Raw genomic sequence first — 115,343 nt, forward strand, 5'->3', positions numbered from 1 at the left:
GTGCGCTCGCCGAGCCCGGTGACGAGGTCGCGGGCGCACTCGTGGCGCAGCTCGGCGCGGCCGACGCGTGGCGGTGGGTCGTCGCGAGCGCAGGCGGGCGTGCGCCGCTGCCCGCGGCCGCGTCCCCGCGGTCCGCCGCGCGGCTGACGCGGGCCGTGACGCGCTGGGGTCCGCGCGCGCGCCGGCTGGGGGAGGACGGCTGGTCGCCCGGGCGGCCGCCGCCGGTGCGCGGCGAGGGCGTACGGGTCGTGGTGCCCGGTGACCCGGACTGGCCCGTCGGGCTCGACGGGCTCGGTGCCGCAGCGCCGAGCTGCGTGTGGGTGCGCGGCGAGCTGGGCGGGGCGCGTGCGGTCGCGCTCGTCGGCGCCCGCGCGGCGACCGCGTACGGCGAGGGCGTCGCCGTCGACCTCGCGGTCGGGCTGGCGCAGGCCGGGCGGGTGGTCGTGTCCGGCGGCGCGTACGGCATCGACGCGGCCGCTCACCGCGGTGCGCTCGCGGGCGGCGGCCGCACGCTCGTCGTGGTCGCGGGCGGCGTCGACCGCGCCTACCCGGCGGGCAACGCGCGCCTGGTCGAGGAGGCGGTCGCCTGCGGTGGTGCCGTCGTCGGCGAGGTGCCGCCGGGCAGCCTGCCCACGCGCAGCCGCTTCCTGCAGCGCAACCGGCTGATCGCGGCGCTGGGTGCGGCCACGGTCGTCGTCGAGGCGGCGTGGCGCTCGGGCGCGCTGTCGACCGCGCACCACGCCCTGCGGATCGGCCGGCCCGTGGGCGCGGTCCCCGGGCCCGTCACGTCGATGGCCTCGGCGGGGTGCCATCGGCTGCTGCGCGACGGCGCAGCGGTCTGCGTCACCGACGCCGCGGAGGTCCTCGAGCTCGCGGGCGCGATCGGTGCGGACGCGGCGCCCGAGCACGCCGAGCCCTCGCGCGCGCTGGACGCGGTCGACCCGCTCGCACGGCGCGTGCACGACGCGCTCAGCACGCGGGCGCCACGACCCGTCGAGACGGTTGCCCGGGCGGCGGGTGTCTCGGCCACCGAGGCGATCGGCGCGCTGGGCCTGCTCGAGCTCGCGGGCCTCGCGCGACGCGGGGGCGGAGGCTGGACGGCGAGTCCGGTGTGATCTCGGTAACGCAGCGGGTGAAACGCGTCAGTGGTCTGCGCAGAATGTCCGGTGTAATTCGGACAATCGGGAAAGAATTGCCCACGGTTACGCCGCACGGGTGAATTCGAGGCTTGTTCCCGCGTCAGAAAGCCGTCACCGTATTCGCATGAACGTGGCTGAGATCACCGCCCAGGCGCCGGGTCGCGCGCGCCTGCTCGCGGAGTTCTCGACCTACCTGAGCAGTGTGCGCGGGTTGTCCCCCCACACCGTGCGCGCCTACGTCGGCGACGTCGACGCGCTGCTGGCGTACGCCGCACGGCACGGTGCCCGCGCCCTGACCGACGTCGACCTCGCTACGCTGCGCGCCTGGCTCGCCTCGATGGCCGCCGACCAGCGCAGCCGCGCCACGCTCGCCCGCCGCGGCGCCAGCGCCCGGACCTTCTTCGGCTGGGCCACGCGCACCGGTCACGTCGCGGCCGACCCGGCGCTGCGGCTCGCGTCCCCGCGCACGGCGGCCACGCTGCCCGCGGTGCTGTCCCAGGACTCCGCCCGGCACGCCCTCGACGCCCTCGCCGAGCTCGCGCACGACGAGGAGCCCCTGAGCGTGCGCGACTGGGCGATGCTCGAGCTGCTGTACGCCACGGGCGTGCGGGTCGGCGAGCTGTGCGGCGCGGACGTCGGCGACGTGGACCTCGCGCAGCGCACCGTGCGCGTCACGGGCAAGGGCGACAAGCAGCGGGTCGTGCCGTTCGGCGTCCCGGCGGCCCGTGCGCTCGAGGCGTGGCTGCGCGTGCGCGGCCAGGTCGCCGACGCCGGCCACGCGCTGTTCGTCGGTGCACGCGGCGGCCGCGTCGACCAGCGTCAGGTCCGCACGGTCGTGCACCGCGCGACGAGCGCGACCGGCGTCGACCTCGCCCCCCACGGCATGCGGCACTCCGCCGCGACCCACCTGCTGGAGGGAGGGTCGGACCTGCGCAGCGTGCAGGAGATCCTCGGCCACTCCAGCCTCTCGACCACCCAGCGCTACACCCACGTATCCGCCGAGCGCCTGCGCTCGGCCTACGCGCAGGCACACCCCCGGGCCTGAGGACGGACTCCCATCATGACGATCCACCTGGACGCCCCCGCAGCGGTGCGTGCCGTCGCACGTGACGACGCCGCGCCCGTCGGGACGATCCCGCAGCAGCGTGGCGTGTTCGCGGTCGAGCTCGACGAGGCGGTCGACACCGACGTCGCCGCGCCCGCCGACCACGACCTCGAGGTCGTCGACCCCGCGCTCGACCCCGCGCTCGACCCGGAGCTCGCCGACGCCGAGCTCGCGGAGCTCGCTGAGGTCATCGCACTCCCCGAGGTCCCGACCCAGCGCGGCGTGCCGACGCCGGACGTCGCCGAGGCGTGGGCCGCGTACAAGAGCACGGGCGAGCGCGCCCACCGCGACGCGCTGATCCTGCACTACGCGTCGCTCGTGACCGCGGTCGCCGGCCGAGTCGGCATGCGCCTGCCCGCGACCGTCGAGCAGGCGGATCTCGTCTCGTACGGCATGTTCGGCCTGATCGACGCGATCGAGAAGTACCAGCTCGACCGGTCGGTGAAGTTCGAGTCGTACGCGTCCTCCCGCATCCGGGGCGCGATCATCGACGAGCTGCGCGCGATGGACTGGGTCCCGCGCTCGGTACGCACCAAGGCCCGCTCGGTGGACCGGGCGCAGGCCGAGCTCGAGGCGACGCTGCACCGCGCGCCCACGGAGGCGGAGCTCGCGGCCCACCTCGGCGTGCCCGTGACCGAGCTGCGCCAGGTGTGCTCGCAGCTTGCGACGTCGAACCTCGCGGCGCTCGACGAGCTGCTCGGCGGCGAGGACCGCGCGGGCGGCGTCTCGCTCGGCGACACGCTGTGCGACGACCGGATCGACGACCCGGCCGGCACGCTCGCCGACGCGGAGACCGCGCACCTGCTCGCGCGCTCGATCGAGCAGCTCGGCGAGCGGGAGCGCATCGTCGTCGTCCTGTACTACTACGAGGGCATGACGCTCGCGGAGATCGGCCGGGTGCTCGGCGTGACCGAGTCGCGCATCTCGCAGATGCACACCGCGGCCATGACGCGCCTGCGCACGCGCCTGACGGACGCCGAGCGCGGCTGACGGACGCCGAGCGCGGCTGACGGACACCCAGCGCGGCCGACGCAGGCGCCCGACCGGCGGCGGCCGGACCGTTGCCCGTCCCGCAGTCGTCCCCGTGGCGGTCATCCGGGCAGCAGCACCACCGGCCCGAGACCGCTCACGAGCGTGAGCGGGTCGACGTAGCGCTCGGGTGCGACGCGCACGCCCCAGTGGACGCACGTCGCCGGCGCGCAGTGCCCGAGCGCGTCGTCGACGGCGCCGACGGGGGAGCCGCGCGTGACGCGCGTGCCCACGGCCGCGCTCGTCGTGACCGGCTCGAGGCTCGTGAGGTGCCCGTCGTCGTGCCGGACGGTGACCACCGGTCTGCCGGCGACGCGTCCGGCGAACGCGACGACGCCGGACTGCGGTGCGACGACGACGCCCCCGACGTCCGCCGCGAGGTCCACGCCGCGGTGACCGGCTGCCCACGGCTGGGGCGGCGCCTCGAACCCGCGCACCACGCGTGCTCCGACGACGGGCAGCTCGTAGCCCGACCCGGCCGCCTCCCGCGCGGGCACGGGGGCGACGACGGACGCTGCCGCCGGGGCCACGAGGACGGCCGCGACGAGCGCGGACACCACGAGGCCCACCCGCACGGCTCGCGCCGGCCGTCGTCCTCCTTCGGGTCCGCGGTCCGGGCGCCTCTCGCTCATGGCGCCACCGTGCCGTGCCGTCGCGGTGGGCGCCCGGGCCGGGTGGGTCGCTGTGGACGCGGCGCGGCTCGCGCGGGGCTGGGGTCGGGTCGCGCGTGGGGCGTGCCCGGGCGGCGCGATCGCTGGTGCGTGCGGGGCGGCCGTCGGAGTCACGGTCAGGGGCGCGGTCGGGGGCGCGGTCGGGGGCGCGGTCGGGGGCACGGTCGGGGGCACGGTCGGGGGCACGGGCGGTGGTGGGCTAGACTTGCCGCGCGACCGGTGAGAGCCGGTCGACTTCGCGCGCCATCATCCTGGTCGCGACCGGTCCGGCGGCTACCCGCTGCCGAGCCCGGTCACGTACCGCGGGGCGTGCCCGCACAGGTCCGTGGACGCCGGCTCGCCGGTGGTCGCGGTGCGGGCCGTCATGGCGCCAGGGGCACCGGCGACCGCCGGGGCCGACAACCGCAACGCGGGGCTCATCAGATGCGCCCCGCCCGACGTGCGTGCCGCCGCTGCGGCACGCCACGGAAGGAAGTGCCATGGCCGTCGTGACCATGCGCCAGCTGCTCGAGAGCGGTGTCCACTTCGGGCACCAGACCCGCCGCTGGAACCCCAAGATGAAGCGCTTCATCTTCACCGAGCGCAACGGCATCTACATCGTCGACCTGCAGCAGTCGCTGACCTACATCGACCGCGCCTACGACTTCGTGTCGCAGACCGTCGCGCACGGTGGGTCGATCCTGTTCGTCGGCACCAAGAAGCAGGCGCAGGAGCCGGTCGCCGAGCAGGCCGCCCGCGTCGGCATGCCCTACGTCAACCAGCGCTGGCTGGGCGGCATGCTCACCAACTTCTCGACGATGCACAAGCGCCTGCAGCGCCTCAAGGAGCTCGAGCAGATCGACTTCGACGACGTCGCGGCCTCGGGCCTGACGAAGAAGGAGCTCCTGGTCCTGCGCCGCGAGAAGGACAAGCTCGCGAAGACGCTCGGCGGCATCCGTGACATGGCCAAGGTCCCCTCGGCCGTGTGGATCGTCGACACGAACAAGGAGCACCTCGCGGTCGACGAGGCGCGCAAGCTGGGCATCCCGGTCGTCGCGATCCTCGACACCAACTGCGACCCCGACGTGGTCGACTACCCGATCCCGGGCAACGACGACGCGATCCGCGCCGTGCAGCTGCTCACCCGCGTGATCGCGGACGCGGTCGCGGACGGTCTGCTCAAGCGTCACTCGGGCAAGGCGTCGGCCGAGGGCGGCGCCGAGGCCGAGGCCGAGCCGCTGGCCGAGTGGGAGCGCGAGCTGCTCGCGGGCGCCGAGGCCGACCTCGCCGCCGCGCCGGCTGCCGAGGCCGCCCCCGAGGCGCCGGCTGCCGCCGAGGCTCCCGCCGAGGCCCCCGCTGCCGAGGCTCCCGCCGCCGACGAGCCGGCCGCGCCGGCCGACGAGGCCTGAGCACCCGCTCGTCCGCACCCCGCTCCATCGACAAGAACGGACACCACTGATGGCGAACTACTCGCTCCAGGACATCAAGGACCTGCGCGAGAAGACCGGCGCCGGCATGCTCGACGTCAAGAAGGCGCTCGAGGAGGCGGACGGCGACTCGGCGAAGGCGCTCGAGATCATCCGCGTCAAGGGCCTCAAGGGCGTCGGCAAGCGTGAGGGCCGCGCGGCCTCCGACGGTCTCGTGGCGGCGCACGTCGGCCCGACGGCCGACGGCGAGGGCCAGACCGGCGTGCTGGTCGAGGTCAACTCGGAGACCGACTTCGTCGCGAAGAGCGAGGCGTTCATCTCGCTCGCCGACCGCGTCCTGGCCGCTGCCGTGGCCACGGGTGCGCGCGACGCGGACGCGCTGACGGGCGCCGAGCACGAGGGCACCACGGTGCAGAACATCGTCGACGAGACGGCCGCCACCCTGGGTGAGCGCGTCGTCGTGCGTCGCCTGGCCCGCGTGGCCGGCGAGCACGTCGAGGTGTACCTGCACAAGGTCAACAAGGACCTGCCCCCGCAGGTCGGCGTCCTCGTGGCGACGGACGCGGCGGGCGCCTCGGTGGCGCGCGACATCGCGACGCACATCGCGGCGTACTCGCCGACGTTCCTCTCGCGTGACGAGGTCCCGGCGGAGACCGTCGAGAACGAGCGCAAGATCGCCGAGGAGACCGCGCGCAACGAGGGCAAGCCCGAGGGCGCGCTCCCGAAGATCGTCGAGGGTCGCCTGGGCGGGTACTTCAAGGAGACCGTGCTGCTCGACCAGCCGTTCGCCAAGGACCCGAAGAAGTCGGTCGCCCAGGTGCTGGCCGAGGTCGGCGGCTCGGTGACGGCGTTCGTGCGGTTCCGCGTGGGCGCCTGACGCACACACCTGATCGGTGGCCCCGGCCCACGGCCGGGGCCACCGTCATAGGACCACCCCGACAGCCTGCAGGAGGCGCTGTGACCCCGGACCCCACCACCGACGAGACGAGCGCCGCCCCGCGGCGGGTGCTCCTCAAGCTCTCGGGCGAGACGTTCGGGGGTGGCGCGGTCGGCCTCGCGGTCGACGTCATCCGGCGCATCGCCGAGGAGATCGCGGTGGCGGTCCGGGCGGGCGTGCAGGTCGCGATCGTCGTCGGCGGTGGCAACTTCTTCCGCGGCGCCGAGCTCGCGCAGAACGGCATGGACCGGGCGCGCGCCGACTACATGGGCATGCTCGGCACCGTGATGAACTGCCTCGCGCTGCAGGACCTGCTCGAGCAGGCGGGCGTGAGCACGCGCGTGCAGACCGCGATCACGATGGGCCAGGTCGCGGAGCCGTACATCCCGCTGCGCGCGATCCGGCACCTCGAGAAGGGCCGCGTCGTGATCTTCGGTGCGGGCGCCGGCATGCCGTACTTCTCGACCGACACCGTCTGCGTGCAGCGCGCCCTCGAGACGCACTGCCAGGAGGTGCTCATGGGGAAGAACGGCGTCGACGCGGTGTACACCGCGGACCCTCGCAAGGACCCCGACGCGAAGCGTCTCGAGCACCTGAGCTACACCGACGCGATCGTGGGCGACCTGGGCGTCATGGACCAGACCGCGCTGTCGATGGCGCGTGACAACGACATGCACATGCAGGTCTTCGGCCTCGAGGGCGCGGGCAACGTCACCCGCGTCCTGCGAGGTGAGAAGATCGGCACGACCGTGACCGTCGGCTGAGCCGACGGCCCGTACCGCAGTCCCACCCCGCCACCCGGCACGACCGACACCTAGGAGCACCGGTGATCGACGAGACTCTCTTCGAGGCCGAGGAGAAGATGGACAAGGCCGTCGAGGTCGCCAAGGACGACTTCGCGACCATCCGGACCGGTCGTGCGAACGCGGCGATGTTCTCGAAGATCTTCGTCGACTACTACGGTGCGCCCACGCCGCTGCAGCAGCTCGCGTCGTTCAACGTGACCGAGGCGCGCACCATCCTCGTCTCGCCGTTCGACAAGTCGTCGATGGCGGCGGTCGAGAAGGCGCTGCGCGACTCCGACCTGGGTGTGAACCCGACGAACGACGGCAACGTGATCCGCGTGGTGCTGCCCGCGCTCACGGAGGAGCGTCGGCGCGACTTCGTGAAGCTCGCGAAGCACAAGGCCGAGGACGCGCGCATCTCGGTGCGCTCGGTGCGCCGCAAGGCCAAGGAGGAGCTGGACCGCATCGTCAAGGACGGTGAGGCCGGCGAGGACGAGGTCACGCGCGCGGAGAAGGAGCTCGAGGCGCTCACCAAGAAGCACGTCGAGCTCATCGACCACCTGCTCGCGGCCAAGGAGAGCGAGCTCCTCGAGGTCTGATGACGCAGCTCGCAGCCCCCCGCTCGACGAAGCCGGGTCGCGACCTCCCGGTCGCGATCACGGTCGGCGTCGGCCTCCTCGTCGTGGTGGTCGTGTCCTTGTTCATCCGCAAGGAGGCGTTCGTCGCGCTCGCCGTGCTCGTGGTGTGCGCGGGTCTGTGGGAGCTCGCGCAGGCGTTCGCGCGCCGCGCGATCCACCTGCCGCTCCTGCCGCTGCTCGTCGGCGCGGTCGGCATCCTCGTCTCGGCGTACACCGCGGGCGCCGAGGCGCTGTTCGTCTCGTTCATGCTGACCGTCGGCGGCGTCATGGTGTGGCGCGTGCTCGACGGCAGCGGGTCGCGCGCGCTGCGCGACATCATCGGCGGCGCGTTCGCGGCGGCGTACCTGCCGTTCCTCGCCGGCTTCGTGATGCTCATGCTCGCGGAGAGCGACGGGCCCTCGCGCGTCCTGGTGTTCATCCTGCTCGTCGTCGCGAGCGACACGGGCGGGTTCGCGGTCGGCGTGCTGCTCGGCCGGCACCCGCTCGCACCGTCGGTGAGCCCGAAGAAGTCCTGGGAGGGGCTCGCGGGCTCGGTCGTCCTCGCGTGCGTCGTGGGCGTCGTGAGCATCCAGGTGGCGTTCGAGGGCGAGCCGCTGGTCGGCGTGTTCCTCGGGCTGTCGACCGTGGTGTCGGCGACGCTCGGCGACCTGGCGGAGTCGATGCTCAAGCGCGACCTCGAGCTCAAGGACATGGGCCGCCTCGTCCCGGGTCACGGCGGGGTCCTCGACCGCCTCGACTCGCTCCTGCTGACGGCGCCCGCCGTCTACCTCATCCTGACGATGCTCCAGCCGCCGCCCGTGCTGTTCTGAGCACCGCCCTCTCGTCCCGGAGTACCCCCGTGCCTGCCACCCCCGTCCGCCTTGACCTCTCGTCGCCCGTGCGCGGGCCGCGCGGCAAGCCGCCGCGCCACTTCGTCGACCTCACGCCCGACGAGCGTGTCGCGGCCGTCACGGCCCTCGGCGAGAAGCCGTTCCGTGCCAAGCAGCTCGCGACGCACTACTTCACGCACCTGACGGCGGACGCGGACGCGATGACGGACCTGCCCGCCGCGAGCCGCGAGAAGCTGGTCGAGGACCTGTTCCCGACGCTGCTCACGAAGGCGCGCACGCAGACGGCCGACGGCGGCACGACGGTCAAGACGCTGTGGCACCTGTTCGACCACGCGAAGGTCGAGTCGGTCCTCATGCGGTACTCGAACCGCACGACCCTGTGCATCTCGAGCCAGGCGGGCTGCGGTCTCGCGTGCGCGTTCTGCGCGACGGGCCAGATGGGCCTGACACGCAACCTGTCGACGGCGGAGATCGTCGAGCAGGTGCGCGAGGCGGCGCGCTCGCTGCAGGCGGGCGAGGTCCCGGGCGGCCCGACGCGCCTGTCGAACGTCGTGTTCATGGGCATGGGGGAGCCGCTCGCCAACTACAAGGCGATCATGGCGACGGTCCGCACGCTCGTCGCGCCCGCGCCCGAGGGTCTGGGGCTGTCGGCGCGCAACGTCACGGTGTCGACGGTCGGCATGGTCCCGGCGATGCGCAAGCTCGCCGACGAGGGCATCCCGGTGACGCTCGCGCTGTCGCTGCACGCGCCGGACGACGAGCTGCGCAGCGAGCTCGTGCCGGTCAACACGCGCTGGGACGTCGACGAGGCGCTGGACGCCGCGTACCACTACTTCGAGGTCACCGGCCGCCGGGTGTCGATCGAGTACGCCCTGATCAGGGACATCAACGACCACGCGTGGCGCGCGGACCTGCTGGGCGAGAAGCTCAACGCGCGCGGCAGGGGCTGGGTGCACTGCAACCCGATCCCGCTCAACCCGGTGCCGAACTCGAAGTGGACGGCGAGCGATCCCCGGGTCGAGCAGGAGTTCGTGGCACGCTTGCGTGCGCACGGGATCCCGACGACCATCCGGGACACCCGTGGCAGCGACATCGACGGTGCGTGCGGCCAGCTCGCCGCGGAGGAGGACGAGTGAGCGACGGGATGTTCCGGACCGTGTCGCGTCTACGTTCCGGGTACGACCCTGACGAGGTCGACGAGTTCTTCGACCACGCCCGACAGCTCTACGAGCAGGGTCCGGGCACGGCGCTGTCCGCGAAGGACGTGCGGCGGGTCGGCTTCGAGATGGTGCGCGGCGGGTACGCGACGGCCGCGGTCGACGCGGCGCTCGACCGCCTGGAGTCGGCGTTCGTCGCGCGGGCGCGTGCCGAGTACGTCGCGCAGCACGGCCAGCAGGCGTGGATGGGCCAGCTCGGCGAGCAGGCGCGCACGCTGTACGGCCGCCTGGGCCGGCCCGACGGGGACCGGTTCGCGCCGCCCGAGGGCCGCGAGCAGGGCTACGAGCCGGCCGACGTCGACGAGCTGTGCCACCGGCTGGTGGCGTACTTCGACCGCGGCGTCCCGCTGACCTCGGGCGAGGTGCGCTCGGCGACGTTCCGGCGTCGCAAGGGCCGTGACGCGTACGGCGAGCCGGCGGTCGACGCGTTCATGGCGCGCGCGGTCGAGGTCCTGCTCGGCGTCGAGTGACGGTCGGGCGACCATGACGAGGACCGTGTGCCTGCTGGGCTCGACGGGCTCGATCGGGACGCAGGCGCTCGACGTCGTGGCCCGGCACCCCGACCGGTTCACGGTCGCGGGTCTGGCGGCGGGCGGCGGCGACCCCGCCGCGCTCGCGGCGCAGGCGGCGCGGTTCGGCGTCCCGGTCGTCGCGGTCGCCGACGCGTCGGCGGTGCCGGCGGTGCGCGAGGCGCTCGTGGCCGCGGGGGCGCCCGGTGTCGAGGTCCTCGCGGGCCCCGATGCGGCCGAGCAGCTCGCGGGCGGTGGCGCGGACGTCGTCCTCAACGGGATCACGGGCTCGGTGGGTCTGCGCCCGACGCTCGCGGCGCTGCGCGCGGGCAGCACGCTCGCGCTCGCCAACAAGGAGTCCCTCGTGGTGGGCGGCGCTCTCGTGCACGCCGCGGCGGTGCGGCCCGACCAGGTCGTGCCCGTGGACTCGGAGCACTCGGCGATCGCGCAGGCGCTGCGCTCCGGTGCGCGTCCCGAGGTCGCGCGGCTGGTCCTCACCGCGTCGGGCGGGCCGTTCCGCGGATGGAGCGCCGACGACGTCAAGGTGGTGACGCCGCAGCAGGCGCTCGCGCACCCGACGTGGGCGATGGGCCCCGTGGTGACGATCAACTCCGCGACCCTGATGAACAAGGGCCTCGAGCTGATCGAGGCGCACCTGCTGTTCGACGTGCCGGTGGACCGGATCGACGTCGTCGTGCACCCGCAGTCGGTCGTGCACTCGATGGTGCAGTTCGTCGACGGCTCGACGATCGCGCAGGCCTCTCCGCCCGACATGCGCCTGCCGATCGCTCTGGGGCTGTCGTGGCCGGACCGGCTCGACGACGTCGCGGCGGCGTGCGACTGGTCGAGCCCGACGGCGTGGACGTTCGAGCCGCTCGACGAGGAGCTGTTCGGCGCCGTGCGGCTCGCGCGGCACGCGGTGGCCGCGTCCGCGACGCACCCGGCGGTCTACAACGCCGCGAACGAGCAGTGCGTCGCGGCGTTCCTCGCGGGTCGGATCGGCTTCCTCGACATCGTCTCCACGGTGGAGCGGGTCGTCGACGAGCACGACGGGACGCGTGCTGCGGACCTGACGCTCGACGTCGTGCTGGACGCGGAGCGCTGGGCGCGGGCGCGCGCCGACGAGATCCTCGCGCGCGTCTGACGCGCGGCCCGCACCGCCCGGGCGACCGGGCCACCGGACGAACGGGCGACCGGGCGAACGAGGGTCAGCCGCGCCGCACCCACGGTGCGCGGGTGAGCGCCGACTGCGTGCCGGTGACGAGCTCGGCGAGCGTCCGCCCCGCGACGTTGGCCGCGGCCGGGCCCGTCCCGCCGCTGCGTGCCCACGCGTGGTCGTCGACCAGCCCCACGGACGGGAGCGCGCCGGGCTCCGCGAGCGGGCGCTGCCACGCGTGCGTCACGGGTGCGTCCGCGAGCACGGGCACCAGCGTGACGAGGTCGGCGTGCAGCGCGTCCGACGAGCGCGCCGCGGCCCGCACGGGCCGGGTGCGTCCGGCGGCGGGGGCACGGCCCGCGACGAGCCGCCCGGAGGCCTCCCGCACGACGCGCAGCCCGTCGGTGTGCGCGAGGACCTCGCCGCGTGCGAGCCCGACCTGCTCCCAGACGGCCTCGGGCAGGGGAGCGGTGGCGAGCGCCGCGGCGGTCCGCCTGGTCCCGTGCGGGCGCGTGTCGACGACCGTCGCCGCGCGCACGGTGCCGTGGGTCGTCACCGCCGCGCCCGCGCTGAGCCGGGCGACGTCGGTGCGGTCGACGACGCGCGCACCGCGGGACAGGACGGCGTCGCGCAGCCCGCGCGCGAGGGCGCCGGGGTCGAGCCGTGCGGCCTCGGGCGACCAGGTGCCGCCGACGGCACCCTCCAGGCGCACGTGCTCGGCGAGCGCCGCTCCGCCCAGCACGTGCGTCTCGTCGCCCCACCGCGTCGCGGCGGCGGCCTGGCGCGCGAGCCGGGCGAACGCGTGGTCGTCGCCGGCGACGACGAGCTCGCCCCCGAACCGGAAGCCGCACTCGACCTCCTCGACGGCGGCGACGCCGCCCACCTCGACGACCGCGTCCCGCAGCGCGGCCCGCGCGTCGCGCGCGGCGGCCTCGCCGTAGCGCTCCGCGATGCCGTCCGCGTCGAGCCCCACGCGCGCGGAGCACGCGCCGATCCCGCGCTCGTCCTGGCCGCTCGCGCCGGACTCGACGAGCAGCACGTCGAGCGCGGGGTCGGCCTCGAGCAGGTAGTACGCGGCCCACAGGCCGGTGAGCCCGGCGCCCACGACGAGCACGTCGCACGTCGTGTCGCCGTCGAGCGCGGGCCGGGGTGCGGCCGACTCGTCGGCCCACGGCGCGGGGTCGTCGGGCGAGTCGATCGGGCGGCGCAGCGCACGCAGGTCCATCCGCCGATGCTGGCCCCGCGGCCCCGCGCGGACAACTCGCCACGCAGGACGTGGCGGCGGCACGTCGGCACAGGTTCTCGGGGGATGATGGGCCGGCCGGGACCCGTGGGGGTGCTCGGGGCTGAAGGAGGCTGGTGTGGCGTACCTGCTCGGCGTGCTCATCGCGCTGGTCGTGCTGCTCGGGTCGATCGCGCTGCACGAGGTGGGGCACATGGTGCCCGCGAAGCGCTTCGGTGTGCGCGTGAGCCACTATTTCGTCGGGTTCGGGCCGACGCTGTGGTCGCGCACGCGCGGCGAGACGGAGTACGGCGTCAAGGCGATCCCGCTGGGCGGCTTCGTGCGGCTCGTCGGCATGTACGCGCCTGCCGAGGCCGTGGGCAACCCGCCCGCGCGCACGTGGGTGGGGCGGCTGGCCGCGGACGCGCGGGACGCGAGCGCCGCGGAGATCCACCCCGGTGAGGACCACCGCGCGTTCTACCGGCTGTCGACGCCGAAGAAGCTCGTAGTGATGCTCGGCGGCCCCGTGATGAACCTGCTGATCGCGTTCGTCCTGCTCGCGATCGTGCTCATGGGCTTCGGCGTCCCGGTGACCTCGACGACCCTCGACTCCGTCTCGCAGTGCGTGATCCCTGCGGGCGCCGAGGCGGACCGCGCGTGCACCGACGCCGACCCGGCCGCGCCGGGGGCGGCCGCGGGCCTGCAGCCGGGGGACACCGTGCTGAGCTGGGCCGGCACACCGGTCTCGTCGTGGGACGAGCTCTCGACGCTCATCCGTGCGACGGGTGCCGAGCCCACGGACGTCGTCGTCGAGCGCGACGGCGCCCGGCTCGACCTGAGCGTCACGCCCGTCGTCGCGCAGCGACCGGCGTACGACGAGGACGGCGCGCCCGTGCACGACGAGGACGGCGAGCTCGTCACGGTGCCCGTCGGCTTCGTCGGCGTGTCGCCGACCGTCGAGTACCGGTCGGCGACGCTCGCGCAGGTGCCCGAGGAGGTCGCGAACCGCACCTGGCAGACGGTGTCGGTCGTCGCGACGTTGCCGGCGCGCGTCGTCGACCTCGTCGCCACGACGTTCGGCGACGGCGAGCGCGGCGCGGACTCGATCGTCGGGATCGTCGGCGTCGGACGGCTCGCGGGCGAGGTCGCGTCCGTCCAGGGTGAGGGCATCGACTGGGGGGTGCGCCTGGCGATGCTCCTCGAGATGCTCGCGACGCTGAACATCGCGCTGTTCGTGTTCAACCTGATCCCGCTGCCGCCGCTCGACGGCGGGCACGTCGCAGCCGCGCTGTGGGAGGGCGGCAGGCGGCAGGTCGCGCGCCTGCGACGGCTGCCGCGACCCGGCCCGTTCGACTCGGCGAAGCTGGTCCCGCTCGCGTACTCGGTGTTCGTGGTGCTCGGCGCGATGGGCGTGCTGCTGATCTACGCGGACATCGTCGACCCGGTCACGATCACCTGAGCCCCGCCCGCCCGGCGGCCTGCGGCGCGCGTGCGGTGCGGCTCGTCGTGCGCTCGTCGTGCGCTCGTCGTGCGGCTGTCGTGCGGTCGTCGTGTGCACGATCGGCCACCGTGCGGCTCGTCACGCCGGATGGTGCGGCGGTAGGTGGGATGATGGCCCGGTGAGCGTTCCGATCTCCCTGGGTATGCCCGAGGCACCCGCACCGGTCCTGGCGCCGCGGCGCCCCTCCCGCAAGATCCGAGTCGGGAAGGTCGAGGTCGGCGGCGACGCCCCGGTGAGCGTGCAGTCGATGACGACGACGCTGACCGCGGACGTGAACTCCACGCTGCAGCAGATCGCCGAGCTCACGGCGTCCGGGTGCGACATCGTGCGCGTCGCGGTGCCGAGCCAGGACGACGCGGACGCGCTGCCCGCGATCGCGCGCAAGTCGCAGATCCCGGTGATCGCCGACATCCACTTCCAGCCGAAGTACGTGTTCGCGGCGATCGACGCGGGCTGCGCCGCGGTGCGCGTGAACCCCGGCAACATCCGCAAGTTCGACGACCAGGTCGGCGCGATCGCGAGGGCCGCGGCGGACGCGGGCGTGAGCCTGCGCATCGGCGTCAACGCCGGCTCGCTCGACCCGCGGCTGCTCGCGAAGTACGGCAAGGCGACGCCCGAGGCGCTCGTGGAGTCGGCCGTGTGGGAGGCGTCGCTGTTCGAGGAGCACGACTTCCACGACTTCAAGATCTCGGTCAAGCACAACGACCCGGTGGTCATGGTGCGCGCCTACGAGCTGCTCGCCGAGCGCGGCGACTGGCCGCTGCACCTCGGGGTGACCGAGGCCGGGCCCGCGTTCCAGGGGACGATCAAGTCCGCGACCGCGTTCGGCGCGCTGCTGAGCAAGGGCATCGGCGACACGATCCGCGTCTCGCTGTCCGCGCCGCCCGTCGAGGAGGTCAAGGTCGGGATCCAGATCCTGCAGTCGCTGAACCTGCGGCCTCGCAAGCTCGAGATCGTGTCCTGCCCGTCGTGCGGTCGCGCGCAGGTGGACGTCTACTCGCTCGCGGAGCGGGTCACGGCGGGCCTCGAGGGCCTCGAGGTGCCGCTGCGCGTCGCCGTGATGGGCTGCGTCGTCAACGGCCCCGGTGAGGCGCGCGAGGCGGACCTGGGCGTCGCGTCCGGCAACGGCAAGGGGCAGATCTTCGTCAAGGGCGAGGTCGTCAAGACCGTCCCGGAGTCGAAGATCGTGGAGACCCTCATCGAGGAGGCGATGCGCATCGCCGAGACGATGGAGCCGAGCGAAGGCGGGACCAGCCCGGTCGTCACCGTCGGCTGAGGGTGGCGAGCCGTCGACCCGACGCCGCCGAGACCCGTGCCGGCGCGAGCGCCGGCACGGTCGGTGACACGAGTGCAGACCGGCCGCGAGTCCCGGACGCAGCACCCGTGAGCGTGAGGCACAATCGCCTCATGGGGCCGCGGCGCGCGATGGTGCTCGACCGCCGGCCCGGGGCACGTGTCCTGGACGACGTCGACCTCGGGGCGGCTCTCGAGGTGTGCGCGCTCGACCCGGTCGGCTCGGTGCTCGCGACCGCCCGGATCGAGGCGGCGCGGGCCACCCGGCTCGGCAGCGCGGGCGGCGCGCTGTGGGGCTACCAGCACGGCGGCTCGCTCGTCGCGGTGTGCTGGGCGGGCGCGAACATGGTGCCCGTGGTCCCGGTCGAGGACCCGGCCGTCGTCTCCGACGCGCTCGACGCGTTCGCGACGAGCGCCGCGCGCCAGGGCCGGCGCTGCTCGTCGATCGTCGGTCCCGCCCCCGCGGTCCTGGGTCTGTGGAACCGGCTGCGCACGGTGTGGCCGGGCGTGCGCGAGGTGCGCCACGACCAGCCGTCGATGGTGATCGACTCCGCGCCGTCGGTCGCGGTGGACCCACAGGTGCGCCTGTCGCGTCCCGACGAGTTCGACCTGGTGCTGCCCGCGTGCATCGCGATGTTCACCGAGGAGGTCGGCTACTCGCCGGCGAGCGGACCGCGCGGACCGTACGAGACCCGCGTGCGCACGCTCATCGACCAGGGGCGTTCGTTCGTGCGCATGGAGTCCGGACCGGGCGGTGCACCGCGCGTGACGTTCAAGGCCGAGCTCGGCGCCGTCGCCGGGGGCGTCGCCCAGGTGCAGGGCGTCTGGGTCGAGCCCGAGCGGCGCGGGATGCGGCTCTCGGAGCACGGCATGGCGGCCGTGGTCGAGGCGACGCGCGACCACGTCGCGCCCGTCGTGTCCCTGTACGTCAACGACTACAACGAGCGCGCCATCGCGGCGTACCGGGCGGTGGGCTTCCGCCAGGTCGGCTCGTACGCGACGGTGCTCTTCTAGCGCAGCAGCCGCGACATGCGGCGGTCGGCGAGCGGTCTGCCGCCGGTCTGGCACGTCGGGCAGTACTGCAGCGACGAGTCCGCGAACGACACCTCGTGCACGGTGTCCCCGCACGGCACCCCGTCCCAGCCCGGACACGCCTCGCCCGTGCGCCCGTGCACGCGCATGCCGCGGCGCTTGGCGTCCTTGAGCTCCGCGGCGGGCTTGCCGGACGCCTCGGCGACGGCCTGCGCGAGCACCTCGCGCACCGCCGCGTAGATGACGTCCGCCTGCTCGTCGGACAGCTTGGCGGTGAGCGCGAACGGTGACGTGCGGGCCGCGTGCAGGATCTCGTCGGAGTACGCGTTGCCGATGCCCGCGATGGTGCCCTGGTCGCGCAGCAGTCCCTTGACCTGCTGGTTGCGCGCGGTCAGCAGAGCGCCGAACCGTTCGCGCGTGAACTCCGGGGAGAGCGGCTCGACGCCGAGCGAGGCGATCTGCGGCACGTCCGCGGTGTCCTCGACGACGTGCACGGCGAGCCGCTTGCGCGTGCCCTGCTCGGTGAGGTCGAACCCCGAGGCGTCGTCGAGCCGCACGCGCAGCGCGAGCGGCGAGCGGCCGGGGCGAACGGGCGTCGTCGCGAGCTTCTCCGACCAGCGCACCCACCCCGCGCGGGACAGGTGCCACACGAGGTGCAGGGGCTCGCCCGTCGGCGTCGCGACGAGCAGGTCGAGCCACTTGCCGTGCCGGCTCGCGTCGACCACCGTGCCGCCGACGAGCGCGTCCGGCGGCGGTCGGAACGTCTTGAGGGCGGCGATGTCGCCCACGCCGATCTGCGTCACGGTGCGGCCGACGGCGCGCTCGCGCAGGAACGCGGCGAGCGCCTCGACCTCGGGGAGCTCGGGCACGGGACCATCGTGGCCCACGTCACCCCCGCACCGCGCCCGAACCGGGGCCGGTGTGCGCCAGACGCCCGACGATCGCGTCGGCCGGACCGCGGCGGGCAACTAGGCTTCGCCTCATGCTCCTGCGTATGTCCACGCTGTTCGTCCGCACGCTGCGCGAGGACCCGGCCGACGCCGAGGTCGCGAGCCACAAGCTCCTGGTGCGCGCCGGGTACATCCGCCGCGCCGCGCCCGGCATCTACACCTGGCTCCCGCTCGGCCTGCGCGTGCTCGCCAAGGTCGAGGCCGTCGTCCGTGAGGAGATGGCCGCCGCCGGCGCGCAGGAGGTGCACTTCCCGGCGCTGCTGCCGCGCGAGCCGTACGAGGCGACGGGCCGCTGGACGGAGTACGGGCCGAACATCTTCCGGCTCAAGGACCGCAAGGGCAACGACTACCTGCTCGCGCCCACGCACGAGGAGATGTTCACGCTCCTGGTCAAGGACCTGTACTCGTCGTACAAGGACCTGCCGCTGTCGATCTACCAGATCCAGACGAAGTACCGCGACGAGGCCCGCCCGCGCGCCGGCCTCATCCGCGGGCGTGAGTTCGTCATGAAGGACGCGTACTCGTTCGACGTCGACGACGCGGGCCTCGAGGCGTCCTACGAGGCGCAGCGCCTGGCGTACCAGCGGATCTTCGACCGGCTCGGGCTCGAGTACGTCGTCGTCGCGGCGACGTCCGGAGCGATGGGCGGCTCGCGCTCCGAGGAGTTCCTGACGCCGACGGCGATCGGCGAGGACACGTTCGTGCGGTCGCCGGGCGGGTACGCCGCGAACGTCGAGGCCGTCACGACGATCGCGCCCGAGCCGCTGCCGTTCGACGACGCGCCCGCGGCGCACGTCGAGGACACGCCGGACACGCCGACGATCGACACGCTCGTCGCGCTCGCGAACGAGCGGTTCGCGCGCCCCGACCGCGCGTGGACGGCCGCGGACACCCTGAAGAACGTGGTGCTCGCGCTCGTGCACCCGAGCGGCGAGCGCGAGCTCGTCGTCGTCGGCCTGCCCGGCGACCGCGAGGTCGACCTCAAGCGCCTCGAGGCGGCCGTCGCGCCCGCCGAGGTCGAGGCCGCGGGCGACGCGGACTTCGCGGCGCACCCGGAGCTCGTGCGCGGGTACATCGGCCCGGCGGTGCTGGGCCCGAACGCGGACGGCCGCGCGGCCGACGACGAGGAGCGGACCGCGGTCCGCTACCTGCTCGACCCGCGCGTCGTCGCCGGCACGCGCTGGATCACGGGTGCGAACGAGCCCGGCCGGCACGTGTTCGACCTCGTCGCGGGCCGCGACTTCACGGCCGACGGCACGGTCGAGGCCGCCGAGGTGCGCGCGGGTGACCCCGCGCCGGACGGCTCGGGCCCGCTCGAGCTCGCGCGCGGCATCGAGATCGGCCACATCTTCCAGCTCGGCCGCAAGTACGCCCAGGCGCTCGGCCTGACCGTGCTCGACCAGAACGGCAAGGCGCAGGTCGTCACGATGGGCTCGTACGGCATCGGCGTGACGCGCGTGCTCGCGGCGCTGGCCGAGGCGAACCACGACGACAAGGGCCTCGCGTGGCCGGCGCACGTCGCCCCGGCGCACGTGCACCTGGTCGCGACCGGCAAGGACCAGGCCGTGTTCGACGCCGCCGACGAGCTCGCGCGCGGGCTCGAGGCGCGCGGCGTCGAGGTGCTCTACGACGACCGCCCGAAGGTCTCGCCCGGCGTGAAGTTCGCCGACGCCGAGCTGCTGGGCGTGCCGCTCGTCGTGGTCGTGGGCCGCGGCCTGGCCGACGGCGTCGTCGAGGTGCGCTCGCGCGCCGGTGGCGACAGCGAGAACGTGCCGGTCGCCGACGCGGTCGAGGTCGTCGCCGGGAAGGTCTCCGCGCTGCTCTGACCGCACGGCGTCGACCCGGCGCCGTGGTCCGAGTCGCTGACGCGACGTCCTGGGTCGCCTGCCCTCGCGGGCGGCGGCTCAGGGCGTCGGGGTCGGCGCCGGTTCCGCCTGCTCCGGTTCCGTCTGCTCCGGATCCGTCTGCTCCGGCAGGCCGGGGAACGCCTGCACGGGAGCACCCGCCACCCGGGCGCGCTCGACGGCGACGCGCAGCTCGTCGAGGTACGGCTCGCGCGCGCCCGCGGGCACCTGTGCGAGCGCTGCCGCGGCAGCGTGCCCGACACCCGCGTGCACGTCCCGCACGAGCGCGGTGAGCGCGCCGTCGGCGTCGAGGTCGGCCGGCAGCGCGTACTGACCCAGGCGCGTCTCCTCGCCCGTGCCCGAGACCCCCGCGGCCGTGGCCCACTGCTCGGCCCGCGCGCGCTGCCCGCGCGCCTGCGCGAGCACGGTCGCGCGGACGTCCTTCGCCCCGCGTGCCGCGACGACCTCGAGCGCGAAGCCCGCCTCGTCGTGCGCGCGTGCGAGCGGCCCGCCGACCGCCGGGTCCACCTCGGCGGGCACGACGAGCTCGTCGGGCACGCCCGGCGCGGGGGAGTCCTCGCCGAGCGCGAGCGCGAGCCGCAGCGCCAGGTCCGCCCGCGCGACCGCGACCGACCCGACGACGCGCGCGAGCGGGCCGTCGTCGGTCGTGCTCGCGTCGGTCCGGGCCGTGCTGCTCGTCGTGCCCAGCAACGCCAGGACGTCCTGCGCGGTCGTCGCCTCCGTGGTCGGGCTCGCCGTGGGGGTCGGCTCGGCGTCGGGGTCGACGATGCCGGAGTCGTACGCGCCGCCGAGCGCGGCGGCGTGCTGCGCGCTGACGTCGGCGACCTGCTCGAGCAGCGGCGCGACGGCCTCGTCGGCCGTCACGGTGAGCGCGCCGTCCGCCGCGGCCTCGAGCGCGAGCGCGTCGGCGACCGTGCGGCCGCGGACCTGCTCGAGCGCGTCGGGCGAAGGCTCGACGGGCGGCGGGGTCTCGAGCCGCAGCCCGCATCCGCCCAGCGCGAGGGCCAGCAGCGCGCCGACGACGGCGGCGTGCGTGCCGCGGCGCGCCCGGGCGCGCGTGATCCTCGCCACGCGGGAGGTGGACGGGTCGGGCGAGATCGCGGTGCTCATCGCGGCGATCCTGCCACGCGCACCCCGGCGCGCCCGGTACCGGCCGTCGCGTGCCCGCGACAGTCGTTACCCTGGAGCGACAACTCGAGGGCCACGGCCCCGTGCACACGAAGGAGGCGGTCATGGTCGCAGCCGCATCCGCGCAGCGGGTCAGGCAGGTGCTGGACCCCGTGGTCGCCGCCTCCGGTCTCGTCCTCGAGGACGTGCGCGTGCGCCGCTCGGGCGGCCGGCAGGTCGTCGAGGTCCTCGTGGGCCCGGACGAGCACGACGAGCACGAGGTCGACCTCGACCGCGTCGCCGAGGTCACGCGCGCCGTGTCCGACGCGCTCGACGAGTCCGACCCGGTCGCGGGGGAGTACACGCTCGAGGTGGGCACGCGCGGAGCGGACAGCCCGCTGGTCGCGCGCCGGCACTTCGTGCGCGCCGTCGGCCGCGCGGTCCGCGTGCGCCGCCACGGCGGCGAGGTCGTGACCGGCCGGCTGACCGCCGTGCAGGACGACGACGCGCTCGTCGTCGTGCCCGTGACGCCCGGTGTGAAGGGGCGGCCGCCGAAGGTCGGTGCCCCGTTGACGATCGCGCTCGACGACGTCGCGGACGCGCGCGTCGAGGTGGACCTGTCGGGGCTCGGCCCCGACGACGACGGCGGCGACGACGCCGGACGGGAGATCTGATGGACATCGACATGCAGGCGCTGCGCAGCCTGGAGCGAGAGCGGGAGATCAGCCTCGAGGTGCTGGTCGCCGCCATCGAGCAGGCGCTGCTGTCCGCCTACCACCGCACGCCCGGTGCCCACCAGCGTGCTCGCGTCGAGGTCGACCGCCGTACGGGCCACGTCACGGTGTGGGCGCGCGAGCCCGCGCAGGTCGACGAGGACGGGCACGTCCTGGCGGACGCGCCGGAGTTCGACGACACGCCCTCGGGCTTCGGGCGCATCGCGACCGCGACCGCGCGCCAGGTCATCGTGCAGCGACTGCGGGACGCCGAGGACGACCAGGTGCTCGGCACGTTCCGCGGCAAGGAGGGCGAGGTCCTCGGCGGCGTCATCCAGCAGGGCCCGGACCCGCGTGTCGTGCTCGTCGACGTCGGCGGCACCGAGGCGGTGCTCCCGCCGCACGAGCAGGTCGCGTCCGAGACCTACGTCCACGGCGAGCGCATCCGCGGCTACGTGCTCGAGGTCGCGCGCGGCGCGCGCGGCCCGCAGGTCACGCTGTCGCGCACGCACCCGAACCTCGTGCGCAAGCTGTTCGAGCTCGAGGTCCCCGAGGTCGCCGACGGCACGGTCGAGATCACGGCGCTCGCGCGCGAGGCCGGCCACCGCACCAAGATGGCGGTCCGGGCGACCGTCGCCGGGGTGAACGCCAAGGGGGCGTGCATCGGCCCGATGGGCGGCCGCGTGCGTGCGGTGATGGCCGAGCTGCGCGGCGAGAAGATCGACATCGTCGACCACAGCGACGACCCGGCGGAGATGGTGGCGCACGCGCTGTCGCCCGCGCGCGTGATCTCGGTCACGGTCGCCGACCCCGACGCACGCGCGGCGCGTGTCGTCGTGCCCGACTACCAGCTGTCGCTCGCGATCGGCAAGGAGGGCCAGAACGCGCGTCTGGCCGCCAAGCTCACCGGCTGGCGCATCGACATCCGCTCGGACGCCGAGGGCGAGGACGCGGGCGCGGCACCGGCCGTCGGGCACGCCGCCGAGCGCAACCCGGACGACGCGGGGTGACCCGCGGGGGTAGACTCACCGTGGCTGGGCCGGACGCCCGGCAGTCCCCGCACGCCGACGCGACCGTCGGCACGCAGTCCGTGACCTCCTCAGGACGTCGAGACGTCCGTCTCACGAGGAAGACCGCGGGTGCGCCGGTCCGCACGTGCGTGGGGTGTCGAGCCACCGGTCCCAGGTCCGCCCTGCTGAGGGTGGTCGCCGTCGTGGACGGCGCGGGTCAGCCCGCGCTCGTCGTGGACGTCGCCCGCCGGATGCCGGGCCGGGGTGCCTGGCTGCACCTCGATCCTGGATGCCTCGATCTCGCGACGCGCCGACGCGCGTTCGGCAGGGCCCTGCGACTGCAGGCCGCGCCGGACGTGGCTGCGGTGCGGGAGCACCTCGAGCACCAGCTCACGGCGTCGGGAGAACCGACGCCGACCGTCGATGAAGGAAGCGGGTTGGAAGCCGATGGCGACCCGATGAGCACGCACCGATGAGTGCCTCGCGATGAGCACCCAGCAGATGCGCATGCGCACCCAGCACTAACGACGGTCCGACCCTGTCTCGGGCGGACCGAGACAGGAGAGAAGTGGCCAAGCTTCGCGTCTACGAGCTCGCGAAGGAGCTCGGGGTCGACAGCAAGACCATCATGACGAAGCTCACCGAGATGGGTGAGTTCGTGCGCTCGGCGTCCTCGACGATCGAGCCGCCCGTCGTGCGCAAGCTGCGCGACACGTACCCCGCTGCCGGCGGTGGCGCCGCGCAGCCCGCAGCGCGCCCCGCACCGTCGCGACCCGCGGCACCGGCACGTCCGGCCGCGGCAGCCCCCGCGCCCGCCGCGCCAGCGGCACCCACGCCCGCACCTGCCCGCCCGGCCGCCCCGGCCCCGGCGCAGCCTGCGGCCGCGGCACCCGCCCCGGCACGTCCGGCCGCCCCCGCGCCCGCGGCCAAGGCCCCCGCGCCCGGTGCGACCCCCGCCCCGCGTCCCGCGGGCCAGCGTCCCGGTGGTGCCGGTGGCGCCCGTCCGGGTGCGCCGCGTCCCGCGGCCCGTCCCGGCAACAACCCGTTCGCGCCGTCGCAGGGCATGCCCCGCGCCGGCGGTGGCGAGCGCTCCGGCGGCCCGCGCCCCGGTGGGCCGCGTCCGGGGAACAACCCGTTCGCGCCGTCGCAGGGCATGCCGCGTCCCGGCGACCGGCGTCCCGAGGGCGCTCCGGCGGCCGGTGCGGGCGACCGTCCCGGCGGCCCGCGTCCCGCGCCGCGTCCGGGCGGTCCGCGTCCCAACCCGGGCATGATGCCCGGCCGCACCTCGAGCGGCGTCGGTCGTCCCGGTGAGCGCCCCGCGCGCCCCGGCGGCGGTGGCGGCGGCGCTCGCGGCGGCTTCGGCGGTCGTCCCGGTGGCGGCGGCGGTGCTCCCGGCGGTGGCGGCGGCTTCGCCGGTCGCCCCGGTGGCGGCGGTGGTCGTCCCGGCGGTGCCGGTCGCGGCTCCACGCAGGGTGCGTTCGGCCGCGCCGGTGGTCGTCCCGTCCGCGGGCGCAAGTCCAAGCGGGCGAAGCGCCAGGAGTTCGAGGCGATGCAGGCCCCGTCGCTCGGCGGCGTGCAGGTCCCGCGTGGCAACGGCAAGACCGTCGTGCGCCTGCGCCACGGCTCGTCGCTGAACGACTTCGCCGACAAGATCGACGCGAACCCCGCGGCCCTCGTCACCGTGCTGTTCCACCTCGGTGAGATGGCCACGGCGACGCAGTCGCTCGACGAGGACACGTTCGGCACGCTCGCGGCCGAGCTCGGCTACGTCATCGAGATGGTGTCGGCCGAGGAGGAGGACCGCGAGCTGCTCGGTGCCTTCGACATCGACCTCGAGGCCGAGGAGGCCGGCGAGTCCGACGAGGACCTCGCGCCGCGTCCGCCGGTCGTCACCGTCATGGGTCACGTCGACCACGGAAAGACCAAGCTCCTCGACGCGATCCGCTCCACGGACGTCGTCGCGGGCGAGGCCGGCGGCATCACCCAGCACATCGGTGCCTACCAGGTCGTCAAGGAGCACGAGGGCGTCGAGCGCCCCATCACGTTCATCGACACCCCGGGTCACGAGGCGTTCACCGCCATGCGTGCCCGCGGTGCCCAGGTCACGGACATCGCGATCCTCGTGGTCGCGGCCGACGACGGCGTGATGCCCCAGACGATCGAGGCGCTCAACCACGCCCAGGCGGCCAACGTGCCGATCGTCGTCGCGGTCAACAAGGTGGACAAGGAGGGGGCCAACCCCGCCAAGATCCGCCAGCAGCTCACCGAGTACAACCTCGTGGCCGAGGAGTACGGCGGCGACACGATGTTCGTCGACGTCTCCGCGAAGCAGGGGCTGAACATCGACCAGCTGCTCGAGGCCGTGCTGCTCACGGCCGACGCCGCGCTCGACCTGCGCGCCAACCCGGACAAGGACGCGCGAGGCGTCGCCATCGAGGCGAACCTCGACAAGGGCCGCGGCTCCGTCGCGACCGTCCTCGTCCAGTCCGGCACGCTGCGCGTCGGCGACGCGATCGTCGCAGGCACGGCCTACGGCCGCGTGCGGGCGATGTTCGACGAGCACGGCGAGACCGTCGACGAGGCGGGCCCGTCCCGCCCGGTCCAGGTGCTCGGGCTCGCGTCCGTCCCGTCCGCGGGCGACACGCTGCTCGTCGCGCCCGAGGAGCGCACCGCCCGCCAGATCGCCGAGAAGCGTGAGGCCGCCGAGCGTGCCGCCCTCCTGGCCAAGCGCCGCAAGCGCATCAGCCTCGAGGACTTCACGCAGGCGCTCGCCCAGGGCAAGGTCGAGACCCTCAACCTGGTCATCAAGGGTGACGTGTCCGGTGCCGTCGAGGCGCTCGAGGACGCGCTGCTCAAGATCGACGTGGGCGAAGAGGTCGACCTGCGCGTCATCCACCGCGGTGTCGGTGCGATCACGCAGAACGACGTCAACCTCGCGACCGTCGACTCGGCGATCATCATCGGCTTCAACGTGAAGTTCGCCGAGCGCGTCGAGGAGCTGGCCGACCGCGAGGGCGTCGACGTGCGCTTCTACTCGGTCATCTACCAGGCGATCGACGACGTCGAGGCCGCGCTCAAGGGCATGCTCAAGCCGGAGTACGAGGAGGCACAGCTCGGCACCGCCGAGGTGCGCGAGATCTTCCGCTCCTCCAAGTTCGGCAACATCGCCGGCTCGATCGTCCGTTCGGGCGAGATCCGACGGAACTCGAAGGCGCGTGTCCTGCGCGGCGGCAAGGTGATCGCGGACAACCTCACGATCGAGTCGCTCAAGCGGTTCAAGGACGACGCCACCGAGGTCCGCGAGGGCTACGAGTGCGGTATCGGGCTCGGGTCGTACAACGACCTGCAGCTCGAGGACGTCATCGAGACGTTCGAGATGCGCGAGAAGCCGCGCGCCTGATGTTCGTGGCCCGGTGACGGGTCTCCTCACGGCCTACCAGGTGGCCGCCCCGACGGGGCGGCCACCCGCCAGGCCCAACCACGGCCGTGAGGAGACCCGTCACCGGTCTTCTCGTCCCCGCGCGAGCAGTGCGGGCGGGCGAGGCTGGTGACTTCGAGAAGGAGGGTCCCTGATGGTGGACACAGGGCGGGCCAGGAAGCTGGCCGAGAGGATCCAGCAGGTCGTCGCGCAGATGCTCGACACGCGGATCAAGGACCCGAGGCTCGGGTTCGTGACCGTGACCGACGTGCGTGTCACGGGCGACCTGCAGCACGCCGACATCTACTACACGGTGTACGGGGACGACGAGGCGCGCACCGGCAGCGCCGCGGCGCTGGAGTCGGCGAAGGGCGTCATCCGCTCCGAGGTCGGCAAGCAGACCGGGGTGCGGCTCACGCCGACGCTCGCGTTCCACCTGGACGCGGTGCCCGAGACGGCCGCGCACCTCGAGCAGGCGCTCGCCGACGCGGCGCGCCGGGACGCCGAGCTGCAGGCGATCGCGCGCTCGGCGTCGTACGCCGGTGAGCCTGACCCGTACCGTCGGCCTGCCGACGAGGACGAGGACGACGAGGGCGACACGCGCGCCTGATCCGCCGTCCATGCACACGCCGAGGGCGCCCCGATCCGTTCGGGGCGCCCTCGGCGTGTGTCCGGGCTCAGCGGGTGGCGAGGGCCGGTTCGGCCGCTGCGTCCGCCCGTGCGTCCGCCTCGGTGCCGTTGGTGGACAGCGGCGGGGTGTCGGGGGTGATGCGGCCCGTCGAGCGCGGCATGAACGCCGCGACGACCGCGCCGAGGCCGACGACCGCGGCGCCCACGAAGGCCGCGGGCCGCAGCCCCTGGGCGAAGCCGTCCGGGGTGAGGGTGCCGTCGGCAGCCTGGAACACGGCCACGATCACCGCGACGCCGACCGCACCGCCCACCTCGCGGATGGTCGAGTTCACCGAGCTCGCGGTGCCGTGGTCGGGCGAGGCCATGTCCGCGAGGACCGCGGTCGCGGACGGGGCGAACGTGAGGCCCATGCCGATCCCGGCCAGCGCCAGGCCCGGGACGAGGTCCGCGTACACGGTCGCGTCGCCGACCACAGCCGCCTGCCACGCCAGACCCACGGCCTGCAGGGCGAGGCCGGACGCGAGGAGCGGGCGGACGCCCAGCCGCGGCGCCAGGAGACCGGCGACGGGTGCGACGAGCATGGGCGCGGCGGTCCACGGCAGCGTCCGCACGCCCGCCTCCAGCGGGCTGTAGCCCATGCCGATCTGCAGGTACTGCGAGAGCACGAACACGGTGCCGAACACGCCGACCGAGAACAGGAACGCGCTGCCGTTCGCGACCGAGAACGAGCGCACGCGGAACAGGGACAGTGGGACCAGCGGGTGGTCGGTGCGGGCCTCGCGGCGCAGGAAGGCGGCGAGCAGGCCGACGCCCACGACGGTCGTGCCGACGACCGGGGCCGAGCCCCAGCCCTCGTCGTTGCCGTTCACGACGGCCCACACGAGCAGCAGGACGCCGAGTCCGGCGAGCATCAGGCCGAGCACGTCGATGCGCTGGGCGCGCCCGTACGACTCGGGCAGCACGCGCATCACGAGGGGGATCGCGACGACCGCGACGGGCACGTTGATCCAGAAGATGGCCTGCCAGGAGATGCCGTCGACGACCGCGCCGCCGATCACGGGCCCCAGCGCGACGCCGAGCCCGGACACCGCACCCCAGACACCGATCGCCATCGCGCGCCGCGCGGGTGGGACGGCCGCTGCGAGGAGCGTGAGGGACAGGGGCATGACGGCCGCGGCGCCCGCGCCCTGCACGGTGCGCGCCGCGATGAGCATCTCGGGCGTGGTGGACATCGCGGACGCGATCGACGCGAGCGCGAACAGCACGATGCCGCCGACGAACACGCGCCGCCGGCCGAGGCGGTCGCCGAGGCTCGCGGCCGCGATCATGAGGGAGGCGAACGCGAGCGTGTACGCGTTGACCATCCACTGCAGCTCCGCCAGCGACGCCGACAGCTCGGTGCGCAGCACGGGCAGGGCCGTGGTCATGACGAGGTTGTCGAGGGTGGCCATGAACATCGGCAGCGACGCCGCGACGAGCGCGATGCCGGTGCCGGCGCCGGCGCGGCGAGCGTCTCTGCCCGGGGCCGCGGGTGCCGCGCCCGGTGGGGTCCCGTCGGTCTGGTGCGTGGTCATCGGAAGCTCCCCTGCTGGGTCCCGCCCGGACGACTGCTGCCCGGGGCTGCTTGTTGGCATTGAGTGATTACTAACAAGAGCGACCGTAGGCATCGGCTGATAACCTGTCAACATGATCAGCGAGGCGCACCAGCGCGCGACGGAGCCCGGGCGCTCCGTCCGGATGTCGGGCGACGCCCGTCGCGAGCAGATCCTGGCGGCCGCGCGCCGGGTGTTCGCCGAGGGCGGCTTCTCCGCGACCACGGACGAGGTGGCCCGCGCGGCCGACGTCTCGCAGCCGTACGTCGTGCGCCTGTTCGGCTCCAAGCGGGACCTGTTCCTCGAGGCGTACCAGCAGGCCGCCGACCGGGTCGTCAGCACGCTCACGCTCGCCGCGCGCGAGGACGACCCCAAGGACGCGATGGGACGTGCGTACCTCGAGCTCATCGAGGACCGCGACCTGCTGCGCCTGCTCATGCACGGCTTCATCGCGAGCGCCGACGAGCAGGTCGGGCGCGCCGCGAGGCACTGCCTGGGGGAGGCGTACCGGCTCTACGTCGAGGCCACGGGCGCGACCCCCGACGAGGCGCGTCAGTTCGTCGCGTTCGGCATGCTGCTCAACGTGCTCGTCGCGACCGACGCCGAGTCCCACCCGGGCGAGGACCCCGGCATGGACGGGCTGCTCGAGTGCGTCGCTCTGACCGCCCACCGCGCGGCCGCGGGTGGCGCGTGACCGCCCCCGGGACCGGCGCCCAGGCCGACGCGCGGGACCTTGCCCAGGCCGACGCGCGGGACCGCGCCCGGGCCGACGCGACGACGCGGGCCCGTGCGCGCCGGGCGGCGCAGGGCGAGCGGCCACGACGCAGGCCGACCGCCGCGGACGGGTTCGTCGTCGTCGACAAGCCCGCCGGGTGGACGAGCCACGACGTGGTCGCGCGCATGCGGGGCATCGCCGGCACGCGCAAGGTCGGGCACGCGGGCACGCTCGACCCGATGGCGACCGGCGTCCTCGTCGTCGGCGTGGGGCGGGCGACGCGCCTGCTGACCTACGTCGTCGGCGCGGACAAGGCGTACACCGCGACCGTCCGGCTGGGCGTCGCGACGACGACCGAGGACGCCGAGGGCGAGGTCACGCACGCCGACGACGCCGCGCACGTGTCGCGCGCGCAGGTCGAGGCCGTGGCGCGCACGCTCACCGGCGAGATCCTGCAGGTCCCCAGCGCCGTCTCGGCGATCAAGGTCGACGGCGAGCGGGCGTACGCGCGGGTCCGGGCGGGCGAGCACGTCGAGCTCGCGGCGCGGCCCGTGACCGTCCACGAGCTCGTCGTCGACGACGTGCGCGAGGCCGAGGCGAACGGCGTGCGGGTGCTCGACGTCGACATCCGGACCGTCGTCTCGTCGGGGACGTACGTGCGTGCGCTCGCGCGCGACCTCGGTGCCGCGCTCGGCGTCGGTGCCCACCTCACCGCGCTGCGGCGCACGCGCGTGGGCGGCTACACGCTCGACGACGCCCGCACGCTCGAGGAGCTCGCGGCGTCCCCCGACGACGTGCCCGTCGAGGTCATGGCGCTCGCGGACGCGGCGCGCGCCACGTTCCCCGTGCGCCTGGTCGACGAGGCCGAGGAGCGGTCGCTCGGGTGCGGGCAGGCCCTGCGCGCCGACGGCTCGGCGCCCGCCCACGACCCGGAGGCGACCGTCGCGGCGATCGGCCCGACCGGCCGCCTGGTCGCGTTGCTGCGGCTGCGGGAGGGCAAGGCGCGTCCGGTGCTGGTGCTCCCGGCCGACTGACCCGCCGACAGCCGTCCGCCGACCGCGTGACCGGCCCGGCCCGCGGCACTCGTGCGGAGGTCACCGGTCCGGGTGACATGCGCGCTGACGTGCACCTTGAACCGGTTCGGCTGCTCGGAACCGGTTCCGCGCGTCCGGTTTGCGCGGTACGGTCCCACGAGGCGACGATCGAGGGTGGTGTCCGGCTCTCGTGGCAGCGCCGTCCCGGCCACCTGGCCCGGCCTCGAGGAGACGATGTGGTTTCCTGGTCCCGCCGCCGTGCACGCACGGCTGTCCTGTCTGCCGGCGTCACCGCCGCAGCCCTGATCACCGCGACGGTCGTCGCGCCCGCCGCCCTCGCCGACCCCGTGGAGTCGTCGCACGACTTCGAGTCCGGGACGCAGGGCTGGTACAGCTACGGGGGCGACTCGTCGTCCTCGGTCGTCGACGGCGAGCTCTGCGTGGTCGTGCCCGCCGGCACGACGAACCCGTGGGACGTCGCGGCGCAGCACGACGACGTGACGTTCGAGGCGGGCGGCACCTACACGGTGTCGTTCACCGCGCACGCGACCGAGGAGGTCTCGGTCAACCTGCGGGCGGGCATCGGGTGGCCGGACGACGTGTCGTCGACCGTCGCCCTGGCACCCGAGGAGCAGGAGTACTCGTTCTCCTGGACCCCCGAGTTCAGCGGGTCCGGCAACCTGTCGTTCCAGCTCGGGGCGCAGGACGTCGACTACACGTTCTGCCTCGACGACTTCCAGCTGGTCGGCGACCGGGAGCTGATCCCGGACACCAGCTTCGACGGTGTGCTGCCCGAGGGCTGGAGCGCGGCCGGCTGGACCGTGACGTCCGAGCCGGGTGAGGGCGAGCCGCTGTGCTTCGAGGTCCCGGCCGACTCGAACCAGTACGCGGGTCTCGTGCTCAACGGCCTGCCGATCGAGGAGGGCTCCAACTACCGCCTCACGTTCACGGCCAGCTCGAGCAACGCCGCGACGATCCGCACGATCGTCGGCGAGAACGCCGAGCCGTGGCGCGCGGCCTTCGCCGACAACACGCCGCTGTCGACCGAGCTGACCGAGCACGTGCTCGCGTTCACCTCGCCCGTGTCTTTCCCGGCCGAGTCCGACGACCCGGCGGTCGGCGTCGGGCAGGTCGCGCTGCAGATGGGTGACCGCGGCGCGTTCACGTTCTGCATCACGAGCCTGTCGCTCAAGAAGGTCGCCACGCCGCCGCCGCCGTACGAGCCCGACGTGCGCGGTCCCGTGCGCGTCAACCAGCTCGGCTACCTGCCGGACGGGCCGAAGAACGCGACGGTCGTGAGCGACGCGGCCGAGCCGCTCGCGTGGCGGCTCGAGGACTCGTCGGGCACCACGGTCGCTTCCGGTGAGGCGACGCCCGCCGGGCTCGACGCCTCGTCGCAGCTCGAGGTGCAGACGATCGACTTCTCGTCGTACAAGAAGTCCGGCACCGGCTACACGCTCGTCGTGGGGGAGGACCGCAGCGACCCGTTCGCGATCGCGTCGGACCTGTACGCCCAGCTGCGCTACGACGCGCTGAACTACTTCTACCCGGTGCGCTCGGGCATCGCGGTCGACGTGCCGGACGACCGGTACGACCGGCCCGCGGGCCACGTGTCCGGGCCGGACGGCGAGGTCAACAAGGGCGATCTCGACGTGAAGTGCCTCACCGCGGCCGAGGACGGCGCGAGCTGGTCCTACGGCACGTGGACCTGCCCGACGGGCTACTCGCTCGACGTCGTCGGCGGCTGGTACGACGCCGGTGACCACGGCAAGTACGTCGTCAACGGCGGCATCGCGGTCGCGCAGCTCCTGAGCACGTACGAGCGGACCCTGCACACGAAGAACGCGGCGAAGGGCGCCCTGGCGGACGGCACGCTCGACGTGCCGGCCGACGAGAGCGGCAACGGCGTGCCGGACGTCCTCGACGAGGCGCGCTGGGAGCTCGAGTTCTTCCTCGCGATGCAGGTGCCCGCGAAGTCCGGCATGACGGTCTCCGCGACCGACCAGCGCTCGCTCGACGGGCTCGTGCACCACAAGATCCACGACGTCGGCTGGACCGGCCTGGGGCTCCTGCCCTCGGAGGACCCGCAGCAGCGACGCCTGCACCGGCCCTCGACGGCTGCGACGCTCAACGTGGCCGCCACGGCCGCGCAGGGTGCGCGCCTGTTCGAGAAGTACGACAAGGCGTTCGCCCAGCAGCTCCTGAGCGTCGCGCGGTCCACGTACGCGGCCGCCAAGCGGGTGCCCGACCTGTACGCGCCGCAGTCCGCGGGCCAGAACGGCGGCGGACCGTACGACGACACGAACGTGACCGACGAGTTCTACTGGGCGGCCGCCGAGCTCTACCTCACGACGGGCGAGAAGGCCTTCGAGAAGGACCTGCAGAACAGCCCCGTCGCGACGAGCGACATCTGGGAGCGTTCCGGGTTCTCGTGGGGGAGCGTGGCGGCGCTCGGTCGCCTCGACCTCGCGACGGTGCCGAGCAAGCTGGCGACCCGCAAGGCCGTGCAGGCGTCCGTCGTGGCCGGGGCCGACAAGCTCCTCGCGTGGCAGCGGGCCGAGGCGTTCGGCACCGCGTACCCGGGCAACGACGACGGCTCGTACGTCTGGGGCTCGAGCTCGTCCGTGCTCAACAACCAGGTCGTCCTCGCCACGGCGTACGACCTGACGGGCGACGCGAAGTACGCGAACGCGGTGCTGGAGTCGATGGACTACCTGCTGGGTCGCAACGCGCTGAACAACTCGTACATCACGGGGTACGGCACGAAGTTCTCATCGCACCAGCACAGCCGGTGGCTCGTCCCGCCGCCGCCGGGGACGATCTCGGGTGGCCCGAACTCGCAGAGCAGCACGTGGGACCCGGTCATGAACCGGATCTACCCGCCCGGTCACGACTGCGCCCCGCAGCTCTGCTACATCGACGACATCGAGGCGTGGTCCGTCAACGAGCTGACCATCAACTGGAACGCCCCGATGTCCTGGGTCGCCTCCTTCGTGGCCGACCTCGGCGTGAGCGGGGTCCCGGCCGCGCCGGTCGTGACCAAGCACCCGTCGTCGGTGTCGGCGAAGAAGGGCACCTCGGTCGCGCTGAGCGCTGCTGCGGCCGGCAAGCCTGCGCCGACCGTGCAGTGGCAGGTGCGCAACGCGAAGGGCGCATGGGTCGACGTGCCCGGCGGGAAGACGACGACGCTGCGGGTCATCGTGTCGGCGGCGACCGACGGCGCCCGGTACCGCGCGGTGTTCCGCAACGCGTCCGGCACGGTCGTCACGGACGTCGCGACGGTCACGGTGCTGCCCGGCCCCAAGGGCCCCGCGCCGAAGGGCCCGGGTCCGATCGTCCCCGCACCCAAGCCGGGTCCCGGCCGCGGGTGACGTCACCGCACCACACGGCGACCCCGCCACCGGCCCCCTCGGGGCGTCGGTGGCGGGGTCGCCGTGTGCGAGCGGCGGTGGGACGGTGCGGTGGCGGGCCGTGACGCGGTGGCATGATCGGCGGGTGCATCGCTGGTCCGACCTCGCCGACGTCCCCGCGGACTTCGGCCCCACCGTCGTCACGCTCGGCAACTTCGACGGCGTCCACCGCGGCCACGCGAGCGTCCTGCGGCGCATGGCGGCCGACGCGCGGGCGCAGGGCTCGTCGGCGGTCGCGGTGACGTTCACGCCGCACCCGCTGCAGGTGCACCGACCCCACGACGCGCCGCCGCTGATCACGGGCGACGAGGACCGGCTGGACCTGCTCGAGGCGACGGGTCTCGACGCGGTGCTGCTGCTTCCGTACTCGCTGGAGTTCGCGCGGCAGAGCCCCGAGGAGTTCGTCCGCACCTACCTCGTGGACGGCCTGCGGGCACGCACGGTGGTCGTCGGGCGCGACGTGCGGTTCGGCTGGCAGAACTCGGGCGACCTGGCGACCATGGTCCAGCTCGGGCGCCGGCACGGCTTCGACGTCGAGGTGATCGACGACATCACGCCGGACGACGAGGCCGGTGCGGCGCGGCGCTGGTCCTCGACGTGGGTGCGCGAGGCGCTCGCGGCGGGAGACGTCGAGCAGGCGGCGCGGGTCCTGGGCCGTCCGCACCGCCTGCGCGGGCTCGTCGTGCACGGCGACGCGCGCGGCCGCGAGCTCGGGTTCCCCACGGCCAACCTCGCGCAGGACGCGGACGGCATGGTCCCCGCGGACGGCGTCTACGCGGGCTGGCTGCGGCGCACGCGCCGCGCGGACGGCACGGTGGCCGACGACCCGCGGCTGCCCGCCGCGGTGTCGATCGGCACGAACCCGACGTTCGACGGCGTGCAGCGCCGCGTCGAGGCCTACGTGCTGGACCGGACCGACCTCGACCTGTACGACGACGAGGTCGTCGTCGACCTCGTGGCGCGCCTGCGCCCCACGCTGCGGTTCTCGTCGGTCGACGAGCTGCTCGAGCAGATGCACGCGGACGTCGAGCGCGTCCGCGAGGTCCTCGCCGCGGACGGCTGACGCCCGCGAGGTGAGCCGCGTCACACGCACGAGGTCCGGAGGAATGCGACAGTCCCGACCAACGGGACGGCGACGCCGCAGGTCACGCGGATCTTCGGACGAAAGCCTCAGGTCGGCCGCATCACGTGCCGATGGCCGAGTCGGGACCCCGCACCGGGGTCCGCGTCCTGCCGACCGTCTGCCGCCGTCCTGGAGGTGCCGCGTGAGCCCAGCCCGCACGCGCGTCCTTGCCCTCGCCCTCGCCTCGTCCACGCTGCTCGCGGCCGGTGCACTTCCGGCCTCCGCCGCGCCCGCCGCCACCGCGGCGCCCGCGCCGCGCGCCGCGCTCGTGACCGCCGCGGCCACCGACGTCGCGGCGTCCAGCACCTCCGACCGCATGCCGACGAAGGCCTGGGTCACGAACCTCTACCGCACGCGCATCGTGCCGGCGCTCGACACCAAGGTCTCGTGGTCGGGCAGCGTCTCGAAGTGCTCGATGGGGCGGGAGTCCGACGCGTCGCGCGCGGCCACGCTGCGCATGGTCAACTCGATGCGCCTGCTCGTCCAGCTCTCGACGGTGAAGCTGGACACGACGGCGAGCGGCAAGGCGCAGAAGGCGGCCCTGCTCATGGACGCCAACCGCAAGCTGTCCCACTCGCCGAGCAAGAGCGACTTCCCGAAGTGCTGGACGCCCGCCGCGAAGGAGGCCGCCGGCTCGTCGAACCTCGCGCTCGGCGCGACCGGCTCACGCGCGATCGCGGCGTACATGGACGAGCCTGGCGACGGGAACACGGCCGCGGGCCACCGCCGCTGGATCCTCAACCCGACGACGACGCACATCGCGACCGGCTCGACGACCAACGCCAACGCCCTGACGGTGTTCGGCCTCGGGACGTCGGCGAACGCCGCCAAGCCGAAGTGGATCGAGTGGCCCGCGCGCGGCTGGTTCCCGCAGCAGATCGAGCCCGACGGCCGGTGGTCGCTGTCGTCGTCGAACGGCGCGGTGAGCTTCGACAAGGCGTCGGTCAAGGTGCAGCGTGTGACGACGGACGGCAAGGTCGTCAAGACGCACTCGGTGAAGAAGCACCCGGTCGCCACCGGCTACGGGCCGAACACGGTGGTCTTCGACGTGTCCGGCGTCGCGCACCCGACGGGCAAGGCGGTCGCGTACTACCGCGTGACCGTGACGGGCATCCGCGGCGGGGGCCAGTCGTCGTGCTCCTACCTCGTGCGCCTCTACGACCCGACTGCCTGACCCCTGCCGACGGTGCGCCGACCGGCCCGGCCGGTGGTGCGACCGGGCCTGGTAGTCTGTGGGAGCCGTCAGAACGGCCGCGGATCCAGAGAGCCCGGGTGGATGTGCCCCGGCGCACCGCGCAACGATTCACACAAGGAGAGCCGTGTCCCTCGACGCTGCCACCAAGCAGGCCATCATGACCGAGTACGCCACGCACGAGGGCGACACCGGTTCCCCCGAGGTCCAGATCGCTGTCCTGACGCAGCGCATCAAGGACCTGACGGAGCACCTCAAGGAGCACAAGCACGACCACCACAGCCGCCGCGGCCTGCTGCTGCTCGTCGGTCGTCGTCGTCGCCTTCTCGGCTACCTGCAGAAGGTCGACATCAACCGGTACCGCTCGATCATCGAGCGCCTCGGCCTGCGCCGCTGAGCCTCGTGACCAGCCCGGATCCCGTGCGGGGTCCGGGCTGGTCCGCATGTCGGGTCCGCGCGTCGCGCGACATCCCGGCCGCACCCCCGGCATGATCGTCGGCGGTGCCGCGCGAGCCCGGTGGGCGTGACGTCCACCCGGCCGCCACCACAGCGCACCACCCGCACCACCGCACCAACCACCGCGTCGGTCCACCTGTCCGGTCCTCGGTAGTGGCCCCCGGAGCACGAGCTCCGTAGGCCTCGATCGAAGACCGCCGGGACCGGCCGGCGCCTTCGACAGACGAGGAGGGCACCCGTGGAGGGTCCCGAGATCCAGTTCGCCGAGGCCGTGATCGACAACGGTCGCTTCGGAACCCGCACCGTCCGGTTCGAGACCGGCCGGCTCGCCAAGCAGGCCGCCGGCTCCGCCGCCGCGTACCTGGACGGCGAGACGATGCTCCTGTCGGCCACGACGGCCGGCAAGCACCCCAAGGAGCAGTTCGACTTCTTCCCGCTGACGATCGACGTCGAGGAGCGGCAGTACGCCGCCGGCAAGATCCCCGGCTCGTTCTTCCGCCGTGAGGGTCGTCCCTCGACCGAGGCGATCCTGGCCTGCCGCCTGGTCGACCGCCCGCTGCGCCCGCTGTTCGTCAAGGGCCTGCGCAACGAGGTCCAGGTCGTCATCACGGTCCTGGCGATCCACCCGGACGACGCGTACGACGTGCTCGCGATCAACGCGGCGTCGATCTCGACGCAGCTGTCGGGCCTGCCGTTCTCCGGCCCCGTCGGCGGCGTGCGCATCGCGCTCGTCGACGGCCAGTGGGTCGCGTTCCCGCGCTACTCCGAGCGTGAGCGCGCGACGTTCGACATGGTCGTCGCGGGTCGTGTGGTCGGCGACGACGTCGCGATCGCGATGATCGAGGCCGAGGCGCCCGAGAAGTCGTGGAACATCATCAAGGACGAGGGCGGCCAGGCGCCGACCGAGGAGATCGTCGCGCAGGGCCTCGAGGCCGCGAAGCCGTTCATCAAGGTCCTCGTCGAGGCGCAGTCCGAGCTCGCCGCGAAGGCCGCCAAGGAGACCCAGGTCTTCCCGACGTTCCCGGACTACCAGGACGACGTCTACGCCGCGGTCGAGACCGCCGCGACGGCGCGCCTGGGCGAGGCGCTGAGCATCGCCGACAAGCAGACCCGCGAGGGCCGCCTCGACGAGATCAAGGCCGAGGTCCAGGCCGAGCTCGCCGAGTCGTTCGAGGGGCGCGAGAAGGAGATCTCGGCCGCGTACCGCTCGGTGCAGAAGAAGCTCATCCGCCAGCGCATCCTGACCGACGGCTTCCGCATCGACGGCCGCGGCCTGCGCGACATCCGCACGCTCTCGGCCGAGGTCGAGGTGCTGCCGCGCGTGCACGGCTCCGCGCTGTTCGAGCGCGGCGAGACGCAGATCCTCGGCGTCACGACGCTCAACATGCTCCGCATGGAGCAGCAGCTCGACACGCTCTCCCCGGAGACGCGCAAGCGCTACATGCACAACTACAACTTCCCGCCCTACTCGACGGGTGAGACGGGCCGCGTCGGCTCGCCGAAGCGCCGCGAGATCGGCCACGGCGCGCTCGCCGAGCGGGCGCTCATGCCGGTGCTGCCGAGCCGCGAGGAGTTCCCCTACGCGATCCGTCAGGTCTCCGAGGCGCTGGGCTCGAACGGCTCGACGTCGATGGGCTCCGTCTGCGCCTCGACGCTCTCGCTGCTGAACGCCGGTGTGCCGCTGCGCGCGCCGGTCGCCGGCATCGCGATGGGCCTGGTGTCCGACACGGTCGACGGGGAGACCCGCTACGCCGCGCTGACGGACATCCTGGGCGCCGAGGACGCGTTCGGTGACATGGACTTCAAGGTCGCCGGCACGCGCGACTTCGTCACCGCGATCCAGCTCGACACCAAGCTCGACGGCATCCCCGCGAGCGTCCTGGCCGGCGCGCTGACGCAGGCCAAGGAGGCGCGCCTCGCGATCCTCGACGTCATCGCCGAGGCGATCGACGTCCCCGACGAGATGAGCCCGTTCGCGCCGCGCGTCATCACGGTGAAGGTCCCGGTCGACAAGATCGGCGAGGTCATCGGCCCGAAGGGCAAGATGATCAACCAGATCCAGGAGGAGACCGGCGCCGACATCTCCATCGAGGACGACGGCACGGTCTACATCGGCGCGACCGACGGCCCGTCGGCCGAGGCGGCGCGGGCCGCGATCAACGCGATCGCGAACCCGCACATGCCCGAGGTCGGCGAGCGCTTCGTCGGCACCGTCGTGAAGACGACGACGTTCGGTGCGTTCATCTCGCTGTCGCCGGGCAAGGACGGTCTGCTGCACATCAGCCAGATCCGCAAGCTCGTCGGCGGCAAGCGCGTCGAGAACGTCGAGGACGTGCTGTCCATCGGGCAGAAGGTCCAGGTCGAGATCGGCGAGATCGACCCGCGCGGCAAGCTGTCGCTGCACGCGGTGGTCGACGAGGACAAGGCCGAGGCCCCGGCCGACGCCCCGGCCGACGCCTGACGTGCCGCTCGACCTCCCGCTCGTGCGCCCGGGCCTCCCGGGCGCGGAGCAGTCCGCCGGGCAGGACGGCGACGCCCACGTGCGTCGTTCCGTCCTGCCCGGCGGGGTCCGGGTCCTCACCGAGCACATGCCCGGGCTCCGCTCGGCGACGGTGGGGGCGTGGGTCGGCGTCGGCTCGCGCGACGAGACGTCCGGCCACTTCGGCTCGACCCACTTCCTCGAGCACCTGCTGTTCAAGGGGACCGCTCGCCGCTCGGCGATGGACATCGCCGAGGCGTTCGACGCGGTGGGCGGCGAGGCCAACGCGGCGACGGGCAAGGAGCACACGTGCTACTACGCGCGCGTGCTCGACACGGACCTGCCGATGGCGGTCGACGTCATCGCGGACATGGTCACGTCCGCGCGCCTGGACACCGACGAGCTCGAGACCGAGCGCGGCGTGATCCTCGAAGAGCTCGCGATGAACGACGACGACCCGAGCGACGTCGTGCACGAGCAGTTCGCGACCGCGGTGCTCGGTGAGCACCCGCTGGGACGTCCCATCGGCGGGACGCCCGAGACCATCCGCGAGGTCCCGCGCGACGCCGTGTGGGAGCACTACCGCTGGCACTACCGGCCCCAGACGCTCGTCGTGAGCGCGGCGGGCGGGGTCGACCACGACACGCTGTGCGAGCAGGTCGCCGACGCGCTCGCCGCGGGTGGCTGGGACCTCGCCGACGACGCGAGCCCCACGGGCCGCCGCGAGGTGCCGCGCGAGCTGGGCGCGGGGGAGCAGGGCCTGCCGATCGTCGGGCTCGAGCGCTCCGTGCGCCGGCACACCGAGCAGGCCAACGTCATCGTCGGCTGCACGTCGCTGACCGCGACCGACGACCGGCGCTTCACGCTGTCGGTCCTCAACGCGGTCCTGGGCGGCGGCATGTCCTCGCGCCTGTTCCAGGAGGTCCGCGAGAAGCGCGGGCTGGCGTACTCGACGTACTCGTTCGCGTCGGGCCACGCCGACACGGGCGTGTTCGGCCTGTACGCGGGCTGCACGCCCGCGAAGGTCGACGAGGTCGTCGCGCTCATGGTCGCGGAGTGGGAGCGGCTCGCGCAGGCGCCCATCACCCCCGCGGAGCTCGAGCGCTCGATCGGGCAGCTGTCGGGCGGCCTCGTGCTCGGCATGGAGGACACCGGGTCGCGCATGAGCCGGCTCGGCAAGGCCGAGCTCGTGCACGGCGCGCTGCTGTCGATCGACGAGTCGCTCGAGCGGGTGCGGGCCGTGACCGCCCAGGACGTGCAGGAGCTCGCCGCCGAGCTCGCGTCGCGGCCCCGGTCCGTGGTGCGGGTCGGACCGTTCGGGGACTGACCCGCGCGAGCGGTGCGTCCAGGCCTGTTCCTCGCACCGTCCCGGCACGTCGGGCGCTCCGGAGCGCCATGATGGGCCTGTGACCGGGTACCGCTGGATCGAGGCGTCCGCCCCGCTGCTCGTCGAGCACGCGTGGGTGCTGCGCGACGACGGGGGCGAGCGCGAGGTGCTGCTGCCCGACGGTCGCGGGCTCGTCCAGCTCGTCGTCGGCACGCCCGGCGCGCGCACGGACGTCCTCACGGGCGATCGGGCGGACGACGACAGCGGCGTACGTGGATTCTCGTCGCGCGCGGTGGTGCGCGAGCAGGCGGGACCGGCCACGCGCCTCGGCCTGCAGCTGCACCCGCTCGCCCTCGCCCTGCTGCGCCCGCACGACCTGCTCGTCGACCACGCGGCCCCGCTCGCGTCGGTCGTCGACGAAGCCGACGTGGTGCTCGCGCGCGACGCGCTCGCGCACGGCGACGACGAGGACGCGGCGCGCGTGCTCGTCGCGGCGCTCGTGGCGCGCTCGCGCACGCGGGACCGGCCCACCGGCGTCACCGCGATGGCGGAGGTCGTCGCGGAGGTGGACCGCACGCGCGGGCTCGTCTCCGCGGCGGACCTGGCGCGCGCGCAGGGCGTGACCGTGAGCGACCTGCACCGCTGGTGCGTGCGGCTCGTGGGCGTCGAGCCGTCGGCGTACCTGGCGGCGGTGCGGTTCGCGGGCTTCGTGCGGCAGGCGACGGGTCCCGGGCCGGTCGCGCCGCGGGACGTGGTGTCCGCTCTGCGGTGGTACGAGGAGAGCGGGCCCGTGCCGCGGGAGGTCGAGCGGACGACGGGGCTCGGGCCTGCGGAGCTGCGGCGCGTGGTCGACCGGCTCACGGAGACCATCGCCTCGCACTGACGCGCACCGGCCGGTCCGCCGACGCGCGACGGGCCGCGCGCGCTCGCCCGGCGTCCGGGGCCGCCGTGCGCGACGGATAGGGTGGCTGACCGTGAGCGAACGGATCAGGGTCGCCGTGCTCGGGGCGGCGGGACGCATGGGGTCGACGACGGTGCGCGCGGTCGAGGCCGCGCCCGACCTGGAGCTCGTCGCGGCGCTCGACGCGAGCGACGACCTCGCCAAGGTCACGGACGCGGGCGCGCAGGTCGCGGTGGACTTCACGGTGCCGTCCGTGACCGAGGGCAACGTCCACGCGCTCGTCGACGCGGGCGTGCACGCCGTCGTGGGCACGACGGGCTGGGACGACGCGTCCCGTGCGCGCGTGGCCGACCACCTCGCGGACCGCCCGGGCGTCGGCGTGCTGATCGCCCCGAACTTCGCGCTGGGCGCGGTGCTCACGATGGCGTTCGCGGCCCGCGCCGCCCGCTGGTTCGAGTCGGTCGAGGTCGTCGAGCTGCACCACCCGGACAAGGTCGACGCGCCCTCGGGCACCGCGCTGCACACCGTGCACGCGATCGCCGCCGCGCGCCGGGCCGCGGGGGTCGCGGCCGGTCCCGACGCGACCGAGCAGTCGCTCGACGGCGCGCGCGGGGCGGTGGTCGACGGCGTGCACGTCCACGCGGTGCGCCTGCGCGGCCTGACCGCGCACGAGGAGGTGCTGCTCGGCAATCCCGGCGAGCAGCTCACGATCCGGCACGACTCGTTCGACCGCGTGAGCTTCATGCCGGGCGTCCTGCTGGGCGTGCGTCAGGTGGGCTCGCGCCCGGGTCTGACGGTCGGGCTCGAGCACCTGCTCGACCTGGGCTGAGCGGTGGCCGCCCCTCGCCGCCGGTCGGCGGTCGTCGCGATCGCGGGTGCGGTCGCGCTCACCGCGCTGCTCGCGCTGTACGTCCTGCTCGTCGCGTCGCGCGCGACCTCGCTGGTCCGCACGGGCGAGCCGATCGCGATCGGGCTCGGGGTCGCGATGTGGGTGCTGCCGGTGCTGGCCGTGTGGCTCGTCGCGCGCGAGTGGAGCCTCGCGATCGACGTGCAGCGCATGGCCGACCGGCTCGCGGACGCCGACGAGCTCCCGGTCGACGACCTGCCACGCTCGCCCGGCGGCCGCGTGGACCGTGCGGCGGCCCGGGAGGCGTTCGACGACGTCCGCGAACGGTGCGAGGCCGCACCGGACGACTGGCGCTCGTGGTACCACCTGGCGTTCGCGTACGACGCCGCGGGTGACCGGCGCCGGGCGCGTGAGTCGCTCGCGCACGCCCGCCGGCTGTTCCGGGGTCGCACCGCGTCCTGACGAGACCCCGGCGCGCGGGTCGACGGGTGACGGTCGACGGGTGACGGGCGACGGGTGACGGGCGACGGGTGACGTCAGATCGTCGCCCACCACCGGTGCTCGCGGACCGTGCGCGTCGTCCCGTCCGGGAGCGTGTCGGAGGCGAGCTCGCGCACGGTGTCGTCGGGCCCGAGGCCCGCACCCGAGAGGAACTGCGCCCGCGCCGAGTCGCCGTCGAGGACCCACGTCTGGACCTGGTCGGCGCCGTCCTCGCGCAGCAGGTCGACGGCGGCCGCGAGCAGCCGCGAGCCGTGCCCCGCACGCTGGTGCGCGGGGTCCACCTCGAGCGCGAGGAGCAGACCGCCGGGCGCGTCACCGGCGCGCGTGGCCGGCACGGGCGCCACGGACGCGAAGCCGACGACCGTGGCACCCGCGCACGCGACGAGCACGCGGTGCCCGGCGGGCGGCGTGGTCACGGCTGCGGCCCACTGCGCCCGCATGGCGTCGAGGTCGAGCACGTCGAGCGCGCCGGCGAGCAGGTCGCCGTGCGCACCGCGCCACGCCCCGACCTGGATGTCGACGATCGCGGACTCGTCGCCCGCGACGGCGGGCCGGACCGAGACGTCGGCGGTCTCGCGGAACAGGGTCACGACGCGTCCGCGTCCGCGTGCGCGACGACGGGCGCCGACGGCACCGGCTTCGGCGGGTGCTTGGTCGAGATGCGGTCGATCCACGCGAGCGCCATCGCGGACACGATGAACGCGAGGTGGATGAGCGTCTGCCACAGCAGCGGCTGGTAGCCCGTCGCCTCGATGGTCGCCTCGGCCTCGATGAAGCTCGCGAGCAGGTGGATCGAGGAGATGCCGATGATCGACATCGCGAGCTTCGTCTTCAGGACGTTCGCGTTGACGTGCGAGAGCCATTCGGGCTGGTCGGGGTGGTCGTCGAGCCGGATGCGCGACACGAACGTCTCGTACCCGCCGATGATCACCATGATGAGCAGGTTCGCGATCATCACGACGTCGACGAGGCCCAGGACGGCGATGATCATGTCGCCGCTCGTGAACGCCTCGACGTGCACCTCGCCGTGCCCGTCGACGTGCTCGACCTCGCCGGTGAACAGCCCGACCCCGAGGTGCCACAGCTCCTGCATGAACTGCCACACGTAGAACGCCTGCGCGACGATCAGGCCCAGGTACAGCGGCAGCTGCAGCCAGCGCGAGGCGAAGATCAGCGTGCCGACCGCGGAGCGCTGCACGGTCTCGACGCCGGACGGGTTCGTCGGCGTGGTGGTGGCCTGGGCCATCGGTCCTCCGGTGGGCGGGGGCCGCGTGCGCGGCCTCGTCGTCGGGCGAGGGTACAACGCGCCGGGCGTCGCGCAGGTGCCGCGGCGAGCGGCGTGGCCGGGTCGGGTCAGGACATGCCGAGCGCACGCAGGCCGGCGGCCGTCGCGGCGGCGAGCACCACCACGACGACGAACGGCGCGCGCAGCGCGAGCGCGACCGCCGCGACGGCGAGCGCGGGCAGGCGGGCGTCCGCGACGAGCGCCTGCCCCTGGGCGACGGCCTGGACCGCGACGAGCGCGGACAGCAGCGCGACGGTCACGAGCGACGCGGTGCGGGCGACGCGCGGCTCGGCGAGCCAGTGCTCGGGTACCAGGTGCCCGACGAGCTTGATCGCGAACACGACGGCGGCGCCGACGAGCACCGCGACCCAGGTGACGGTGGGGCTCACCGGCGACCTCCTTCGTCGGCGGGATCGGCCGAGCGTGCCTCGTCGCGGTGAGGCTCGGGCGCCGCGGGCGCCAGCATGCCGACGACGATCGCGATCGCGGCGGCCAGCAGCACGGGGACGCCCGCGGGCAGCACAGGTGTGGTCGCCAGCGCGGCGACGACCGCGGCGCCGCCGACGAGCCGCGCGAGGCGCGCGTGCGGCCCGGAGAGGCGCGGCCAGACGAGCGCGAGGAACGCCGCGGCCGCGGCGGCGTCCAGGCCGTAGCGGCGCGGGTCGCCGAGCGCGTCGCCGAGCAGCGCGCCGCCGAGCGTGAACAGGTTCCACAGCACGAACACGCCGACGCCCGTCCACCAGAACCCGGCGCGCGCCGCCCGCCCCGGCGGGTGCGCGGTGCCGACCGCGGTCGACTCGTCGATCGTGAGCTGCGCGGCGAGCGGCCGGCGCCACCCGTGCGCGCCGAGCAGGGGAGCCACCTGCGGGCCGTACAGGCCGTTGCGCACGCCGAGCAGCCCCGCGGTCGCGACGGCCGCGGTCGCCGTGCCGCCCGAGGCGACCACGCCGATGAACGCGAACTGCGACCCGCCGGAGAACATGAGCAGCGACAGCGCCATCGTCTGCGCGAGGTCGAGCCCCGCGGCGACCGACAGCGCCCCGAACGAGACGCCGTACAGGCCGGTCGCGAACGACACCGAGACCGCCTGCCGGACGGCCGCGCGCACCTCGTCCCGCTCCGCGTCCGTCACGCGCACAGGGTCGCACACGCGCCGCGCGCCACGGCCGGACGGTTCGCCCGCGTGGCGCGGCGCGAACGTACGATGACGCGCATGACGCAGCCGTCCGCGATCCCCACCCCCTACGAGGACCTGCTGCGGCTGGTCCTCGAGACCGGTACGCCGAAGGCGGACCGCACCGGGACGGGCACGCGGTCGGTGTTCGGGCACCAGATGCGGTTCGACCTGTCCGCCGGGTTCCCGCTGGTCACGACGAAGCGCGTGCACCTGAAGTCGGTCGTGCTCGAGCTGCTGTGGTTCCTGCGCGGCGACTCGAACGTGCGCTGGCTGCAGGAGCGCGGCGTCAGGATCTGGGACGAGTGGGCCGACGAGGACGGCGAGCTCGGGCCCGTGTACGGCGTGCAGTGGCGGTCCTGGCCGACGCCCGACGGCGGTCACGTGGACCAGGTCGCGCAGGTCGTCGAGAACCTGCGGGCGAACCCGGACTCGCGGCGGCACGTCGTCTCGGCGTGGAACGTCGCCGACCTGCCGCAGATGGCGCTCATGCCGTGCCACGCGCTGTTCCAGTTCTACGTCGCGGACGGTCGGCTGTCCTGCCAGCTCTACCAGCGGTCGGCGGACCTGTTCCTCGGGGTGCCGTTCAACATCGCCTCCTACGCGCTGCTCACCCACATGGTCGCCCAGCAGGTCGGCCTCGAGGTCGGCGACTTCGTGTGGACGGGCGGCGACTGCCACGTCTACGACAACCACGTCGAGCAGGTGCGCGAGCAGCTGACCCGCGAGCCGTACCCCGCGCCGACGCTGCGGCTGCGCAAGGCCGCGTCGATCTTCGACTACTCCTACGAGGACGTCGAGGTCGTCGGCTACCAGCACCACCCGACGATCAAGGCGCCGATCGCCGTATGAGCGAGGTCGCGCTCGTGTGGGCGCAGTCCGTCGCGGGGGTCATCGGCGCCGACGGCGCGCTCCCGTGGCACGTGCCCGAGGACCTCGCCCGGTTCAAGGCGCTCACCGCCGGGCACCCCGTGGTGATGGGCCGCGCGACGTGGGACTCGCTCCCGCCGCGCTGGCGACCGCTGCCGGGCCGGACGAACGTGGTGCTGACGCGGCAGGCGGGCCTCGAGCTCGAGGGCGCGATCGTCGTGCACGACCTGGCGGCCGCGCTCGCGGCGGCGGCCGACGCGCCCGGCGGCGAGCAGGTCTGGGTCGTGGGCGGGGGAGCGGTGTACGCGCTCGCCCTGCCGCACGCTCACCGGGTCGAGGCCACCGTGCTGGACGTGGTGGTCGCGGGCGACACGCACGCGCCCCGGCTCGCGCCGCAGCAGTGGCGGCGGGAGCACGCGGAGCCGGCGGTCGGCTGGTCGACGTCGTCGTCGGGCGTCCGCTACCGGTTCGAGACGTACCTCCGCGCGCCGGCCTGAGCCCGCCGCGGCGGTCCGCGGGACCGGGGTCCCGCTCGGAGCGTGAATAGCGCGCGGTCGGGTCGGGTCGTGCGCGGTACGGTGGGCGCCATGCCGCAGGTGACGTCGAGCTCCCGCCCGTTCGGGTCGTTGCTCTCCGCGATGGTGACACCCTTCACCCCGGACGGCGAGGTCGACCTCGACGCCGCGGTCCGGCTCGCGCGCCGCCTCGTCGACGCCGGCCACGACGGCCTCGTGCTCAACGGCACGACGGGCGAGGCGCCGACGACGCACGCGCCCGAGAAGGCCGAGCTCATCGCCGCGGTCGTCGAGGCGGTCGGCGACCGCGCGTACGTCGTCGCCGGCGCGGGCTCCAACGACACGCTGCACGCGGTGCGGATGGCCGAGCAGGCCGCCGAGGCCGGTGCGCACGCGCTGCTCGTCGTGAGCCCGTACTACTCCCGGCCGTCGCAGCCGGGCATCGTCGCGCACGTGCGCGCCGTGCTCGACGCGAGCGACCTGCCCACGATGCTGTACGACGTCCCCGGTCGTGCCGGCGTGCGCCTCGCGGACGCCACGATCGACACGCTCGCGGCCGACGAGCGCGTGGTCGCGTTCAAGGACGCGACCGGTGACACCGTGAACGCCGCCCGCCGGATCGCCCGCACCGGGCTCGCCTGGTACTCGGGGGACGACGGCCTCGTCGCGCAGTTCCTCGCGGTCGGCGCGGTCGGCGTCGTCGGCGTCGTCACCCAGGCGGCGAGCGCGATGTTCCGCGAGCTGCTCGACGCCTGGGACCGCGGCGACGTCGCAGGCACGCAGCGCGCGTACGCCGCGACGCTGCCCGTGACCGACGCGGTCAACGGCGCGGGCTTCCAGGCCGTGCACGTCAAGGCCGCGCTCGAGATCCTCGGCATGATCCCGCGTCGCACCGTGCGCCTGCCGTACGTGCCCGCGACCGACGACGAGGTCGACGCCATCCGCGACGCGCTGCGCGCCGCCGGGCTGCTCGACGCCGCCCTCACCTGACCACCGGGCCCGCACCGTCGGGCCACCCCCGCGGGAGCGCGCACCGGTCGCCCCGCCCGTCGCAGGAGAAGTCTTGAGCCACCCCCACCCCGAGCTGACCCCGCCGCCCCCGCTCCCCGAGGGGGGCCTGCGCGTCGTCGCGCTCGGCGGGCTCGGCGAGGTCGGCCGGAACATGGCCGTGCTGGAGTTCGGCGGGCGCCTGCTCGTCGTCGACTGCGGCGTGCTGTTCCCCGAGGACCACCAGCCCGGCGTCGACCTGATCCTGCCGGACTTCGACTACATCCGGGACCGGCTCGACGACATCGAGGCGATCGTGCTCACGCACGGTCACGAGGACCACATCGGTGCCGTGCCCTACCTGCTGCGCCTGCGCTCGGACATCCCGCTCGTCGGCTCGCAGCTCACGCTCGCGTTCGTCGAGGCCAAGCTCAAGGAGCACCGCATCACGCCGCTGACGCTCGCGGTGCGCGAGGGTCAGGTCGAGCAGCTCGGTGTGTTCGACTGCGAGTTCGTCGCGGTCAACCACTCCATCCCGGACGCGCTCGCCGTCGCGGTCACCACCCCCGCCGGGACCGTCCTGCACACGGGCGACTTCAAGATGGACCAGCTCCCGCTCGACGGGCGGATCACCGACCTGCGCGCGTTCGCGCGGCTCGGCGAGAAGGGAGTCGACCTGTTCATGGTCGACTCGACCAACGCCGAGGTGCCGGGCTTCGTCGCGCCGGAGCGCGGCATCGGCCCCGTGCTCGACGGCGTGTTCGCCGAGTCGAGCAAGCGCATCATCGTCGCGTCCTTCGCCTCGCACGTGCACCGCGTGCAGCAGGTCCTCGACGCCGCCGCCGCGCACGGGCGGCGCGTGGCCCTCGTCGGCCGCTCGATGGTCCGCAACATGGCGATCGCCGCCGACCTCGGCTACCTCAAGGTGCCCGACGGTGTGCTCGTCGACCTCAAGGGCGTCGACGACCTGCCCGACGACGAGGTCGTCCTCATGTGCACGGGGTCGCAGGGCGAGCCCATGGCCGCGCTGTCGCGCATGGCGAACAACGACCACAAGATCTCGGTCGGCGCGGGGGACACCGTGATCCTCGCGTCGTCGCTGATCCCCGGCAACGAGAACGCGGTGTTCCGCGTCATCAACGGGCTCACGCGCCTCGGTGCGCGCGTCGTGCACTCCGGCAACGCGAAGGTGCACGTGTCCGGGCACGCGTCCGCGGGCGAGCTCCTGTACTGCTACAACATCCTGCGGCCGCGCAACGTCATGCCCGTGCACGGCGAGGTGCGCCACCTCGTCGCGAACGGCGCGCTCGCCGTGCAGACCGGCGTGCCCGCCGACCGCGTGGTGCTCGCCGAGGACGGGGTGGTCGTCGACCTGGTCGACGGGCGCGCGTCGGTGGTCGGCGCCGTGCCGTGCGGGTACGTGTACGTCGATGGGTCGAGCGTCGGCGGCATCACCGAGGCCGAGCTCAAGGACCGCCGGATCCTCGGCGACGAGGGGTTCATCTCGATCTTCGCCGTGGTGTCGTCCGCGGACGGCAAGGTGCTCGCGGGTCCGCAGATCCACGCGCGCGGGTTCGCCGAGCAGGACGACGTCTTCGAGGACATCCTCCCGGAGCTCACGCGGACGCTCGAGGAGGCGATCGCGCAGGGTGCGACCGACACGCACCAGCTGCAGCAGATCATGCGCCGCGTGGTCGGCCGCTGGGTCTCGAGCCGCCTGCGCCGGCGTCCGATGATCATCCCCGTGGTGGTGGAGGCCTGACGCGGAGCGCAGCGGAGGTCGACGACCGCGTCAGCGGTCGGCGGCCGTAGCGGAGCGCAGCGGCAGGCCGACCGACGGTACGAGGCCTGACGCTCGGCGGCAGGCCGACCGCAGGTGCAGCGGCGGCTCGCGTCAGGGCACGGTCGTCGGCTCCGTGCGGCGGAACGCCTCGCGGTGCCGGCGCGGCGTGGTGCGCAGGTGCTCGGTGAAGTGCAGGCGCAGCGTCGCCGCGGAGCCGAACCCGGCGCGCCGCGCGACCTCGTCGACGGTGAGCTCCGTGGTCTCGAGCAGCGCCCGGGCGCGCGCGAGGCGCTGCTGCACGAGCCAGAGGCCGGGGCTGACACCCGTGCGGTCGCGGAACCGGCGCGTGAACGTCCGGCGCGCGACGTGGACCTGTCGCGACCACGTGTCGAGGTCGATCGGCTCGTCGAGCCGGTCGAGCGCCCAGTCGATCGCGCGGTCGACGGGGTCCTCGCCCGGGTGGCGTGAGACGGGCGCGGGGATGAACTGCGTCTGCGTGCCGTCGCGGTGGGGTGCGAGCACGAGGGCCCGCGCGACGGCGTCGGCGAGCGCGACGCCGTGGTCGGTCCGCACGACGTGCAGGCACGTGTCCAGCGCGGCGGCCACGCCCGCCGACGTCACGACGTCGCCCAGGTCGCTCCACAGGATGTCGGAGCGGACGGTCACGGCGGGGAAGCGGCGGGCGAGGTCCGGTGCGGCGTGCCAATGGGTCGCCACGGTGCGGCCGTCGGCGATCCCGCTCGCGGCCACGAGGTAGGCGCCGAGGCACAGCCCGACGACCCGCGCGCCGCGGACGTGCGCGCAGCGGACCGCCGCGACGAGGGCGGGGCTCGGGTCGCGCGCCGGGTCCCAGCTCGGCAGGACGACGGTGTCCGCGTCCGTGAGCTGCTCGAGCCCGTGGTCGACGACGACGTCGTAGCCGGCGCTCGTCGCGATGCGCCCGGGCTGCTCGGCGCACACGACGACCTCGTACCCCGTCTCGGGGGCGGTGCCGCCGCCCGACGCGAACACCGCGCTCGGCACGGCGAGGTGGAACGGGCTCATCCCGCCGAAGGCGAGCACGGCCACGCGGTGCGGTGCGGTGACGGTCATGGCCCGATCCTAGTGATGTGTGGCATCCAGGCCACTCGTCGGGCGGCTGGCAGCGCGCGAGGGTGGAGCCATGACCACACCCACGGACGCACGGACCGTCTTCCCCGCTCCGACCACCCGACCCGCTCCGACCACCCGACCCGCTCCGACACCCGCGGCCGCCCCGACCGCGTCGACCCACCGTCGGGTCGAGGTCACGTGGGTCGGTGGCCCGACCCTCCTGCTGCGCTACGCGGGCGCGACCCTGCTCACCGACCCCACGTTCGACCCGGCTCCCGCGCAGTACCCGGGCCGCGTCGTCCTGCACAAGCTCGTCGGCCCGGCGCTCACCCCGGCCGAGCTCGGGCCGGTCGACGTCGTGCTCCTGTCGCACGACGAGCACGCCGACAACCTGGACGTCGCCGGTCGCGCGCTGCTGGCCGACGTCCCGACCGTCCTGTCCACGACCGGGGCGGGCGGGCGGGTGCCCGGCGTGCGCGGGCTCGAGCCGTGGGAGCACGTCGACCTGGACCTCGGTGACGACGGCGGCGTGCGGGTCACGGCGGTGCCCGCGCGGCACGGTCCGGAGGGCAGCGAGCCGCTGAGCGGACCGGTCGTGGGCTTCGTCCTGGAGGCCGCCGGCCGGCCGACGGTCTACGTGTCCGGCGACAACGCGTCGCTCGACGTCGTCGACCAGGTGGCGCGCCGGTTCCCGACGATCGGTCTCGCGGTCCTGTTCGTCGGCGGCGCGAACGTCGGCCGGTTCGGCGACGAGCCGCTCACGCTCGACGCGCGTCGCGCGAGCGCCGCGGCGGACCTGCTCGCCGGTGCGCGCGTCGTCCCCGTCCACCACAGCGACTGGGCGCACTTCGTCGAGCCGCTCGACGCTCTCGTGGCCCGGTTCGAGGCGGGTGGTCGCCGCGACCGCCTGGTCCTGCTCGACCGCGGCGTCCCCACGCCGGTGTGACGTGCGCGACCGGTGGGAGCCGGCCCGCGTGCCTCACTCCGCGAAACGGCGTCCGCGCGCCGGTCCGAGCCGCTACCGTCGCGTGCCATGAACCTCCCCGCGTGCCCGCTGTGCCAGAACGCCGAGTACGAGCAGCAGCAGGAGCGCACCGACGGGCGGTGGGGCTTCACCACGCACGTCAAGACGCTGCTGATCTGCACGCGCTGCCGTTACGTGCTGACGTTCTACGACCGGAACTCGATCTGGGACTTCGACTGATCAGGCTCCTGGTCCCCGGGCTCGGGGTCGACCTCTGAGCCGACCTCCGAGTCGACCTCTGACAGGGCGTCCGCCGCGTGCGCCAGACCCGTCGGTGCGGGCGCGGCGCCCGTGCGGCGCGACGCGGCGGCCGAGCCGACGAGGATGAGCGCGGTCGCGGCGACGACGGCGAGCGTGAGCGGCTCGTCGAGCACCAGTGCCCCGAGCGCGACCGCGACCACGGGGTTGAGGTAGGCGACGAGCGTCGAGCGGGCCGCGCCCACCTCGGCGATGAGCCGGAAGAACAGCACGAACGCGAGCGCGGTGCACACCGCCCCGAGGAGCGCGAGCGCGAGCAGCGCGTCGATCTCGGGGCGCGGGTGCGGGGCCTCGAGCACGACGACCGGCAGGTAGACGAGGGCCGTGAGGCCGAGGCATGCGGTCGTCAGAGGGATCGGTGGCACGTCGCGCAGCCGCCGGTCGGCGACGATCGGGGCGACCGCGTAGCCGAGCGCGGCGAGCAGCACCTGGGCGACGGCCCACGGGTCGCCCCCGGCGGCACCCGGCCCGAGCAGCAGGGCGACGCCGCCGAGCGCGACGGCGAGCCCGGCCCACCGCACGAGCGCGACGGCCTGCCCGTCCACGAACCGGCCGATCACGACCGCGAGGATCGGGACGGTCGCGACGAGCAGCCCGGTGGTCGAGCTCGTGAGCGTCCGCTCGGCGTTGGACAGCAGGATCCACGGCCCGACGATCTCGAGGGCCGCGAACATGACCAGCGGCCACCAGTGGCCCCCCAGCGTCCGGAACCCGCCGGCGCGCGGCACGAACGCGAGCAGGAGCAGAGCGCCCAGCCCCGTGCGGGCGAGCACGACGGTGGCCGGCGTGACCTCCTCGACGGCGACCTTGATGAGCAGGTACGGCACGCCCCAGATCACGCCCATCGCGACCAGCAGCGCCCAGCCTCGTCTGGTCACGGGTGCCTCCTGCCGGCCTCGCGCGGCGAGCGCGGTTCGCTCGGGGCCACCGTAGGGCGAGGGTCCGACACAGCCGTCCGCGCCCCGGCTCGTCCGCCCCTCGACGCCACCCGCGCGGGCGACACGGCACCGCGCCATCCCCGTCGGCGGGCGTGGGTCCGGCTACCGTGAGGACCATGGCGACCCGTACGACCCCACGGTCGCGCTCCGGCGCGCCCGCAGCACGGTCCGCCGGCACGCGATCGGGCTCGGGCGCACGCCCCAAGCAGACGGGCACGCGGCCGGCGGGCCGCTCCGCCGCGCCCGCGAAGCCCTCGCGCCCGGCGCTGCCCGTGCGGATCGTCAAGGGCGTCTGGATGGGCTCGGCGCACCTTCTCGGCGGGGCCGCGCGCCGCGTCGGGCGCGACGCGCGCGACCTCGACCCGGCGCATCGTCGCGACGGGCTCGCGTTCACGATGCTCGGGCTCGCGGTCGTCGTCGCGGCGCGCGAGTGGTGGTCGATGTCGGGCACCGCGGGCGGCGTCGTGCACAACGTCGTCGCGGGCACGTTCGGCGTCGTCGGGGTGGTCGTGCCGATCCTGCTGCTCGCGACGTCGATCCGGCTCATGCGCCACCCCGACCGCGTGCAGGCGAACGGGCGCATCGGCATCGGCCTCGCCGCGATCCTGCTCGCGGTGTGCGGCCTGGTGCACGTGTTCCAGGACCGTCCGGGCACGGACGACATGGAGGCGGTGCGCGACGCGGGCGGCATGCTCGGCCTGATCGTCGGGACGCCCCTGGTGACGCTCGTGACCGTGCCGGTCACCGTCGTCCTGCTGTTCCTGCTCACGTTCTTCGGCCTGCTCGTCGTCACCGCGACCCCCGTGCACCAGGTCGTGCCGCGCCTGCGCGCCGTGTACCGGCGCCTGACCGGCCAGCACGACGAGGCCGCGGGGGAGGACGACGACGCGCCGCTCGTCATCAACGCGGGGCACACGGCGGTCGAGGAGCCCGAGGAGCCGCCGCGCCGGCGCCGCGGCCTGCGCCGCCGCAGGGCCGAGCGCGCCGCCGCGGTCGGCGAGGCCGCGCTCGACGAGTACGAGGCGGACGAGGCGTTCGTCCGCGCCGCCGTCGTCGACCCCGTGGCCCCCGACGACGAGGAGCGCGCGACCGCGCCCGACGCGCCGACCGAGCCCACCGCGGTCGTCGGCGCGACCGGCGCGGCCCCCGCGCCCGCGAAGCCCGCCGCGCTGACGGCGCCGCCGACGACGGGCGTCCCGCGCGGCGAGCAGCCGATGCTCGGCGGCGACGTGGTGTACCTGCTGCCGTCGGAGGACTCCCTCGCGAAGGGTCCGCCGCACAAGGTCCGCTCGGCCGCGAACGACCGGGTCGTCGAGTCGCTCACGAGCGTGCTCGAGCAGTTCGAGATCGACGCGAAGGTCACGGGCTTCACGCGCGGCCCGACCGTCACGCGCTACGAGGTCGAGCTCGGCCCGGCCGTGAAGGTGGAGCGCGTCACCGCGCTGTCGAAGAACATCGCGTACGCGGTCGCGTCCGCCGACGTGCGGATCCTGTCGCCGATCCCGGGCAAGTCCGCGATCGGCATCGAGATCCCCAACACGGACCGCGAGACCGTCGCGCTCGGCGACGTGCTGCGCTCGTCGGCCGCGAAGCGCTCCGACCACCCGATGATCATCGGCGTCGGCAAGGACGTCGAGGGCGGCTACGTCGTCGCGAACCTCGCGAAGATGCCGCACCTGCTGGTCGCGGGTGCGACCGGTGCCGGCAAGTCGTCGTTCGTGAACTCGATGATCGTCTCGATCCTCATGCGCTCGACGCCCGACCAGGTGCGCATGGTGCTGGTCGACCCCAAGCGCGTCGAGCTGACGATCTACGAGGGCATCCCGCACCTCATCACCCCGATCATCACGAACCCCAAGAAGGCCGCCGAGGCGCTCGAGTGGGTCGTGCGGGAGATGGAGGCCCGCTACGACGACCTCGCGATGTTCGGGTTCAAGCACGTCGACGACTTCAACGCCGCGGTCCGGGCGGGCAAGGTCAAGCCGCTGCCGGGCTCCGAGCGCAAGATCGCGACCTACCCGTACCTGCTGGTGATCGTCGACGAGCTCGCGGACCTCATGATGGTCGCGCCGCGCGACGTCGAGGCGTCGATCCAGCGCATCACGCAGCTCGCGCGTGCGGCCGGCATCCACCTCGTGCTCGCGACGCAGCGTCCGTCCGTCGACGTCGTGACTGGTCTCATCAAGGCGAACGTGCCCTCGCGCCTCGCGTTCGCGACGAGCTCGCTCACCGACTCGCGCGTCGTGCTCGACCAGCCCGGTGCGGAGAAGCTCATCGGCCAGGGCGACGCGCTGTTCCTGCCCATGGGCGCCGCGAAGCCCATGCGCACGCAGGGCGCGTGGGTCGCGGAGTCCGAGATCCACGCGGTCGTCGAGCACGTCAAGACCCAGCTCAAGCCCGTGTACCGCGAGGACGTCGCGCAGGCGGCGCCCAAGAAGCAGGTCGACGAGGACATCGGCGACGACCTCGACCTGCTGCTGCAGGCCGCGGAGCTCGTCGTGACGTCGCAGTTCGGGTCGACCTCGATGCTGCAGCGCAAGCTGCGCGTCGGCTTCGCCAAGGCGGGACGTCTCATGGACCTGCTCGAGTCGCGCGAGATCGTCGGGCCGTCCGAGGGGTCGAAGGCGCGCGAGGTGCTCGTGCAGCCCGACGACCTGCCGGGGACGCTCGCGATGCTGCGCGGCGAGCCCGCCGACGACGGCCCGCTGCCCGGCGACGAGGGCATCCCCGTCGCGACCGACTACCACGACGACCTCGAGGACGAGGGCCAGGACTGGTCCGGCGGCAGACGGTGACCCTCGCGCGAGCACTGACCGGTTCGTCGCCCGCGGCGCTGCTCGCCGAGACCGACGACGCCGTGGGGCTCGTCTCGCTCGTCATCGCCGCGATCGCGGTGGTCGCGCTCGTCTGGGTGCTCGTGCTGCTCGCCCGCCAGCGCCGTGAGGTGCACCGCGCGAACGACCTGCTCGACCTGTCGCGCGAGCTGCGGCACCGGTACGACGCGCTGCAGGCGGTCACCAAGGAGGGCGTGCTCGTCGTCTCGCTGTCCGGCACGGTGCTCGACATCTCCGAGCGCGCCGCGACGATCCTCGGCGTGGAGCCGGAGGCCGCGGTCGGGCGCCACCTCACGGACCTCGCGGTCGTGCTGGTCAACGAGCAGGGGTTGGCGATGAACCCCGCTGCGGTGCTCGGGTACCGCACGGGACGCGCGGGGTACACGGTCGACTCGCAGCTCGTCGGCGTCGCGGTCGCGAGCCCCACGGGGACGCAGGCGCGCATGGTGCAGGTCGCGAGCCAGCTCGTCGCCGCGGCTGACGGCGACGCGCCGGCGGTGCTCACGACGCTCGTCGACGTCACGGGCTCGCGGCAGGTCGAGGCGGCGCTGTCGCGCTCGGAGACGCAGTTCCGGGTCGCGATGGAGAACGCACCGATCGGCATGGCGCTCGTCGACCTCGACTGGCACGTCGTCGAGGCCAACGCGGCGCTCGCGGAGCTGCTGGGCACGACGGTCGACGCGCTGCGCGGCTACCCCATGGAGGCGCTCGGGACGCCGGAGTCGCGCGCGAGCGAGCGCCTCGAGGTGGACCGGCTGCTCGGCGGCGGGCAGCACCGGTTCTCGGTCGAGAAGCGCTACCAGCGCGCGGACGGCCACCTCGTGTGGGTCGTGCTCGACGCGGCGCTCGTGCGCTCGCCCACGGGCGAGCCGGACCACTTCGTCGTGCAGGTCCGCGACTCGACCGAGTCCAAGCTCCAGGCGGAGATGCTCACGCACCGCGCGATGCACGACCCGCTCACGGGCCTCGCGAACCGCACGCTGCTGCAGGAGGTCCTGCAGTCGGTGCTCGAGCAGCCGGGCGTGGTCGACCGCGTCGCGGTGCTCGCCTGCGACCTCGACGGGTTCAAGGAGATCAACGACCGGTACGGGCACGCGGCGGGCGACGAGGTCCTTGTGCACGTCGCCGGCGTGCTGCGGGCGGCCACGGCGCGGCGTGGGACGGTCGCGCGCCTGGGCGGCGACGAGTTCGTCGTCGTGGTGCAGGACATCGACGGGCCGCGGGCCGTGTTCGAGGTGGCCGCCGCGATCCACGCCGGCCTCGCGGAGCCCGTGCGCGTCGCGCGCCGCCGCATGCAGGTGGCCGCGAGCATCGGTATCGCCCTCGCGGACCCGGACACCGTGCAGGGCGGCGCGCCCGGGCTCCTCGCGGCCGCGGACTCCGCGCTGTACCGCGCCAAGGCCGCGGGTCGCGGGCGCACCGAGGTCTACGACCACTCGATGGACCGGTCCTCGAGCGTCGACCTGCTGCGCGAGCTGACCGAGGCGCTCGAGGACGACGAGCTCGTCGTGCACTACCAGCCGATCGTCGACCTCGCGGACGGGCGCGTCGTCGGGTACGAGGCCCTGGTGCGCTGGCAGCACCCGTACCGGGGGCTGCTGCTGCCGTCCGCGTTCCTGTCGCTCGCGCAGGAGGCGGGGCTTGCGGTGCCGCTCGGGCAGCTCGTCGCGACGAAGGTCTGCGAGTTCGTCGCGTCCGCGCCGGACCGCACCACGTGGGTGTCCGTCAACGTGTCCGCGGACCAGCTCGGTGACGGGGAGTTCGCCACGACGCTGCTCGCGGAGATCTCGCGGCACCGGCTCATGGCGGGGCGCATCGTCGTCGAGCTCACGGAGTCCTCGCTGGTGGCGTCCGGGACGCGCATCCGCCACGAGCTCACGCAGCTGTCCGCCGCGGGCGTGCCCATCCTGCTCGACGACTTCGGGACCGGCGTCTCGCCGCTGTCCTACCTGCGCGACCTGCCGGTCGCGGGCGTGAAGCTCGACATGTCGTTCACGTCGGGCATCCCCGACGACCCCACCGCAGGCAAGGTGGTCCGCGCGCTCGGGGCGCTCGCGCGCGAGCTCGCGATGGTCACGATCGCCGAGGGCATCGAGCACGCCGAGCAGGCCGAGTACCTGCACCGCAACGGTTGGCGGTACGGGCAGGGCTGGCTCTACGGGGGAGCGCAGCCGGCCCCCGGCTCGCCGGAGGCCGCGGCCACGGTGCCGTTGCCCGGGGTCGTGCGTCGGCCCGACCCGGCGGCCCGCCCCACACCTGTCGCGCCGCCGCTCGCCGGGATGGCTGCGCCGCACCGGCCGGCGCAGCCCCACGGCGCGCGCCCGCACCCTGGCCCCGCGACGTCACCGACCGAGCACGCCTGACCCGCGTCAGGTCGGCCGACGCACCACCACGGGGGCGTCGCCGGTCGGCGTCACGGGTGCGGTGCGCTGCGGCGCCTGGTTCCCGGCCGCCTCGGTGACCCGCTCGAGTCGCGCGGCGACCTCGCCGGCCGACAGCGTCGCCGTCCCGTCGGGGATGTCGGCCAGCGCGTGCACGCGGTGCCCGCTCGTGCGGTCGACCGTCACCGCGGTCCACTCGACGCCCGTGACGCGCACCGGTCCGGCCCGGCGGCCCTCGGCGCCGAACGCTCCGGGACTTCGCACGTGCGCCGTGAGGAGCAGGCCCGAGTCGGTCTTCGGGGAGCAGCACGCGCCGTCCTGGTTCGACAGGTAGTTGCCCAGGCCGTACGCGACCCACATGCCCGAGCCGTCCGGGCCGCCGTCGAGCCGCACGACGGGCTGCGGCACGTGCGCGTGGTGCCCGATGTACAGGTCGATCTCGCCGGAGTCCGCGAGCTGCTGCGCGATCTCCTGCTGCTCCGCGGTGGGCGCGGTCTGGTACTCGACGCAGCAGTGCACGCTCGCGACGACGAGGTCCGCGCCCGCCGCGCGTGCGTCCTTCGCCTGCGCGATCATCGTCGGCACGTCGATGAGCGTGACTGACCACGGCTTGTCCGCGTCGACCGGCATGCCGTTGGTGCCGTACGTCGCGGCGACGTGCGCGACCGTGATCAGCTGGCCCGCGCGCTCGAGCGTGTACACCTGCGGTGCGGCCGCCTCGGCCTGCGTGCGCGCGGTGCCCACGTGCCCGAGCCCCGCCGCGTCGAGCGCGTCGAGCGTGGCGCTCACGCCCGCGAAGCCGCGGTCCACCGAGTGGTTCGACGCGGTCGAGCAGCCGTCCCAGCCCTGCGCGGCGAGCCCCGCGACGACCTCGACGGGCGCGCCGAAGATCGGGTACCCGCTCGGCTTGGTGCCCGGCGGGGCGACGGGCACCTCGAGGTGGCACAGCGCGAGGTCCGCCGCCTGCACCCACGGCGTGAGCGGTGCGAGCAGCGGCTCGAAGTCGACCGTGCCGCCGGTCGTCGCGGACCTCACGACCGGCTGGTGGGGGAGCACGTCGCCGGTCGCGACGATCGTGAACTCGGCGTCCGGGTCGGGCGTGGGCGACGGCGTCGGCGTGGGGCTCGGCGTCGCGGCGGTCGTCGTCGCGACGACCTGCGCGCCGTCCCCGGAGGAGGCCGACCCCTCCCAGGGGCGCAGCGCCGCCGCGGCGGCACCGACGCAGGACACGACGAGCACGAGCGTGGCGAGCGCCACGGGCAGCGAGGACCGTCGGGGGCGTCGGGCGTGGCGGGTCACACGCGGGACCCTAGCCGCCGTCGCGGTGGGTCCGTGACCTCGCGCGCGCGTGCCGCGGCGAGTCCACCCGGTCGCCGCGCCACGCGTCGCCGGTGACCGGGCGAGGCGCGCCGACGACCTAGGCTGTCCGGCGTGAGTCCCGCACCGCAGCCGACGTGGAACCTCGCGAACGTGCTGACGGTCGCGCGCGTCCTGCTCGTGCCCGTGTTCGTCTGGGCGCTGCTCGCCGAGGGCGGCGAGAGCGTCGGGTACCGGCTGCTCGCGGCCGGCGTGTTCGCGGTCGCCGCCGTGACCGACCGGATCGACGGCTGGTACGCGCGTCGCACCGGGCAGGTCACCGACTTCGGCAAGCTCCTCGACCCCATCGCCGACAAGCTGCTCATCGGCGCGGCGCTCGTCGTGCTGTCCGCGCTCGGCGAGCTGCCGTGGTGGGTCACGGTCGTGATCCTCGTGCGCGAGCTCGGGATCACCGTCATGCGGTTCTTCCTGCTGCGGTACGTGGTGCTGCCGGCCTCGCGCGGCGGCAAGCTCAAGACGGTGCTGCAGTCGTTCGCGATCGGGCTGTACGTCCTGCCGCTGTTCGCGATGCCGGACGCCGTCGAGGTGGTCGCCGCGGTCGTCATGGCCGCGGCGCTCGTCGTGACCGTCGTGACCGGGCTCGACTACGTGCGTGCCGCGGTGCGCATCCGGCGTGCGGCGCCCGTCCCGCCGGGGATCTGACGTGCCCGCGGCCGAGGCGCTGCGCGCGCTGACGACGCACGGCTGGACCCTCGCGGTCGCCGAGTCCCTCACGGGCGGGCTGCTGAGCGCGCGTGTCGTCGACGTGCCGGGCGCGTCGGCCGTGCACCGCGGGGCGGTCGTGGCGTACGCGACCGACCTCAAGGGGTCGCTGCTGGGCGTCCCGACAGCGCTGCTCGACGCGGTCGGCGCGGTCGACCCGGACGTCGCGCTGCACATGGCCGAGGGGGTGCGCCGGCGGTTGGGTGCGGACGTGGGCGTCGCGACGACCGGCGTCGCCGGGCCCGACCCGCAGGACGGGCACCCGCCGGGGACCGTGCACGTCGCCGTGGTGACGCCGCTGCGGCGCGAGGTCCGCTCGCTGCGGGTCGCGGGCGACCGCGCGCAGGTGCGCGAGCGCAGCGTCGAGGCGGCGTTGCGGCTCGTCGTCGCGCTCGTCGAGGGCGACGACCCCGCAGCCGGGTGAATCCTCGCGCGCGTCGCGACGTGCCCCGCCGCCGTCGGGAACACGGGGACCTGGTCCGACGTTGGACGAGGCGTGATGAACACTCGCCCCCCGGCACGGCGTCGTCCCGCGCGTGTCAGCGGGGCACGGTACGGTGACAGGGTGTCGGTCGACAGGCTGCCGGCACGCGAGGGTGGACGAGAGGCGGCTCACGGGTTGTCCCGTGCGGTCGGTCCTCGGGTGACGGACGAGACGAGAGGGGGAGCCCCGATGATCGTGCTGCGTCGTGAGATCGGCGACGTGCTGCGGGATGCGCGTCAGCGCCAGGGCCGGACCCTTCGTGAGGTCTCGTCGGCGGCGCGGGTCTCGCTGGGGTACCTGAGCGAGGTCGAGCGGGGGCAGAAGGAGGCGTCGTCCGAGCTGCTGCAGAGCATCTGCGCCGCTCTGGACGTCCCGATGTCCCTCGTCCTGCGCGAGGTGAGCGACCGTGTCGCGGTCGCCGAAGGCCTGCTCATCCCGGACACCGTTCCGGCGGAGCTGGCGGCGTCGATGGGCTGCACGGGCGAGGGCGGCTGGGCCCGTCCGCGTTCCGAGCTCGCCCCCATCGGCTGACGTCCCGCGCACCCGGCCCTGCTGGGTCGGGGCACGGGCACGCCCGTGCGTCGGTGCGACGGACGTGCGCGCGGTCGACGAGGACCGCGCCGCGCTGACGCGCCGGTTCACGACGCAGGGCGGGCCTGGCAGCGCGGGCAGAAGAAGACCGGCCGCTCCATCGGTGGGCGACGAGCCGGCGCGACGGCGATCGGTGTGCCGCACCGCGTGCACGGGCGCCGCAGCCGGCCGTGCACGCGCGAGTCGGGACGGCCCGAGAGCACCGAGCGCTGCATCAGGCGCCGCGCGACGACGTAGAGGCGCCCCGGCTCCTCGACCTGGTCGGCGGGCGTCCAGGGCCACAGCCGCAGAGCGAACAGCGACTCCGCGCAGAAGATCGTGCCGAGCCCCGCGGCGACCCGCTGGTCCAGCAGCACCTCGGCCGCGGGTGTGGGGCCCTGCGCGTGCCAGCGCCGGAGGATCTCGTCGAGGTCGAGCTCGTCGGCGAGGACGTCGGGCCCGAGGTGCGCGACCAGGCGCCGCTCGTCGCGCGTCGGCACCACGTCGAGCATCCCCAGGAGCCGGCCCAGCGCGGTCCACCGGTCCGTCGCGAGGACCGCGCGGATCTCCGTCGCGCGCGCCGCGGCGCGCGGCGTCCCCGTCGCGGCGACCCGCCACATGCCCTCCATGCGCAGGTGCGTGTGCAGCGTGCGCCCGTCGTCGAACCGCGTGAACAGGTGCTTGCCGTAGGGGCGCGTCCCGAGCACGGTCCGCCCGACGAGGTCCACGCCCGCGGCGGACGGCCAGCGCAGCTCGGCGCGCACCAGGACCTGCCCGGCGAGCGCGTCGTCCAGCCGGGTCGCGGTGCGTCGCAGCACGTCACCCTCGGGCATCGTGCACCCTCACGACCCCAGCCGCAGGCCGCGCGGGGTCGTCGAGAACCCCGCCGCGACGAGCGCGCGGCCCACACCTGAGTGCGCGGCACCGTCCGCGAGCACCGCGGCGCCGTCGATGCGCGTGATCGTCAGACGGCCCGTGCGCGGCACCACGGCGGCCAGCCCGCGCGCGGCGGCGTCGAGCGCGTCCTCGTCGGCGGCGAACGACAGGACCGTCCGGCCGCCACGCTCGACGTACAGCACGAGTGCGCCGTCGACGAGCACCACGAGCGAGCCCGCCTTGCGGCCCGGGCGGTGCCCCGCACCCTCGGCGGCGCCCATGGGGTCGGGCCACGCGAGCGCGCCGCCGTACGGGTTGGCCGGGTCGGTCGCAGCGAGCACGACGACGAGCGCACCGGAGCGTCGAGCGGCGTCCCGCGACGCGCGCGCCGTGTCCCGTGCGGAGTCCCACGCGGGATCGGCTGTCCGGGCGCCCTCGGTGCGCTCGTCGGCGCGCTCCTGCGCGAGCTGGACGGTCGACGCGTCGGCCCGCAGCTGGTCGACCGCACCCGGCAGGGCGAACTGCGAGCCCCCGAGCCGCTCGACGAAGTACCCGCGACGCACCTGACCGCCGTGCTCGAGCGCGCCGAGCACCCGGTAGACGTCGCCGAACCGGGAGCCGATGCCCTCGAGCGGGGCCACGGCGCGCGTGAGGACGCCGTGCCGGTCGAGCAGCTGCGCGGCGAGCGCGTGGGCACGCAGCGTCGGGTCGCCCTCGCGGGCGGGCAGCAGCGACCAGCGTCCCGCCGCGCTGCCGTCGGCCCGCGGGCGCGCGACCGGCGCGCCGCCGAGGCCGCGCAGCCCGAGCCGGGGCCGCAGCGGGCGCCCACGCGGGGGCGCGCTGCGCGTGCGGTGAGCGGTGGTGCCCGAGCCGAGCCACGCGCGCAGCGGTGACAGCGAGTCGTTGGTGACCAGGCCCGCCCACACGAGGTCCCACAGCGCGGCCACGACGTCGCGCTCCGTGACCAGGAGCGGCTCGGTGGTCGTGCCGCCGGCCTCGTCCGAGCGCTCGGCGCCCACCTGCTCGAGCCGGTCGCGCACGCGCGCCGTGAGCGCGCCGACGAACCACGCGCCGCCGTCGCCCAGGGCGTCCAGCACCGCGACGTGCACCGCGCTCGTCGTCGCGACCTCGTCGTGGGGCGGGAGAGCCGCGAGCGTGAGGTCGGCGACAGCGGCGGGGTGCAGCGAGACCGTGCCGTCGTGCCCGGGCAGGGCCGCGTGCCCGGCCCACACGACCTCGCCCGCGGCCGTGAGCTCGTCGAGCATCTCGGGTCGGTAGTCGACGACGCGAGCGGGCAGCACGAGCGACTCGAGCGCCGAGGCGGGCACCGCGAAGCCCGCGAGCTGCTCGACCACGCGCGCGACGCCGTCGACGCCGCGCAGCCCCGCCGCGCCGCCGCCGAGCGTGGGCGCGACCGACTGCCAGCGGGGGAGGAACACCCCGAGCGCGCGCGGGTCGACGGGCTCGACCTGCGAGCGGAGCGCGGCGAGCGAGCGCCGGCGCAGCGTGCGCAGGACGTTCGCGTCGCAGTACTCGTCGCCCGTGCCGCCCAGCTCGGTGGGGCGCAGGCGGCCACGCACGAGCACTCCCGCGTCCTCGAGGCGGCCCAGTGCCTGCTGCGCGACCGCGACGCCCCAGCCGTGGTGCGCGGCGAGCGCGGCGGCGGTGAACGGCCCGTGCGTCCGCGCGTACCGGCGCACGAGGTCGCCCACCGGGTCGGGGAGGACCTCGGTGAACGCCTCCGGGACGCCTACGGGCAACGCGACGCCCAGCGCGTCGCGCAGCCGGCCCGCGTCCTCGACCGCCGCCCACTGCCGTGCGCGGTGCGGCGCGACGCCCGCGAGCCGGACCTCGATCAGGCGCCGGGCGTCCGCGAGCTCGGCGAGCCACGCGGGCACGTGGTCGTGGACCTCGGGGGCGGTGCGGGTCAGCAGGTCCGCGACCGGCAGGGGGCCGTGGCGGCGCACCGTGTCCGCGAGCTGCTCGAGCGTCGTCGCCTGCCGGTCCGGCGCGCGGCCCGACAGCTCGGCCTCGGTGTCGAGGACGGCCTGCGGGTCGAGCAGGTCGGCGAGCTGGGACTCGCCGGACCGGCCGAGCAGCTCGGCCAGCAGGGTGGGGTCGAGCGTGAGCGCGGCCGCGCGGCGCTCGGCGAGTGGCGCGTCGCCGTCGTAGAGGAACTGCGCCGTGTAGCCCAAGAGCAGCGACTGCGCGAACGGCGAGGGTGAGCGCGTGGTGACCTCGACGACGCGCACGCGGCCCGCGGCGACGCCGCGCATGAGCTCGGCGAGCGCGGCCGTGTCGAAGTCGTCCTGCAGGCACTCACGCGTCGCCTCGAGCAGGATCGGGAAGTCCGGGTACTGCGCCGCGACGGACAGCAGCTGCGCGGAGCGCTGCCGCTGCTGCCACAGCGGGCTGCGCCGGTCGGGGCGGCGGCGCGGCAGCAGGAGCGCACGACCGGCGGCCTCACGGAACCGCGCGCCGAACATCGCGGACGACCCCAGCTGGGCGCGGACCTGCGCCACGACGTCGTCGGGGTCGACCAGCAGGTCCTCCAGGTCGAGGCCGGGCGCGTCGCCCCCGGGGTCCCGGCGCTCGTCCCACAGCGCGTCGAGCTCGGCGTCGAGCGTGTCCGGCAGCCGCAGGACGATCCCGTCGTCCGAGTGCATCGCGGCCGCGTCGACGCCGTACCGCTCGCGCAGCCGTGCGCCCAGCACGACCGCCCACGGTGCGTGCACGCGCGCGCCGTACGGCGAGTGGATGACGACGCGCCAGTCGCCCAGCTCGTCGCGGAACCGCTCGACGACGACCGCGACGTCGCTCGGCACCACCCCGGTCGCGGCGACCTGCTCGCGCACGTACGCGATCAGGTTGTCGGCCGCCCACGCGTCGAGCCCGGCGGCGGTCGCGGCGAGACGCGCGTCCTCGTCGTCCAGCGCGGCGAGCTCGCGCACCCACGCGCCCATCGCGCGGCCGAGCGCGGCGGGCCGGCCCGGCGAGTCGCCCTTCCAGAACGGCAGTCGTCCGGGCACGCCGGGCGCCGGGGAGACGAGCACGCGGTCGGAGGTGATCTCCTCGATGCGCCAGGTCGACGAGCCGAGCGTGAACGTGTCGCCCGCGCGCGACTCGTAGACCATCTCCTCGTCGAGCTCGCCCACGCGTCTGCCGCCGCGCGTGCGGCCCGCCGAGATCTCGGGGTCCACCGCGACGCCCGGGGTCGCGGCCGTGGGGGACGCGAGGAACACGCCGAACATGCCGCGGTCGGGGATCGTGCCGCCGCTCGTCACGGCGAGCCGCAGCGCGCCCGGACGGCCCACGAGCACGTCCCGCACGCGGTCCCAGACGAGCCGTGGCCGCAGCTCCGCGAACTCCTCGCTCGGGTACCGGCCCGCGAGCATGTCGAGCACCGCGCGCAGCGTCGCGTCGCCGAGGTGCGCGAACGGCGCCGCGCGCCGCACCACGCGCGCGAGCTCGTCGACGGGCCACTCGTCGACCGCGACCATCGCGACGACCTGCTGCGCGAGCACGTCGAGCGGGTTGCTCGGCACCGAGAGCGGCTCGAGCTCGCCCGTGCGCATGCGCTGCGCCGTGACGGCCGCCGCGACCAGCTCGCCGCGGTACGTCGGGAACACCACGCCGCGGGACACCGCGCCGACCTGGTGACCCGCCCGGCCGATGCGCTGCAGACCGCTCGCGACGGACGGCGGCGCGCCCACCTGCACGACGAGGTCGACCGCGCCCATGTCGATGCCGAGCTCGAGCGAGCTCGTCGCGACCACCGCGGGCAGCGCGCCCGCCTTGAGCTCGGACTCGGTGCGCGTGCGCTCCGCGCGGCTCATCGACCCGTGGTGGGCGCGCGCGAGGATCGTCGACGGGTCGCGAGTGTCGACCCCGACGCCCGTGCCGGACTGCCCGGGCACCGCGGCGGCGTGCAGCTCGCCCGGGTCCGGGACGTCCAGGCCGGTGCGCTGCGCCCAGACCTCGTTCATGCGCGACGTGAGGCGCTCGGCGCCGCGCCGCGAGTTGGTGAACACGAGCGTCGAGCGGTGCTCGGCGACGAGGTCGACCACGCGCTCCTCGACGTGCGGCCACACGGACGCGCGGCGCTGCGGGCGGTCGGCGTCGCCGGACAGGTCCGCCGCGGCGGCCGCCGACCACGCGTCCGGGCTTCCGGCGCCACCCGCCCCGACCGTCGCACCGCCCGACGCGCCGGGGTCCGCCGCGGACGCGAGGTCCGTGAGGTCGGGCACGGGTACGACGACGTCCACCGCGATCTGCTTCGTCGTGGGCGGCTGCACGACGACGACCTCGCGCCCGCCCTCGCTGCGCGGCCGGGCGCCCGCGAGGAACGAGGCCACCGCCTCGACCGGACGGACCGTCGCGGACAGCCCGATGCGCTGGGCGGGTCCGGAGCCCGACGCCTCGAGCAGCGCGTCGAGGCGCTCGAGCGACAGCGCGAGGTGCGCGCCGCGCTTCGACCCCGCGACCGCGTGGATCTCGTCGAGGATCACGGTGTGCACGCCCGCCAGACCCGCGCGCGCGGCCGACGTCAGCACCAGGTAGAGCGACTCCGGCGTGGTGATGAGGACGTCCGGCGGCCGGGTCGCGAACGACCGTCGCTCGGCCGGTGGCGTGTCGCCGGTCCGCGTGCCGACCGTGACCTCCGGCAGGTGCGCCCCGAGCCGTGTCGCGGCCTGCCGGATCCCGACGAGGGGCGAGCGCAGGTTGCGCTCCACGTCGGTCGCGAGCGCCTTGAGCGGCGAGACGTACACGACCCGGCACCGGCGGGTCGGGTCGTCCGGCGGGCTGCTCGTCAGGAGGCCGTCCAACGCCCACAGGAACGCCGCGAGCGTCTTGCCGGAGCCGGTGGGGGCGACGACGAGGGCGTGCCGGCCGTCGGCGACCGCGTCCCAGGCGCCGACCTGCGCGGTGGTCGGCTCGGCGAACGCGCCGGTGAACCACGTGCGGGTCGGCTCGGAGAACCGGGTGAGCACCACGCCCGACATCGTCGCAGGCCGCGCCCACAGTCGCCGCCCGCGCGGGCGCGCGGCCGACGGTCGGCGCACCGCCGCGCCGGGAGGTCTCGCGACTCACAGCGGGCCGCGCGCGGGCCGTGCTGCGCTCGGGTCCGTGCGCGTGACAGGCTGGCGCCGTGAGGTACAGCGAGTTCTGGGAGCTGGTCGAGGAGGTGCTCGGCAGCGCGCACGGGCGCGAGCTGGTCGCGACCCTCGTCGTCGGCGCGCTCGAGAACCGCACGCCCGCCGCGGCGCTCGAGGACGGCGCGGACCCGCGCGCGGTCTGGCACGCCATGTGCGACGAGCTGCAGATCCCCGAGTCCCGGCGCTGGGGTGCCGACCAGCGCCGGCCCGCACCTCCGCGCCGGTAGACCGCCGGTAGACCAGGACGACCCGAGGACGGCCGGTGGACGACGGACGAGGGGACACGAGGCGTCTGCGGGCGCCGTGGCTGCCCACGCTCGGGGACGCGGCCGACGCGCTCGTCGGGCTCGTCGCGACCGCCGGCGGGCTGGGGGTCGCGATCGCCCTGGTCGACGGCGTCGAGGCCACCGGGGTCGGCGGTGTGCTCGTCGTCGCGCTGCTCGTGTTCGTCGGCGACCTCGCCCTGCGGCCCCCGCTGCGCGCGCTCGCGCGTCCGCTCGGCGCCATGGGAGCGCTCGTGCTGGGCCTCGTCGCGCAGGTCGCGATCGCGTGGACCGCGCTGAGCCTCGTCCCGGGCATCGAGGTGTCGTCCGCGTGGGCCGTGGTGCGCGTCATCGTGATCGCCGCGGTCGTCATGGCGGTCGGCCGCTGGCTGCTGGGCGCCAACGACTCCGAGTACGTCATCTCCGACGTGCTGCGCCGCGCGCGCCGCAAGGCCCGCCGGCTCGACGGGCGCGTCCCGCAGGGCCGCCCCGCGGGCATGCTCGTCGTGCAGCTCGACGGCGTCGCCGAGCCCGTGCTGCGCGAGGCGATCGAGGCCGGGCTCGCGCCGACGATGCAGCGGTGGCTCACCGAGGGCACGCACCGCCTCGAGACGTGGTGGGCGCGCGTGCCGTCGACCACGCCCGCGAGCCAGGCCGGCCTGCTGCACGGCGAGTCCGGCGAGATCCCCGCGTTCCGCTGGTGGGACCGCGGGCTCGGTCGGCTCGTCGTGACGAACCACCCCGCGGACGCCGCGCTCGTCGAGGCGCGCCTCACCGACGGCAAGGGGCTGCTGGCGGGCGGCGGGACCGCCGTCTCGACGATGTTCACCGGCGACGCCGAGCGCGCGTACGTCGTCATGAGCCGCACGCGCACGCGCGCCCCCGACGGGTCCGGCGGCGGGCTCGGGCCGGGCGCCGAGTTCGTGCGGTTCTTCGCGAGCCCGTTCGTGCTCGCGCGCGCCGTGTCGCTCACGATCGGCGAGATCGTCAAGGAGCTCTACCAGGCACGGCGCCAGCACGTGCGCGACGTGCGCCCGCGCATCTCGCGCGGCGGCTGGTACGTGGTGCTGCGCGGCGTGACGAACGTGCTCATGCGGGACCTGTCCACGTCGCTCGTCGCCGAGGCCGTCGTGCGGGGCGACCCCGTGGTGTTCGTCGACCTCGTGGACTACGACGAGATCGCGCACCACGCCGGACCCACGCGCCCCGAGTCGCTGCGCGCGCTCGAGGGCCTCGACCGTGTGCTGCGCACGCTCGAGCAGGCGGTCGCGGTCGCGCCGCGCGACTACCGCGTGGTCGTGCTGTCCGACCACGGCCAGGCGCTCGGGGAGACGTTCGAGCAGCTCGAGGGCACGAGCCTGCTCGACGTCGTGCGCGAGCTCATGGCGGCACCCGACGCGAGCGGCGTGCAGAGCGGCACGGGCGAGGACTGGGGGCCGCTCAACGCGCTGCTCACGAGCGTCGTCGGCTCGGGCGGCAGCCGGGCGGTCGGGCCGGACGCCGGTCGCGCGTCGGGGCGCGTGCGCGACGCCGCGACGCCCGAGCCGCCCGAGGTCGTCGTCGTCGGGTCCGGGAACCTCGGTCTCGTGTGGTTCCCGCGGGTCGACCACCGCCTGGTGCTCGAGGAGCTGCAGGAACGCTGGCCCGCGCTCGTGCCCGGTCTCGCGGCACGGCCGGGCGTCGGGGCGGTCGTCGTCGACACGCGGGCGCGTGGGCTCGTGGCGATCGGCCCGCGCGGGCTCGTGCTCCTGGAGCCCGACCCGGACGCCGACCCTGCCGACGCGGTCGAGGGGGAGGACCCGCTCGCGCCCTACGGGCCGCGCGGGCGTGCGGACCTCGCGCGCGCCGCGCGTCTTCCGCACACCGGCGACCTGCTGCTCGTCTCGCGCGTCACCGAGCGGGGGCACGTGCACGCGTTCGAGGGACAGGTCGGGTCGCACGGCGGGATCGGCGGGGCGCAGAACCTCGCGATGCTCCTGCACCCCGCGCAGTGGCCCGTGGACGACGAGCTGCGCGAGGCGGTCGGGGCGCGGGACCTGCTCGTGGGCGCGGAGTCCGTGCACGCGCAGCTCGTGCGGTGGGCGCGCAGCGCGGGGCTGCGGGAGGTGTGAGGTGTCGTCGGGGGTGCGTGCGGCGGGCGTCGTGACGAGCGGCGTGCACGACGAGGTGCGCGACGACGAGGTGCCCGCCGTGGCGGTGCGCTGGCTCGGTCACGCGAGCGTCGTGCTCGACCTCGCGCCGCCCGGCGAGCGCCCGGGCGTCGCGCGGCGCGTGCGCCTGCTGACCGACCCGCTGCTGCGCCGCCACGCGGGACTGCTGCGTCGGCGCGGGGGCGCCCCGCGGCGCGAGGACTGGTGCGACGCGGACGCCGTGCTCGTCTCCCACCTGCACCACGACCACGCGGAGCTCGGCTCGCTCGAGCTGCTCGGTGAGACGCCCGTGCTCGCCCCGCCGAGCAACGCGCACTGGCTCACGCGGCACGGGGTGCACGGCGTCCCGGTGCCTGAGGGCACGTGGTGGCAGGTGCCCGGCACGGGCGTGCGCGTGCGGCCGGTGACCGCCGTGCACGGGCACCGGCCCATGCCGCACCGGCCGAACGCGGCGGTGGGGTTCCTCGTCGTCGCACCGGGCGTGCGCGTGTGGTTCGCGGGGGACACCGCGCCGTTCCCGCAGATGGCGGACCTGCCCGCGCTCGCGGGCGGGCCGATCGACCTGGCGCTCGTGCCCGTGGGCGGGTGGGGTCCGCGCCTGTCGGGCGGGCACATGGACCCGGTCCAGGCGGCCGAGGCGGTGGCGGCCGTGCGGGCCGCCGCGGCCGTGCCTGTGCACTGGGGCACGCTGCACGCGCCGGTGTCGCGGCGGCTGCCGCCGGGCTGGATGGACGCGGCGGGGCCGGCGTTCGCGGCGGCCGTGGGACGGCGGGTGCCGGGCTGCGCGGTGCACGTGCTGGAGCCGGGGGAGCAGGTGCGGCTGCGCGTGCGGTGATCCGGCGCGCGTGCTCGTCGGCGTGTCGCGCGCGATCGAACGTCTGTTCGGTAGTGTGGTGCGCGGTGGCGACGTCCGCGGCGTCCACCCGTCCACAGGTCGGTCCCGGTCGGGGCTCGTCCACAGGGGGCGGGGGTCCGCGACGGCTGTGTCGGTGGTCGGGCATAGCGTCACCGCACGACGAGAAGACCAGCCCCCGCAGGCGCAGCACGACAGCTGCTCGAGACGAAGGTGGAGCACATGCCTCCCGCACCCCAGGACCGCGAGAAGGCCCTCGAGGCCGCCCTCTCCCAGATCGACCGCCAGTTCGGCAAGGGCTCCATCATGCGCCTCGGCGACGAGGGCCGTGCCCCCGTCGAGGTGATCCCCACCGGCTCGATCGCGCTCGACGTCGCGCTCGGCATCGGCGGCCTCCCGCGCGGCCGCATCATCGAGATCTACGGCCCGGAGTCCTCGGGAAAGACGACGGTCGCGCTGCACGCGGTCGCCAACGCGCAGCGGGCCGGCGGCATCGCGGCGTTCATCGACGCCGAGCACGCGCTCGACCCGGAGTACGCGAAGAAGCTCGGGGTCGACACCGACGCGCTGCTCGTGTCGCAGCCGGACACCGGTGAGCAGGCGCTCGAGATCATGGACATGCTGATCCGCTCGGGCGCGATCGACATCATCGTCATCGACTCGGTCGCGGCCCTCGTGCCCAAGGCCGAGATCGAGGGCGAGATGGGTGACAGCCACGTCGGTCTGCAGGCGCGCCTGATGTCGCAGGCGCTGCGCAAGATCACCGGTGCCCTCAACCAGTCGGGGACCACCGCGATCTTCATCAACCAGCTGCGCGAGAAGATCGGCGTGTTCTTCGGCTCGCCCGAGACCACCACCGGTGGCAAGGCGCTGAAGTTCTACGCGTCGGTCCGCATGGACATCCGCCGCATCGAGACCCTCAAGGAGGGCACCGAGGCGGTCGGAAACCGCACGCGCGTCAAGGTCGTCAAGAACAAGATGTCGCCGCCGTTCAAGCAGGCCGAGTTCGACATCCTGTACGGCGTCGGCATCTCGCGCGAGGGCTCGCTGATCGACCTCGGCGTCGAGCACGGCTTCATCCGCAAGTCCGGTGCGTGGTTCACGTACGAGGGCGACCAGCTCGGCCAGGGCAAGGAGAACGCGCGCAAGTTCCTGCGCGACAACCCGGACCTCGCCGAGGAGCTCGACAAGAAGATCAAGGAGAAGCTCGGCATCGGGGCACGCCTCGACGCGCCGGCGGACGCGACGCCGCCGGTCGACTTCTGACGCCGCGCCGGGGCACCGGCATGGCGATGAGCAACGCAGGTGCCCGTCGACGGCGGCCCGCCCAGGAGCCGCCGTCGACGGGCGCCGCGGCGCAGGACGCCGAGCCCGATCCCGAGTCGGTCGCGCGGTCGATCGCGCTGCGCCTCCTCACGGGCGCCCCGCGCAGCCGCGCGCAGCTCGAGGAGGCCATGGCGCGCCGCGAGGTCCCGCAGGACGTCGCGGCGCGCGTGCTCGACCGGTTCACCGAGGTCGGCCTGGTGAACGACGCGGAGTACGCGCGGATGCTCGTGCGGACCCGGCACGAGGAGCGTGGGCTGTCGCGTCGAGCGCTCGCCGTCGAGCTGCGGCGCAAGGGCATCGACGAGGAGACCGCGGCCGGCGCGCTCGAGCAGGTCGACGGCGACGACGAGGTGGAGGCGGCGCGCGCCGTCGTGCGCCGCAAGCTGCGGGCGACCACCGGGCTCGACGAGGCGACGCGACTGCGCCGGGTCGCGGGGACCCTGGGACGCAAGGGCTACGCGCCGGGGCTCGCGCTGCGGCTGGCCCGCGAGGAGCTCGCGGCCGAGGCAGGGTCTGACGACGGCGCCGGGGGCGACGTCGACTTCTGGGACGCCTGAGACGCACGGCTCGGGGTGAGACGCGGCAGGTGTGTGGGCGGCCGCGAGATCGGGACGAGTGGCCCACGACGCGGCCATGCCGCACTGACCAGGATGGATACGGTCCGCCCGTACGGGTGTCGTGGCCGGCGATGCGTCGCCGGTGCGCGACAATGACCGCGACGAGCGGAGGTACGCGTGGGCGAGAGCGGGGTCGCGACAGTCGTCGGGCTGCTCGGCGCGTGCCTGGTCGCGCTCATCCTTGTGCTCCTCGCGCGCCGTGAGGCGGCCGCGCAGCGCGAGCAGGCAGCCAAGGACGTCGCCGAGATCAAGGAGGAGGCGCGCGAGCTCCTCGCCTCCGCCGAGCGCCGCGAGCAGCGCGCGCGTGAGCGCGACGAGGCGACGACGGCCGCGCAGTCCCAGGCGCAGGCCGCCGAGGAGCGCGCGCGCGAGCACGAGCGCACCGCGCAGGCGGCCGAGCGTGCCGCCGAGCGTGCGCTCGCCGCAGCCGAGCGAGACAGCGCCGCCCGGGTGGACGACGCCGCCCGGCAGGCGCGCGAGACGGTCGAGCGCGCGCAGGCGCAGGCCCGCGCCGAGCTCGAGTCCGCAGCCGGCCTGACGCAGGACGAGGCGCGCGCCGCGCTGACCCGGCGCATCACCGAGCAGGCGCAGAACGAGGCGTCGTCGTACGTGCGCCGCGCGGAGGCGCAGGCGCGCCGCACCGCCGAGGCCCGCGCGCGGCGCATCCTCGCGACCGCGGTGCACCGCACCGCCGTGGCCACGAGCGCCCAGGCGGGGCTCACCGTCGTGACCGTGCCGTCCGACGAGATGAAGGGCCGGATCATCGGCAAGGAGGGCCGCAACATCCGGTCCTTCGAGGCGCTCACGGGCGTCAACGTGCTGGTCGACGAGCAGCCGGACGCCGTCGTGCTCTCGTGCTTCGACGCGGAGCGCCGCGAGGTCGCGCAGGTCACGCTCGAGGCGCTCGTCGCCGACGGTCGGATCCACCCGCAGCGCATCGAGGAGGCGTACGCCGACGCGCTCGCCGGAGCGGACGAGCGTGCGGTCGCCGCCGGGCACGCGGCGGCCGAGCGCGCGGGAGTCGAGGACCTGCACCCGGTGCTCGTGCGGACGCTCGGGCGGCTGCGCCTGAGGACGTCCTACGGCCAGAACGTCCTCGAGCACCTGGTCGAGTGCGCGCTCCTCGCGGGGTCGGTCGCGGCCGAGCTCGGTGCGGACGAGCAGCGCGCCCGGCGTGCGGCGCTGCTGCACGACGTGGGCAAGGCCCTCACGAACGAGATCCCAGGGACGCACGCCGCGGTGGGTGCGGAGCTCGCGCGGCGGCACGGCGAGGACGACGTCGTCGTCAACGCGATCGCCGCGCACCACGACGAGGTGCCGCTCGAGACGGTCGAGGCGGTCGTCGTGCAGATCGCGGACGCGGTCTCGGCGGCGCGTCCGGGTGCGCGCCGGCAGGAGCTCGACCAGTACCTCGAGCGCATGGACCGGCTCGAGAGCCTGGTCGCGGCGCACCGCGGCGTGCGCCGCGCGCTCGCGATGGCGGCGGGCCGTGAGGTGCGCGTCGTCGTCGAGCCGTCCGAGGTCGCCGACGACGCGCTGCCGGAGCTCGCTCGTGCCATCGCCCGCCACATCGAGGCGGACCTGACGTACCCCGGCGAGATCACCGTGACCGTCGTGCGGGAGATCCGCGCGAGCGCGACCGCCGACTGACCAGCCGTCGGGGCTGACCCGCCCGCCGGGGCTGACCACCCGCCCGGGCCGTATCACGCCCCGGGCGGGTCGCCTCCTGATGCCATGACGCGACCGCCGACGGGCGGCGCCGGTCGGCAGGAGGCGGAACAGTGGGCAAGGACGCGATCCCCCGCACGGAGCTGGTCCGGGGCGGGCGGAAGGTGGAGGTCGAGCAGGACGACCAGGGCGTCGTCACGCTCGTGATCGACGGCCACGAGGTCGAGGTCGAGATCGTCGACGGTCGGTACTACAGCCACCTCGCCGGGATGTTCGAGGGGTTCGACGACGTCTTCGCGCTCGTCGACTCGCTCATGGCGAACGAGGGCACGCTGTGGTCCTTCACGCACGCGCACCACCCGCACCCGCACCCCGCGCACGAGCCCGACGGGGGGCACCACTGATGGACATCCGCAAGCGCATCTACTCGCTCACCGACACGGAGCTGGCGCGGTTCCAGGACGCGGTGAACGCCGCGAAGGCCGACGGCAGCTACGACGAGTTCATCGAGCGGCACCACCACTCGATGATGACGGCGACGCTCATGCCCGGAGAGGCCGGCGGGTCCAACCTGCGCAACGTCGCGCACCGCGGCCCGGCGTTCCTGCCGTGGCACCGCTACTTCCTGCGCGAGTTCGAGCTCATGCTCCAGGACAAGCGGCCGGGCGTCACCCTGCCGTACTGGGACTGGGAGACGGAGGCCGACCCGTTCGCCGCGCCCCTGTGGAGCACGGCGCCGGGCGAGCGGCACTACGTGGGCGGCGACGGCACCTTGACGACCGGCCCGTTCGCGGGCTGGACGGCGCTGGTCGAGGCGATCGACGGCAGTCTGGTCGACCGTCCCGGCGGGATCATCCGGAACTTCGGGTCGGGCGCGTTCCCGACCCAGGCGCAGGTCGACGGGGTGCTTGCCGACTACCCGGTCTACGACACGTCGCCGTGGCGCACCGCGAGCGCCGGCAGCTTCCGCAACCGGCTCGAGGGCTGGTTGCAGGAGGCGGGCGAGGTCGGCTCGCAGCTGCACAACGCGGTGCACGTCTGGATCGGTGGGGACATGGGTCCGGGGACGTCCCCGAACGACCCGGTGTTCTTCCTCCACCACGGCAACATCGACCGCATCTGGGCGGCCTGGCAGCACGCGCACCCCGCGTCGGGCTACCTGCCGCAGGCGGGTGGACCTCCCGGGCACAACGGTCCCGACGCGATGCAGTTCCTCACGCTGCCGAGCCCGACGCCCAACGCGTCCCTCGACTACCGGCGCACGCTCGGGTACGTGTACGACACCGACCCACCGCTGGTCGACCTGGCGACGCCGGTGGTGTCGTTCGCCGACGTGCCGACGCTCGAGCAGACGTGGCGTGCCGCGGTGTTCCACGTGCGCGCGGGCTCGACCGTGCACCTCCAGGTCGTCGCGGGCAGCGGGCCGAACGCGCCGTACTCGCTGACCCCGCTCGGGGGCAGCGTCACGCACGTCCCGCCGGTCGACGAGCAGCCGTACGACGAGGTGCGTGTGTGGTTCGCGTTCACGGGCGAGGCCGCGCCCGGGCCCGCGCCGGTCGGTGGCGTGCAGATCCTGTGCGTCGAGACGGGCGAGGTGTTCGACGTGACGCTCACGGGGAGCACGGTGCCCCGGCCGACGACAGGTGTCGTGTTCGCCCTCGACCGGTCGGGCAGCATGGGTCTGCCGGCGGGCACGGGCTCGTCGCGGCTCGCGCTGCTCAAGGAGGCGGTCGCGCGGTCCGTGGAGCTGATCCGGGACGGCAGCGGGGCGGGGCTCGTGAGCTTCGACCACGACGCGTACCCGGGCGTCGACCTGGAGCCCTTCGACCCAGCGACGAGCCACCGCGACGACGTCCTGGGGGCGTCGGACGGGCTGACGCTCGGCGGCGCGACGTCGATCGGCGACGGGCTCGTCCTCGGTCGCGCCACGCTCGGCGCGGGTGCGGGTCCGTTCGACGGCACGGCGCTCGTCGCGCTCACCGACGGTCTGGAGAACTCGGCGGCCTTCCTCGCGGACGTCGGCGGCAGCATCGACGCGCGCACGTTCGCGGTCGGGCTCGGGTCCGCGGAGCAGGTCTCGAGCGAGGCGCTGTCGACGATCGCCGCGCAGACGGACGGGTACCTGCTGCTGACGGGCGCGCTCACGCCGGCCACCGACTCCTACTTCCTGCTGTCGAAGTACTTCCAGCAGATCCTCGTGTCGGCCACGAACGAGGACATCGTCACCGACCCGGACGGGTACCTGCTGCCCGGGACCGTGCAGCGCATCCCGTTCCATGCGCTCGCCTCGGACATCGAGGCGACCGTCGTGCTCCTGTACGACAACCCGGTCGTCTCGCTGTCGCTGCGCACCCCGGACGGCCAGGTGCTCGACGAGGCGGCGGTCGTCGGGCTCGGCGGCACCGTCACCCACGGCACGAACCAGACGTTCGCGCGGTTCGCCCTGCCGCTCGGCGGAACGCACCACGGCGGCGGCTGGGAGGCGTTGCTGGAGATCGACGCGCGGGCGTACAAGCGGCTCGTCTCGAAGCTGCGCGACGCCGCACAGGAGGACTCCGAGGCGCGGGCGCGGCTCGAGCGTCTGCTCGCGCACGGTGCGCGGTACTCGGTCACCGTGACGGCGTGGAGCAACGTGCGGATGCGTGCGCGCGTGGACCAGGACGGCTTCACGCCGGGTGCGCGCGCCCGGGTCACGGCGGTGCTCACCGAGCACGGCCTTCCGGTCGAGGCCGGGGCGCGTGTGGTCGCGCGGGTCGTCCGGCCGGACGGCGTGACGCTGGACGTCCCGCTCGCGCACGAGGGTGGCGGCGCCTATGCCGGGGACCTCGTCCTCACCCAGGGCGGCGCCTGGCGGGTGCTCGTCCAGGCGACGGGGCGCACGCGGCGCGGGGAGCGGTTCACCCGGGACCAGCTGCTGGGCGCCGTCGCGGTGCGCGGGACCGGCGCGCCGCCGCGCGGCGAGCCGGGCGGCGCAGTGGTCGACCTGGTCGGCTGCCTCTCCGCGCAGGACGGCGGGCGTCGGTGGTTCGAGGAGCACGGGATCGACGTCGACGCGTTGCTGAAGTGCCTGCTCACCAAGGCGTCCGGACCGCGCACCGACCTCGAGGGACGGCGCCCCCGGACGTCGGCCCGGGGCGCCGCTCGGGAGGTCAGTCCTCGACGCCGGCGGTGACCGCCATGCTCGGCGCCTCGGCGCGCGCCTTGCCGGCGGTGCGGCGGCCGACCCGGCCGGCGAGCGCCTCGGCGAGCCGCGTCAGCAGCCAGTTGATGACGATGAAGACGACCGCCGCGACCAGGAGAGCCTGCAGGATGTTGCCGTTGCCCGAGCCGAACCGGCGCGCGGCCGCGAGCAGCTCGGGGTAGGTGATGATCGCGCCGAGCGCGGTGTCCTTGAGGATCACGACGAGCTGGCTCGCGATGGCCGGCAGCATCGCGATGACGGCCTGCGGCACCTCGACGAGGCGCAGCGACTGCGGGCGGCGCAGCCCGATCGCGAGCGCGGCCTCGCGCTGACCCCGGGGCAGGTTGTGCACACCGGACCGGACGAGCTCGGCGAACACGGAGCCGTTGTAGAGCGTGAGCCCGAGGACGACGGCGACGAGCGGCAGGTCCTTCGGCGAGACCAGGTCGAGCTGGGGGATCGCCATGTAGAAGAACACCATCATGATGAGCACGGGCACGGCCCGGAAGAACTCGACGACGCCGCCGGACACCACGCGGACCGTGCGTGAGGCGGACAGCCGCCCGAGGCCGAACACGATGCCGAACAGCCCGGACGTGACGATCGAGAGGCCGGCCGCGACGAGCGTCTGGCGCAGGCCCGGCAGGAAGTAGTTCTCCCACGCGTTCGCGGTGAACAGCGGCTGCCACAGGTCGCCGTCGAGCTGGCCCTTGCGGTCGAGCAGGACCAGCGCGTACACGGCGATGCCCGCGACGACGACGGTCGCGGCGATGTTGATCCACACCATGCGGCGCCGCGCGCGCGGCCCGGGGGCGTCGAACAGGACGGACCCGCTCATCGCGCCACCGCCAGCCGCCGCGACAGGCTCGTCGTCGCGAGCCCGATCGGGACCACGATGAGGACGAACCCGAACGCGAAGATGAAGAAGATCGCCAGGATCAGGTCCGGCCGGTTCTCGATCATCGTGCGCAGCAGCCCCGACGTCTCGGCGACCGAGCCCGCGGCCGCGACGGTCGAGTTCTTGGTGAGCGCGATGAGCACGTTGCCGAGCGGGGCGACCGCGCCGCGGAACGCCTGCGGCAGGATGATGAGCCGCGCGGACGCGGCGAAGTCCAGCCCGATCGCGCGCGCCGCCTCGGCCTGCCCGACGGGCACGGTGTTGACCCCCGAGCGCAGCGCCTCGCACACGAACGCCGCGTGGTAGACGGTCAGGCCGAGCACGGACAGCCAGAAGAAGTTGCGCTGGAAGTCCGACGACAGCGTGATCCCGAGCTGGCCCCACAGGCCGAGCACGCAGAACACGATGATGACGGTCAGCGGCGTGTTGCGGATGAGGGTCACGTACGTCGACCCGGCCCAGCGCAGGCTCGGCACGGGGGAGATGCGCATGACCGCGAGGACGGTCCCGACGACGAGCGCGAAGATCGCCGCGAAGAACGTCAGCTGGATGTTGGTCCAGAACGCCCCGAGCACGTCGAACTCGCTGAACAACGACGTGAAGTCGTCCACCGATCCTCCTGTCACGCGTGGTGCACGTATCCGTCCGTCCGCCGACGTCCGGCCGGACCGCCGTGGCAGCCCGACCGGACGTCAGGGGTCACTCGCAGGCCGCGGGCGTGGGCGGGTTGAGGTCGGCGTTCGGCTCGTACCCGGACGCGCTGACGTTGTCGTCGAGCGCCTTCTGCCACGAGCCGTCCTCGAGCATCGCGTTGATCGCGTCGGTGACGGCCTGGCACTTGTCGGAGTCCTTCGGCAGGCCGACGCCGTAGTTCTCCTCGGAGAACGGGTTGCCGACGACCTTGACCTTGCCCTCGTTCGCGGGGATGGCCGCGAGGCCGGCGAGGATGATGTCGTCGGTGGTGACCGCGTCGACGGTGCCGGCGGTGAGCGCCGTGACGCACTCGCTGTAGCCCGGCTGCTCGAGCAGGTTGGTGCCCGTGGCGTACTCGTCCTTGATGCGCTGCGCGGACGTGGACCCCGTCACCGAGCACAGGTTCTTGCCGTCGAGGTCCTCGGGCCCGCCGATGGACGTGTCGTCGACCGCGACGAGCAGGTCCTGACCGGCGACGAAGTACGGACCGGCGAAGGAGATGACCTCCTTGCGCGTGTCGGTGATCGAGTACGTCGCGAAGATCATGTCGACCTGGCCGTTCTGCAGCATGGTCTCGCGCTGCGCGGACGGGGACTCGACGAACTCGATCTGGTCCTCGGAGTAGCCGAGCTTGTCCGCGACGTAGCGCGCGACGTCGACGTCGAACCCGGTGTACTCGTCGCCGTCCTTGAAGCCGAGGCCCGGCTGGTCGAACTTGATGCCGATGCGGATGGTGCCGCCACCGCCTCCCGTGCCGCCGTCGGTGGCCCCGTCGTCACCGTCGTCGGAGGAGCAGGCCACCAGGGCGAGGGCGGCGACGAGGCCGAGCGCGGCGACGCCTGCGGTGCGGCGTGGGCGGTGCGTGGAGCGGGTCATGGTGGGTCCCTTCGTGTCGGGTGACTGCGTTCCGTTCGGGAAGCTCAGCGGGGTCGGTCGGGGGCCGGTCGGCGGGTCGGTCGGGCTTCGGTCGTGAGCCGGTGGGTGGCGTCAGTGGGTGAGGATCTTGGACAGGAAGTCGCGGGCGCGCGCGCTCGACGGTGACGTGAAGAACGTCTCGGGGTCGGCCTGCTCGACGATCTCGCCACCGTCCATGAAGACCACGCGGTGCGCGGCGCGGCGCGCGAAGCCCATCTCGTGGGTCACCACCAGCATCGTCATGCCGTCGCGCGCGAGCCCGACCATGACGTCGAGGACCTCGTTGATCATCTCGGGGTCGAGCGCCGAGGTCGGCTCGTCGAACAGCATGACCTTGGGGTCCATCGCGAGCGCGCGGGCGATCGCGACGCGCTGCTGCTGGCCGCCCGAGAGCTGCGCGGGCAGCTTCTCGGCCTGGTTCGCGACGCCGACGCGGTCGAGCAGCTCCATCGCGCGCGTGCGCGCCGCGGCCCGCTTGACGCCCTTGGCCTTGATCGGCCCGAGCGTGACGTTCTCCAGCACGGTCTTGTGCGCGAACAGGTTGAACGACTGGAACACCATGCCGACGTCGGCGCGCAACCGGGCGAGCTCGCGCCCCTCGGCGGGCAGCTCGCGCCCGTCGATCGTGATCGTCCCCGAGTCGATGGTCTCGAGCCGGTTGATGGTGCGGCACAGCGTGGACTTGCCGCTCCCGGAGGGCCCGATGATCACGACGACCTCGCCGCGCGCGACCGTGAGGTCGATCTGCTTGAGGACGTGCAGGGGGCCGAAGTGCTTGTCGACGCCGCGCAGCTCGACGAGGGGCGCGCCCACGTCGTCGCGTGCAGCAGGTCCGGAAGGTCCTGTCGCGAGGTCCGCCATTCGACGAACGTAGGGGGAAATGCCTGGTAGTGCATCCTTCTGCGGGTTTCGATCAGGCAACATCTGCGCGAACCGGACGTGCGGTCGGGGGGCTCGCGGTGCACGTCGGGACTGCGTCGACCTGAGCCCCCCGACAGCGGTCGTACCCTGGTCGGTGATGTCCACGACCCTGCCTGCCCCCGCCCTCGCCCGCACGCCCGCGTCCGCGACGACGCCCGCGCCCGCCGAGGCGCAGGCGCGTACGTACCTGGTCAAGACGCTCGGCTGCCAGATGAACGTGCACGACTCCGAGCACATGGCCGGCATGCTCGAGCAGGCGGGCTACGTCGCCGCGACGCCGGAGCAGGTCGCCGCGGAGGACGCGGACGTCGTCGTCATCAACACGTGCGCGGTACGCGAGAACGCCGCCGACAAGCTGTACGGGAACCTCGGGCGCCTCGCGGGCACCAAGCGCAGCCGCCCGGGCGGCATGCAGATCGCGGTCGGCGGCTGCCTCGCGCAGAAGGACCGCGCAGGCATCGTCGAGCGTGCGCCGTGGGTGGACGTGGTGTTCGGCACGCACAACCTCGACGTGCTGCCGGCGCTGCTGGAGCGCGCCCGGCACAACGAGCGCGCACAGGTCGAGATCGAGGAGTCCCTCAAGGTCTTCCCGTCGACGTTGCCGACGCGCCGCGAGTCCGTCTACGCGGGCTGGGTGTCGATCAGCGTGGGCTGCAACAACACCTGCACGTTCTGCATCGTCCCGCACCTGCGGGGCAAGGAGCGCGACCGTCGGCCGGGCGAGATCCTCGCCGAGGTGGAGGCGCTCGTCGCGACGGGCGCGATCGAGGTGACGCTGCTCGGGCAGAACGTGAACTCCTACGGCGTGGGGTTCGGCGACCGCGGCGCGTTCGCCAAGCTGCTGCGCGCGGTCGGCGCGGTCGAGGGCCTCGAGCGCGTGCGGTTCACCTCGCCCCACCCGGCGGCGTTCACCGACGACGTCATCGCGGCGATGGCGCAGACGCCCACGGTGATGCCGTCGCTGCACATGCCGCTGCAGTCGGGCTCGGACCGCGTCCTGCGCGCGATGCGCCGCTCGTACCGCTCGGAGAAGTTCCTCGGCATCCTCGACCGGGTGCGCGCGCAGATCCCGCACGCCGCGATCACGACGGACGTCATCGTCGGCTTCCCGGGGGAGACCGACGAGGACTTCGAGGAGACATTGCGGGTCGTCGAGGCGTCGCGGTTCTCGTCGGCGTTCACGTTCCAGTACTCGCCGCGCCCGGGCACGCCCGCCGCGGACCTGCCCGACCAGCTGCCGAAGGCCGTCGTGCAGGAGCGCTACGAGCGGCTCGTCGCGCTGCAGGAGCGGATCTGCGCGCAGGAGAACGCGGCGCAGGAGGGGCGCGTCGTCGAGGTGCTCGTCGCCGAGGGCGAGGGGCGCAAGGACGGCGAGACGCGCCGCATCTCGGGGCGCGCGGCGGACAACCGGCTCGTGCACCTCGCGCTGCCGGCCGACCTCGCCGCGGCCGACGCGCCGCGGCCCGGCGACCTCGTGACGGTCCAGGTCACGCACGGCGCCCCGCACCACCTCGTCGCGGACTCGGCCGTCACGGGCGGCCCGTTCGCCGTGCGCCGCACGCGCGCCGGTGACGCGTGGGCGGCGCGGCAGGCGGGCGACGACGAGCACGACGAGCACGCGGGTGGCGCGTGCGGCACGGGCGGCGCGCCCGCCGGCCCGGTGAGCCTGGGCATGCCGACGCTCGCGGTCCGCTGACGCAAGCCCGGCAGCGCAGCGACCGGTCCGCCCAGCCGTCGGGCAGAGCAGTCGTCGGGCAGTTCAGTCGTCGGGCAGGTCAGTCGTCGGGCAGCGCGGTGGCCGGACCCGGTCCGGGGATCGTGGCCTCGAGCGCCGCGAACAGCTGCACGCCCGTGCCGAGCCCGCACGCGAGCACCTGCGCGAGCTGCGCGTCGGTCGCACCCGGCTCGAAGTCCGCGCTGACCTCGGAGTACAGGGCGAGCATGCCCTCCTCCTCGCGCACGTACGCCTTGGGCCAGATGCGCTCGCGGTTCCAGTCGTTCATCGCGAGCGCGACCGCGCCGCGCTGCTCGAGCGGGACCTGCCGCTGCCACCGGCCGCGCACCTGCACGATCTCGTCGTGCTCGCCGAGCAGCAGGAACCAGAACCGGCTGCCGTCCCACGTGCCGGTGAGGTCGCCGTCGTCGTCGACGATGAAGCGGTACCCCTTGCTCAGCAGGTAGTCGCCGATGCGGTCCCGCGTGACGGGACGCGGCTCCTCGTCGTCGGAGGGCACGTCCTTCGGCGGCTTCGGCAGGCCGCCGAGCACGCGCAGCAGCCAGCCGGGCCCGCTCACGGCATGCTCCCGGCGGGGTCGGGGTACTTCTCGTCGAGCGCGTCGAAGAACATCGACCCGGTCGACAGCCCGCAGAACAGCAGCTGCGAGAGCTGCGCGTCCGTCGCGCCGTGCTCGAGGTCGGTCGCGACCTCCGAGACGACGTGCACGCGCCCGTTGTCCCGCACGCGCACGTACGCCTTGGGCCAGATCCGGTCGGCGTTCCACTCGTTGCACAGGTCGAGCACCTCCTCGAGACGCTCGATCGCGATCTCGCGGTGCCACTGGCCGCGGACCTGCAGGATCTCCGAGCTCTCTCCGAAGAGGAAGAAGTAGAACAGCCGCCCCCGCCACAGGCCGCCGAGGTCGCCGTCGTTGTCGACGAAGTAGCTGAAGTGGTTGTCGCTCATCCAGGCGGCGATGCGGGCCGGCGTGACCGCCCGCGGGTGCTCCGGCGCGGGCTCGGCGACGCCCAGCTCGCGCGCGAGCAGCCGCGTGACGCTGTCGTGCAGCTCGTCGTCGCTCGGGTCGGCGGCGGGTCCGCGGGCCCGCCCGGTGCCCGTCGACGCTCGCCGGCGCCGCCACCAGGGGCGGTGCTCGTCGGGCTTGGCGGTCATGGGGCGACACTACCCGGGCGCCCGCACGGGATCGCGGTGGGCGTCCCGAAAGGTGGACGCGGGGTGCGCACCGCGGGCCGGGTGGCGCGTTCGCCGGGTGCCCCGCGCGCGGGCTAGGGTCGCGACGATCGCGCACGACGACGACGAGGACGGTGCCCCCGTGGGCTTCTTCACCCGGAACGACCAGCCCGAGCCCGCCGGGCCCGCACCCGAGCCGACCACGGCGCTGGAGCCCCTGACGAACGAGCGGATCACCGCGACGCTGGACGCGCACGGGTACCGGTACGCGATCGACTCCGACGGCGACGTGGGCGGGATCTGGGACGACCACGTCTTCTACTTCGTGCGGATCGGGCCCGAGCGCGAGTTCCTGCAGGTGCGCGGACGCTGGTCGCGGGTGCTGCCCGCGTCGGCGTACCTCGAGGTGCTCGAGCTCGCGAACGCGTGGAACACCGCCAAGGTGTTCCCGAAGACGTACGTGCGGGTGGAGGAGGACCAGCTGGGGATCTACGCGGAGCACGCGGTGGACTACGCGCCGGGCGTCGCCGACGAGCAGATCGACCAGCACCTGGGCTGCGCGGTGTCGACGGCGCTCGCGTTCTTCGCGCACCTCGACGAGGCCTACCCGCAGGCGGTCGAGGAGCACCGCGCACGGATCGCGGCGGCCCGCGAGAGCTGAGCCCGCACCGGCGCGGGGCGGGCCGCGCGAGCGGCTAGGTTCGGTCCCATGCTCGTCGCCGCCGCCCTCGTCCCCGACACGGTCCTGCTGGTCCCCGGGGCGAGCGGACGCCGCGACGCCGCGCGTCCGTTGCGTGCGGCCGCCCTGGACGCGGTCGCGGCGGCGACGCGTGGCGTCGACCGCGTGGTCGTCGTCGCGCCCGACGACCGGCCGCCTCCCCGTCCCGACGACGCGGTCGTGGCGCTCGTCGGGCGGGTGCGCGCGTCGCTCGCGCCCGTCGGCGTGCCGGACCACCTGCTGGTCGACGAGGTCGTCCGTGACCTCGTCGACGCCGCGGACCCCGGTGCCGTGCCCGCGCAGGACCGCCTGGTCGCGCCCGCCGGTGCGGCCGTCGCGTTGCACCTGCTCGCCGCCGCCGGCTGGTCCGGGCCGACCGCGTGCCTCCTCGTCGGGAGCGTCCCGCGCGCCGGCGCGGCCGACGGGCTGCGGGCCGCCGGACGGCTCGTCGTCGACGCGGGTCGCACGGCCCTGGTCGTCGTCGGGTCGGCGAGCGGGCGGCACGGCCCCGACGCGCCCCTCGCCGACGACCCGGCCGCGCCCGCCTACGACGAGCGCCTGGTGGCGGACCTCGCGACCGCCGACCCGGAGGCGGCCGGGCGGCTCGCCGCGCTCGACGCCGACGAGGCCGCGGCGCTCGCCGTCACCGGCTGGGGGCCGTGGCAGGTGCTGCTCGGCGCGCGCGGCCGCGCCGACGTCGTCGCCGACGTGCACAGCGCGCTCCTGCTCGGCGCGCAGCACGTCGTCGGGACGTGGGTGGCCGCATGAGCCCGCTCGTCGTCGCCGTCGTCGGCCCCACCGCGACCGGCAAGTCCGACCTCGCCGTCGAGCTCGCGCTCGCCCTGCGCGGCGAGGTCCTCAACGCCGACGCGCTGCAGCTCTACCGCGGCATGGACGTCGGCACTGCGAAGCTCACGCCCGACGAGCGGCGCGGCGTGCCGCACCACCTGCTCGACGTGCTCGACCCGCGCGAGGAGGCGAGCGTCGCGGACTACCAGGCGCTCGCCCGCGCCGCGGTCGACGACTGCCACGCGCGGGGTGCGCGCGTCGTCGCCGCGGGCGGATCGGGGCTGTACGTGCGCGCCCTGCTCGACCACATGGAGTTCCCCGGGACCGACCCGGACGTGCGCGCGCGGCTCGAGCAGCGCGTCGAGGCCGAGGGGTCGCGTGCGCTGCACGCCGAGCTCGAGCGCCTCGACCCGACGGCGGCCGCGTCGATCGGGCCGCGCAACGCGCGGCGGGTCGTGCGCGCGCTCGAGGTCATCGAGCTCACCGGCCGCCCGTACTCCTCGTCGCTGCCGCAGCACGTGTACGAGGTGCCCGCGGTGCAGATCGGGCTCGACTGCGACCGGGCGGTGCTCGACGAGCGCGTCGCGGCCCGCACCGCGCGGATGTTCGACGACGGCCTCGTGGCCGAGGTCGAGCGGCTCCTCGAGCACGGCCTGGGGCGTACCGCGGCGCGCGCGGTGGGGTACGCGGAGACGGCCGCGCTGCTGCGCGGCGAGCTGACGCCCGACGAGGCGCGCGACGCGATCACCGCCGGAACGCGGCGGCTCGCGCGCAAGCAGATGGGCTGGTTCGGGCGGGACCCGCGCGTGCACTGGCTCGACTCACGCGACCCCGACCTCGTCGCGCGGGCGCTCGCGCTCGTCGGCGAGGCCGACGCGGGCCGCCTCGGACACGCCACGGACGACCCCGCGCCCCGCCGTAGTCTGGGCTCATGACCTCCGCCGCCGTGGACCTCGCCGCAGCCACGTCCCTCACCGGGACCCTGCACGTCACCAAGGGCCACGGGACGCAGAACGACTTCGTCCTGATCGACGACCGCGACGGCCGGCTCGACCTGTCCGCGGCGCTCGTCCGGGCGCTCGCCGACCGACGCGCGGGCGTGGGCGGCGACGGCGTGATCCGGCTCGTCGGCACGCAGCACGTGCCCGAGGGCGCGCACCTGCTCGAGAGCGCACCCGACGCGCGCTGGTTCATGGACTACCGCAACGCGGACGGCTCGGTCGCCGAGATGTGCGGCAACGGCGTGCGCGTGTTCGCGCTGTACCTCGACCGGCTCGGCCTGTGGGGCGAGGGCGACGAGCTCGCGGTCGGCACGCGCGCGGGCGTCATGCGCGTGCGTCGCGTCCCGGTGCCGCAGGAGGCCCCCGACGGTGCGTGGTTCGCGTTCGACATCGGCCGCTGGCACCTGCCGGGCGGCGCCGCCGCGGAGGCCGCGGGCCGCGACGCCGAGGTCACGGTCGCGGGGCTCGACGTCCCGCGTCCCGCGCTGTCCGTCGACGTCGGCAACCCGCACAGCGTCCTCGCGCTGCCCGACGCCGCCGTACTCGAGACCGCCGACCTCACGACCGCACCGCGCGTCGAGCCCGGCCCCCCGCACGGCACGAACGTCGAGCTCGTCGTGCCGCTCGGCGAGTCCGTCGTCGACGGGAGCCTCACGGGGCGGCTGCGCATGCGCGTGCACGAGCGCGGCGTGGGCGAGACCCGCTCGTGCGGGACGGGTGCGGTCGCCGCGGCCATGGCCGTGCGGACCTGGGCCGGAGCCGGCGCCCCCGACGTGTGGCTCGTGGACGTGCCGGGCGGCACCGTCCGGGTCACCGCGCTCGCGGGCGGCCACGCCGAGCTCGCGGGGCCTGCGGTGCTCGTCGGGGAGATGGACGTCGACGTGACGGCGCTGCTCGGCGCGTGAGCGGCGTGCAGGCCGACGAGAGGGCCGGCACCGGACGCGTCACGGTGACGCCCGACGAGCTGGGCGGGTCGCTCGGTGCGCGCGCCACGGTCGTCGAGCTGTCGAGCACGTTCTGCCAGCCGTGCCGCATGGCGCGCGTCGTGCTGCAGCGCGCAGTGGGGACGACCGACGGCGTGCGGCTGGTCGAGCTCGACGTCGCGGGACCGCTGGGGGAGAGGCTCGGGCGTCGGCTGGACGTCCTGTCCACCCCGACCACGCTGGTCCTCGACGCCGACGGCGTCGTGCGGTTCCTGGCGGCCGGGGTGCCGCGGCTGGCTCAGGTCCGCGCGGCGCTCGAGTCGGTGGGCGCCACGTCGGCGGGCCCGACCTCCGTGGCCTGACGCGTACCCACACGGCGGGCGACGAGGCCGGAGCCCACCGCGAGGACGACCGTCAGCGCGAGGCACGCGACGTACGGCACGTCGCCGCCGCGGTCGGACACGGCCGCGAACAGGACCCCGGTGACCGCGAGGGCCATCGACGCGCCGATCGAGTCCGCGACCGACAGCGCCGAGCTGTTGGTCCCGGCCGCGTCCTTCGACGAGTACCGCAGCACGAGCACCGACTGGCGCGCGTACGTCAGCCCCATCCCGAACCCGGCGGTCGCCCACGTCACGACGAGCACGGGGACGGGCGCGTGCACCGCCGCGGCGAGCGTCGTGCCCGCGATCCCGACGGCGACGACGAGCGTGCCCACGCCGATCGCGCGGGGGTGCGCGAGCCGGGTCTCGCCGAGCCGACCCTGCACCCAGGAGGCGAGCGCCCAGGTCAGCGCAGCGCCCGTGAGCGTCACGCCCGCGAGCGTCGCGGCGACGTCGTACCGGCGCGTGAGCAGGTACGGCAGGTACACCTCCGCGCCGAAGAACGCGCCCGCGAGCAGCCCGCGCGACGCGACGACCGCGGGCAGGCCGCGCACCGCGCGCAACGTGCCTGCGGGGACGAGCCGTGCGAGGGCGACGAGCGCACCGACGGCGCCGACGAGCGCGGTCACGGCCGTCGCGGCACCTCCGAGCTCGGCGCTCGCACCGAGGGCGAGGACCGCGACCGCCGCGAGCACGGCCCACCGGACGCGGCGCCGCGCGGCGGCCCAGGAGCCGTCCGCCGCGTCGTCGGACGATCCGTCCTTCGCGTCGGGCGCGGGGATCGACGCGACGCGCCGCAGGACCACGGCGACCACGGGGACGACGAGCACGGCGACGGCGAGGAACACCCAGCGCCAGTGCAGGTGCTCGGTGACGAAGCCCGCGACGGGCGGGCCGACGAGCGACGGCACGACCCACGCCGCGGAGAACCCCGCGAAGACCCGTGCGTGCACCTCACCGGGGTACAGGCGGGCGACGACGACGTACGACACGACCGTGAGCGCGCCGCCGCCGAGGCCCTGCAGGAGCCGGCCCCCCGCGAGGACCACCATCGTCGGCGCGAGGCCCGCGACGAGCAGGCCCAGGACGAACGCCGCCGCGGCCGCGACCAGCGGCTTCGCGGGCCCGGCACGGTCCGCCCACGCACCCGCGAGCACCATGCCGACGACGCCCGAGGCGAGGGGAGCGGCGAACGCCACCGCGTACAGCCCGGCGCCGTCGAGCTCGAGCGAGACCGTGGGCATCACGGTCGTCACCGCGAGCGACTCGAACGCGGCGAGGAAGACGATCGCGCACAGCGCCCACGTGGTGGCGCGCAGCCGGGTCCAGGCGGCGCGGGAGTCGGCGGTCACGGTGGCGGGCACCGCAGCACCCTAGGCGCCGCCGCCCACGGCACCGGTCACGCGGCGGCGTCGGCCGCCGTGATCTCCAGCACGCGGAAGCCCTTGGCGCTCGCCCGCCGCGTCACCTCGGCCCGCCCCGCGAGCTCGTCGGCCAGCCACCGGTGCAGCGAGTCCGCACCGAGGTTCTTGCCGACGACGAGGAACGCGGAGCCGCCCGGCGCCAGGCGCGGCAGCCAGCGCAGCAGCAGCTCGTGCAGCGCCTGCTTGCCGACCCGGATCGGCGGGTTCGACCAGATCGCGGCGAACCGCACGTCGTCGGGCACGTCGTCGGGCTGCACGGCCGAGACGTTCGCGGCCCCGACCGCGATCGCGTTGTGCCGCACGAGGTCGAGGGCGCGCTCGTTGACGTCGACGGCCCACACGCGGGCACCGGGGGAGCGCAGCGCGAGCTCGAGCGTCATCGGTCCCCACCCGCAGCCGAGGTCGAGCAGGTCGCCGCGACTCGGGGGCGGCGGCGCCTCGTCGAGCAGCACGCGCGTCGCGTGGTCGACGTGGTCGGGGGAGAACACCCCGCCGGCGGTCTGCAGGGTCAGCTCGCGCCCCGCGAGGTGCACGACGACGGTGCGACGCTCGTCGGGGGACGCGGGCTGGGCGGTGAAGTAGTGGTCGACGGCCACGGGGCGAGGGTATCGCTGCGCGCGCGCTGCGCCCGGAGCGAAAACGCGTCGCCGCGTGCGCGCGGGCGTGCGACCCTGGACGGGACGCGGCAGGCGTGCGCCCCGCGCCGGACCGGACCAGCGACGTCGAAGGAGCCGCGTGAGCGAGACCCACAGCACCACCACACCGAGCCCCACGCCGGACGAGCCCCGCTCGCCGCAGCAGGTGGCCGACGACGTGGTGGCGCGGGTGCTCGCGAGGGCGGGGACCGCGCTGCACGCCGGCGGCACCGTGCACTCGTCGTTCGACGGCGACCAGCTGGACCTCGAGGAGCGCACGTCGCTGCGGCGCGTCGCGGGGCTGTCGACCGAGCTCGAGGACGTCACCGAGGTCGAGTACCGCGAGCTGCGTCTCGAGAAGGTCGTGCTCGTCGGCGTCTGGGGCTCGAGCGGAGCCGGGTCCGCGAACGGCACGCTCGGCGAGGCCGAGGTGTCCCTGCGGGAGCTCGCGGCGCTCGCCGAGACGGCCGGCTCGCAGGTCCTCGAGGGCCTCCTGCAGCGCCGCGCGAAGCCCGACCCGGGCACCTACCTCGGCTCCGGCAAGGCCGCCGAGCTCGCGTCCGTCGTCGCGGCCGTGGGCGCGGACACCGTCGTCGTCGACGGCGAGCTCGCGCCCTCGCAGCGCCGCGCGCTCGAGGACATCGTGCGCGTCAAGGTCGTCGACCGGACCGCGCTGATCCTCGACATCTTCGCGCAGCACGCCAAGTCCCGTGAGGGCAAGGCGCAGGTCGAGCTCGCGCAGCTCGAGTACCTGCTGCCGCGCCTGCGTGGCTGGGGCGAGTCGATGTCCCGCCAGGCCGGTGGCCAGGTCGGTGGCGCGGGCGCCGGCATGGGCTCGCGCGGACCCGGCGAGACGAAGATCGAGCTCGACCGCCGGCGCATCCGCAACCGCATGGCCAAGCTCCGCCGCGAGATCGCCGCGATGCAGCCCGCGCGGCTGACCAAGCGCGCGTCGCGCCGCCGCAACGCCATCCCGTCGGTCGCGATCGCGGGCTACACCAACGCGGGCAAGTCCTCGCTGCTCAACCGGCTCACCAACGCGGGCGTGCTCGTCGAGAACGCGCTGTTCGCGACGCTCGACCCGACCGTCCGGCGCGCGGAGACCGTCGACGGGCGGGTCTACACGCTGGCCGACACCGTCGGGTTCGTGCGCGCGCTGCCGCACCAGCTCGTCGAGGCGTTCCGCTCGACGCTCGAGGAGGTCGCCGACGCGGACCTCATCCTGCACGTCGTCGACGCCTCGCACCCCGACCCCGAGGGTCAGATCGCGGCCGTGCGCCACGTGTTCGCCGACATCCCCGGCGCGATGGACGTGCCCGAGATCATCGTGCTCAACAAGGCCGACCTCGCCTCGCCCGAGGCGATCGCGCGCCTGCGTTCGCGCGAGCTGCACTCGATCGTGGTCTCGGCGCACAGCGGTGAGGGCATCACCGAGCTGCAGGCGCTCATCGCGGACCAGCTCCCGCGCCCGGGGGTCAGCGTCGACGTGGTGGTGCCCTACCACCGCGGCGACCTGGTGAGCCGCGTGCACGAGCACGGTGACATCGACCACGAGGAGCACACGGCCGACGGGACCGCGCTGCGCGCGCGCGTCGACGAGTCGCTGGCCGCCGAGCTCGAGGCGGCGGCGGTCCGCCGCGCCTGACGCCGTCCGCCCTTCGGCGGGCGTGGCGGTCGGCGCCTCCCGTCGGCACCCCCCGTCGGCACCGCCCGTCGGCACCTCCCGGCGGCCCGCCGGCGCAGGGCGTGTCCTCGGCGCGCACTAGGCTGGCCCGATGCCGTCCCCCTCGTCCGCAGCCTCCGCCGACGACGGGGTCACGGAGGACGTCGAGGCGTCGCCGGTCCGCTCGGCCGAGCGCGACCAGGCCGTCGACGAGCTGCTGGACGTCGCCGTCGGTGTTCTCGGCGGCGCACGGCGCGACGGCCAGCACCTCATGGCGCGGGCGGCCGCGCAGTCGCTGGACACCGGCGAGCACCTGCTCGTCCAGGCCGGCACGGGGACGGGCAAGTCGCTCGGGTACCTGGTGCCGGCGGTCCGGCACGCCGTGCACGCCGACGAGCGCGTGATCGTCTCGACCGCGACCCTCGCGCTGCAGCGGCAGGTCCTCACACGCGACCTGCCGCTCGTCGCGGACGCTCTCGCCCCCCACCTGCCCCGGCGGCCGCACATCGCGCTGCTCAAGGGCTGGCACAACTACCTGTGCCTGCACAAGGTCGAGGGCGGCTACCCCGCGGACGACCAGGGTGCGCTGTTCGACCTCCCCGAGCGTGCCGGCACGGCCGAGCACCCCGACGCGGGGGACGCGGCGCCCGCGAGCCTCGGCAAGCAGGTCGTCCGGCTGCGCGAGTGGGCGCAGGAGACGGACACGGGCGACCGCGACGACCTGGTCCCGGGCGTCACCGACCGCGCGTGGCGCCAGGTGTCCGTCACGTCGCTCGAGTGCATCGGGTCGGCGTGCCCCAAGCTTGACGAGTGCTTCCCGGAGCGCGCACGCGCCTCGGCCCGCGAGGCCGACGTCGTCGTGACGAACCACGCGATGCTCGGCATCGCCGCGTCCGGCTCGCCGCACGTCCTGCCCGACCACGAGGTGCTCGTCGTCGACGAGGCGCACGAGCTCGCCGACCGGGTCACGGCGCAGGCCACCGCCGAGCTGTCCCTGCCCGTCGTGCAGCACGCCGCGCGCGTCGCGCGCCGCCACGGCGGCGTCCCCGCGAGCGACCTCGAGGCCGCGGGGGAGGCGCTCGCCGGTGCGATCGTCCCGCTGCCCGAGGGACGGTTCCCCGACGGCCTGCCGCCCGCGGTGCACGACGCGGTCGCGACCGTGCGCGACGCCGCCCGCACGCTGCTGTCGCTGCTGCGGCCCGAGGCGGGGGCGAGCGGCGGCAGCGCTCCGGCCGACGGCGGGCGCAAGGTCGCGCAGTCCGCTGTCCTCACGCTGTTCGAGACCGCCGAGCGCATGACCGCCGACCCCGAGGACCTCGCCCGGACCGTCATGTGGTGCGCGCGCGGCGAAGACCGCTCGGGCGCGGTCACGACGCGCCTGCTCGCCGCGCCGCTGTCGGTCAACGGCCTCATCCGCACGCAGCTGTTCGCCGGGCGCACCGCGGTGCTGACGTCCGCGACCCTCGCGCTCGGGGGCTCGTTCGACCCGATGGCGCGGTCGGTCGGGCTCGAGCTGCGGCCTGACGCGGAACCGGTCGGGCCGACGAGCGTCCCGGGCGCGGACCCGGCCCCCGAGGCGGACGCGACGGGACCCGTGCGCTGGCGCGGGCTCGACGTGGGCAGCCCGTTCGACTACCCGAGGCAGGGCATCTGCTACGTCGCTCGGCGGCTGCCGCCCCCGGGTCGAGAGCCCGCGACCGAGGCCCAGCTCGACGAGATCGAGGCCCTCGTGCGCGCGTCGGGCGGCGCGACCCTCGGGCTGTTCTCGTCGCGCCGTGCCGCGAACGCCGCCGCCGAGGCGATGCGCGAGCGGCTCGACGTCCCGGTGCTCCTCCAGGGCGACGACCAGCTCCCGACGCTCGTCGCGCAGTTCGCCGCCGACGAGCCGACGTGCCTGTTCGGGACGCTCGCGCTGTGGCAGGGCGTCGACGTGCCGGGACGTGCGTGCCGGCTCGTGATCATCGACCGCATCCCGTTCCCGCGCCCCGACGACCCGGTGCGCTCGGCCCGTGCCGACGTGGTCGCCCGCTCGGGCGGCAACGGGTTCATGGCGGTGTCCGCGACCCACGCGGCGCTGCTCCTCGCGCAGGGCGCGGGACGGCTCGTGCGCGGCCCGCAGGACAAGGGCGTCGTCGCGGTGCTCGACCCGCGGCTCGCGACCGCCCGCTACGGCGAGTTCCTCGCGCGCTCCATGCCGGCGTTCTGGCGGACGACCGACCGGGACGTGGCGCTCGCCGCGCTGACGCGCCTGCGCGACTCCTGAGCCGGTAGCCTGCGGGGGCCGGCCCGTGACCAGCGGAGCCGCAGGTCATGGGCCCAGCTCATGGGCCCGGGTCCCTGGGCCCGGGTTCCTGGGCCCGGGTTCCTGGGCCACACACCCCGTTCCACCGCCATGCCAGGAGGCGCACGATGTCCGAGCAGATCGCCGAGAGCCTCGCCGACGAGGAGCCCAGCCTCACCGGTGCGACGAGCCACCGGCGGACCTCGAAGGTCGCGATCGTCGGTGCCGGCGCGGTCGGGTCGACGATGGCGTACGCGGCGCTCATGCGCGGCGCCGCGCGCACCGTCGCGCTGTTCGACATCAACAAGGCGAAGGTCGAGGCCGAGGCGCTCGACCTGGGCCACGGCATCCAGTTCATGTCCATGGCCGAGGTGGTCGGGTCCGACGACATCGCGGTCTGCGCGGACGCCGACGTCGTCGTGTTCACCGCCGGCGCCAAGCAGAAGCCCGGGCAGACGCGCCTCGACCTCGCCGAGGCGACCATCGGCCTCGTGAAGAAGGTCCTGCCCTCGCTCGTCGAGGTCGCGCCGAACGCCGTCTACGTCATGGTCACCAACCCGGTCGACGTCGTGACGTACGCGTCGCTCAAGATCTCCGGCCTGCCGCCCACGCAGCTCTTTGGGTCGGGCACGGTGCTCGACTCCTCGCGTCTGCGGTACCTGATCGCCAAGCACACCGGCGTCGCGGTGCAGAACGTGCACGCGTACATCGCGGGCGAGCACGGCGACTCCGAGCTGCCGCTGTGGAGCTCGGCGTCCATCGGCGCGATCCCGCTGCTCGAGTGGCAGGGGATCGAGGGTGAGGGGCCGCTCACGAGCGCCGTGCGCGACGAGATCGCGCGCGAGGTCGTCGAGTCCGCGTACCGGATCATCGAGGGCAAGGGCGCGACGAACTACGCGGTCGCGCTCGCGGGGTCGCGCATCATCGAGGCGATCCTCAAGGACGAGCGCCGCGTGCTGCCCGTCTCGTCGCTGCTGACGGGCTACTACGGCATCGACGACGTGTGCCTGTCCGTGCCGTCGATCGTCGGCTCGGCGGGTGTGCTCGACCGGCTGCCGGTCCCGATGTCGGTGGACGAGCTGTCCGGCCTGCGGTCGTCGGCGCAGGCGGTCCGGGACGTCGCGCGACGGTTCGGCTTCTGACGCACGACGACGGCCCGCCGCCCGGGGTTCCGGGTGGCGGGCCGTCGTGCGTCTGTCGACCGCCGGTCGGTCACTCGGACCAGGTGCGGTCCTCCCAGCGTTCGTCGTCGGGCTCGGGCGCCTCGTCGGCCGTGTCGCCGAGCGGGTCGCCCGCCGTCACGTCGGCGGGTGCGTCGCGGTCTGGAACGCGTCCCGACGGCTCGTCGTCAGGACGTCCGAAGCGCTCCGCCAGACGCCGGCCGAGGCCGGGCGGCGGGTCGGGACGTCGGCCGGGCACGGCGGTCACAGGCTCCGCAGCACGCTGACGACGCGGCCGAGAATCGTGGCGTCGTCCCCGGGGATGGGCGCGTAGGCGGCGTTGTGCGGCAGGAGCCACACGTGCCCGTCCGAGCGCCGCAGCGTCTTGACCGTCGCTTCGCCGTCGATCATCGCGGCGACGATCTCGCCGTTCTCCGCGACGGGCTGGCGCCGCACGACGACCCAGTCGCCGTCGCAGATCGCCGCGTCCACCATCGAGTCACCGCTGACCTTGAGCATGAACAGCTCGCCCTCCCCGACGAGCTGGCGGGGGAGCGGGAACACGTCCTCCACCACCTGCTCGGCGAGGATCGGACCGCCGGCCGCGATGCGGCCGACGAGCGGGACGTACGCAGGCGCGGAGAGCTGCTCGTCGCCCGTCTCCCCGAGGGAGACCTCGGGCGGTGCCTCCTGACCACCCCACTGCGGGACGCCGCGCGAGTCGTCGGGGTGGACGACCTCGATCGCCCGCGGGCGCTTGGGGTCGCGGCGCAGGTAGCCCTTGCGCTCGAGCGCGGTGAGCTGGTGCTTGACGCTGGACGGGCTCGTGAGCCCGACGGCCTCACCGATCTCCCGCATGCTCGGCGGGTAGCCGCGCGTCTCGACGGACACGCGGATGGTCTGCAGGACGAGGCGCTGACGGGCGGTCAGCCCGTCGGGCCCGGGTGGCGTCTCCGGCATCTCGTGCACCGTGCCCAGACGTCCCTCGTCGTCGGCGGCGCCGCCCGCGGTGGGCTGCTGCTGCCCGGTCACGTCCTCGGTTCGCTGGTCCGTCACGTCCACCCCTTCGGTCCGCCCTGCCGCCGGCCGTGGTCGGCCGGCCTCCCGGTACGTCGTCGGTCCGCCGTCCGGTCCGCCCCACCCGGGTGACTCCGTCCGGTCTCGCGGCCGTGGTCCTCGGCCTCGTCGCGGGGGATGTCAGTGGTCGGTGGTGCGCTGTTCCTCGGCAGGAAGCCTACGCAGGCCGACGGGCGATTTCAAACATCTGTTCGACATCCCTGGACGCGTGTCGCAGGCCTCTGGTAGAACTCGTACAGACGTACGACGAACAGGTGTATGACGAACGCACGTACGAAGCATCGGGTCGCGACGGCCGGGAGCGGACGCCGACCGGGCGGTGCGGGGCGAGGCGGATGTCAGGGAGAGGGAGAGCGATGAGCGCGATGGTGATCGGTCCCGAGGTGTTCGGATCGGGTCGTGCCGGTGCGGGTCGTCCGACGGCCCGTCCGGGGCGTGCGCAGCGTGAGCGCACCGCCGCGCCCGCGGTCGGCCACCGTTCGGGGGACGTCCCGCTGCGCCTCACCCGACGAGGGCGGGCGGTCGTGGCGGCCCTCGCCCTCGCGGTCTCCGGCGTCGCGTTCGTGCTGGGGTCGCACGCCGCGGCCGGCGCCGACACGGGCATGACGGTCGAGCGGTACGTGGTGCGCAGCGGCGACACGCTGTGGGACATCGCGGCGGCCTCCCGTGCGGAAGGTGAGTCGGTGCAGCACCAGGTCCGCGAGCTGGTCCGGCTCAACGGCATGTCGGGTACGCACGTGGACGCCGGCCAGGAGCTCGTCGTCCCGCGCGGCTGAGCACCGCCGGTCCCGGCCGCGTGCGTTGCGGCCGAGCCGCACGGCTGACAAGGTCCGAGGAATCGCACGTACTACTGGTACTGCTGCGGGTTACGGCTGCGGGTTCGCCTCATCGACCTGCTGGGGCTCGTGATGAGGCGAGCGGGCGCGGTGTGACACCGCCCGTCCTCCCGATCCGTGCTCGTCCCCGGCGCGCGTCCGCGACCTTGCGACCGGGGGAGGCGTGGCCTACGGTCGCGTGGGCGGTCCGCGCGGCGCGGTGCGGCTCCGGGTCCAGGGATCCGGGTGCCGCAGCCGACGCTGGGGAGACCGTTCCGACGACAGCGATGCACACGACAGCGATGCAGACGACAGCGACGCAGCAGGAGGCTCCAGGGTGCACTGCCCGTTCTGCCGGCACCCCGACTCCCGGGTGGTCGACTCCCGCACCTCCGACGACGGCGCGTCCATCCGCCGTCGGCGCCAGTGTCCGTCGTGCAACCGGCGGTTCACCACGGTCGAGACGACGAGCCTGTCGGTCGTGAAGCGCTCGGGCGCCACCGAGCCGTTCAGCCGCGACAAGATCGCCGGCGGCGTGCGCAAGGCGTGCCAGGGGCGTCCCGTGAGCGAGGACGACCTCGCGCTGCTCGCGCAGAAGGTCGAGGAGACGCTGCGGTCGTCGGGCTCGGCGGAGATCGACGCGTACGAGATCGGCCTGGCGATCCTCGGGCCGCTGCGCGAGCTCGACGAGGTCGCGTACCTGCGCTTCGCGAGCGTGTACCAGGCGTTCGACTCGCTCGAGGACTTCGAGGCCGCGATCACGGTGCTCCGCGCGGAGCGCGACGACCGCGACCGGAGCGCGCGCGACGACGAGGAGGACGCCCCGGCCGAGGCCGCGGGGTCGACGGCGGTGGCGGGCGCCGCGGACTGATCGCTCGCCGACCGGAAGCCGAGCGGAACGCCGGCGGTGGCGTGGGTCGCTGGTCGGAGCCTCACCGGGCGCGGGTTACGGTCGAGGCATGCTCCCTGACGACCTGTTCCTCCTGCGCGTGCCCGGAACTCCCGTCCTGCTCCCGGACGGGTCCGCCGCGGTCGTGCCGCTCTCGCAGCCCGACGCGGACCGCGACGAGTACCTCGGCGGGCTGTGGCTCGTCCCGCTCGACGGCTCGCCCGCGCGGCCGCTGACGCGCGGCCATGCCGACAGCGCCCCCGACGTGTCGCCCGACGGCCGCTGGGTCGTCTTCGTGCGCTCCGGTGGCGGCGCCAAGCCGCAGCTGTACGTCGTCGAGGCGAGCGGCGGTGAGCCGTTCCGGGTCACGGACCAGCCGCTCGGCGCGGGGCAGCCGCGGTTCTCGCCCGACGGCCGCCGCATCGCGTACGTGGCGCGTGTCCCCGAGGACGGCCGGTACGTCGCGGACGGTGACCCGGGTGCGGAGCGCCCGCGGCTGATCACGCAGCTGCGCAACCGCGTCGACGGGGTCGGGCACCTGCGCGACCGGGTGCGGCAGGTGTTCGTGCTCGAGCTGCCGGACACCCGCGGTGCGGCGGTCGCGGTCCCGCCGTCGTACGCGCTGACGTCGGCCGACGACGACGTGGACCTGCCCCACTGGTTCCCGGACGGTTCGGCGGTCGCCGCGCTCCTGCGCCGGCACGCCGGGCGCGAGGACGACCTGCGTCGCGACGCGGTGGCGCTGCTCGTCCCGCAGGACCTCGAGACGGTCGACGGCACCGCCCCGGTCGTGCCGCTGACCGACGCGGACGCGGGCGCGAACCTGGCGGTGTCGCGCGCGGTGCCGGCCCCCGACGGCTCACGCGTGTGGGTCCTCGCCGAGGACGTCGACGAGTCGGGCCGCGACTTCGTCGCCGCGCTGACGGGTCTGTTCGAGGTTCCTCTCGCGCAGGGCCGCCCGACCGGTCCCGCCCGGCGCCTGACGGACGCCGACACGGTGGACCTCGACCCCGGTGTCCTCGTGCCCGTCGGCGACGGGGTGCTCGTCGCGCCGCTGCGCTCGGGCGCCGTTCACCTCACGCGTGTCGGCGTCCACGGCGACTCGCGCGACCTGCTCGACGGTGCCGTCGTCGTCGGCGGTGCCGCTGCAGCGGCCGGTGCGGTCGTCGCGGTCCGGGGGACGCCGGACAGCGCGGGTGACCTCGTGCTCGTCGGCGACGGGCCGGACGAGGCCGCCCGCACGGGACGAGCGCTGACCGACTGGTCGGCGCCGCTGCGCGCGACCGGTCGCGTGCGGGCGCCCGAGCCGCTCGTCGCGCACGCACCCGACGGCTACCGGGTCGAGGGCTGGCTCACCACGCCCGACCCGGAGCGGTTCGGCGCGGGTCCGCACCCGACGGTCCTGCTGATCCACGGCGGCCCGTTCGCGCAGTACACGCACGAGCTGTTCGACGAGGTGCAGACCCTCGCCGAGGCCGGCTACGCGGTCGTCCACGGCAACCCGCGCGGCTCGTCGGGCCGCGGCCGCGCGCACGGCCGGGCGATCCTGCGGGCGTTCGGCACGGTCGACGCGGACGACGTGATCGCGCTGCTCGACGAGGCGCTGACCGACCCGCGGCTCGACGCGCAGCGCACGGGCGTCATGGGCGGGTCGTACGGCGGGTACCTCACCGCGTGGCTCACGACGCGCACGCAGCGGTTCGCCGCGGCGATCGTGGAGCGGGGGTTCCTCGACCCGGTGAGCTTCACGGGGTCGAGCGACATCGGCTGGTTCTTCGGCCTGGAGTACCTGGGCGACCCGGACACGGAGGCGGACCTGGTGGCGGCGCAGTCGCCCATGGCGCACGTGGGCGAGGTCCGGACGCCCACGCTCGTGGTGCACTCCGAGCAGGACTGGCGCTGCCCGGTGGAGCAGGGGCAGCGGTGGTTCGTCGAGCTGCGGCGCCGCGGGGTGCCGAGCGAGCTGCTGCTGTTCCCGGGCGAGGGGCACGAGCTCACGCGCTCGGGCCGGCCGTCGCACCGTGCGGTGCGGTTCGAGCACGTGCTGCGCTGGTGGCAGCGCTGGCTCCCCGTGAAGCCGGCCGAACGGGAGATCGTCTGACCGGGCACTGACCCACCACTGACCGCCGCCGACCGCGACCGGTCGGGCATTGAGGTGGCATCGGCGCGGCGCGTCCGTCACGCTGGGGCTTCGACGACGAGGAGGTGCCGATGGCGCACGACGAGACGAAGACGGCCGTCAGCGAGGACGCGAAGGCGAAGTTCCGCGAGGCGCTCGAGCGCAAGAAGGGTGCCGCCCACCGCACGGCGGACGGCCAGTCGAACACGGGCGCGGTGCACGGCTCCGAGACGAGCGGTCCGGCGCAGCGCCGGTTCCAGCGCAAGTCGGGCTCGGCCTGACGCGAGCAGCCGCGCGACGCGTGGACGAGAGAAGGCCCCGACCGGGAGTCCCGGTCGGGGCCTTCTCTCGTGCGTCCGAGGCGGGACGGCTCAGGACAGCAGGCGCAGGCGGATCGCCTCGGGCTGCGAGCGCAGCGCGGTCACGAGCGAGTCGTCGACGGGCGAGCCGGCGTCGGTCACCACGTATCCGAGGTCGCCGCGTGTCGCGAGGAGCTGGCCCTCGATGTTGACGCCGTGCTCGGCGAGCGTCGCGTTGACCTTGGCGAGCACGCCGGGGACGTTGCGGTGCAGGTACGCGATGCGGTGCACGCCGGGCGGCTGGTCGAGCGCGACGTTCGGCAGGTTGACCGACAGGGTGGTCGACCCGGTGCCGAGGTAGTCGCGGACCTTGTTCGAGACGAACTGGCCGATGGCCTCCTGCGCCTCCTCGGTCGACCCGCCGGTGTGCGGCGTGAGGATGACGTTCGGCAGGCCGCGCAGCTCGGAGTCGAACGGGTCGCCCTTGCGCTTGGGCTCGACGGGGAACACGTCGACCGCGGCGCCCGAGAGGTGGCCGGAGACGATCGCGTCGCGCACCGCGGCGGGGTCGACGACGAAGCCGCGCGACAGGTTGAGCAGGATCGCGCCGGGCTTCATGCGGGCGATCTGCTCGGCGCCGAAGAACCCGGCGTTGCCGGGCCGTCCGTCGACGTGCAGCGTGACGACGTCCGCGGTGGCGAGCAGCTCGTCGAGCGAGGTCGCGCGGCGCGCGTTGCCGAGCGCGAGCTTCTCGGCGGTGTCGTAGAACACGACGGACATGCCGAGGTTCTCGGCGAGCACCGACAGCTGCGTGCCGATGTTGCCGTAGCCGATGATCCCGAGCGTGCGTCCCCGCACCTCGTGCGCACCGGTCGCGGACTTGTTCCAGATGCCGTCGTGCATCTCCTTGTCGAAGACCGTGAGACGGCGGGTGAGCGCGATGATGTCGGCGATCGCGATCTCGACGACCGAGCGCGTGTTCGAGAACGGCGCGTTGAACGTCGCGATGCCGAGGGAGGCTGCGGCGCGCAGGTCGATCTGGTTGGTGCCGATGCAGTAGGCGCCGACCGCGACGAGGTCGGGCGCCTGCGCGAGGACGTCGGCGGTGACCTGCGTCTTGGAGCGGATCCCGAGCAGGTGGACACCCCGCAGGGCGTCGACCAGCTCGGACTCGTCGAGCGCGCCGGTCCGCGTCGTGACGTCGAAGCCCGCCGACTCCAGGATGGTGCGGGCCTGCGGGTGGAGGTTCTCGAGAAGAAGGGCCTTGGGCACGGGCCCATCGTGCGCCTGTCCGGGTGCTGGGCGCGCCGGTGTCCGACTCGCGGACATCGCGCGTCTGGTCTCAGAAGCCCGCGGGCAGGTCGCGCGCGTGCACCACGTGCAGCGCACGCGTGGGGCGCGTCATCGCGACGTACAGGTCGCCCGCGGACAGCTCGAGCACCTGCGCGGGCTCGACGAGCACGACGACGTCGAACTCGAGGCCCTTCGCCTCGCGGGGGTCGAGCACGACGACGGGCGCGTCGAGGTCGAGGCCCGTCCCGACGACCGGCAGGGGCAGCCCCGCGGCGGCCCCCGCGGCGCGCAGCGCCGCGACGCGCTCGGGTGCGGCGACGACCGCGACGCGGCCCGCGCCGGACTCGTCGTGCACCACGCGGGACGCGGCGGCGGCGGCCTCCACGGCGGCGTCGGTCAGCTCGTCGGGGGCGACCTTCGAGACCTCGAGCGCGTCCGGGACCTCGCGGGCCGACGTGAGCGTCGAGCGCACGAGCCCCGCCGCGTCCGCGACCCGTCCCGCGGTGTCCGCGACCTGGGCGGGGGTGCGGTAGTTGACCGTGAGTTCGGCCTGGCGCCACGAGCCGCGCAGGACCGGGTCCAGCATCGAGGCCCACCGCCGGGCGCCCGCGGCCGACGACGTCTGCGCGACGTCCCCGACGATCGTCAGCGACCGGGTCGGCACGCGGCGCAGCAGCGCGCGCCACGCCATGGCGGACAGCTCCTGGGCCTCGTCCACGACCACGTGCCCGTACGTCCACGACCGGTCGGCCGCCGCACGCTCCGCGGTCGTCAGCGCGGGGCCGCCCGACGCGAACCGGTCGGCGAGCAGCTCGGCCGACACGAACGCACCGCCGCCCGTCTGCTCGAGCACCTGCCGCGCGTACGCGACCTCGCGCTGCCGCGCGTCCGCCGCCGCGCGGGCCTGCGCCTTGACGGCCTGGTCGTCCTCGCCGAGCAGCTCCGCGGCCTCGTCGAGCAGCGGGACGTCCGCGGGGGTCCACGGCGCGTCCGCGTCGCGCGCGAGCAGCGCGCGCTCCCGCGGCGAGAGCTGCGGGGCCGCGGACTCGAGCCGCCACGGCTTGGCGTACAGGTCGGCGAGCAGCTTCTGCGGCGTCAGCGGCATCCACGCGAGGTTGAGCGCGATGCGGATCTCCCGCGTCGTGCGCAGCTCCTCGAGGATCTCGCCGCGCTCGTCGGGAGGGACGTCGAACGCGAGCTGCTCGACGTACTGCGACGCGAGCCTGCCGAGCATGTCGCGCACGAACGCCACGCGCGCCAGGTTGTGCGGGCGGTGCAGGCGCCGCGCGCGGGCGATCGCCTGGCTCACGTCCGACGGCCGCACGACGATGGTCCGTCCGTCGATGCGCACGGTCGTCGGCTCGGCGGGCACGCGCTGACGGTCGCGCACGGCGCGCGCGATCACCTGCGCCATGACCGCACGGCCCTTGACCGCCGCGACCTCGTCGGGCTCGGTGCCGCTCGCGACGACGCCCGGCACGAGGTCGGAGACCGTCGTCGTGACCACGCCGGTCTCGCCGAGCGACGGCAGGACCTGGTCGATGTAGCGCAGGAACGTGCGGGACGGCCCGACCAGCAGCACGCCCGAGCGCTCGAGGACGCGGCGGTGCGCGTACAGCAGGTAGGCGGCGCGGTGCAGCGCGACCGCGGTCTTGCCGGTCCCCGGACCGCCCTGCACGACGAGCGCGCCCGTGAGCTCGGAGCGGATGATCGCGTCCTGCTCGGACTGGATGGTCGAGACGATGTCGCCCATGCGGCCGGTGCGCCCCGCCCGCAGCCCGGCGAGCAGCGCACCCTCGCCCGACAGCCCGGACAGCGCCTGCGGGTCGCCCTCGAGCAGGTCGAGGTCGAGCACCTCGTCCTCGACGCCCGTGACGGTCCGCCCGCGCGTGACCACGTGCCGACGGCGGCGCACACCGTCGGGGTGCGCCGCCGTCGCGCGGTAGAACGCCCGCGCGGCGGGCGCGCGCCAGTCGGTGAGCAGCGGCGTCTGCTCAGGGTCCGTGAGGCCGATGCGCCCGACGTAGCGCGTGGAGTCGTCGTCCAGGTCGAGCCGGCCGAACACGAGCCGCTCCTCGACCGCCTCCAGCTGCGCGACGCGGTCCTCGTACAGCGTGGCGAACGCGTCGCGCTCGCTGCGGTTCTGCGGCGACCCCGACGGTCCCTCACGCCGCACCGCCGCGAGCCGCGCCCGCGTCTGCGCGCGCAGCTCGTCGAGCCTGCCGTAGACGACGTCGACCTGTCGCTGCTCGAGAGCGATCTCGTCGTCCGTGGTCGTCACGCGCGCGTCCTCCTGGCAGTGGGTGTGGGCTCGTCCGGGGCGTCCGGCCCCGTCGGGACGGGGCCGGACAAGGTCCGGACAAGGGCCGTCCATTCTTCCACCCGGACGCGCCCGCCCGCGACGAGCGCGCCGCACACCACCCGCATGCCGGGACCCGCCGCTGCGACCGCCGCCCTGACCTGCGCGGTCGCCGACCTGCCCGTACGCTGCGCTTGGTCCGAGGAAGGAGACAGCCGTGATCGAGGTCGACGCCGCGCCCGTGGACGCCGAGCCCGCCCCGCCACGCCTGCTCGTGGTGGAGGACGACGAGGGCGACTTCGTCCTCGCGGCCGAGCACCTCGCCGACGCGGGGCTCGACGTCGACCTGCGGCGAGCCCGCACGCTCGACGAGGCGGTCACGATGCTCGACGTCGACTGCGTGCTGCTCGACCTCGGTCTGCCGGACGCGGCCGGACTGCCCGCGCTCGACCGCCTGCTCGCCGCGGGCGCGCCCGCGGTGGTCGTGCTCACCGGGCTGGCGGACGCGCTCGCGGGCGTCGCCGCGGTCGCCGCGGGCGCGCAGGACTACCTCGACAAGAGCGAGGTCGACGGCGAGCGCCTCGCCCGCTCCGTGCGGTACGCGATCGCGCGCCGCCGGCTCGAGGACGCGGACCGTGCGCTGTACCGCAGCGTGGTGCGCGAGCAGGAGACCACGCGGCTGGAGCAGGCGCTGCTGCCGCGTCCCGCGGTCGAGGACGGGACGATCGAGCTCGCGGTCGGCTACCGCGCGGGGCGCGACGGCGTGCTCGGCGGCGACTTCTACGACGCCGTGCAGCGACCCGACGGCACGGTGCTCGCGATGGTCGGCGACGTGTGCGGGCACGGGCCGGACGAGGCCGCGCTCGGCGCCACGCTGCGCACCGCGTGGCGCACGCTCGTGCTCGCCGACGTGCCCACGCGGGACGTGCTCGGCCTCCTCGAGCGCGTGCTGGAGTCCGAGCGTCCGTCGCCCGAGATCTTCACGACGGTCGCGATGGTCGCGGTCGATGCCGACCGCACGGCCGCCGACGTGTACCTCGCGGGGCACCCGGTGCCGTTCCTGCTCGGTCCGCCGACCACGATGGTGAGCGCCGCCTCACGCGGCCGCGCCCTCGGCGTGCCCGTGAGCGGTGGGTGGGAGCCGCTGCGGCTCGAGCTCGGCGACGACTGGGGGATCCTGCTGCACACGGACGGGCTCATGGAGGCGACGATCGCCGACTCGCCCCACCGGATCGGCAAGCTGGGGCTGGTGGCCGTGGTCGACGAGGCGCTCACCGCGTGCGCGCTGCAGCCCGACGGGCCCGTGCTCGTCGACCGTGTGATCGAGGGCGTGCGTGCGCTGCACGGTGGCGACCTCGTGGACGACGCCGCCGTGGTGGTCGTGGGGTGGCACGCGTGAGGCACTCCGCCGCCGTGGCGCCCGCACACGACGCGAGGACGCTGCGTGAGCGTCTGCGGCGGTGGTTCGCGCTCGTCGGCGTGCTGCTCGTGCTCGTCGTCACGCTCGCCGCCGTCGCGTACACGCAGCAGGTGCGGCGCCAGGAGCTCGTGACACAGGACCTGTTCGACGCGATCACGGCGACGGACAACGCGTACATCGCGCTCATCGACGCCGAGACCGGGCTGCGCGGGTTCGCGCTCACGGGCGACCGTCGGTTCCTCGCCCCGTACGACACGGCGCGCGGCCGTCCGATCGGGTTCGTCGACGTCGCCCGGGACGTCGCGGGCGTGCGCGCGGACGACGGCATGACGGCCGCCGCGCAGCACGCGCAGGACCTCGCGCAGGCCTGGTACGACGACTACGCCGAGCCGCTCGTCGCGCAGATCGAGGCGGACGGGCCCCAGTCCGTCGACGACGCGCAGGTCGAGCAGGGCCGCGCGCAGTTCGACGAGGTGCGTGCCGCCGCGGTCGCGTTCGTCGACGAGCTGCGCGGCCTGCGCGCCGAGGTCGCGGACGAGCTCACCACCTGGATGCGCGTCGCGAGCGTCGTGGTCCCCGTGCTCGTCGGAGCGGTCGTCGTGCTGGGCCTCGGCACCTGGGTCGCGCTGCGCCGCTGGGTGCTCGAACCGCTCGAGCACGTCGGCGCCGACGTGCGTGCCGTCGCGTCGGGCGACCTGCACCACGCGGTGACCGTGCGCGGCCCGGGGGAGGTCGCCACGCTCGCCGCCGACGTCGAGCACATGCGCACCACGCTCGTCGACGAGATGGGGCGCACCCGGGAGGCACGCCGCGAGGTCGAGCTCGCGCACGCGCAGCTCGCGACGCAGGCCGAGGAGCTGCGTCGGTCCAACCGCGACCTCGAGCAGTTCGCCTACGTCGCGTCGCACGACCTGCAGGAGCCCCTGCGCAAGGTCGCGAGCTTCACCCAGCTGCTGCAGAAGCGCTACGGCGGTCAGCTCGACGAGCGCGCCGACCAGTACATCGGGTTCGCGGTCGACGGTGCCAAGCGCATGCAGCGGCTCATCCAGGACCTGCTCGGCTTCTCGCGCGTGGGGCGTGTCGGCAAGGAGCTCGCCGAGGTGGGTCTCGAGGACGCGCTCGCCCAGGCGCTCGAGCAGCAGTCCGAGGCCGTGGCGGACGCGGGCGCGGTCGTCACGCACGACCCGCTTCCGGTCGTCGTCGGCGAGGAGCCCCTGCTCGTGCAGCTGTTCGCGAACCTCGTCGGGAACGCCGTGAAGTTCCGCCACCCGGACCGTCCCGCGCGCGTGCACGTGAGCGCCCGCGAGACCGACGAGGGCTGGGAGCTCGCGTGCGAGGACGACGGGATCGGCATCGACCCGCAGTACGCCGAGCGCGTGTTCGTCATCTTCCAGCGCCTGCACGCCAAGGACGTCTACGAGGGCACCGGGATCGGGCTCGCCCTGTGCAAGAAGATCGTCGAGTTCCACGGCGGACGGATCTGGATCGACCAGCCCGCCTCGGGCGTCGGGGCGCGCGTGTGCTGGACGCTCCCGCAGCGCACCCACGCGCGGCCCGACGACGCCGCCACGACCACGGAACCGCACGCAGCACCCGGCACGACCACCCCTGCACCAGCGCCGAACGGAGCACCCTGATGCCTCGCAAGACCATCGACGTCCTGCTCGTCGAGGACGATCCCGGCGACGTCCTGATGACGAAGGAGGCGTTCGAGCACAACAAGGTCCGCAACACGCTGACCGTCGTCGCCGACGGCGTCAGCGCGCTCGAGTACCTGCGCAAGGAGGGCGAGCACGCCGACGCGCCCACGCCGGACCTCGTCCTGCTCGACCTCAACCTGCCGCGCATGGACGGCCGCGAGGTGCTGCAGGCGCTCAAGGCCGACGAGCGGCTACGGTCGATCCCGGTGGTCGTCCTCACGACCTCGGAGGCGGAGGAGGACGTCGTGCGGTCCTACGCGCTGCACGCGAACGCGTACGTGACCAAGCCGGTCGACTTCGACGCGTTCATCACCGTCGTCCGTCAGATCGACGAGTTCTTCGTCGAGGTCGTGCGGCTGCCGCAGCACTGACGCCACCTCGCGACCGGCCGCGCCCGCGGACGGCGGAGCGGTCGTCGTCGTGCGCCCCGGCGGGAATCCTCGCCGGGGCGTACGCGTTGAGGTGCGCAGACGTCCGGCCACGGCCGGGAGACGACGGCACGACAGGAGCACCCACGACGATGCTGGACCCCAGCGAGATCTACGAGGTCGACCCGGCGGTCGCGGCCGAGGTCCGCGCCCGGTCCCTGGCGCAGGGATCCGGTCCCGTGCTCGTGCACGCGGTGCGCGGGTTCGTCGACGCGGGCGCCACCGGCCAGCTCGCGGTCGAGCACCTCATCGAGGAGCTGCCGCACGCGCGCCTCGCGACGTTCGACACCGACCAGCTCGTCGACTACCGCTCGCGCCGCCCCACGATGACGTTCGACGCGAGCGCCTGGACGAGCTATGCCGAGCCCGAGCTGGCCGTCGACCTGGTGCGGGACGCCGAGGGCGTGCCGTTCCTGCTCCTGCACGGCCACGAGCCGGATGTCCAGTGGGAGCGGTACGTCGCCGCGGTCCGTCAGCTCGTCGAGCGGTTCGACGTCCCGCTGACCATCGGGCTGCACGGCATCCCGATGGGCCTGCCGCACACGCGCCCCGTGTCGCTCACGGCGCACGCGACGCGTGACGAGCTCGTCGCGGACCACCCGTCGTGGTTCGGCACCGTGCAGGTCCCGGCGAGCGCGGGCGCGCTGCTCGAGTACCGGCTCGGGGAGGCGGGGCACGACGCGATGGGGTTCGCGGTGCACGTGCCGCACTACCTCGCGCAGTCGCAGTACCCGCAGGCGACGATCGCGGGGCTGCGCGCCGTCGAGCGCGCGACCGGGCTCGACCTGCGCACCGGCGAGCTGGAGGGCGCGGCGACCGACGCGACGCTCGAGATCGAGCGGCAGGTCGAGCAGTCCGACGAGGTGCGCCAGCTCGTGTCCGCGCTCGAGGAGCAGTACGACGCGTTCAGCCGCAGCGCCGGCCGCACGAGCCTGCTCGCGCAGGCGACCGACATCCCGACGGCCGAGGAGCTGGGCGCCGAGTTCGAGCGGTTCCTCGCGCAGCAGGGCGACGGTTCGACCGACTGACGCCGCCCCCGGGCCGTGCCGGCACCCCGTCGGCACGTGTGCCGGCTCCGTCCGGCACCGCCGCGGTCACCCGTTAGGCCCAGCACGGCGCGGGTGTTTACCCAATCGTTGTCGAATCGGGGCGAACGAGCCGCGTGAGCCGTGGCGCAGCGCACACCCCCGATGCAAGGATCGCACCGTTGCAGTGGCGTGATCGCTTGACCGGTGCCCTCGCTCCCCGGGGTCTCCCCGGCTCGGGAGCGGGTGTCCCACCAGCCGCGAGGCTGGCCCACCCGGTGCAGGACGTGAGGCATTGCGGCACGCGCGCGGAGCAGGTCCGCACGCGTCACCGAGTGGAACGACAAGGAAGCAAGACATGGCACAGGGTGCTGTCAAGTGGTTCAACGCTGAGAAGGGCTACGGGTTCATCGCCCAGGACGGCGGCGGCGCCGACGTCTTCGTCCACTACTCCGCGATCCAGTCCCAGGGCTACCGCTCCCTCGAGGAGGGTCAGCGCGTCGAGTTCGAGATCACGCAGGGCCAGAAGGGCCCGCAGGCCGAGCAGGTCCGCCCGCTCTGAGTCCTGCCCGCGCCGTCGGCGCGCGCACGGTCCACGAAGGGGTCGCCCATGCGGGCGGCCCCTTCGTCGTCCCCGCTCTTCGTCGTCCCCGCTCTTCGTCGTCCCCGCTCGTCGTCCGGCGGGACCTGACGGGCGACGGCTCGGCCGCGCTCAGGCTGCCGCCGGCGGGTCCGGCGGGGGGTCGCGCAGGACCGGCGCGGCGCCGACGAGCGCGCGCAGCTCGTCGCCGCGCAGCAGCCGCGCCGGGGCGGGCAGGCTCCGCACCGCCCGCGCCAGGCCGGCGACCGCCAACAGGTCCGGGTCGTCGCTGGCCGCGAGCACGACGTTGCCGTACCCGCGACCGCGCAGCAGCGCGGGCTCGGCGATCGCGACGACGTCGGCGAACACCTCGGCGAGCGTCGCCGCCTCGCTGCGCGCCCGGGCCAGCGCGGCGCCGTCGGCGCAGTTCACGAGATAGGCGCCGCCGGGACGCAGCACCCGGGCGACGTCGCGCACCATCTCCAGCGTCGTGACGTGCGCGGGTGTGGTGTCGCCCGCGAACACGTCGCGCACGACGACGTCGGCGGACGCGTCCGCCAGCTGCGCGAGCTGGGCGCGCGCGTCGCCCGCGCGGATGCGCAGCGCAGGGGAGCGCGGCAGCCCGAACCACGTGCGCACGAGCTCCGGCAGGCGGGCGTCGAGCTCGACCGCGACCTGGCGCGACCCGGGCCGCGTCCAGTCGATCGCGCGCGCGAGCGCACAGCCCGCGGCGCCGAGGTGCACGACGTCCAGGGGGTCGCCGGGCCGCAGCGCGTCGACGACGAGGGCCATCTGCTGCATGTACTCGAACGCGAGCACCCCGGGGTCGTCCAGGTCGACGTAGGAGCTCGGCACGCCGTTGACGAGCAGCGTCGCCCCCGCGGCGTGGTCCGGGTCCGGGACGACCTCCACCGTGCCCGTGGGGACCTCGACCGGCCCGACGGGCCAGGTCTCGCGCAGCGCGCGCGATCCTGCGCGCCCCCGGCCGCGACCGGGCAGGGCGCCGGGTGTGGGTGGTCGGTGGGAGCCTGGGCGTCGTGCGCGGTCGGGCATGCTGCCGACTCTAGGCGGACCGCGGCCGGCGCTCGCGTACGCGTCCGACGTCGGTGGCGGAGCGGCGGGGTTGACGACGATCGAACAGACGTTCGATACTGGTGGTACGGCGACGAGAGGATGAGGTGGTGGGCATGGCGGTGATGCACAGCGGTCGCGCTCAGGAGCTGCTGGCGCGCGCCGACGCCGAGCTGCTCGCCGCCCAGTACTCGTCCGAGCCGTGGGAGCGGTTCGGGCACGCGCACCTTGCCGGCCTGCGGGCCGGTGCGGCCGTCGTCGCCCGCCGCGGCACGCCGTCGGGGCGCGGGGCGCCGCGGACGGTGTGGGGGATGCTGACCCGCGTCGCCCCGGAGCTCGCGTCGCTGGCGCAGTTCTTCGCCGACGGCGCGGCGCTGCGCTCGGCCGTCGACGCGGGACGGTTCGACCTGGTGGACGACGACCGCGCGGAGCGCACGCTGGTCGCCGCGGAGGACCTCGTGGACGCCGCGCGCGAGCTCGTGCTCGCCGAGGACGCGGAGGTCGACGTCGAGCGCCGGTCCGGTCCCCGCATGCTCGCCGTGCGGGCGTCATGAGCCGCGGCCCGCGCGCGGCGCACGTCCGGCGCGACTGGGGGTCGAGCGAGGACGGCTGCTCGATCCTGCACGTCGACATGGACGCGTTCTTCGCGTCCGTCGAGCTCGCCCGGCGGCCCCAGCTGCGCGGCCGTCCGGTGATCGTGGGCGGTGCCGCGCGCGGCGTGGTGCTCGCCGCGACGTACGAGGCGCGTGCGTACGGGGTCCACTCGGCGATGCCGATGACGTCCGCGCTGCGGCTGTGCCCGAACGCGATCGTGGTGCCGCCCGACCACCGCGCCTACCACGAGGTGTCGCTCGGCGTGATGGAGGTGCTGTCGGACGTCACGGCACTCGTCGAGCAGGTGAGCGTCGACGAGGCGTTCCTCGACGTCGGTGGCGCCCGGCGTCGCCTCGGGCCGCCGACCCAGATCGCGGCGGCCATCCGTCAGACGGTGCAGCGGCGCTACGGCATCACGTGCTCGGTGGGGATCGCCGCGACCAAGTTCGTCGCGAAGCTCGCCTCCGGCCACGCCAAGCCCGACGGCGTCCTGCTCGTGCCGAAGGCGGCGACTGTCGACTTCCTGCGCGAGCTGCCGGTCGGGGCGCTGTGGGGGGTCGGCGAGCGCACCGAGGCGGCCCTCGCGCGGTGGGGGATCACGACGGTCGCCGAGCTCGCGGACTGCGACGTCGCGACCGTGCAGCGCGCGATCGGCAAGGTCGCGGGCGCGCACCTGCACGATCTCGCGTGGGGCCGGGACCCCCGCCCCGTCCAGCCAGGCCGGGAGGAGAAGTCGATCGGCTCGGAGGAGACGTTCGTCACGGACGAGCACGACCTCGGCGTCGTGCAGTCCAAGGCGCTCGAGCTCGCGGACCGGTGCGCGCGGCGCCTGCGCCAGCGCTCGCTCGTCGCGCGGACCGTGACGGTGAAGGTGCGCACGTCGGACTTCCGCACGCTCACCCGCTCGCGCACGCTCGCGACCCCCACGGACGTGGGCCGGGAGATCTACCTGGCCGCGCGCACGCTCCTGGCGGGCGTCGACCTGCGAGGACTGCCGGTGCGGCTCGTGGGTGTCCGGGTCGAGTCGTTGTCCCCGGCGGCCGAGGCGGTGCTCCAGCCGACTCTCGACGACGTCGCGGGGGAGGGTGCGGGGCCCGGCGAGGCGAGGCGCGACGCGGAGCGGGCGATGGACGTGGTGCGGGAGCGCTTCGGCTCGCTCGCGATCCGCTCGGCAGCCGCGCTCGACGCGCCGTCGCCGGATCGCTCGACTACCACCTTCCAGGTGGCGGATCTATCCTGAACCCGACACGTTCGTCGACACAGACCATCGGGGGTCGGGATGCCTCTCTCTGAGTACGAGCAGCGCGTCCTGGAGCAGATGGAGCGCCAGCTCGCGTCCGACGACCCGCGCCTGGCGAACACGCTCACCCAGCGCGGTCGACGGGCCGTGGGGCGCTACGTCGTCGCCGGGATCGGCGCGGCCCTCGGGCTGCTGCTGCTCGTCATCGGGGCTGCCGGGAGCCTGCCGCTCCTCGGCGTGCTCGGGTTCATCGTCATGTTCGCCGCGGTCGCGTACGCGTTCGCGCGCCCGCACCGCCCGTCCGGGCCGACCGGGGTCGTCACCGACGACGGCTCCGTGCGCAAGGCATCGGGCCGCAAGCCCTCGCCGAGGCGTCCGAAGGGGCAGGGCTTCATGGCCCGCATGGAGGAGCGCTGGGACCGTCGTCGCGGCGAGCACGGCGGCGTCTGACCGGACCGTTCCCCGCCGCCGACCCCCGGGGTCGGCCCCCGCCAGGCTCGCCCGCCCTCCCCGCGCGTGAGCTCTCGAGCAGGACGAAGCACCTGCACCCGTGACCGGGACGCGGGTGCTTCGTCGTGCCGGTCAGCGGTGCGAGCCGGCGTGCGTGTCGGCGGGCTCCACAGGGTGCTGCGCGGTCCGCGCGCGTCGCAGCCGCCGCTCGCGGACCCAGGCCGCGCCCGGCAGGGAACGCAGCGTGTGCGCGACCGCACCGGAACGTGTGACGCCGGCCGTGCGGACGCCGACCAGCACGCGGTCGACGCAGGCGGCCGCGGCACCCGGGGTGGTGGTGGGCGGCTGCGGTGCGTAGCGCGCGAGCTCGAGCGCGTGCACGAGCTCGCGGAACGCGGCGACCGCGTCGTCGTCGAGGGGCTGCCCGGCGAGCGCGTCGACCTGCCGCTGCACGGACGCCACGGCGGAGCGGGGCGTCGTCGCGGCGGACCACCGGATGCCGAAGCGCGCGAGCGCGCGCCGCAGGCGCGTCCAGGCCTGCTCGGGCGTCAGGTCGGCGAGCACCCGCGCCCGTCGTCGCGTCGTGAGGACGACGACCAGGGCCGCGAGCAGGAGCACGACGGAGACGGTCACGGCCACGGGCACCCACGTGTCGCCCTGCGTCGTGGTGCTCGTGCTCGGGGCGAAGGTCGGCAGCCCGGTCGGGGCGGCGCCCGGCTGGAGCGTGGGCAGGGCCTCCTGCGTGGGGCCCGTGCCGCCGCCGGAGTTGATGAGGGGGTCGCTCCACGGCGGCGGAGCGCCGGTCTGCACGGCGGGCGTGGGCTCGAACCGCACCCAGCCGTGCCCCTCGAAGTACAGCTCGGGCCACGCGTGCGACTGCTGGCCGGTGACGACGTACGTCCCGTTGTCGTTCGAGCCGGGCAGGAAGCCGACGCCGACGCGCGCGGGGATCCCGATCGAGCGGGCCATGACGGTCATCGCGGTCGCGAACTGCACGCAGTAGCCCTGACGCGACTCGAGGAAGTCCCACACCGCGTCGTCGGTCCGCGCGGGCGCCACGCGCGTGTCGTAGGTGAAGTTGGCCGAGGAGCGCAGGTACGACTGCAGCGCCATCGCCTGCCGGTAGGGCGTGCTCGCCTCGCGGGTGAGCTCGACGGCCAGGTCGCGGATGTCGTCGGCGTGCGAGCTCGTCGGGACCTCGAGCGCGCGCGGGTCGCCCGGGTCGCCCACGCGGGCGTCCTCGAGGTCGTCGGCCGTCAGGGACGGGATCTCGACGACCATCGAGAACTGCTGGCCCTCGTACGTGTCGTCCACCCCGTCGACCTGGTCGCGGACGGGGTCGTAGCGCCACTGCCCCTCGATCGCGAGCGTGCGGGGGAACACCGGGATCGGCAGCTGGTCGTCCTCGAGGACCCCGACCTCGACGTCGACCACGGCGAGCGTGCCCCGCCGGTCGTCGGGTTCGGTGCCGATCCGGTCCGCGTCGGAGGTCAGGAGGCCGGCGAGCGTGCCGACGTCGACGGACTGGCCGGAGTCGCGGTCGGCGTGCCAGGAGCGCCCGTCGAAGGACAGGAGCGTCATGGCACGCAGCGGGCCGACGGAGTTCGCGTTGACGGCGGGTGCGGAGGTCGCGCTCGGCGACGGGGCCGGGTCGTCGGAGTCGCCGACCTCCGGCAGGCCGGACCCGGGATCGACGACGTCGTCCGACCCGCCGGGGCGGTGCACCTGGTAGCGCAGGACGGCGCGGTCGGTGCGGCCGCCCAGGCTCGCGCGGACGTCGAGGTCGGCGGCGAGGTCCACGGGGCCGCCGGTGCCGGAGCCGAAGTTCGGCAGGCCCCACGCGGACCACCCGGGCAGCGCGGCGAGCACGGGTCCGGCGACGAGCGCGACGACGACGACGCCGACCGCGGACGCGGACGCGAGCCCCGCGCGGCGTGCGCCGTCGGAGCGCTGGCCCTGTGGTGCGACGCTGAGCGCGAGCAGGAGCAGGTAGACCAGGCCGGTCCAGAAGATCGCCGAGCCACGCCCGGGGAACTCCAGCACGATCGTCGGGGTCCACATCGCGGCGAACGCGACGCCGGCGAGCGCGGGCATCGCGAGCCCGACGGCCAGCAGGTCTGCCGCGAGGAACACGAGCACCGCGCCGACCGCGAGCAGCAGCTCGAGCGGTCGGACGACGTCGACGGGGACGACCGCGACCTCGACGAGGTGCACGCCCTGCGACCACAGCGCGCTCGTGCGCTCCCACGACGAGAGGTCGGGCACGAGCTGCAGGCGGCCGGGCGGCGCGCCGTAGCGCAGGAGGACGGCGACGAACGCGACGACGAGCCCGACGACCGACGGCACCCAGACGGTGCGGGTCACGGACCGCACGACCGCGACCGCCGCGGCGGTGACGAGCAGGAGCACGACGACGGGCGTGCGCCACGGCACGGTCCCGAGCAGGTTGGTGAGCGCGTGCAGCGACGTGATCGTCCCGAGCGCGCACAGCGCGGTGGTGGCGACGGCCCGCCAGCCGCGCGGCGGTGTCGTGTGCAGGGGGCTCATCGCGCGCTCCCGAGGAGTCGGAGCCAGCAGTCGAGCAGGGGCTCGCCGGGCGTCGCCTCGCACGCGCGCCAGCCCGCGCGGTGCAGCGCGTCGACCGTGGCCCGCGCGTCGCGCTGACCGCCCGTCTGCTGCGGGTCGCTGCGGACGACGGCCCAGCCCTGCGCGGTGTCGGCGACGTGCGCGAGCGCGGTGCGCGCACCGGCGCCCAGCGGGCCGAGCACGCCGAGCACGATCTCGCCGCCCGCCTCGGTGCTCTCCAGCAGGTGCGCCCCGGCGACGAGCCGCGACTGCGCGTCGTTGGCGGTGCGGGGCGCGTCGAGGTCCACCGTGCGGTCGAGCAGCGCGGCGCGTGCGCCGTCGTGCCGCGTGTGCAGGAACGGCACGCCGGTCAGGGTGCTGTGCGCGCCCACGCCGTCGAGCAGCCGCACGGGGTGGCCCGCGTCGAGCATCGCGAGCGCGATGGACGCGGCCAGCGAGATCGTCCACTCCAGGTGCTGGCCGCGGTACGGCAGGTCGAGCAGGACGGACACGGGGCGCATGCCGGCGCGCTCGTCGGACCGCACGAGGAGCTCACCGCGGCGGGCGCTGCTGCGCCAGTGCACGCGGCGCAGGTCGTCGCCCTCGCGGTAGTCGCGCAGCGACGCGTCGTCGGTCGACGGCGACCGGGCGCCCAGCGCGACGCGGTCGGGCTCGCCGACGAGCACGTCGCTCGGCGCCGGCAGCGGCACGACGGCGGGCCAGACGGTGACCTCCGCCTGCTCGCCGAGCGTGGTCGTGCTGGCGACCGTCCCGAACAGGTCGGTCCGGGTCACGACGAGCGGTCCGAGCGGCCACCGCCCGCGCCGCGCGGTCTGCACGCCGTAGGACACGACGACCGAGCCGGGGGAGCGGTGCACGCGGGCACGCAACGGACGGCCCGCGGACAGCTCGGTCGCGGCCTGCTCGGCGAACTTCAGGCCCGCGAGGCGCGCGCGTCCCGACGGGTCGGACGACGTGATGTGCACCTCGACCCCGACGCGCTCGCCCGCGTGCACGGGGTTGGGCAGGACGCGTCGCTGCACCGCGAGCGGGCGCCGGGCGCCGCCGGCGTCGAGCCAGGCGACCAGACCGGCGGCCGCCCCCACGACGACGAGCGCGACCGCGCCGATCCGCACGAGGTCGCGCGAGCCGGCGCCGATCCCGAGCAGGAGCAGGACCAGACCGGTCGCCCCGAGCGCCCAGCCGCGCAGCGTGGGCTGCAGCCGCATGTCAGAGCGCGCGCCGCGCGCCCGCGCCCGCGACGTCGGCGGTCGGCACGGCCACGCGTGCGACGAGGCTCTCGACGATCGACTCGGTCGAGCGCCCCGACAGCCGCGACTCGGTGCTCGGCAGGAGCCGGTGCGCGAGCACGGAGGACGCGAGCTTCTGCACGTCGTCGGGGAGCACGTGGTCGCGGCCGTCGATCGCGGCGAGGCCCTTGGCGGCGCGCAGCAGCTGGATCGCGGCGCGCGGGGACGCGCCCAGGCGTAGCCCGGTCTCCTCGCGGGTGGCGCCGACGAGGTCGACGACGTACCGCTTGACGGCGGGCGACGCGTACAGGCGGCGTGTGACGTCGATGAGGCGTGCGACGTGCGCGGCGTCGGTGACCGGCTTGAGCCCGGCGAGCGGGTCGGACGTCTCCTGCAGGTCGAGCATGTCGAGCTCGGACTCGACGCTCGGGTAGCCGACGGTCAGGCGGGCCATGAACCGGTCGCGCTGCGCCTCGGGCAGCGGGTACGTGCCCTCCATCTCGACGGGGTTCTGCGTCGCGACGACGAAGAACGGCCGCGGCAGGCGGTAGGTGCGGCCGTCGACGGTCGCCTGGCCCTCCTGCATGCACTCGAGGAGCGCGGACTGGGTCTTGGGGGACGCGCGGTTGATCTCGTCGCCGATGACGACGTGCGCGAACACCGGGCCGGGCCGGAACTCGAACTCGTTGGTCTGCGTCCGGAAGATGTTGACGCCCGTGAGGTCGCTCGGCATGAGGTCGGGCGTGAACTGGATGCGCCCGACGGTGCAGTCGATCGTCCGGGCGAGGGCCTTCGCGAGGGTGGTCTTGCCCA

At 74.7% G+C, this 115,343-nt stretch carries 101 protein-coding genes (2 of these 101 only partly in view); 71 read left to right on the forward strand and 30 right to left on the reverse strand.

All coding sequences use genetic code 11. From position 1 onward, the window contains the following. From dprA to F1D97_RS09695, 3 genes are all read left to right on the forward strand, one after another. On the forward strand, positions 1 to 1,115 hold the 3' portion of the coding sequence (gene dprA / locus F1D97_RS09685; protein WP_236120319.1) for a DNA-processing protein DprA. Its footprint begins 40 nt before the window's first position; the window shows 1,115 of its 1,155 coding nt (coding positions 41–1,155); its start codon lies beyond the left edge, outside the window; it ends in the stop codon at positions 1,113 to 1,115. Between the two features lie 148 nt (positions 1,116 to 1,263). After that, on the forward strand, positions 1,264 to 2,184 hold the full coding sequence (locus F1D97_RS09690; protein WP_236120320.1) for a tyrosine recombinase XerC: 921 nt from the start codon (positions 1,264 to 1,266) through the stop codon (positions 2,182 to 2,184). A 15-nt stretch (positions 2,185 to 2,199) separates the two neighbouring features. Beyond that, the gene (locus F1D97_RS09695; protein ID WP_236120321.1) at positions 2,200 to 3,234 is read left to right on the forward strand and encodes a FliA/WhiG family RNA polymerase sigma factor; all 1,035 of its coding nucleotides are present in this window, start codon (positions 2,200 to 2,202) and stop codon (positions 3,232 to 3,234) included. Positions 3,235 to 3,335: 101 nt separating this feature from the next. On the opposite strand, the gene F1D97_RS09700 is transcribed toward F1D97_RS09695, so the two are convergent. After that, a complete protein-coding gene (locus tag F1D97_RS09700) occupies positions 3,336 to 3,905 on the reverse strand; it encodes a M23 family metallopeptidase (RefSeq protein ID WP_236120322.1) in 570 nt (189 codons plus the stop codon). 518 nt (positions 3,906 to 4,423) lie between these two features. Here F1D97_RS09700 and rpsB point away from each other — a divergent pair. The 8 genes from rpsB to dxr all read left to right on the forward strand — a co-directional run bounded on the left by rpsB (position 4,424) and on the right by dxr (position 11,410). Continuing rightward, complete coding sequence (rpsB, locus tag F1D97_RS09705) at positions 4,424 to 5,332, forward strand: 30S ribosomal protein S2 (protein WP_236120323.1); 909 nt, start codon at positions 4,424 to 4,426, stop codon at positions 5,330 to 5,332. 49 nt (positions 5,333 to 5,381) lie between these two features. Further along, complete coding sequence (gene tsf, locus F1D97_RS09710) at positions 5,382 to 6,227, forward strand: translation elongation factor Ts (RefSeq protein WP_236120324.1); 846 nt, start codon at positions 5,382 to 5,384, stop codon at positions 6,225 to 6,227. A gap of 80 nt (positions 6,228 to 6,307) precedes the next feature. Continuing rightward, on the forward strand, positions 6,308 to 7,051 hold the full coding sequence (gene pyrH, locus F1D97_RS09715) for a UMP kinase (protein WP_236120325.1): 744 nt from the start codon (positions 6,308 to 6,310) through the stop codon (positions 7,049 to 7,051). A 62-nt stretch (positions 7,052 to 7,113) separates the two neighbouring features. After that, positions 7,114 to 7,671, forward strand: a complete 558-nt coding sequence (gene frr / locus F1D97_RS09720) for a ribosome recycling factor (protein WP_236120326.1) — start codon at positions 7,114 to 7,116, stop codon at positions 7,669 to 7,671. After that, positions 7,671 to 8,519: a phosphatidate cytidylyltransferase gene (locus F1D97_RS09725; RefSeq protein ID WP_236120327.1), complete on the forward strand. Its 849-nt coding sequence runs from the start codon at positions 7,671 to 7,673 to the stop codon at positions 8,517 to 8,519. The genes frr and F1D97_RS09725 overlap by 1 nt, the downstream gene beginning before the upstream one ends. Before the next feature lie 29 nt (positions 8,520 to 8,548). Further along, the gene (rlmN, locus tag F1D97_RS09730; protein ID WP_236120328.1) at positions 8,549 to 9,676 is read left to right on the forward strand and encodes a 23S rRNA (adenine(2503)-C(2))-methyltransferase RlmN; all 1,128 of its coding nucleotides are present in this window, start codon (positions 8,549 to 8,551) and stop codon (positions 9,674 to 9,676) included. After that, positions 9,673 to 10,227: a DivIVA domain-containing protein gene (locus F1D97_RS09735; protein WP_236120329.1), complete on the forward strand. Its 555-nt coding sequence runs from the start codon at positions 9,673 to 9,675 to the stop codon at positions 10,225 to 10,227. Before rlmN ends, F1D97_RS09735 begins: the two co-directional genes overlap by 4 nt. 13 nt (positions 10,228 to 10,240) lie before the next feature. Then, positions 10,241 to 11,410: a 1-deoxy-D-xylulose-5-phosphate reductoisomerase gene (gene dxr / locus F1D97_RS09740; RefSeq protein WP_236120330.1), complete on the forward strand. Its 1,170-nt coding sequence runs from the start codon at positions 10,241 to 10,243 to the stop codon at positions 11,408 to 11,410. Positions 11,411 to 11,474: 64 nt separating this feature from the next. On the opposite strand, the gene F1D97_RS09745 is transcribed toward dxr, so the two are convergent. Then, on the reverse strand, positions 11,475 to 12,647 hold the full coding sequence (locus tag F1D97_RS09745) for an NAD(P)/FAD-dependent oxidoreductase (protein WP_236120331.1): 1,173 nt from the start codon (positions 12,645 to 12,647) through the stop codon (positions 11,475 to 11,477). A 136-nt stretch (positions 12,648 to 12,783) separates the two neighbouring features. Between F1D97_RS09745 and F1D97_RS09750 the strand changes: the two genes are divergently transcribed. From F1D97_RS09750 to F1D97_RS09760, 3 genes are all read left to right on the forward strand, one after another. Next, the gene (locus F1D97_RS09750) at positions 12,784 to 14,103 is read left to right on the forward strand and encodes a M50 family metallopeptidase (protein ID WP_236120332.1); all 1,320 of its coding nucleotides are present in this window, start codon (positions 12,784 to 12,786) and stop codon (positions 14,101 to 14,103) included. Between the two features lie 160 nt (positions 14,104 to 14,263). Then, positions 14,264 to 15,421 (forward strand): flavodoxin-dependent (E)-4-hydroxy-3-methylbut-2-enyl-diphosphate synthase, encoded by a 1,158-nt coding sequence (gene ispG, locus F1D97_RS09755; protein ID WP_236120333.1) that lies wholly within the window; start codon positions 14,264 to 14,266, stop codon positions 15,419 to 15,421. 131 nt (positions 15,422 to 15,552) lie between these two features. Beyond that, positions 15,553 to 16,452: a GNAT family N-acetyltransferase gene (locus tag F1D97_RS09760; RefSeq protein ID WP_236120334.1), complete on the forward strand. Its 900-nt coding sequence runs from the start codon at positions 15,553 to 15,555 to the stop codon at positions 16,450 to 16,452. Here F1D97_RS09760 and F1D97_RS09765 read toward each other — a convergent pair. Continuing rightward, complete coding sequence (locus tag F1D97_RS09765; protein ID WP_236120335.1) at positions 16,449 to 17,339, reverse strand: Fpg/Nei family DNA glycosylase; 891 nt, start codon at positions 17,337 to 17,339, stop codon at positions 16,449 to 16,451. The two genes, F1D97_RS09760 and F1D97_RS09765, sit on opposite strands and share 4 nt — an antisense overlap. A gap of 113 nt (positions 17,340 to 17,452) precedes the next feature. On the opposite strand from F1D97_RS09765, the gene F1D97_RS09770 reads away from it, so the two are divergent. Next, a complete protein-coding gene (locus F1D97_RS09770) occupies positions 17,453 to 19,246 on the forward strand; it encodes a proline--tRNA ligase (protein WP_236120336.1) in 1,794 nt (597 codons plus the stop codon). 78 nt (positions 19,247 to 19,324) lie between these two features. Here F1D97_RS09770 and F1D97_RS09775 read toward each other — a convergent pair whose 3' ends face one another. Next, positions 19,325 to 20,395, reverse strand: a complete 1,071-nt coding sequence (locus F1D97_RS09775; protein WP_236120337.1) for a hypothetical protein — start codon at positions 20,393 to 20,395, stop codon at positions 19,325 to 19,327. A 122-nt stretch (positions 20,396 to 20,517) separates the two neighbouring features. Between F1D97_RS09775 and F1D97_RS09780 the strand changes: the two genes are divergently transcribed. From F1D97_RS09780 to rbfA, 5 genes are all read left to right on the forward strand, one after another. Beyond that, positions 20,518 to 21,066 carry a ribosome maturation factor RimP gene (locus F1D97_RS09780; RefSeq protein ID WP_236120338.1) on the forward strand — a complete coding sequence of 183 codons (549 nt, stop codon included), beginning with the start codon at positions 20,518 to 20,520 and terminating at the stop codon, positions 21,064 to 21,066. After that, positions 21,066 to 22,115, forward strand: coding sequence for a transcription termination factor NusA (gene nusA / locus F1D97_RS09785; protein WP_236120339.1), 1,050 nt, complete (start codon positions 21,066 to 21,068; stop codon positions 22,113 to 22,115). Before F1D97_RS09780 ends, nusA begins: the two co-directional genes overlap by 1 nt. Positions 22,116 to 22,306: 191 nt before the next feature. Further along, complete coding sequence (locus F1D97_RS09790; protein WP_317618845.1) at positions 22,307 to 22,591, forward strand: YlxR family protein; 285 nt, start codon at positions 22,307 to 22,309, stop codon at positions 22,589 to 22,591. 92 nt (positions 22,592 to 22,683) lie between these two features. Beyond that, positions 22,684 to 25,515 (forward strand): translation initiation factor IF-2, encoded by a 2,832-nt coding sequence (infB, locus tag F1D97_RS09795; protein ID WP_236120340.1) that lies wholly within the window; start codon positions 22,684 to 22,686, stop codon positions 25,513 to 25,515. A 172-nt stretch (positions 25,516 to 25,687) separates the two neighbouring features. Then, a complete protein-coding gene (gene rbfA / locus F1D97_RS09800; RefSeq protein ID WP_236120341.1) occupies positions 25,688 to 26,143 on the forward strand; it encodes a 30S ribosome-binding factor RbfA in 456 nt (151 codons plus the stop codon). A 67-nt stretch (positions 26,144 to 26,210) separates the two neighbouring features. Here rbfA and F1D97_RS09805 read toward each other — a convergent pair whose 3' ends face one another. Further along, positions 26,211 to 27,737, reverse strand: coding sequence for an MFS transporter (locus F1D97_RS09805; protein WP_236120342.1), 1,527 nt, complete (start codon positions 27,735 to 27,737; stop codon positions 26,211 to 26,213). A gap of 112 nt (positions 27,738 to 27,849) precedes the next feature. On the opposite strand from F1D97_RS09805, the gene F1D97_RS09810 reads away from it, so the two are divergent. The 11 genes from F1D97_RS09810 to F1D97_RS09860 all read left to right on the forward strand — a co-directional run bounded on the left by F1D97_RS09810 (position 27,850) and on the right by F1D97_RS09860 (position 41,701). Beyond that, positions 27,850 to 28,449: a TetR/AcrR family transcriptional regulator gene (locus F1D97_RS09810; RefSeq protein ID WP_236120343.1), complete on the forward strand. Its 600-nt coding sequence runs from the start codon at positions 27,850 to 27,852 to the stop codon at positions 28,447 to 28,449. Beyond that, positions 28,446 to 29,504: a tRNA pseudouridine(55) synthase TruB gene (truB, locus tag F1D97_RS09815; RefSeq protein ID WP_236120344.1), complete on the forward strand. Its 1,059-nt coding sequence runs from the start codon at positions 28,446 to 28,448 to the stop codon at positions 29,502 to 29,504. Before F1D97_RS09810 ends, truB begins: the two co-directional genes overlap by 4 nt. Positions 29,505 to 29,740: 236 nt before the next feature. Next, the gene (locus F1D97_RS09820) at positions 29,741 to 32,875 is read left to right on the forward strand and encodes a glycoside hydrolase family 9 protein (protein WP_236120345.1); all 3,135 of its coding nucleotides are present in this window, start codon (positions 29,741 to 29,743) and stop codon (positions 32,873 to 32,875) included. Positions 32,876 to 32,999: 124 nt separating this feature from the next. Then, positions 33,000 to 33,977 (forward strand): bifunctional riboflavin kinase/FAD synthetase, encoded by a 978-nt coding sequence (locus F1D97_RS09825; RefSeq protein WP_236120346.1) that lies wholly within the window; start codon positions 33,000 to 33,002, stop codon positions 33,975 to 33,977. Between the two features lie 202 nt (positions 33,978 to 34,179). Beyond that, complete coding sequence (locus F1D97_RS09830; RefSeq protein WP_236120347.1) at positions 34,180 to 35,211, forward strand: CAP domain-containing protein; 1,032 nt, start codon at positions 34,180 to 34,182, stop codon at positions 35,209 to 35,211. A 145-nt stretch (positions 35,212 to 35,356) separates the two neighbouring features. After that, complete coding sequence (rpsO, locus tag F1D97_RS09835) at positions 35,357 to 35,626, forward strand: 30S ribosomal protein S15 (protein WP_094179760.1); 270 nt, start codon at positions 35,357 to 35,359, stop codon at positions 35,624 to 35,626. 297 nt (positions 35,627 to 35,923) lie between these two features. After that, positions 35,924 to 38,146, forward strand: a complete 2,223-nt coding sequence (locus F1D97_RS09840; protein ID WP_236120348.1) for a polyribonucleotide nucleotidyltransferase — start codon at positions 35,924 to 35,926, stop codon at positions 38,144 to 38,146. A 1-nt stretch (position 38,147) separates the two neighbouring features. Next, a complete protein-coding gene (locus F1D97_RS09845; protein WP_236120349.1) occupies positions 38,148 to 39,491 on the forward strand; it encodes a M16 family metallopeptidase in 1,344 nt (447 codons plus the stop codon). A 79-nt stretch (positions 39,492 to 39,570) separates the two neighbouring features. After that, the gene (locus tag F1D97_RS09850) at positions 39,571 to 40,374 is read left to right on the forward strand and encodes a hypothetical protein (RefSeq protein ID WP_236120350.1); all 804 of its coding nucleotides are present in this window, start codon (positions 39,571 to 39,573) and stop codon (positions 40,372 to 40,374) included. Between the two features lie 91 nt (positions 40,375 to 40,465). After that, positions 40,466 to 41,221, forward strand: a complete 756-nt coding sequence (gene dapB / locus F1D97_RS09855) for a 4-hydroxy-tetrahydrodipicolinate reductase (RefSeq protein WP_236120351.1) — start codon at positions 40,466 to 40,468, stop codon at positions 41,219 to 41,221. 3 nt (positions 41,222 to 41,224) lie between these two features. Further along, on the forward strand, positions 41,225 to 41,701 hold the full coding sequence (locus F1D97_RS09860) for a hypothetical protein (RefSeq protein ID WP_236120352.1): 477 nt from the start codon (positions 41,225 to 41,227) through the stop codon (positions 41,699 to 41,701). Positions 41,702 to 41,775: 74 nt separating this feature from the next. On the opposite strand, the gene F1D97_RS09865 is transcribed toward F1D97_RS09860, so the two are convergent. The 4 genes from F1D97_RS09865 to F1D97_RS09880 form a co-directional block, all read right to left on the reverse strand. Continuing rightward, on the reverse strand, positions 41,776 to 42,330 hold the full coding sequence (locus tag F1D97_RS09865; RefSeq protein WP_236120353.1) for a GNAT family N-acetyltransferase: 555 nt from the start codon (positions 42,328 to 42,330) through the stop codon (positions 41,776 to 41,778). Continuing rightward, positions 42,327 to 42,986: a TIGR00645 family protein gene (locus tag F1D97_RS09870; protein WP_236120354.1), complete on the reverse strand. Its 660-nt coding sequence runs from the start codon at positions 42,984 to 42,986 to the stop codon at positions 42,327 to 42,329. The genes F1D97_RS09865 and F1D97_RS09870 overlap by 4 nt, the downstream gene beginning before the upstream one ends. Positions 42,987 to 43,093: 107 nt before the next feature. Continuing rightward, positions 43,094 to 43,414, reverse strand: a complete 321-nt coding sequence (locus tag F1D97_RS09875) for an AzlD domain-containing protein (RefSeq protein WP_236120355.1) — start codon at positions 43,412 to 43,414, stop codon at positions 43,094 to 43,096. After that, positions 43,411 to 44,157 carry an AzlC family ABC transporter permease gene (locus F1D97_RS09880; RefSeq protein ID WP_236120356.1) on the reverse strand — a complete coding sequence of 249 codons (747 nt, stop codon included), beginning with the start codon at positions 44,155 to 44,157 and terminating at the stop codon, positions 43,411 to 43,413. The genes F1D97_RS09875 and F1D97_RS09880 overlap by 4 nt, the downstream gene beginning before the upstream one ends. 81 nt (positions 44,158 to 44,238) lie before the next feature. Here F1D97_RS09880 and F1D97_RS09885 point away from each other — a divergent pair, with 81 nt between their 5' ends. The 4 genes from F1D97_RS09885 to F1D97_RS09900 all read left to right on the forward strand — a co-directional run bounded on the left by F1D97_RS09885 (position 44,239) and on the right by F1D97_RS09900 (position 48,333). Continuing rightward, positions 44,239 to 45,051: a thymidylate synthase gene (locus F1D97_RS09885; protein WP_236120357.1), complete on the forward strand. Its 813-nt coding sequence runs from the start codon at positions 44,239 to 44,241 to the stop codon at positions 45,049 to 45,051. Then, entirely contained in the window at positions 45,048 to 45,566 is a 519-nt protein-coding gene (locus tag F1D97_RS09890; RefSeq protein WP_236120358.1) for a dihydrofolate reductase, read from the forward strand. Before F1D97_RS09885 ends, F1D97_RS09890 begins: the two co-directional genes overlap by 4 nt. 90 nt (positions 45,567 to 45,656) lie before the next feature. Then, positions 45,657 to 46,574: a 4-hydroxy-tetrahydrodipicolinate synthase gene (gene dapA / locus F1D97_RS09895; protein ID WP_236120359.1), complete on the forward strand. Its 918-nt coding sequence runs from the start codon at positions 45,657 to 45,659 to the stop codon at positions 46,572 to 46,574. 73 nt (positions 46,575 to 46,647) lie between these two features. Then, positions 46,648 to 48,333 (forward strand): ribonuclease J, encoded by a 1,686-nt coding sequence (locus tag F1D97_RS09900; protein ID WP_236120360.1) that lies wholly within the window; start codon positions 46,648 to 46,650, stop codon positions 48,331 to 48,333. 132 nt (positions 48,334 to 48,465) lie between these two features. Here F1D97_RS09900 and F1D97_RS09905 read toward each other — a convergent pair whose 3' ends face one another. Then, complete coding sequence (locus tag F1D97_RS09905) at positions 48,466 to 49,446, reverse strand: GlxA family transcriptional regulator (RefSeq protein WP_236120361.1); 981 nt, start codon at positions 49,444 to 49,446, stop codon at positions 48,466 to 48,468. Positions 49,447 to 49,516: 70 nt separating this feature from the next. On the opposite strand from F1D97_RS09905, the gene F1D97_RS09910 reads away from it, so the two are divergent. Together F1D97_RS09910 and F1D97_RS09915 are read left to right on the forward strand one after the other, a co-directional pair. Further along, entirely contained in the window at positions 49,517 to 50,392 is an 876-nt protein-coding gene (locus F1D97_RS09910; protein ID WP_236120362.1) for an MBL fold metallo-hydrolase, read from the forward strand. 87 nt (positions 50,393 to 50,479) lie between these two features. Beyond that, complete coding sequence (locus F1D97_RS09915; protein WP_236120363.1) at positions 50,480 to 50,650, forward strand: hypothetical protein; 171 nt, start codon at positions 50,480 to 50,482, stop codon at positions 50,648 to 50,650. Here F1D97_RS09915 and F1D97_RS09920 read toward each other — a convergent pair. After that, the gene (locus F1D97_RS09920) at positions 50,617 to 51,606 is read right to left on the reverse strand and encodes a DMT family transporter (RefSeq protein WP_236120364.1); all 990 of its coding nucleotides are present in this window, start codon (positions 51,604 to 51,606) and stop codon (positions 50,617 to 50,619) included. The two genes, F1D97_RS09915 and F1D97_RS09920, sit on opposite strands and share 34 nt — an antisense overlap. Before the next feature lie 176 nt (positions 51,607 to 51,782). On the opposite strand from F1D97_RS09920, the gene F1D97_RS09925 reads away from it, so the two are divergent. Then, on the forward strand, positions 51,783 to 54,461 hold the full coding sequence (locus tag F1D97_RS09925) for a DNA translocase FtsK (RefSeq protein WP_236120365.1): 2,679 nt from the start codon (positions 51,783 to 51,785) through the stop codon (positions 54,459 to 54,461). Next, positions 54,458 to 56,863 carry a putative bifunctional diguanylate cyclase/phosphodiesterase gene (locus F1D97_RS09930; RefSeq protein WP_236120366.1) on the forward strand — a complete coding sequence of 802 codons (2,406 nt, stop codon included), beginning with the start codon at positions 54,458 to 54,460 and terminating at the stop codon, positions 56,861 to 56,863. Before F1D97_RS09925 ends, F1D97_RS09930 begins: the two co-directional genes overlap by 4 nt. A 6-nt stretch (positions 56,864 to 56,869) precedes the next feature. Here F1D97_RS09930 and F1D97_RS09935 read toward each other — a convergent pair whose 3' ends face one another. Continuing rightward, complete coding sequence (locus F1D97_RS09935; protein ID WP_236120367.1) at positions 56,870 to 58,180, reverse strand: CapA family protein; 1,311 nt, start codon at positions 58,178 to 58,180, stop codon at positions 56,870 to 56,872. A 132-nt stretch (positions 58,181 to 58,312) separates the two neighbouring features. On the opposite strand from F1D97_RS09935, the gene pgsA reads away from it, so the two are divergent. The 3 genes from pgsA (at position 58,313) to F1D97_RS09950 (ending at position 59,975) form a co-directional block, all read left to right on the forward strand. Then, positions 58,313 to 58,900, forward strand: a complete 588-nt coding sequence (gene pgsA / locus F1D97_RS09940) for a CDP-diacylglycerol--glycerol-3-phosphate 3-phosphatidyltransferase (RefSeq protein ID WP_236120368.1) — start codon at positions 58,313 to 58,315, stop codon at positions 58,898 to 58,900. A 1-nt stretch (position 58,901) separates the two neighbouring features. After that, a complete protein-coding gene (locus F1D97_RS09945) occupies positions 58,902 to 59,384 on the forward strand; it encodes a CinA family protein (RefSeq protein WP_236120369.1) in 483 nt (160 codons plus the stop codon). Positions 59,385 to 59,633: 249 nt separating this feature from the next. After that, positions 59,634 to 59,975 (forward strand): helix-turn-helix domain-containing protein, encoded by a 342-nt coding sequence (locus F1D97_RS09950; protein WP_094179777.1) that lies wholly within the window; start codon positions 59,634 to 59,636, stop codon positions 59,973 to 59,975. Between the two features lie 107 nt (positions 59,976 to 60,082). Here F1D97_RS09950 and F1D97_RS09955 read toward each other — a convergent pair whose 3' ends face one another. Continuing rightward, positions 60,083 to 60,847, reverse strand: coding sequence for a DNA-formamidopyrimidine glycosylase family protein (locus F1D97_RS09955; RefSeq protein ID WP_236120370.1), 765 nt, complete (start codon positions 60,845 to 60,847; stop codon positions 60,083 to 60,085). A gap of 9 nt (positions 60,848 to 60,856) precedes the next feature. Continuing rightward, positions 60,857 to 65,893, reverse strand: coding sequence for an Lhr family ATP-dependent helicase (locus F1D97_RS09960; protein ID WP_236120371.1), 5,037 nt, complete (start codon positions 65,891 to 65,893; stop codon positions 60,857 to 60,859). 146 nt (positions 65,894 to 66,039) lie between these two features. Here F1D97_RS09960 and F1D97_RS09965 point away from each other — a divergent pair, with 146 nt between their 5' ends. From F1D97_RS09965 to F1D97_RS10000, 8 genes are all read left to right on the forward strand, one after another. After that, the gene (locus F1D97_RS09965; RefSeq protein WP_236120372.1) at positions 66,040 to 66,273 is read left to right on the forward strand and encodes a DUF3046 domain-containing protein; all 234 of its coding nucleotides are present in this window, start codon (positions 66,040 to 66,042) and stop codon (positions 66,271 to 66,273) included. Positions 66,274 to 66,308: 35 nt separating this feature from the next. After that, positions 66,309 to 68,420 (forward strand): alkaline phosphatase family protein, encoded by a 2,112-nt coding sequence (locus tag F1D97_RS09970; protein ID WP_236120373.1) that lies wholly within the window; start codon positions 66,309 to 66,311, stop codon positions 68,418 to 68,420. A 1-nt stretch (position 68,421) separates the two neighbouring features. After that, positions 68,422 to 69,294: an MBL fold metallo-hydrolase gene (locus F1D97_RS09975; protein WP_317618846.1), complete on the forward strand. Its 873-nt coding sequence runs from the start codon at positions 68,422 to 68,424 to the stop codon at positions 69,292 to 69,294. Positions 69,295 to 69,534: 240 nt separating this feature from the next. After that, on the forward strand, positions 69,535 to 70,578 hold the full coding sequence (recA, locus tag F1D97_RS09980) for a recombinase RecA (RefSeq protein WP_236120374.1): 1,044 nt from the start codon (positions 69,535 to 69,537) through the stop codon (positions 70,576 to 70,578). A gap of 26 nt (positions 70,579 to 70,604) precedes the next feature. Then, positions 70,605 to 71,195, forward strand: coding sequence for a regulatory protein RecX (locus F1D97_RS09985; protein ID WP_236120375.1), 591 nt, complete (start codon positions 70,605 to 70,607; stop codon positions 71,193 to 71,195). Between the two features lie 177 nt (positions 71,196 to 71,372). Continuing rightward, positions 71,373 to 72,905 carry a ribonuclease Y gene (gene rny / locus F1D97_RS09990; RefSeq protein WP_236120376.1) on the forward strand — a complete coding sequence of 511 codons (1,533 nt, stop codon included), beginning with the start codon at positions 71,373 to 71,375 and terminating at the stop codon, positions 72,903 to 72,905. 131 nt (positions 72,906 to 73,036) lie between these two features. Further along, positions 73,037 to 73,327: a hypothetical protein gene (locus tag F1D97_RS09995; protein ID WP_236120377.1), complete on the forward strand. Its 291-nt coding sequence runs from the start codon at positions 73,037 to 73,039 to the stop codon at positions 73,325 to 73,327. Then, positions 73,327 to 76,095 (forward strand): tyrosinase family protein, encoded by a 2,769-nt coding sequence (locus F1D97_RS10000; RefSeq protein WP_236120378.1) that lies wholly within the window; start codon positions 73,327 to 73,329, stop codon positions 76,093 to 76,095. The genes F1D97_RS09995 and F1D97_RS10000 overlap by 1 nt, the downstream gene beginning before the upstream one ends. On the opposite strand, the gene F1D97_RS10005 is transcribed toward F1D97_RS10000, so the two are convergent. From F1D97_RS10005 to F1D97_RS10020, 4 genes are all read right to left on the reverse strand, one after another. After that, positions 76,073 to 76,942, reverse strand: a complete 870-nt coding sequence (locus F1D97_RS10005; RefSeq protein WP_236120379.1) for an amino acid ABC transporter permease — start codon at positions 76,940 to 76,942, stop codon at positions 76,073 to 76,075. The genes F1D97_RS10000 and F1D97_RS10005 overlap by 23 nt on opposite strands. Further along, positions 76,939 to 77,613 (reverse strand): amino acid ABC transporter permease, encoded by a 675-nt coding sequence (locus tag F1D97_RS10010; protein ID WP_236120380.1) that lies wholly within the window; start codon positions 77,611 to 77,613, stop codon positions 76,939 to 76,941. Before F1D97_RS10010 ends, F1D97_RS10005 begins: the two co-directional genes overlap by 4 nt. Before the next feature lie 88 nt (positions 77,614 to 77,701). Further along, positions 77,702 to 78,571 (reverse strand): glutamate ABC transporter substrate-binding protein, encoded by an 870-nt coding sequence (locus F1D97_RS10015; protein ID WP_236120381.1) that lies wholly within the window; start codon positions 78,569 to 78,571, stop codon positions 77,702 to 77,704. Between the two features lie 111 nt (positions 78,572 to 78,682). Further along, positions 78,683 to 79,471, reverse strand: a complete 789-nt coding sequence (locus tag F1D97_RS10020) for an amino acid ABC transporter ATP-binding protein (RefSeq protein ID WP_236120382.1) — start codon at positions 79,469 to 79,471, stop codon at positions 78,683 to 78,685. A gap of 157 nt (positions 79,472 to 79,628) precedes the next feature. Between F1D97_RS10020 and miaB the strand changes: the two genes are divergently transcribed. Next, a complete protein-coding gene (gene miaB / locus F1D97_RS10025; protein ID WP_236120383.1) occupies positions 79,629 to 81,227 on the forward strand; it encodes a tRNA (N6-isopentenyl adenosine(37)-C2)-methylthiotransferase MiaB in 1,599 nt (532 codons plus the stop codon). A 79-nt stretch (positions 81,228 to 81,306) separates the two neighbouring features. Here the strand turns inward: miaB and F1D97_RS10030 are convergent, their stop codons facing one another. Next, on the reverse strand, positions 81,307 to 81,825 hold the full coding sequence (locus F1D97_RS10030) for a type III secretion system chaperone family protein (RefSeq protein WP_236120384.1): 519 nt from the start codon (positions 81,823 to 81,825) through the stop codon (positions 81,307 to 81,309). Beyond that, the gene (locus F1D97_RS10035; protein WP_236120385.1) at positions 81,822 to 82,421 is read right to left on the reverse strand and encodes a type III secretion system chaperone family protein; all 600 of its coding nucleotides are present in this window, start codon (positions 82,419 to 82,421) and stop codon (positions 81,822 to 81,824) included. The genes F1D97_RS10030 and F1D97_RS10035 overlap by 4 nt, the downstream gene beginning before the upstream one ends. Before the next feature lie 160 nt (positions 82,422 to 82,581). Between F1D97_RS10035 and F1D97_RS10040 the strand changes: the two genes are divergently transcribed. Genes F1D97_RS10040 through F1D97_RS10060 form a run of 5 tightly spaced genes read left to right on the forward strand, consistent with a single transcriptional unit; the run spans position 82,582 to position 86,232 of the window. Then, on the forward strand, positions 82,582 to 83,100 hold the full coding sequence (locus F1D97_RS10040; RefSeq protein WP_236120386.1) for a type III secretion system chaperone family protein: 519 nt from the start codon (positions 82,582 to 82,584) through the stop codon (positions 83,098 to 83,100). Positions 83,101 to 83,148: 48 nt separating this feature from the next. Further along, on the forward strand, positions 83,149 to 83,925 hold the full coding sequence (locus F1D97_RS10045; RefSeq protein ID WP_236120387.1) for a class III extradiol ring-cleavage dioxygenase family protein: 777 nt from the start codon (positions 83,149 to 83,151) through the stop codon (positions 83,923 to 83,925). Continuing rightward, positions 83,922 to 84,881, forward strand: coding sequence for a tRNA (adenosine(37)-N6)-dimethylallyltransferase MiaA (gene miaA, locus F1D97_RS10050; protein ID WP_236120388.1), 960 nt, complete (start codon positions 83,922 to 83,924; stop codon positions 84,879 to 84,881). The genes F1D97_RS10045 and miaA overlap by 4 nt, the downstream gene beginning before the upstream one ends. Then, entirely contained in the window at positions 84,878 to 85,852 is a 975-nt protein-coding gene (gene dapF / locus F1D97_RS10055; RefSeq protein WP_236120389.1) for a diaminopimelate epimerase, read from the forward strand. Before miaA ends, dapF begins: the two co-directional genes overlap by 4 nt. Next, positions 85,849 to 86,232 (forward strand): TlpA family protein disulfide reductase, encoded by a 384-nt coding sequence (locus F1D97_RS10060; RefSeq protein WP_236120390.1) that lies wholly within the window; start codon positions 85,849 to 85,851, stop codon positions 86,230 to 86,232. The genes dapF and F1D97_RS10060 overlap by 4 nt, the downstream gene beginning before the upstream one ends. Here the strand turns inward: F1D97_RS10060 and F1D97_RS10065 are convergent. Continuing rightward, the gene (locus F1D97_RS10065) at positions 86,169 to 87,617 is read right to left on the reverse strand and encodes an MFS transporter (protein WP_236120391.1); all 1,449 of its coding nucleotides are present in this window, start codon (positions 87,615 to 87,617) and stop codon (positions 86,169 to 86,171) included. The genes F1D97_RS10060 and F1D97_RS10065 overlap by 64 nt on opposite strands. A gap of 35 nt (positions 87,618 to 87,652) precedes the next feature. Further along, positions 87,653 to 88,273 (reverse strand): class I SAM-dependent methyltransferase, encoded by a 621-nt coding sequence (locus tag F1D97_RS10070; protein ID WP_236120392.1) that lies wholly within the window; start codon positions 88,271 to 88,273, stop codon positions 87,653 to 87,655. A 139-nt stretch (positions 88,274 to 88,412) separates the two neighbouring features. Between F1D97_RS10070 and hflX the strand changes: the two genes are divergently transcribed. The 3 genes from hflX (at position 88,413) to F1D97_RS10085 (ending at position 93,398) form a co-directional block, all read left to right on the forward strand. Then, positions 88,413 to 89,957 carry a GTPase HflX gene (gene hflX, locus F1D97_RS10075; protein ID WP_236120393.1) on the forward strand — a complete coding sequence of 515 codons (1,545 nt, stop codon included), beginning with the start codon at positions 88,413 to 88,415 and terminating at the stop codon, positions 89,955 to 89,957. Between the two features lie 130 nt (positions 89,958 to 90,087). Further along, positions 90,088 to 92,238 carry an ATP-dependent DNA helicase gene (locus F1D97_RS10080; RefSeq protein ID WP_236120394.1) on the forward strand — a complete coding sequence of 717 codons (2,151 nt, stop codon included), beginning with the start codon at positions 90,088 to 90,090 and terminating at the stop codon, positions 92,236 to 92,238. 146 nt (positions 92,239 to 92,384) lie between these two features. Further along, entirely contained in the window at positions 92,385 to 93,398 is a 1,014-nt protein-coding gene (locus F1D97_RS10085; RefSeq protein ID WP_236120395.1) for an L-lactate dehydrogenase, read from the forward strand. A gap of 70 nt (positions 93,399 to 93,468) precedes the next feature. Here the strand turns inward: F1D97_RS10085 and F1D97_RS10090 are convergent, their stop codons facing one another. Both F1D97_RS10090 and lexA read right to left on the reverse strand, forming a co-directional pair. After that, positions 93,469 to 93,684, reverse strand: coding sequence for a hypothetical protein (locus F1D97_RS10090; protein WP_236120396.1), 216 nt, complete (start codon positions 93,682 to 93,684; stop codon positions 93,469 to 93,471). Next, on the reverse strand, positions 93,681 to 94,376 hold the full coding sequence (gene lexA, locus F1D97_RS10095) for a transcriptional repressor LexA (RefSeq protein ID WP_236123557.1): 696 nt from the start codon (positions 94,374 to 94,376) through the stop codon (positions 93,681 to 93,683). The genes F1D97_RS10090 and lexA overlap by 4 nt, the downstream gene beginning before the upstream one ends. Positions 94,377 to 94,849: 473 nt before the next feature. Here lexA and F1D97_RS10100 point away from each other — a divergent pair, with 473 nt between their 5' ends. From F1D97_RS10100 to F1D97_RS10115, 4 genes are all read left to right on the forward strand, one after another. Beyond that, positions 94,850 to 95,269, forward strand: a complete 420-nt coding sequence (locus F1D97_RS10100) for a LysM peptidoglycan-binding domain-containing protein (protein WP_236120397.1) — start codon at positions 94,850 to 94,852, stop codon at positions 95,267 to 95,269. Between the two features lie 376 nt (positions 95,270 to 95,645). Then, positions 95,646 to 96,179, forward strand: a complete 534-nt coding sequence (gene nrdR / locus F1D97_RS10105) for a transcriptional regulator NrdR (RefSeq protein ID WP_236120398.1) — start codon at positions 95,646 to 95,648, stop codon at positions 96,177 to 96,179. Between the two features lie 88 nt (positions 96,180 to 96,267). Continuing rightward, a complete protein-coding gene (locus tag F1D97_RS10110) occupies positions 96,268 to 98,298 on the forward strand; it encodes a S9 family peptidase (RefSeq protein ID WP_236120399.1) in 2,031 nt (676 codons plus the stop codon). Between the two features lie 110 nt (positions 98,299 to 98,408). After that, entirely contained in the window at positions 98,409 to 98,597 is a 189-nt protein-coding gene (locus F1D97_RS10115) for a DUF5302 domain-containing protein (protein ID WP_236120400.1), read from the forward strand. A gap of 90 nt (positions 98,598 to 98,687) precedes the next feature. On the opposite strand, the gene serA is transcribed toward F1D97_RS10115, so the two are convergent. Both serA and F1D97_RS10125 read right to left on the reverse strand, forming a co-directional pair. Then, positions 98,688 to 99,887 carry a phosphoglycerate dehydrogenase gene (serA, locus tag F1D97_RS10120; protein WP_236120401.1) on the reverse strand — a complete coding sequence of 400 codons (1,200 nt, stop codon included), beginning with the start codon at positions 99,885 to 99,887 and terminating at the stop codon, positions 98,688 to 98,690. A gap of 70 nt (positions 99,888 to 99,957) precedes the next feature. After that, positions 99,958 to 102,189 (reverse strand): HelD family protein, encoded by a 2,232-nt coding sequence (locus F1D97_RS10125; protein WP_236120402.1) that lies wholly within the window; start codon positions 102,187 to 102,189, stop codon positions 99,958 to 99,960. Between the two features lie 235 nt (positions 102,190 to 102,424). Between F1D97_RS10125 and F1D97_RS10130 the strand changes: the two genes are divergently transcribed. The 5 genes from F1D97_RS10130 to F1D97_RS10150 all read left to right on the forward strand — a co-directional run bounded on the left by F1D97_RS10130 (position 102,425) and on the right by F1D97_RS10150 (position 107,342). Then, on the forward strand, positions 102,425 to 103,606 hold the full coding sequence (locus tag F1D97_RS10130) for a PP2C family protein-serine/threonine phosphatase (protein WP_236120403.1): 1,182 nt from the start codon (positions 102,425 to 102,427) through the stop codon (positions 103,604 to 103,606). Beyond that, complete coding sequence (locus F1D97_RS10135; RefSeq protein ID WP_236120404.1) at positions 103,603 to 105,264, forward strand: sensor histidine kinase; 1,662 nt, start codon at positions 103,603 to 103,605, stop codon at positions 105,262 to 105,264. The genes F1D97_RS10130 and F1D97_RS10135 overlap by 4 nt, the downstream gene beginning before the upstream one ends. Further along, positions 105,264 to 105,698, forward strand: a complete 435-nt coding sequence (locus F1D97_RS10140) for a response regulator (RefSeq protein ID WP_236120405.1) — start codon at positions 105,264 to 105,266, stop codon at positions 105,696 to 105,698. Before F1D97_RS10135 ends, F1D97_RS10140 begins: the two co-directional genes overlap by 1 nt. Before the next feature lie 149 nt (positions 105,699 to 105,847). Beyond that, positions 105,848 to 106,783 carry a proteasome assembly chaperone family protein gene (locus F1D97_RS10145; protein WP_236120406.1) on the forward strand — a complete coding sequence of 312 codons (936 nt, stop codon included), beginning with the start codon at positions 105,848 to 105,850 and terminating at the stop codon, positions 106,781 to 106,783. A gap of 355 nt (positions 106,784 to 107,138) precedes the next feature. Beyond that, positions 107,139 to 107,342 carry a cold-shock protein gene (locus tag F1D97_RS10150; protein ID WP_236120407.1) on the forward strand — a complete coding sequence of 68 codons (204 nt, stop codon included), beginning with the start codon at positions 107,139 to 107,141 and terminating at the stop codon, positions 107,340 to 107,342. A gap of 150 nt (positions 107,343 to 107,492) precedes the next feature. On the opposite strand, the gene F1D97_RS10155 is transcribed toward F1D97_RS10150, so the two are convergent. Continuing rightward, a complete protein-coding gene (locus F1D97_RS10155) occupies positions 107,493 to 108,413 on the reverse strand; it encodes a spermidine synthase (protein WP_236120408.1) in 921 nt (306 codons plus the stop codon). Positions 108,414 to 108,547: 134 nt separating this feature from the next. On the opposite strand from F1D97_RS10155, the gene F1D97_RS10160 reads away from it, so the two are divergent. From F1D97_RS10160 to F1D97_RS10170, 3 genes are read left to right on the forward strand one after another with little or no spacing between them, the layout of a single operon-like run. Then, on the forward strand, positions 108,548 to 108,985 hold the full coding sequence (locus F1D97_RS10160) for an SAV_6107 family HEPN domain-containing protein (RefSeq protein ID WP_236120409.1): 438 nt from the start codon (positions 108,548 to 108,550) through the stop codon (positions 108,983 to 108,985). Further along, positions 108,982 to 110,265 (forward strand): DNA polymerase IV, encoded by a 1,284-nt coding sequence (locus F1D97_RS10165; protein ID WP_236120410.1) that lies wholly within the window; start codon positions 108,982 to 108,984, stop codon positions 110,263 to 110,265. Before F1D97_RS10160 ends, F1D97_RS10165 begins: the two co-directional genes overlap by 4 nt. A 39-nt stretch (positions 110,266 to 110,304) precedes the next feature. Further along, positions 110,305 to 110,715, forward strand: coding sequence for a DUF3040 domain-containing protein (locus tag F1D97_RS10170; protein WP_236120411.1), 411 nt, complete (start codon positions 110,305 to 110,307; stop codon positions 110,713 to 110,715). Positions 110,716 to 110,847: 132 nt separating this feature from the next. Here the strand turns inward: F1D97_RS10170 and F1D97_RS10175 are convergent, their stop codons facing one another. The 3 genes in view from F1D97_RS10175 to F1D97_RS10185 are tightly spaced (at most 1 nt apart) and all read right to left on the reverse strand, a layout consistent with a single transcriptional unit that may run on beyond the window. Continuing rightward, on the reverse strand, positions 110,848 to 113,262 hold the full coding sequence (locus F1D97_RS10175) for a transglutaminase TgpA family protein (protein ID WP_236120412.1): 2,415 nt from the start codon (positions 113,260 to 113,262) through the stop codon (positions 110,848 to 110,850). Next, on the reverse strand, positions 113,259 to 114,509 hold the full coding sequence (locus F1D97_RS10180; RefSeq protein WP_236120413.1) for a DUF58 domain-containing protein: 1,251 nt from the start codon (positions 114,507 to 114,509) through the stop codon (positions 113,259 to 113,261). The genes F1D97_RS10175 and F1D97_RS10180 overlap by 4 nt, the downstream gene beginning before the upstream one ends. A 1-nt stretch (position 114,510) precedes the next feature. After that, positions 114,511 to 115,343, reverse strand: the 3' portion of a protein-coding gene (locus tag F1D97_RS10185) for an AAA family ATPase (protein WP_236120414.1). 169 nt of this gene lie beyond the right edge of the window; only the last 833 of its 1,002 coding nucleotides appear in the window; its start codon lies off the right edge, out of view; its stop codon occupies positions 114,511 to 114,513.

The organism is Cellulomonas palmilytica, assembly GCF_021590045.1.
Lineage (GTDB): Bacteria > Actinomycetota > Actinomycetes > Actinomycetales > Cellulomonadaceae > Cellulomonas > Cellulomonas palmilytica.

Bases quoted from the DNA above. Each gene is read 5' to 3' on its own strand.
- F1D97_RS09690 (WP_236120320.1), top strand. From the start codon at position 1,264: ATGAACGTGGCTGAGATCACCGCCCAGGCGCCGGGTCGCGCGCGCCTG.
- F1D97_RS09695 (WP_236120321.1), top strand. From the start codon at position 2,200: ATGACGATCCACCTGGACGCCCCCGCAGCGGTGCGTGCCGTCGCACGT.
- F1D97_RS09700 (WP_236120322.1), bottom strand. From the start codon at position 3,905: ATGAGCGAGAGGCGCCCGGACCGCGGACCCGAAGGAGGACGACGGCCG.
- rpsB (WP_236120323.1), top strand. From the start codon at position 4,424: ATGGCCGTCGTGACCATGCGCCAGCTGCTCGAGAGCGGTGTCCACTTC.
- tsf (WP_236120324.1), top strand. From the start codon at position 5,382: ATGGCGAACTACTCGCTCCAGGACATCAAGGACCTGCGCGAGAAGACC.
- F1D97_RS09725 (WP_236120327.1), top strand. From the start codon at position 7,671: ATGACGCAGCTCGCAGCCCCCCGCTCGACGAAGCCGGGTCGCGACCTC.
- dxr (WP_236120330.1), top strand. From the start codon at position 10,241: ATGACGAGGACCGTGTGCCTGCTGGGCTCGACGGGCTCGATCGGGACG.
- F1D97_RS09745 (WP_236120331.1), bottom strand. From the start codon at position 12,647: ATGGACCTGCGTGCGCTGCGCCGCCCGATCGACTCGCCCGACGACCCC.
- F1D97_RS09760 (WP_236120334.1), top strand. From the start codon at position 15,553: ATGGGGCCGCGGCGCGCGATGGTGCTCGACCGCCGGCCCGGGGCACGT.
- F1D97_RS09770 (WP_236120336.1), top strand. From the start codon at position 17,453: ATGCTCCTGCGTATGTCCACGCTGTTCGTCCGCACGCTGCGCGAGGAC.
- F1D97_RS09775 (WP_236120337.1), bottom strand. From the start codon at position 20,395: ATGAGCACCGCGATCTCGCCCGACCCGTCCACCTCCCGCGTGGCGAGG.
- F1D97_RS09780 (WP_236120338.1), top strand. From the start codon at position 20,518: ATGGTCGCAGCCGCATCCGCGCAGCGGGTCAGGCAGGTGCTGGACCCC.
- nusA (WP_236120339.1), top strand. From the start codon at position 21,066: ATGGACATCGACATGCAGGCGCTGCGCAGCCTGGAGCGAGAGCGGGAG.
- rbfA (WP_236120341.1), top strand. From the start codon at position 25,688: ATGGTGGACACAGGGCGGGCCAGGAAGCTGGCCGAGAGGATCCAGCAG.
- F1D97_RS09805 (WP_236120342.1), bottom strand. From the start codon at position 27,737: ATGACCACGCACCAGACCGACGGGACCCCACCGGGCGCGGCACCCGCG.
- F1D97_RS09810 (WP_236120343.1), top strand. From the start codon at position 27,850: ATGATCAGCGAGGCGCACCAGCGCGCGACGGAGCCCGGGCGCTCCGTC.
- F1D97_RS09870 (WP_236120354.1), bottom strand. From the start codon at position 42,986: ATGGCCCAGGCCACCACCACGCCGACGAACCCGTCCGGCGTCGAGACC.
- F1D97_RS09885 (WP_236120357.1), top strand. From the start codon at position 44,239: ATGACGCAGCCGTCCGCGATCCCCACCCCCTACGAGGACCTGCTGCGG.
- F1D97_RS09890 (WP_236120358.1), top strand. From the start codon at position 45,048: ATGAGCGAGGTCGCGCTCGTGTGGGCGCAGTCCGTCGCGGGGGTCATC.
- dapA (WP_236120359.1), top strand. From the start codon at position 45,657: ATGCCGCAGGTGACGTCGAGCTCCCGCCCGTTCGGGTCGTTGCTCTCC.
- F1D97_RS09905 (WP_236120361.1), bottom strand. From the start codon at position 49,446: ATGACCGTCACCGCACCGCACCGCGTGGCCGTGCTCGCCTTCGGCGGG.
- F1D97_RS09910 (WP_236120362.1), top strand. From the start codon at position 49,517: ATGACCACACCCACGGACGCACGGACCGTCTTCCCCGCTCCGACCACC.
- F1D97_RS09915 (WP_236120363.1), top strand. From the start codon at position 50,480: ATGAACCTCCCCGCGTGCCCGCTGTGCCAGAACGCCGAGTACGAGCAG.
- F1D97_RS09925 (WP_236120365.1), top strand. From the start codon at position 51,783: ATGGCGACCCGTACGACCCCACGGTCGCGCTCCGGCGCGCCCGCAGCA.
- F1D97_RS09950 (WP_094179777.1), top strand. From the start codon at position 59,634: ATGATCGTGCTGCGTCGTGAGATCGGCGACGTGCTGCGGGATGCGCGT.
- F1D97_RS09955 (WP_236120370.1), bottom strand. From the start codon at position 60,847: ATGCCCGAGGGTGACGTGCTGCGACGCACCGCGACCCGGCTGGACGAC.
- F1D97_RS09960 (WP_236120371.1), bottom strand. From the start codon at position 65,893: ATGTCGGGCGTGGTGCTCACCCGGTTCTCCGAGCCGACCCGCACGTGG.
- recA (WP_236120374.1), top strand. From the start codon at position 69,535: ATGCCTCCCGCACCCCAGGACCGCGAGAAGGCCCTCGAGGCCGCCCTC.
- F1D97_RS09985 (WP_236120375.1), top strand. From the start codon at position 70,605: ATGAGCAACGCAGGTGCCCGTCGACGGCGGCCCGCCCAGGAGCCGCCG.
- F1D97_RS10000 (WP_236120378.1), top strand. From the start codon at position 73,327: ATGGACATCCGCAAGCGCATCTACTCGCTCACCGACACGGAGCTGGCG.
- F1D97_RS10005 (WP_236120379.1), bottom strand. From the start codon at position 76,942: ATGAGCGGGTCCGTCCTGTTCGACGCCCCCGGGCCGCGCGCGCGGCGC.
- F1D97_RS10015 (WP_236120381.1), bottom strand. From the start codon at position 78,571: ATGACCCGCTCCACGCACCGCCCACGCCGCACCGCAGGCGTCGCCGCG.
- F1D97_RS10020 (WP_236120382.1), bottom strand. From the start codon at position 79,471: ATGGCGGACCTCGCGACAGGACCTTCCGGACCTGCTGCACGCGACGAC.
- miaB (WP_236120383.1), top strand. From the start codon at position 79,629: ATGTCCACGACCCTGCCTGCCCCCGCCCTCGCCCGCACGCCCGCGTCC.
- F1D97_RS10035 (WP_236120385.1), bottom strand. From the start codon at position 82,421: ATGACCGCCAAGCCCGACGAGCACCGCCCCTGGTGGCGGCGCCGGCGA.
- F1D97_RS10045 (WP_236120387.1), top strand. From the start codon at position 83,149: ATGCTCGTCGCCGCCGCCCTCGTCCCCGACACGGTCCTGCTGGTCCCC.
- miaA (WP_236120388.1), top strand. From the start codon at position 83,922: ATGAGCCCGCTCGTCGTCGCCGTCGTCGGCCCCACCGCGACCGGCAAG.
- dapF (WP_236120389.1), top strand. From the start codon at position 84,878: ATGACCTCCGCCGCCGTGGACCTCGCCGCAGCCACGTCCCTCACCGGG.
- F1D97_RS10080 (WP_236120394.1), top strand. From the start codon at position 90,088: ATGCCGTCCCCCTCGTCCGCAGCCTCCGCCGACGACGGGGTCACGGAG.
- F1D97_RS10085 (WP_236120395.1), top strand. From the start codon at position 92,385: ATGTCCGAGCAGATCGCCGAGAGCCTCGCCGACGAGGAGCCCAGCCTC.
- lexA (WP_236123557.1), bottom strand. From the start codon at position 94,376: ATGCCGGAGACGCCACCCGGGCCCGACGGGCTGACCGCCCGTCAGCGC.
- F1D97_RS10100 (WP_236120397.1), top strand. From the start codon at position 94,850: ATGAGCGCGATGGTGATCGGTCCCGAGGTGTTCGGATCGGGTCGTGCC.
- F1D97_RS10110 (WP_236120399.1), top strand. From the start codon at position 96,268: ATGCTCCCTGACGACCTGTTCCTCCTGCGCGTGCCCGGAACTCCCGTC.
- F1D97_RS10115 (WP_236120400.1), top strand. From the start codon at position 98,409: ATGGCGCACGACGAGACGAAGACGGCCGTCAGCGAGGACGCGAAGGCG.
- F1D97_RS10140 (WP_236120405.1), top strand. From the start codon at position 105,264: ATGCCTCGCAAGACCATCGACGTCCTGCTCGTCGAGGACGATCCCGGC.
- F1D97_RS10145 (WP_236120406.1), top strand. From the start codon at position 105,848: ATGCTGGACCCCAGCGAGATCTACGAGGTCGACCCGGCGGTCGCGGCC.
- F1D97_RS10150 (WP_236120407.1), top strand. From the start codon at position 107,139: ATGGCACAGGGTGCTGTCAAGTGGTTCAACGCTGAGAAGGGCTACGGG.
- F1D97_RS10155 (WP_236120408.1), bottom strand. From the start codon at position 108,413: ATGCCCGACCGCGCACGACGCCCAGGCTCCCACCGACCACCCACACCC.
- F1D97_RS10160 (WP_236120409.1), top strand. From the start codon at position 108,548: ATGGCGGTGATGCACAGCGGTCGCGCTCAGGAGCTGCTGGCGCGCGCC.
- F1D97_RS10165 (WP_236120410.1), top strand. From the start codon at position 108,982: ATGAGCCGCGGCCCGCGCGCGGCGCACGTCCGGCGCGACTGGGGGTCG.
- F1D97_RS10170 (WP_236120411.1), top strand. From the start codon at position 110,305: ATGCCTCTCTCTGAGTACGAGCAGCGCGTCCTGGAGCAGATGGAGCGC.
- F1D97_RS10175 (WP_236120412.1), bottom strand. From the start codon at position 113,262: ATGAGCCCCCTGCACACGACACCGCCGCGCGGCTGGCGGGCCGTCGCC.
- F1D97_RS10180 (WP_236120413.1), bottom strand. From the start codon at position 114,509: ATGCGGCTGCAGCCCACGCTGCGCGGCTGGGCGCTCGGGGCGACCGGT.